The sequence below is a fragment of the Arthrobacter sp. ov407 genome (assembly GCF_900102895.1).
In the GTDB taxonomy this organism is placed as follows: domain Bacteria; phylum Actinomycetota; class Actinomycetes; order Actinomycetales; family Micrococcaceae; genus Arthrobacter.
The window spans coordinates 1-112731 of sequence record NZ_FNGD01000013.1 but is presented as its reverse complement, the minus strand read 5'-3'; the positions used below and the strand labels follow the sequence as shown (position 1 = coordinate 112731).

Genomic DNA, 112731 nt, shown 5'->3' with positions numbered 1-112731 from the left:
AATTCCGGGCGCTTCCGTCCTTCGCATATACGGGCCATAGATGGGGTCGGATGGCTTCCACCAGAACCAGGAATGTTGAATCATGAAAAACCTTCGGACGATCTGGATTGTGGTGGCAGCAGCGGCCGCGGCCGTTCTTGTCGCGCTGGCGCTGGTCCCCGCGACGGGATCCCGTCCGGGCGCCCAGAGCCAGGCCGCCCAGAGCCAGGCCGAGCAGGCGCTCCGGGGCATCGCCGACGCCCAGTCCGAAGCCAAGGAATCCTACGGGCGTTACGGCTCCTATTGGCTCAGCAGTGGCGACCGCACTCTTGAAAAGCTGGCGCATCCGATCCGGACCGAAGGTGTGGCGGACCTGCGGAGCATCGAATGCCCCGGCGGGTGGGTGGCAGCCGCACGGATCGGAAATGACGTCGAGGTCATGTCCAGCGTGGAGGACCGGGTGGTCCGTGCAGGCTCAGGTGGGGTGGTTCGCCCGGAGTGCGTGAGCCCCGAAGCAGTCGAGTCCATGCTCGCCGATCTGGGCGTGTCACGGCAGACGCCGGCGCCCGCGATTTCGGCTTTCGACCGGCCCGAGGGGGCATCCGAGTTCCGGCCGAGCTATCACATCACGCCCGGGAAGAACTGGATGAATGATCCGCAGCGTCCGATCTTGCTGGACGGCGTGTGGCACTACTACTACCTCTACAACGCCGGGTACCCGAAGGAGAACGGCACCGAGTGGTACCACCTGACCAGCACAGACCTGGTGCACTGGAAGGACGAAGGGGTGGCGATCGCCAAGTACAAAAACGGGCTGGGCGACATCGAGACCGGAAGCGCCGTGGTGGACCACGACAACTCGGCCGGCTTTGGCAAAGACGCCGTCCTCGCGGTGATGACGCAACAGGACCAGGGCATCCAGCGGCAATCCCTGTTCTATTCCACCGACAACGGATACTCCTTCACCGCGTATGCGCAGAATCCGGTGATGGATAACCCCGGCGAACCGAACTGGCGGGATCCTAAGATCATCCGCGATGAAGCCCACGGCCAATGGGTTATGGCCCTGGCCGAAGGCGACAAAATCGGCATGTATACCTCGCCGGACCTGAAGAACTGGCGCTACGCCTCGGGCGTCGAACGCACCGGCCTGGGCTTCCTCGAATGCCCTGAACTCTTCCAGCTGGATCTGGACGGCGATCCATCCAAACGGACCTGGGTCCTGGCCGCCAGCGCCAACGGGAGCGAAGAGGGATTCACCACGGGCGTCGCCTACTGGACTGGCGAGTGGGACGGAACCCGATTCACCCCGTCCGGCGAGCCGCATCAGTGGCTCGACGCCGGCTCCGACTTCTACGCCGCCGTGACGTGGGATGACCCGAGACTCACCGAAAGCCAGCGGATGTCCTCCCGGCACGCCATCGGGTGGATGAACAACTGGGCGTACGCCCGGCAGCTGCCCACCGAAGACTGGCACGGTGGCGCCGACTCCATCGTGCGCGACATACGGCTGGACACAATCGCGGGAAAGCCGACCCTTGTGTCCAACCCCTCCGCCGCCCTGAAGTCCATTGAAGGCCCGGTGGCAACAACTCGGGAACGCCGAATGACACAGGACGGCGCAGGACGGCTGCCGGCTCCGGAAGGCGGGGCGTACCGGCTCGATGTGACTCTTGAACGGACGGCGGACGACGACGGATCCGAAGCGAGGATCGAGCTCGGAAGCGACGGGGGAACGTTCGCGACGGTCGGATATGACTTTGCCGACGAATCGGCATTCATCTCCCGCGATGCCGATGCTGCCGCCACGGGCAAGGCCGAACTCAGTCCGGACTATCGGGCATCGCGACGCGCAGTCAGCCCAGCGCGAGACGGGAAAGTGGAGTTATCGATTTTCGTCGACTATAGCTCGGTGGAGGTTTTCATCAACGGCGGGAAAAAGACCATGACGTCACTCGTTTTCCCCACCGCGGGGACGCCGAGCATCAAAGCCGTCACGGCGGGCGGCACCCTGACGCTGAAGTCCTTCAGCTACAGGCGGTTGGCCTCCACACACTGACCAGTGACTTGCGGCCGGTCCACGGCACACCCCACGGCGGGGAAGAGAATCTCTCCTTAAACATAATCCGGCGCCGCTTCCAGACCGAAGTACTTCTCCAGGGTGGTAATCCCGGTGCTTTGCATATCCTCGGCGATGGCCCGTCCCACATAGCGCAGATGCCATGGCTCGTAGGTGTAGCCGGTAGTGGCCCCGGCCCCGGCCGGATATCGGATGATGAATCCGTATTCCCAGCCGTGCTCAGCCGCCCATCGCCCCGCCGGGGTATTTGCGAAGCACGCTTGCAGGGCGCAGATTCCGCTGGCATTGCCGATGTCCATTGCCAGGCCGGTCTGGTGTTCGCTGTAGCCGGGCCGGGCGGCAAGCGTATCCGCCGTCGCCTGTCCGTACTGGCGCACGTAGCTGTCATAGAGGCTGGCCTGCTCGCTGAACGAACGGTAGCCGCTGATCGGCATGACGTTCACGCCGGCCGCCTTGGCGGCTTTGGCAAACTGCTTGTAGGCGTCCGCGGCCTGCGCCCGCAACCGTTCCCCTTGGACCCTGACCAACTGCCCCGGCACATAAGCGGCCGGGTTCAGCTGCCGGTGCTTGTTGACCACCACCTGCAGGCTGGAGGCAGAATCGAAGTCGTAGCCCACCGCGGCCACTGCCGTCACCGATGGTGCGATCATGCCGAGCGAAAGCACCAGCCCCGCCACAGCCCCTGTCATCCTGCTGATTCCTTTAAGCACGATGGCCCCCAAGAAGTGTTCGGAACAGATGCGGGAACTCTACCGATGTGCAGGGCCGTGGTCGAGGGTTGAACGCTCTTAGATGGTCAACGGAGGACGGTTCCGCGCCTTCGGCCACGTTGGAGTGATTGGGGGTGTCTGATAGACACTGCCACCGGCCGCCCGGCGTGCGTAGCGTGGTGGATGTGGACAGCAAAGAGGAAATCCGTGAGTTCCTGATCTCGCGGCGAGCGAAGATCAGCCCGGAACAGGCCGGCATCGCCAGCTACGGGGAGCTGCGCCGCGTGCCAGGCCTGCGCCGTGAGGAAGTGGCGCAGCTCGCCGGGGTGAGCACGGACTACTACACCCGGCTTGAACGCGGCAGCCTACGCGGCGTTTCAGACTCGGTGCTCGAGGCTGTCGCCTCGGCCCTTCAGCTTGACGACGCCCAGCGGGCGCACCTGATGGACCTGGCGAGGACGGTCAACACGCCGTCGCGTCGGGTGCCGCGCCGGCCACCGCAGCAGCGGGTCCGGCCCGGGGTCCTGCGTCTTCTGGATGGCATGACCGGAGTGGCGGCTCTGGTGCAGAACGGCCGTTCGGACGTGCTGGCAGCCAACCTGCTGGGCCGCGCGCTGTACGCGGAGGTGTTCAACTCCGCCGCACAGCCGGGGCCGGACAGCGCGGAGCGGCTGCCGAACCAGGCGCGCTACCTCTTCCTCGATCCGCGCGCGGGTGACCTCTACCCCGATTGGCGCGCGATCGCGGCCACCACGGTGGCGATGCTGCGCCTGGAAGCAGGACGGAACCCGCACGACAGGGCGTTGAACGAGCTGGTTGGGGAGCTGACTACACGTAGCGGGCTGTTCGCCGCATTGTGGGCTGGCCATGACGTGCGGATCCACACCACGGGAACCAAACGATTTCACCATCCGGTCGTCGGGGAATTGTCGCTGCAGTTCGAGACTCTTCACCTTCCCGGCGATGAGGGACAGACCCTGTTCACCTTCACGGCCGAGCCGGGGTCCGCGTCCGAAAACGCGCTGACGTTCCTCGCCAGCTGGGCGGCATCACCTCCCGAAACAACCACCACCGGCGGTCCTACCGGTGGACCCACCGTCCCTGAGATGCGCTCCCATGCGCAGCCGGGATCACCGAACCCAGGAAAGACAGAACCATCACATGAGTGACCAGAAAACCAGTGACCAGCACCACCTGAGCGAACACAAGGAAAGCATGCCCGGGAAGAAGGTCTGGTTCATCACCGGCGCCGGCCGCGGCATGGGGACTGACATCGCGAAGGCGGCCCTGGCCGCCGGCCACGCCGTGGTCGCCACCGGCCGAGACCCCGAAAAGGTCGCCCAGGCCGTGGGCCAGAGCGAGAACCTGCTGGCTGTGACGCTCGACGTCACCGACCCCGCCGCGGCGGAAGCGGCCGTGCAGGCCGCCGTCGACCGGTTTGGCCGGATCGACGTGCTTGTGAACAACGCCGGCAACTTCTATGCCGGGTTCTTCGAGGAAATCACCCCGGAGGACTTCCGTGCGCAGATCGAAACCACCATGTTCGGGCCCATGAACGTCACCCGTGCGGCCCTGCCGGTCCTGCGCGCCCAGCGATCTGGGCTGGTGCTCACGATCTCCTCGACCGCGGGGATCGTAGGCGGTGAGTTCCTGTCTGCCTACGCCGCGTCGAAGTTCGGCGTCGAGGGCTGGGCCGAGTCCCTGGCCCCCGAAGTCGCCCCGTTCGGGATCCGCACCATGATCGTGGAACCGGGGTTCTTCCGCACGGAACTGCTCACCCCGGAATCCACCAGCTACGCCGAATCCACGATCAACGACTACACCGACCGCACCCGCCAGACCGTCGCCGCCTGGCAAAGCATGGACGGACAGCAGGGCGGGGACCCCGCCAAGCTCGCCGCCGCGCTGATCCAGCTCGCCGAACTGGACGAGCCGCCGCTGCGCTTTGCCGCCGGCGCAGACGCCGTCGGTGTCTTCGAAACTCGGGCCAAGGCGCTCCAGGACCAGGCAGGGGCGCACCGCGAGCTCTCCAGCAACCTCGCGCACGACGACGCCTGACAAGACGCGAGCGGACGACGGCGGGATGTCCCGCCGTCGTCCACCAAGCCCCACCACCACAGATCAGCCGGACCCCGCGGGCTTTCCGCGGCCCAAAACCGGCCATCGTTCATGAGGACAACACAGCCATGACATCGCATTTGAACGGGACCGTCGCCCTCGTCACCGGCACCAGCAGCGGCATCGGCGCGGCCACAGCCCGCCAGCTCGCCGCGAACTGGTTCTGACCCGTGCAGAACTGGCCGATCTGATTCGGGTTGATTCCACGCGTATGGCAACCGTTATCTTGACGACGCGCTTCGGGAGCCGGCGTATTGGGCTAGGGGATGGGCTTCGACGGCGATGTCGAGTTCTTCCAGGGTCGGGGGGTTCGCTCCCGGGCGCTGAACGGTAATGGCCGCGGCTGCAGCTGCGGTGTGTCCAAGCTGCTCCAAGACAGCTGGGGCGAAGCCTTCGGTTCCTCGGGTTAGAAAGCCCAGGATCAGGGCGGACATGTAGGAGTCCCCGGCGCCGATCGTGTCGGCAACTTTGGACTTCACTGCAGGAATGCTGATGTTAGCGGCGGAAGTGGAGAATTGTGAGCCTTCGGCGCCCTTGGTGATGACCGTAAGTCCGGTGCCCAAACCGAGGATGTGGGCTGCGGTTTCGTCCAGGCTTTTTTGGGGGTACAGCCATTGGGCGTCTTCGTCGCTGAGTTTGACGACGTCGGTTAGTGGCACGAGCTCTTCGAAGGTGGCCTTCGCTTCTGCATGGCTGCCGAGCAGGGCTGGCCTGATGTTGGGATCGTAGGTGATCATGCAGTCTCTGTGTGCCTGTTCGAGCAGCGATCTCACGGCGCCGGCGCCGGGTTTGAGGAAAGTGGCGATGGAACCGGTGTGCAGTATTTTGGGGACGTAGGCGGGGGCTGCTGGGGCAAGGTCCCAGGTGATGTCGAAGTCGTACCTGGCGGATCCGTCCGGTTCAAGGGTTGCTGTTGCCGATGCTGTCCGGGTGAGCGATTTTGATCCGGGCAGAAGTATGACTCCCGCGCTGCGGAGATGGTTTTCGATAGAGTCTCCCCGCGCGTCCGGGGCAATCGCCGTGAGCAGACCTGTTGTTACGCCGAGGCGGCCAAGTCCGTAGGCGACGTTGGCCGGTGAGCCGCCGGGGTGTTCCACTTTGTCGTTTGACGTTGTGACCACGTCGATCAGCGCTTCGCCTACGACGATGACGTCGAGGGAACGGTGAGCGCCGGGCCGGGCTGTTTTGAGGTAATCCATGGTGTGTCTCTCGTGGGAAGCTGATGGCGGGGCTTGTTCAGAACCGCTTCAGTCCGCGGACCGGCAGCCGGGTCCGCGGACTGAAAACAGGGGCACCAGGTGGTCAGGCGGTGGCTGCACCGGTCATGATCGCTACAGCATCGGTCATGTTATGTGACTGCGGGGTGATGGTGGCAGCGCACTTACCGAGGCGTTGGATGTGGATCCTGTCCGCCACGTCAAATACGTGGGGCATGTTGTGGCTGATCAGGATGACTGGCAGTCCGCGGTCCCGGAGGTCCCGGACCAGCTGCAGGACCTGGTTCGATTCCCGGACGCCGAGTGCCGCCGTTGGCTCGTCCAGCACGACCACCTTTGAACCGAACGCCGCGGCGCGGGCCACGGCGACAGCCTGGCGCTGGCCGCCGGACAGGTTCTCCACCGGCACTGTCACGTCCTGCAGGGTGGAGATGCCCAGCCGGGTCAGCTCATCCTTGGCCTTGGTGCGCATGCCTTTGGTGTCGAGCATCCGGAACACGCTTCCGAGGAGTCCCGCGCGCCTTTCCTCCCGGCCCAGGAACAGGTTGGAGGCGACGTCCAGCGCCGGTGAGACCGCCAGGTTCTGGTACACGGTTTCGATGCCGTGGACCCTGGCGTCCTGCGGCCGCTTGAAGTGCACCTGCTGTCCCGATACAAAGAGTTCTCCTGTGTCGGGAACTTCGGCGCCGGTGAGGCACTTGATCAGGGTGGATTTGCCTGCACCGTTGTCGCCAATGATCGCCAGGACTTCGCCCGGGTACAGGTCCAGGCTGACGCCGTCCAGTCCCACGACACGGCCGAAAGTCTTGACGAGGTTCCGGGCCTGCAGGATGGGCTCGCGCGTGGCGACGTGGGGGGCTTCAAATTCTGTCATGGTCATGACTTGACCTTTCGGATCCACTGATCGACGGACACAGCAACAATGATCAGGACGCCCACGGCGAGCGTCTGGTAGAGCACGTCCAGCCCGGCGAGCGAGAGGCCGTTGCGGAAGACGCCGACGATCAGGGCGCCGAGGAGGGTTCCCCAGACGGAGCCGCGGCCGCCGAAGAGGCTGGTTCCGCCGATGACGACGGCGGTGATGGAGTCCAGGTTCAGGTCTACGCCGCCATTGGGGCTGGCTGCGTTGGTGCGTCCGATCTGGATCCAGGCGCCGACGGCCAGGACGGCGCCGGCTGCGAGGTAGACGCTCATGAGGACACGGTTTACCGGGATGCCGGCCAGGCGGGCGGCTTCCTTGTCATCTCCGACGGCGTAGACGTGCCGGCCCCAGGCCGTCTTGCCCAGGATGAAGGCGACCGCGATGTAGAGCAGGAGCATCATGACGACGCCGGTGGAGATCCTGACCGGGCCCACCGGGAAGGTGGTTCCCGTCCAGGTCAGCAAGGGAGGCATCGCCGAGCCGCGCACCGTCGCTCCGTTGGAGTAGAGCAGTGTCAGGGCGATGAAGATGTTCAGCGTTCCGAGCGTGACGATGAACGGCGGGAGCCGGAACCTGGTGACCAGGAATCCGTTCAGGGCTCCGGCGGCGAGTCCGACCACCAGGCCGGCGAGCAGGGCGAGAGGGGCGGGCACTCCGTTGTTGACGGCGAGCTGGGCCATGACCATGGAGGACAGGATCATCACGGCCCCGACGGAAAGGTCGATGCCTGCCGTAAGGATGATGAGGGTCTGGGCGATGGCCAAGGTGCCGACGACGGAGACTTGTTGGGTGATCAGGGAGAGGTTTTCAACCCGCAGGAACCTCTCATTGAGGAGGCTGAACACCACCACCGCGATGAGAAGCACGAGGGCGGGGCTGACGGCGGGGTAACGGTGGAGGATATTGCGTATCCGGCTAAGCGGTGTCTGGCGGTCGAGGAATTCCTCGGCCAGGTCGGCCTGCCCGGCGCTGGGCGGTCCGGCGGTCTGTTGCTGGGTCACGATTGGTCCTGATCTTCGGTGATGGTTGCTAGGGCGGAGCTAGCTCGGTAGATGAAATGCGGGGAGGCCGATAGCGGACTCCGGCCTCCCCGCCCGCAGTGAAGCTGGGTGGGTTACTTTCCCCAGCAGATGTCGGAGGCCGCGGTGGTGGTGATGCTCTTGACGCCGTCGACCGGCTTGTCCGTGACGAGCTCGACGCCGGTGTTGTAGAAGTCAAGCCCCGGTGAGTTGGCCGGCTTCTGGCCGGTCTTGGCGAGGTCAACGATGGCCTTCACTCCCAGTTCGGCCATCTTGACCGGGTACTGCTGGGCCGTGGCACCGATGACGCCGGCCTTGACGTTGTTCACGCCCGTGCAGCCGCCGTCCACCGAAACCACCAGCACGTCCTTTTCCTTGCCGGCGGCCTTCAGTGCCTCGAAAGCACCCGCTGCTGCAGGTTCGTTGATGGTGTAGACGACGTTGATGTTCGGGTTCTTGGCGAGGAGGGTTTCCATGGCGGTGCGTCCGCCGTCCTCGGCGCCCTGGGAGGCCTGGCTGCCGACGATCTCGTAGTCGCCGCCCTTGCCGCCGTTGTACTTGCCGGTTTTGGCTTCGTCGCCGTTCTTCTTCTTGTCCGCGGTGTCGATACCCAGGCCGGTCAGGAAGCCCTGGTCCCGGTTGTAGTCAACCGAGACGACCTTGTCGTCAAAAAGATCGACGAGGGCAATGGTCGCTTTTTTCCCATCCAGCTGGGCTGCGGTCCATTTGCCGATCAGCTCGCCGGCGGCAAAGTTGTCCGTCGCGAACGTGATGTCGGCGGCGTCGGCCGGGTCCGGCGGGGTGTCCAGGGCGATGACGAAGAGCCCGGCGTCCTTGGCCTTCTTCAGGGCGTCCACTACGGACGGGCCGTTGGGGGTGATCAGGATGCCCTTGTCGCCCTTGGAGATGGCGTTCTCGATGGCCTGGATCTGGGTGTCCTCGTCGCCGTCAGCCTTGCCGGCTGCGAGCTTAAGGTCCACGCCGCCGGCCTCGGCCGCCTTCTTTGCCCCGTCCTGCATGGAGACGAAGAATGGGTTGGTCGTGGTCTTAACGATCAGCGAGACGCCGACCTTTTCGGCGGACGAGCTTCCCGTTGATGTGGTGGACGTGGAACTTCCGCCGCAGGCTGAAAGACTGAGCGCTCCCAGGGTCAGCACTGCTCCCGCAGCGAACAGGCGGGTGGCCGTTGAACGGGGTGCTTTGGAACTCAACATTGAATCTCCTGGTGTTTGAGGCCTCACTGGCCTCGACAACGATGTCATGTACGATGTAAGCAGCATCACACCGGAGAGTCAATAGATGCAACTTAGAAGGAGCGATTTATTTGACAACGATGTCCGATCGTAGCCAGCCGGCCCTTTCCGCCAGTCGTCCGACAATGCGCCACGTGGCTGCCCTTGCCGGCGTCGGAATTAAGACCGTGTCCCGGGTGATCAACGACGAACCTGGCGTGTCGGACGCCACCCGGGAAAAGGTGCTCAGCGCTTCACGACAACTCAACTACCAGCTGGACATGGCCGCCGGCAGCCTGCGCCGCGCGGGCAGGCGAACGCTCTCCGTCGGGCTCCTGCTGCCGAGTGTCTCCAACCCATTCAGCGGCGAGATCAACCGGGCAATAGAAGATGCGCTGGGGGCCCGGGGGATAGCGGTTTTTGCCGCGAGCCTCGATGATGACCCCCGGCGGGAGCAGGCCATCGTTACGGCATTTCTTGGCCGGCGCGTGGATGGGCTCATCCTCACGCCGATCGCCCGAAGCCAAGCGTATGTAATCCCGGAGCATTCCCGTGACCTGCCCTTGGTCTTCATCGACCGTGAGCCGGTAGGGATGGAAGCAGACGCCGTGGTGACCGACAACGCCGTAGGCGCCGCGAGTGCGGCCGCTCACCTGATGAGCCGGGGCCACACCAGGCTCGCCTATTTGGGGGACCGCACCGACATCCAGACCGCGCGGGAACGCCGTCGGGGGTTCATGGAAGAGATCGGCCGGCAGGGCATTCCCACCTCAACGGTTCCTGTCCGTGAAAACCTTCACGACGAGGAATCGGCGAGGTTGGCCGCGTTGGAGCTTCTCACTGCCGGCGAACCGCCGACTGCGATCTTCTCCAGTCAGAACCTCGTCACTTTCGGCGCCATGCGTGCTCTGAGAGAGCTCGGGCTAAGCAAACGCGTGGCGTTGATAGGGTTCGATGACTTCACGCTTGCCGACATGATGGATCCCGGCGTGACAGTCATTGCCCAGCACCCCGAGCGGATCGGGAAGCTGGCAGCGGAGCGGCTGCTGGCCAGGATTGACGGCGACCAGCAGCCTCCGCATACCTACGTTGTCCCGTCTGAGCTGGTGCAAAGGGGCTCCGGGGAACTCCGCCCGCCGGCCTGACGCCGGGGAACTTCCTGAACAGTCCGCCGAACATATTGACCTGAAAGGGATCATGATGACCAAAACCCTGTACGCCGAGTTCACCGTCAAGCCCGGCAGCGAAGCCCGCGTCGCGGAGATGATGCTCGAACTGACCGAGCATGTCCGCAGGGAACCGGGCAACGAGCTGTTCCTTCCCTATACGCGGGAAGAGAATCCCCGCGAGTACTTTGTCTTCGAGGTCTACAGCGACGAAGCGGCATTCCAGAAACATATCGGCGCCGACTACGGCGCCAGATTCAACGAAGAACTGGCCCGCCACATCGAAGGCGACGGGTCCGCGCTGACCTGGCTCCTGCCCTTGGAGTAGCCTTCAGCCGCGTTTAGGAAAAGATTTCCTTCCAGCCGTCGGTTGGTGGGAACTCTCTGCTGCCCGCCCATCGCTTCGCTTGCCTCAGTGGAGGAGCGGGCGTATTCATACCTGAGTCGCCAAAACCGTTGACTTGTCTGATGGACATAACTTAGCGTCCTTCGCACTGACAACGTTGTCTATCGACGACGCGCGCAATGAAGGGCGAAACAAGCAGATGAAGAGAACGACCACCCGCAGGACGCATGCCGTTTCTGCAATGACGCTCGCGGGACTGACGCTGGCCGCGGCACTGGCAGGTTCCCTGCCGGCGTCGGCCGCCACAAGCCTCGGGGACGAACCGTACCGGCCGGCCTTCCACTACACGCCCGAAAAAAACTGGATGAACGACCCCAATGGGCTCGTCTTCTACAAGGGCGTCTACCACCTGTACTACCAGCACAACCCCTCCGGCAACACCTGGGGGAACATGTCCTGGGGGCACGCCACGTCCAAGGACCTTGTTCACTGGCAGGAGCAGCCGCTGGCGATCTCCACCGAGGCCCAGGAAGACGTCTTCTCCGGCAGCGTCGTCGTCGACAAGGACAACACGACCGGTTTCGGCACGAAAGAGAACCCTCCCCTCGTGGCCGTCTACACCAGTGCCTACAAGGACGCCTCTCCGCACCGCGGCCTGCAGGCGCAGTCCCTGGCCTACAGCGTCGACGACGGCCAAACCTGGACCAAGTACTCAGGCAATCCTGTCCTGAACCGGAACTCCGCCAACTTCCGCGACCCCAAGGTGTTCTGGTACGACAAACCCGGCGGCGGCGGTTACTGGGTGATGACTGCTGTGGAAGCCACCGAGCACAAGGTTGTTCTGTACAAATCCGCCAACCTCAAGGACTGGACCGCGTTGAGCGAGTTCGGGCCCCCCAATGCCACCGGCGGGCAGTGGGAGTGCCCTGATCTGTTCCCCCTGGCCGTGGACGGCGACAAGAACAACATCAAATGGGTCATGGTGGTCAACATCAACCCCGGCGGTGTGGCCGGCGGCTCCGCCGGCCAGTACTTCGTGGGTAACTTCGACGGCACCACGTTCACATCCGAAACGACCAAGCCCGTGGCTACACTTCCGGCCGGAACGGTCCTGGCCGGATTCAACGACGGAACCTACAACGGCTGGACCGTGAACAACGAGCCCGGCAATCGGATGAACGGCCCCTTTACTGACGCTCCCGCAGCCGGGGCGATCGGTGGGCAACAAACTGTCTCCGGCTTCACTGGAGCAGGACTCATCAATTCCTTCAACGACGGCGACTGGCCGCTCGGGTCCATGCAGTCACCAACATTTACGGTGTCCGATGACTATTTGAACTTCCTCGTAGGCGGCGGCAAGCATCCGAGGGTCTCCGACAAACTGGACAACGCCCCGCCCGAGGGGGAGCTCAAGTTCAACGGCTTCGAGGTTCCCCCGGGGACCACACTGGCCGACGCCGGCTGGACCGGAACCGGCGACCTCACCCCCAATTTCCAGCCCTCCGCCAGTGGCGGGGACTTCTATATCGGGGCCAAGCGGGTCAACACGTTCGACACCGGCACCGCACCGGGCGATGACCGGCAGGGCACCCTGACATCACCGGAATTCCCCATCACGAAGAATTTCATGAGCATGCTGGTCGGCGGCGGCAACCGCCCCGCGGACTCCGGACAGATCCTGGCCGTCCAGTTGCTCATCAACGGCAAAGTGGTCCGCTCCCTGGCGGGAGATAATTCCGGGGTCCTGAACTGGAAGGGATGGGACGTCTCCGAATTCGCGGGACAGAATGCACAGTTGCGGGTCGTCGACCAAGCTACCGGCGGGTGGGGACACCTGACTCTGGATCATGTCATGCTCACCGACACCGCCGCTGTTACCAGGTCCGATGAAGAAACCGTGAATCTGGTAGTCAACGGAAAGGTGGTCCGCACGGCCACGGGCAACGACAGTGAAACGCTGGATTGGGCGTCATGGAATGTCAAAGAATTCGTCGGCCAACAGGCACAAATCAAAGTCGTCGACAACAACCGATTCGGCTGGGGGCATATCCTCGCTGACGAGTTCATAGCGAGCTCCACAGCAGCCACAAGCCGACTGCAGTCCTATGACTGGCTGGACTACGGTCGCGACCTCTACGCCAGCGTGTCCTTCAGCAACATGCCCGATAACAAGCGGATCATGCTGGGCTGGATGAACAACTGGGACTACGCGAACGACATCCCCACCAGCCCGTGGCGCAGCGCCATGGCACTTCCCCGCGAGGTCAGCCTGACTCAGACCACCGAAGGTCCCCGACTCACCCAAAGCGCCGTAAAGCAGGTCGACAAGCTGGCCCAAACGCCAAGCTACTCGACCAAGAAGATCATCCCGATTGCGGAGGGGATAACCCCGCTGCCCGCGGCCGCCTCCGGTCAGGTCCAACGGGTCGATATCACCTTCGCTCCGGGCACGGCCAAGAAATCCGGCATCACCGTGCTGGGCGATGGAACATCATCCACCGTCATCGGCTACGACGCCACGACTGAGAAGCTCTTCGTTGACCGCACCAACTCCGGCAACACCGCGTTCCATCCGGCCTTCGCTTCCATCGAGGACGCCCCCGTCACGCTGGACAAGCAGGGCAACATCACCATGCGGATCTACCTCGACCGCTCATCAGTGGAGGCGTTCGCCCAGGACGGTCTAAAGACCATCACCGACCAGGTATTCCCCAACGACGGAGCCGACAAGATGGCCCTCTTCGCAGAAGGCGGGATCGCCCAGCTCAAATCACTCACCGTGACACCGCTGGAAAAGGCAATGTTCCTCCCGGAAAAGAAGTGACCCAGCCCACCGCCTGACCTGCGCCCCAAGGAGTTGGAGCTGAAGGGATTGCGTACGGTATTGCACCGGGCTCAATCCCTTCAGTTCGTCCTTGGTGAGGTCTTAATACCGCCGACTGAAACACGAACTTCGTCACAGGCATGCCAGCTAGCACTTGACCTCAGTCCTGAGGTCGCGGACCGCGGCCTCGACGTTGGAGGCTTCGTCCCGTAGGGAATCGGCTGCCTGAGTCAACGTGGCGTTGTCCGGCACCGCGGCGACGGCGGCATTGAACTTGGCTTCGGCGGCCTTAACGGCCTCCGCCCGTTGTTGGGCAAGGTTCTCGCTTGCCTTGGCCAGCTCCTCATAGGTCTTGGAGACTTGGTCTTGGGCCGCGCGAACCTGCTCGACTGTGGCATCCGGCTTCAGTGTGTCCTTGAAATTTTTCAGGGCCGCAGCATGGGCATCGGCAGCAGCGCAGACCTGCGACACGCTTGCGGGCGGGCTCGAGATGGCAGCGGTGGGGCTCGAAGTGGCCGCCGGCGGGCTGGTTGGGGTGCATCCGGTCAGCAGTGCGACGGTGGTCCCAAGCGCGATGAATCCCAAGAGACTAGCGTGGGGTTTCGACATTGGAATTCCTCTCCCAGCTGGGGTGATGCCTCCGGGCATCGGGCACCGGAGTGCATCTCCATCGTCTGCCTGGACGCGGGCGCGGACCTCACCCGTCGGGGGTGAAATGGGTGGAAACGCAAGGCCAGCCAGCATGGGCCAAATGGCTCTTTTAGGACCGGGCGAACGCGGGTATAAATGGTTGTGCCACGGCGGACGGGTCCTCCGCGACTGGTGTTGAAGCCGGGGCGGGCGGTCCAGGGCGGGACGTTGGAACTTCCCTGGGCCGCCGCGGAGCTGGTGCGGTTCGCCGGAACAGCTCACCGGAACCCCCGGGACCGAGCGATATTCGGCGGAATCTTTGGCTCTGCCAGATGAGTGGCGCGCCGGTGTCTGCCCGGACGTATGCTGTTTTCATAGGTTCAGCAGTGAGCTGCGTGCTTTGATCTCGAGCGTGGAACATGACCCAAGGAACTCCAGGAGACGGCCGGCAGGAACCTCATGCCTCCTTCTGGGAGCTGCACTTCAACGACCCGGATGTCGGTGCCTTCCTCAGCGAGGCCGTGAGTGAGTTTGTCGAAGAAATCGGTGGTCCCGGCCGTGGGATCAGCTGGGCAATCACACTGCTCCGGTCCGCGGAGGCCCTCACCCTTACCGCGGGCAGCGCACCGGCGCGTGCCGCGGATGAGGCGCAGCGATCCTTCGACGACGGGCCGGCCCGCACGGCGGTTCGCAGCGGTGAATTTGTGTTCGTGGGCGACACCTCCATGGAGCGCCGCTGGCCCGGGTACGCCAGCGCCGCCGCAGCGTTCGGAGTCCAGTCCCTCGTATCCGTTCCCTTGGTCCCACAATCGGTATTCAATGCCGCGGTGAACCTGTACGCGCCGTGGCCGCACGTCTTCACCAGCGCAGACATCACCGCAGCGGCTCAACTGGCCCGCCACGTGTCCCGTGCACTGCGTTTGGTCCAGCAGTTGGCGCTGAGGTCCGGGAGCAGCGCCGATCTCTCCTCTGCGCAGCTCTCCCGGGCGCTGGCTGGGCTGGCGTTGCGGACGCTGGTGCGGGAGTACGGGCTTAGTGAGGAGGGAGCCCTCGACTATCTTCGCAGCGTCGCGGGCGGAGCCTCGCGGGAATCCGCCGGCGCCACGGTCCATGTCCTCGTGCCCGATTACGTCCAGGTCCAGAAAGAATCCGTTCAGGTCCAGAAAGAGCCCCTACCCAGTCCCTATGCCGCGGTACCACACGGCGGGGAAGCCCCTCCCGTCCGTCGACGGCGGCGCAGGACGGGGACCCCGGCCTAGGCGGACGGCGGCACTCGGCCGGCCGGCCGCCAAACCGCGCTCCGCCCGCGCAGCAGTTAGGCGGCGCTGGCGTCTTCTTTCCCGTGGACGTGGTCCGGGCGGAGGACCTTCATCGCACCGGCCCAGGCGATCACCTGGTCAAACAGGGTCCGCAGACTCGACTCCGCGGCCGCCGTTGGGATGAAGGTACGGTAATTCTCGAACTCCGTGGCCAATGGCAGTGCAACCTGGGCCCGGACGTCTGCCATCTGCAGCTCCGCGGCCACGCCCCGTAAGTGTTCGACGGCGCGGATGCCGCCGCTGCTTCCGTAGCTGACGAAACCGGCCGCCTTGTTGTTCCACTCCTTGTACAGGTAGTCCAGCGCGTTTTTCAGTGCCCCGGGGATCGAGTGGTTGTACTCCCCGGTGACGAAGATGTAGCCGTCGAATCCGTCAACAGCCTCGGACCAGGCCTTAGTGTAGGGCCGGCTGTACCGGCCGAAGGAGGGCGGCAGCGGCTCGTCGAGAAGCGGGAGCCGGAAGTCGGCGACGTCGAGGACGCCAAAGGTGGCATCGCCGCGTTCTGACGCCCGGGAACTAACCCAGTCGGCGACGGCCTTTCCGAGGCGCCCGGGCCGGGTGCTCCCGAGCACGATAGCGATGCGGATCATGGCGGGCTCCTCTCCGGAGATTTTTTCTGCCCACACTCACAACAACAATCCGGACGGTTCGAAACTTCCGCAACCGCCGCCGGCCCCGTGGATTCAGGGGCTAAAGCGCGACGCGCCGATGCTCCGGCAGGATCCGTCCGCCGCGCAGGACGGTCACGAGTTCGAAGCCCGGGTCAACGGCGATGACGTCGGCGCGCATTCCGGCCCGGAGGGCGCCGATCTCGGTTTCCAGGCCCAGGACACGGGCCGGGACCAGGGTCGCCGCCATAACGGCATCGGCAGGGCTCACGCCCGCCGCGATGGTGGCGCGGACAACCTCCAGCAGGGTCGCCGTGCCCCCGGCAAGGGCGCCGTTACTCCTTAAGGTGGCCACGCCGTCGTGCACCACAACATCCGAGCTGCCGAGTTCGTAGTCGCCGTCGGGCAGCCCGGTTGCCGCCATGGAGTCCGTCACCAGCGCGATGCCCTCGGCTCCGACCAGGTCAAACACCATCCGGACCGTCTCCGGGTCGAGGTGGACGCCGTCGCCGACGAGCTCGACCACAACCGTGCCCGCCGCCGCCAGCCGCAGGCACGCGGCGACGGGTCCGGGACTCCGGTGGTGCAGGGGAGGCATGCCGTTGAACAGATGGGTCACCGTGGGCCGGGCCTGCGGCCCGAAGGCTCCACCGGCCGCGGCCCTGCCGATGAGGTCGGCGGCTTCCGCCAGCGAGGCGGCCGCCAGGTGGGCATCGGTATCGGTATGGCCCAGCGAGGGGGTGACGCCGTGGTCCGTGAGAATCCGGAGCAGTTCAGTGGCGCCGGGCAGCTCGGGGGCGTAGGTCATGGTCTGCAGGGCTCCGCCGGCGGCCGCCAGCAGGTCCCGGAGCAGATCGGGATCGGGGTCCCGGAGCCAGCGGGGGTTCTGCGCGCCGCAGCGGGCGGGGGAGAGGAAGGGCCCCTCGGAATGGACGCCTGCGATCAGTCCCTCGGCCGCCAGGACCTTTAGTACGCCGAGGGACCGCACCAGCTCATCGCCCGGGGCAGTGACCAGGCTGGCCAGCAGGGTGGTGGTCCCGTTGCGGTGCAGGAAGTCCACCGCCTCCCGGCAGGCCCGGTCATCCCCGGTCGGGAAACCCCCGCCCGCCGCGCCATGGCAGTGGAGGTCAACAAGCCCGGGAAGCAGTGAACTGCCGTGCGGCAGCGGGAGCTCCTCCGCCCCGGGGAACTGCCCGGCGTCAAAGCCGCTGCTGGGTCCCGCGTAGGCGATCCGGCCGCCTTCCACCGCCACCACGGAGTCCGGAGTGACGGCACCGTCGCTCAGGAGGGCGCCCCGCAGGACGTAGGCGGGAGCGGGAGCGGCTTCGCGGTCCTCGAGGGTAAGGATGATGGTCCCTGGTTTCTGTGCGATTGGGGCTTCCGGAAACGTCAGCCGTTTTTTTTCCAGCGCTTCGGCCACTTCACGTTCAGCAGGAGCAACCCGAGTAGGAGCGCGTCGACGGTCATGATTCCCGCCATGAGATAGGCCCACCCGGCCATCATGGCTCCACCGCCGTCCGGCGGCCGGAAGTGCACGTGCGGACCAGAATGCCCATGACGATCTCCTGACGTGGATCCCCCCAGTCACTCGATAGTCCACCAAGTGTGCCACCGCGTCGGCCTGGGCGGAACCGGAGCACCTCGCGACTCAAGCTTTTCACAAGCCGATGAGCGCGCTGGCAAACCAGGCGATTAGCCGGTCTTCGCCATGGCGTAGGCCACGGTGCCATAGGCCAGGGCCCCCGACATTTCCTGGAGCAGTTCCAGGTCGTTGTTGGCGATGGTGTCACAGGACTGGTGGTAGCAGGGATCGAGGTCCTCGCCGGCCACCCCGCCATAGCTCTGGGCCTGGGCCTCGGTCTTCCTTTTCTCATCGCCGGTGAACAGCCCGCCGCCGGGAATGCCGGCCGAGAGGAAGGCATCGTAGTCGGACCCGCCGTCAAAGGGAGTGGTCTCGGCGGGCAGCGAGTTCTCCTCGAAGTAGCGGAAGAAGATGTCCTCGATCGCCTTCGACCCGGCCGGGCCGGCGTGGCCGAAATCCGTGCCGTCGCCGTCATGCACGGACCGCACGCCGTTGGGCGAGGCCACCATGTCCACGTTCAGATACGCCGCGGTCTGGCCGATCTCCTCTTGGCTCAGCTGGTCGACGTAGTGCTGGGACCCGTACAGGCCGTCCTCCTCCCCGCCCCAGAACGCAAACCGGACCCGGTTGGCCGGCTTGATCCCGGCCTCCTTCATCCACCGCGCTGTCTCCAGGACCGCCGCCACCCCGCTGCCGTTGTCCTCAATGCCCGGACCCTCCTGCACGGAGTCCAGGTGCGCGCCCACCACCACGGTGTGCCCGGCACTGCCCCCGGTGTCGGCCAGGATGTTGAAGGACTCCACCGTCTTGCCGCGCCGGCCATCCTGTTTGAAGGTGAAGGTCTGCCGGACCGGTGCATACCCGGCCGCGCGCAGCTGCTCCTCGACATATAGGGCCGATTCCTCATATCCGGAGGTGCCCGAAGCGCGGTTTCCGCCGTTGGCATCAGCGATACTCTGCAGGGCCTTCAAATGATCAACCATGCCCCGGGGCTGGAAGGCTGCCAGCACCGTGCGCGCGTCCACCGTGCTGGCCGGCGCCTGCTCCGGCACAGCAGCACTGGGACTGGCGGACTTGGCGGGCTCGGCGGATTTGCTCGGCGCGTCGGCGGATTTGCTCGGCGCGCCGCCGGATTGGCTCGGTGCGGCACCGGGTGGGGAGCCGGCCGCGGCCCCGGAGGTACAGGCCGACGTCGATAGCAGGACCAGGACGAGGAGCGAGGGAAGTACATGCTTGCGCAGAGTGATCATGCTGGGAGCCCATCACTAGTCGGTACAAGGTCGCTTGATTTCGGCTCGACTGGTCAAGACGCTCGCCACTGACGCTCCAGTAAGTCGCGGCCACCCTCGCCCGGCAAATACTCCTATCAGGTCGAATCAGTGTGGGCCTTGCAGCTGTAACTTCAATAGCGCCCCGCTGTGAATCTGCTGTGCAATTGGGTTGCATCGACCAAGGACCGCCAGGCCCGTCCGGTGCTTAGGTCCGGAGCCTAACCGGGAGGGGCGCCGCAGACAGGCTCTGCGGCGCCCCTCCCGTGGCGGCCCTGACTAGCGGGTGCGGCCGTTAAGCGAGCAGTTCCTCCACATCCGCCGCTTCCGGGTACGCCGTTTGCGTTCCCTTCCTGGTCGCTGCCAAGGCCGCGGCAACGGACGCGAAGGCGGCAGCGGCCGGAAGCGATTCGCCGGCAGCAAGGCGCGCAGCCACGGCCCCGGTGAATGCATCGCCTGCGCCGGTGGTGTCCTTGGCGTCGACCCTGGTGGGTTCAATGCGGGTGATGTGGCCCTCGGCGCCTGCTCCGGAGTCCAGGACAACGGAGCCGTTCGCCCCCAAAGTGACCACAACACGGTGCAGTCCGCGATCGGCGAACTTGTCCCGGACCGGCGCCCACGCCGCGGTGTCAGCCCCGGCGTCGGGCACGGAGGCGCCGCCCAGGAACAGCGACGCCTCATGCGCATTCACCAGCAGGATGTCGCAGAGGGCGGCCAAGCTCGCCGGGATCTCGGCGTAGGGCGACAGATTGAGCAGAACGGTAGCCCCGGCGTCGTGGCCCAACCGGGCCGCGGCCTCAACCGTGTCCAGGCCAACCTCGAGGCACAGGCACACCACGGACGCGCCCTCGAACAATTCGGCGGAAGCGGCAACATCCCCGGGCGCCAGCGTGCCGTTGGCTCCGGCCGAGATGATGATGTTGTTCTCACCGTTCGCGTCGACGGAGATGACGGCGACGCCGGTCGCGGCATCAGGCGTGCGGCGGACGTGGGAAATGTCCACGCCGGCCCCGGCAGTGGATGCCAAGAGCATGTCACCGTTGCTGTCGTCGCCGACCGCACCGATCAGCACGACCCGGGCCCCGAGCTTGCTCGCGGCGACGGCCTGGTTGGCGCTCTTGCCTCCGGGGTTGACCGCAAAACCGTTCCCGTGCACCGTTTCACCGGGCAGGGGGAGCCTGTCGCAGTAGATGGTCAGGTCCGCGTTCAGCGAGCCGACGACGACGATCGGGGACGGGGTCGGGCGGGTCATTTCGCCTCAGCTTCTACGGGCTTGGGAATCAGCAGTGAAGCGGCGAAAGCCGCCACGGTGATGATCAGGCCCACCGTGATCGCGGTGAAGTAGGACGCCTGGGCATCGCCCGGTGCGGAGGAGGCCACGAGCGCCGCCGGCAGGACCAGGAAGCTCAGGCCGGCGCCCAGGTTGAACGCGCCGGCGTTCATGCCGGGGAGAAAGCCGGGGTTGCCAGCGGGGGAGAGGACAACGCCAAGGCCGTTCAGCATGATGTTGACCGTACCCGCGTACATGATGCCCAGCAACGCTGTTCCGGCAATCATCATGGGCAGGCTGCTGAGGCCGAAGAAGGCGATGATCGCCAGGGCCACGACGCTGCCGGCCATGCCGATCCGCAAAACTTTGGTGTAGCCGAAAACCGGGGCCAAGCGGCCGCTGATGGGTCCGACAACCCAGCCCAGGAGGGCATATGGGGTGAGGATGATGAGTGACATTTCGGTCGGTCCCACGCCGAAGCCGGGAGCCGTGGCCTGCACGTAGGCGGGAACGATCCCGTTGATGACCGCGAAGACGCCGGTCATGGTCAGGGTTGTGGTCAGCAACGGCGCCCAAGTGGAGCGCTGGCGCAGGTGGGCGGTCTCCACCATCGGCTGCGGGGAGCGCTTTTCCACCGTCCAGAACCCGAAGAAGGCGATCACTGCAACGGCGATGAGGGCAATCGCCAGTGCGAGGGTGCCGGGGGAGAAGCCACTGACCAGTTTGGAGGCCTCGTTGAGGGCTGTGAGCAGGGCGCCGACCGCGATCACGATGAAGAAGACGCCGGGCCAGTCCATCTTGGTGCCCACCGCCGGCTTGCTTTCACCGGCCAGGACGGCGACCAGGCCCGCCGCCACGACGGCCAGCACCACCATGAGCCAGAAGATGCTGCGGAACCCGAAATGCTCGGCGAAGTAACCCCCGACAAAGGAGTCGACGCCGGCAACCCCGCCGTTGACGGCGGTGATGAGGCCCATGAGGGCGCCGTACTTCCGCGGGTCGCTGACGGCGGAGCGCAGCATGATCAGGCACAGCGGGACCGTGGGGCCGCTGACGCCCTGGATGATGCGTCCGACGAAGAGCCAGGTGATATCGGGAGCCATGGCCGCGATCACCGAGCCGACAGCCATCATCAGCATCATGCCCAGCAGGATCTTCCTGCGCCCCACAATGTCGCTCAGGCGCGGCAGGAAGAGGGAAAACAGTGCTGCCGCGGTGAAGAACCACGTCTGGGACAGGCCGATCACGGCCTGATCGGTGTGGAGTTCGTTGCCCATCGTGACGAGGGCGGGGCTGAGCATCGATGCGTTGAGCTGGAAGGCAATGCAAGCCGTCAACAGGGCTGCCGTGAGTGCAGCGACGCTTCGTCGCGTGGTCTTGGATTCGTAGATCTGGGTGCTCATGAGTTGGCTCCGATTCGTGCGCCGATGCTGACGGCGGCGGACGGGTCCACGTCGCCGATGCGCACCAGGGCGTCTGTGACGAGGTTCCAGAACTTCGCGTGGTCGAGGTCCACAGCCACGGACGTGTGGCAGTCCTCCGGTGCCGGGGCGCGGAAATCCGCGACGGTCATGCCGAGCGTCAGTTGGCCCTGCAGTTCGATGTTCACGGGGACTTTGCGGGTGGTCATCACTGTGGGATCGATGACGTAGGCCACCGCGCAGGGGTCGTGGACGGGCGGGTAATCGAAGCCTTGGGCGTCCTTGTACGTCTTGGTGAAGAACTCCATCAGCTCCAGCACGAACTGGGCGGGCTTGGTACCGACGGCAGCGATTCTTTCCACGACTTCGGGGGTCGCGAGGGCCTGGTGCGTGAGGTCCAAGCCCACCATGACCACGGGCCACGGCTCGTTGAACACGATATGTGCGGCCTCGGGGTCGATGATGATGTTGAATTCGGAAACGGCGCTCCAGTTGCCTACGTGGTACCCGCCGCCCATGAGCACAACTTCTTTAACGCGTTCCACGATGCGCGGCTCCTTGCGGGCCGCCATGGCAATGTTGGTCAGTCCTGCCGTAGGCACCAGCGTCACGGTGCCAGGCTCGTGCGCCATAACAGTGTCGATGATGAGGTCGACGGCGTGGCGCGGGTCCAGTTCGATGCTGGATTCGGGCTGGGCGGGGCCGTCCATGCCGCTCTCACCGTGGATGTCGGGGGCGGTTTCGATGCTGCGGACCAAGGGCCGATCGCAGCCGGCGGCGAAGGGGACGCCGGTGATGCCGGCAATCGTGCCCACCGACAGAGCGTTGCGGGTGACCCTTTCGAGGGTCTGGTTGCCGACGACGGTTGTGACGGCGAGCAGCTCAATGTCCGGATTGCCGTGAGCCAGCAGCATGGCCACGGCGTCGTCATGGCCGGGGTCGCAGTCCAGGATGATCTTCCTGCGTTCCGGTTTCAGGGTGATGGGATCCACGTAAATATCTCCACGTCGTTGGGGTCCGCCGGGGCGGTGCGATAAAGCGTTCAGAGTGAGTTTGGCACTGTCAAGCGTCAAGCGTCAAGCGCTTAACGTAAATGACGTCAAGCGCTTGATGTCTTGCGGCAGGTGCGACGCGCCCCTCCCGGCTACGATCGAGGTATGGAATCCGGCGAACAAGTTCACGAGCTTCGGGGGCGCACCCCGCGCGTCACTGCGGCGATGGTGGCTGCGCGGGCCGGGGTCTCCACCGCAACGGTCTCCCTTGTGGCCAATGGCAAGACCCAGGGGCGGGTCTCGGAGGACAACATTTCGCGGGTCCGGGAAGCCATTGCGGAACTCGGCTATGTGGTGGACAGTATTGGCAGTTCGCTGGCCAAGGGCATCAGTTCGATCGTCATTCTCGTGGCGCCGGACATCTCCAACCCTTTCTTCGCCAACGTCATTGCCGGAGTCCGCGGCGCGCTCGGCGCCGAATACCAGCTGCTGCTCTCCGTCACGGACGCCGGGGAGTTCCCGCGCGTCGACGACGTCCGCAGGCTCTTGGCTTTGCGGCCGGCCGGGCTGCTCGTAGATGCGCCCAGCGCGGAGTTCCTGGAGGATCTTTCCGTCGCAGGCCCTCTCGTCCTGCTGGACGCCCCCGGCCTGGAGTCCTTCGCCCCCTCGGTGAATCTCGACGTCGGACACGGCGCCCGCCTGCTGGCCCGGCACCTGGCGGACGCCGGACACAAACAAGCGGCGTACGTGGACAGTGTGACCGGCACGGCGACATTCGATATCCGGCGGGCGGCATTCCTGGAGGAGTCCGCGGCGCTGGGCATCACCGTGGCCACGGACCACGTCATCGGCACCACCATCGACGTCGGAGCCGCCGCCGGAGCATTCGCCGCGGCGTGGCCGGGCTGGCAGCGGGACGGTGTCACCGCCGTCGTCTGCGCCACCGATACCCATGCCTATGGGGTGCTGCAGGAGGCGCGGGTGGCCGGCGTCCGCATTCCGCAGGAACTGGCCGTGGCAGGCTTCGATGACCTGCCCTATTCGGCCACGTCCAACCCGGGCCTCACCAGCGTCCACCTTCCGGGCGACGCCCTCGGGGCCAAGGCCGGCGAACAGCTCCGCAGGGTCATGGAGGGCAAGGGCTTGGAACAGCCCCAGCTGATACTCCAGGGTTCACTGATGGTGCGCGGTTCTACGGAAGCGGCCAGCACCTAGAAAACCGGACCGAGCCCAACCACGAGCATCCCACCGGAGGAGTTGTCAGCATGACCAACGCAGATGCCCTGACCATCCACAATGCCCGGATCTTTGACGGACATTCGCCCGAGTTGGCGATCGGATCCATCCTGTTCCGGGATGGGATCATTCAGGAGACCGGCGACGTCATCCCCGAAGGCGAGGTGATCGACGCGGACGGCCGCGTCGTGGTGCCCGGGCTCATTGATGCCCACTTTCACGCGTACGCCGTGGGCCTGGGCGGCCTTGAGGTTGAGCGCTCGCTCCTGAGCTACACAGCACTGGTGGGGGCGCGCCGCTTGGGCGCCGCGGTGCGGCGGGGATTCACTACCGTCCGCGATGTGGCCGGCGGGGACAGCGGGCTGGCCCGCGCCATCCGCAGCGGCCTGGTCACGGCTCCGAGGTACTACTACACGGGTCCGGCTCTCAGCCAGACCGGCGGGCATGGCGATCCCCGGTCCGCGGATCTGGATGTCTGCTTCGATCACGGTCACATGTGTTCCGTCGTGGACGGGGTGGACAATCTGCGCAGGGCAGTCCGGGAACGGTTCCGCACGGGAAGCCACGCCATCAAGATTATGACCTCCGGAGGGGTCGTCTCCCTGACAGATCCCATCCGGTTGCCGCAGTATTCAGCGGAAGAAGTCCGGGCGGTGGTGGACGAGGCCGCCCGGCGCAAGAGTTACGTGGCGGCCCATGCGTATTCGCCCGAGGCAATCAAGCATTCAGTGGAAAACGGCGTACGTTCCATAGAACACGGGAACCTCTTGGACCGGGACACGGCGCAGATGATGGCCGAATACGGAAGCTTCCTCGTGCCGACGCTTGCCGCCTACGACGCCATGAGCAGAAGGGGTGCAGGACTGGGGCTGAACCCCGTATCCCAGGCCAAGAACGCCGAGGTGCTTGAGGCCGGCAAGACTGCTGTTGAACTGGCCCTGCAGGCCGGGGTCAAGGTGGGCTTCGGATCCGACCTGATGGGGGACCTTGAGGACGATCAACTGCTCGGCATTCGGCTGCAGATCGAGGCGGCAGGCGTCCTGGAGACCCTGAGATCGCTGACCTCGGTAAACGCGGAGCTCCTTCAGGACCCAAGCATCGGGAGCATCGGCACTGGAATGGCGGGCGATGCCGTGATCCTGGACGGCGACCCCTTTGAGGACCCGGCAGTTCTCTGGGACAAGAACAGGCCGAGGACTGTTATCCACGACGGTCGCATCATTCGGTGACCCATCGCGGGGCAGAAATCCCGTTGTTTCTTAAAGCAATACAACTGTTGACTAGTGAGCAACTTCACAGTTAGAGTTGCGAAACCGAAAAGCCGCCGCAAAGCGGACTCGAGATCTCCAGGTGGAATGGATGGCGTGCGCGAACCGCCGCTGTCACTTCCTCTTTCTTCCCTGCGCTACACGCAATCACACGCACCGCACCCCACCACGCCCGCAATCCGGCGCGCCTTCTTTTGGCGTGCCCGCATACATGAGAGGCACTGTCCCCCATGACAGCATTCCGTTCCACTCCCTTTGACCGCAGGCAGCTCCTCAAGGCGGCGGCACTGACGCCGTTTGCGGGTCTGGCGCTCTCCGGCTGCGCGGCCAAGCCCGCCGAAAGCGCCGCCGCGAACAAGACGGTGACGGTCACGTCCTACGGCGGCTCCTACAACGACCAGCTGACCCAGACGATCCTGGACCCGTTCTCCAAAAAGACGGGCATCCAGACGACGCTGCTGGCCAACACCAGCCTGGCCGCGCTCAAGGCCCAGGTCCAGTCCGGCGACGTGCAGTGGGACCTCGTGGAAATCACGGCGCCGGAGTATGAGGTAGCCGTGGCCGAGGGGCTGCTGGAGAAGTTCGATTACGACATCATCAGCGACAAGGGCCTGCCGGGATACGCGAAGGCCGAATACGGCATCAAGTACCTGAGCTTCCTGTTCGTAATGGCGTGGGACCAGAAGGTCATTTCTGACGCGCAGGCCCCGAAGGACTGGGCCCAGTTCTTCGACCAGGGCAAGTACAACACCAAGCGCTCGGTGTACAACCAGCTGTCCGACAGCTCCGTCCTGGAAGCCGCTCTGCTGGCCGACGGTGTCCCGTTCGACCAGATCTACCCGCTCGACGTCGACCGGGCCCTGAGGGTCCTGGGCCAGCACCCGGGCAAGGACCGGCTGCTCTACCACGCGGCCAACCAGGAGCCCATCCAGCAGCTCACCTCCGGCGAGGTCTCCCTCTCCACCAGCTTCAATAACCGCATTAACGCAGCCCGCCACGACGGCGCCAAGCTCAACTTCTCCGCCGAAAATGCCGTCCTGGCCGGCGACTACTTCGTGGTGCCGAAGGGCGCCAAGAACAAGGAAGCGGCCTTCAAGTTGATGAACTTCATGTCCAACGACGCCGAGGCCGGCGCCGCGTTCGACAAGGTCACCAACCTGACCCTGGCCAACACCCCGGCGCTGTCCAAGCTGCCGAAGGAAATCGCGGACACGCTTCCCACCAGCCCCCGGCTCGCGGACAAGATCCTGGTCCGCGACGACAAATGGTGGTCGCAGAACCTGAAGAAGACCGAGCAGCAGTTCAAGCTCTGGCAGGCCAGCTGAGATGAGCAACGCAACTCTGGAACGGCCGCGGCCGCGGGGCCGCAGTGCGCCTGGCTCCGCTGAAGCAGCACCCCGGCGGCGGCGCAGCGGCTGGTGGCTGCTGCTGGCCCCGATCCTTGCCTTCGACGTCGTGCTGTTCCTGACGCCGCTAGGCAAACTGGTCGGCGCAAGCTTCGCCGACAACGCCTACCAGCGGGTCCTCGAGGACCCGCTGGTAGTGCGCGCACTCGTCAACACTCTGACCATCAGCCTGGCGAGCACCATTGTCACTGTGGTGCTCGGCTACATCATCGCCATGGTCCTGTGGCGGGCCGGTACCGTCACCCGGGTGATCCTGTTCGCCGTCGTACTCCTGCCGTTCTGGACCGGCATCCTGGTGAAGAACTTCGCCTGGGCGGTCCTACTCCAGGACAACGGCATTGTGAACGCCTTCCTGCAGGGAATCGGGCTTACGGGTGCGCCGATCCCGTTGCTGCACAACCGGTTCGCCGTGATCGTCGGCATGGTGCACTGTCTGCTGCCGTACGCGGTGTTCCCAATCTTCTCGTCGCTGACATCGATCGATGACCGGCTCGGGCTGGCGGCCCGCTCGCTTGGCGCGCGGGAAGGATCCGTCTTCCGCAGGATCACGCTGCCGCTGAGCATGCCCGGCATTTCCGCCGCCGGCCTGCTGGTCTTCATCATCAGCACGGGCTTCTTCATCACGCCCGTGGTGATGGGCGGACCCGGCGACATGATGATCGCCAACCAGATTGACTACTACGCCCGACAGCTCACGGACTTCTCCGGGGCCGCTGCGCTGGCCGTCATCCTGACAGTCATGGTCAGCATCCTCGTGGCTGTCTACCAGCGCGTCCTCAAGGCAGGAGGCCAACATGAAGACAACTAATCCGCAGCAGCGCCTGCTGGCGCTTATTTCCATCCCGGCCTTCCTCTTCCTCGTCATTCCGACGGCGATTGTGGTGCCGGTCGCGCTGAACGACAGCCGCTACATCACCTTCCCGCCGGAGGGGATCTCCTTCGCCGCCGTGGCCGGGTTCTTCGCCGACCGGGCCTGGACCTCCGCCCTGACGGCCAGCCTGCAGTCGGCCGCGATCGCCGTCGTGATCGGTGTGCTGCTGGGCGCCACCGCGGCGATCGGCCTGCACGGGCGCAAGTTCCCGGGACAGCCCGCAGTAGTGGGTCTGATCCTCGCGCCGATGATCGTGCCGACCGTGGTGCTCGCGCTGGCGTTCTACCAGTTCTTCATCTCGATCGGCATGGTGGGCAGTATCGTTCCCATCGGCCTGGCGCACGCAGTCATCGCGACCCCCTATGTGTACCTGACCACCCGTGCCAGCCTCGCCGGACTCAACCCGGCCCTCGTCCGGTCGGCGCAGAGCCTGGGGGCAGGTCCGCTCGCCGTCCTGCGGCACGTGTATCTGCCCATCATCCTGCCCGGCCTGATATCAGGGGCGCTCTTCGCGTTCTCGGTCTCCATCGATGAGACGGTGATGTCCCTGTTCATGCAGTCCCCGGGGGCCACCACCTTGCCGGTCAAGATGTTCACGGATATCCAGTTCAACCTGACCCCGAAGATCGCCGTGTCGTCCGCCCTGCTCGTCAGCGTCGCCACAATCGGGCTACTGCTCCAGGTCATGTTTGTCCTCAAGCGCCGTTCTTCAACCCGGATGCTGCCGCTGGCCGTGTCCGCACAAACGTAAGGAAAGTCGATGACCGCATCAGTGATTTCCGCGGAGTCAATTCCCGGGACGGGGAGGGCCGCCCAGGGCGCCATTGAGCTCCGCCAGGTCAGCAAACACTACGGCGACGTCGTTGCCGTGGACGGGCTGGACCTCACGGTCCAGCCCGGAGAGTTTGTGACCCTTCTGGGCCCCAGCGGCTCGGGCAAGACGACCACCATGATGATGGTTGCGGGGTTTGAAGAACACACCGCCGGAACCGTCCTCATTGACGGGCGGCCCGTGGACTCGCTGCCGCCCCGGGACCGCAATCTCGGTGTGGTGTTTCAGAACTATGCCCTGTTCCCACACATGAGCGCGCTGGAAAACGTGGAGTTTGCGCTCCGCATGAGGAAGGTGCCGCGCGCGGAACGGCGCCAGCGCGCCTCAGACGCCCTGGAGCGTGTGGGGCTCGGCAAGATGGGTGGCCGCAAGCCCCGCCAGCTGTCCGGGGGACAGCAGCAGCGGGTGGCGCTGGCCCGGGCACTGGTCTTCAACCCGGCGGCCCTGCTGCTGGATGAGCCGATGGCAGCCCTGGACAAGCGCCTCCGCGAGCAGATGCAGGAGGAGATCAAAACCCTGCAGAAGAGCCTGGGCATCACCGTCCTGTTCGTGACGCACGACCAGGATGAGGCCATGGCCATGTCGGACCGGATCGTGGTGATGAAGGACGGGAAGATCGTCCAGTCCGGCCCGCCGGAGGAGGTGTACAACCACCCCATCACCGACTGGGTGGCTAGCTTCCTCGGCGACACGAACCTCATCCCGTGCACCATCGTGGAGCGAAACGGCGAGGAGGCAGTTGTGGACCTCGGCGGACTTGGCCTGGCACGGGTCCGGGACCGCGGGGCAAGCGGCGAGAACTACGCCGTCTCCATCCGCCCGGAGCACCTCAAATTCAGGACACGGGCTACGGCAGGCAACGGATGCGCCGCGGCTCTGGTGTCTTCCACGAATCTGGGTGCCACGGTCCGCCACCGCCTCACGGCCGGCGGCCACGAACTCCAGCTCCGCGAGTTGAGCTCCGACAGGGGCACCCGGATCCTGCCGGATGAGGAGCTGTGGGTGGGCTGGGACGCGGACAAGGCCCAGTTGCTGGTCCTGGAGTCCTGATCCCGGGAGGCAGGCCAGAGGTTGGGCCGGTTCCGGTCTTCTCGTCGGGGGACATGCCCTCTTTTGGGACCCGGGGATGGACATAGGCCCACTGTGTCCATCCCTGGGCTCCGCCGGGGCACATGTCCATGGCACGCGCAACCAGCCACCGTTGGCGGTCCGCCACGCGCACCGAGCCCCAAAGCCCTGGCTTGGCAAGGCCGGCCCTAGAATGGTCTCGATGATGCCAGGACATGTAACAGCTGCTGATGGAAAGAACGTGCTGAGCGTCAGCGCGGGCATCATCACATCGGTCTGGCAGCCGGGCTCGTTTGTTGATGTCCACGACGCCAAGGACGCCATGCGGGCCGTAGCACAGGTCAGCGGCGGAACCCCGATGCCGATGCTCTCCGAAATGACGGATGTGGAGATCAGCGCGGCCGCCAGGTACGAGTTCGCGCAGACCACAGGAGTTCTGGCGATCGCTGTGCTTGGATCCAGCACCGTGGACCGTGTGATTGCGGCGGCAATGAGCCGGCACACCCTGTACCCCCACGAATTCTTCACTTCCAGGGACGACGCCATGGCCTGGCTGAACAACTTCACCTCCAGCGGCGGCCAGCCCGATGGATACGCGGACGGCATTTCCGCCCTGGCATGACGGTTTCGGCCCGCTCCGTGCGGTTAAGCCTTGTCCACCGTAGAAGCTGCCTCGGCCTCCTTGACCTGCCGGTTGGTGGCGGCCCAGCTGGCCAGCAGCCGCAGCGCATCCTCCGACGCTGAGCCGGGTTCGGCGTTGTAGACCAGCAGGGACAGCCCGGCGTCGGCTGAGACGTCCAAAGCCTCGAACATCAGGTGGAGTTCCCCGACCACCGGGTGGTGGAGGTGCTTGAGCCCGGTGTAGTGCTGGCGCACGTTGTGCGCGGCCCACAGGGTGCGGAATTCCTCGCTCCGGGTCGAGAGTTCGCCCACCAAGTCGGTCAACCCGCGGTCGTAGGGGTCCCGGCCGGCTTCGGTGCGCAGGATCGCGACCGTGTCGTTCGCCGCACGCTCCCAGTCCGGGTAGAAGCTGCGCGAACGGCCGTCCAGGAAGATGAAGCGGGCATGGTTTGCGGGGCGGGCCGGCCCCACATACATGTCCGAAAACAGGGCGTAGCCCAGCGGGTTGGCCGCAATGATGTCCATGCGCCCGTTCCGCACAAAGGCGGGCGCGTTGGTGATGGCGTTCAGCGTCAGCTGAACACTTCGCCGCACGGACTCCGCGGGACGGGGACGACGGCGGCTCCGACTGCCCGGGGCCGCCGCCCGGGCCAGATCGAAGAGGTGGGCCCGCTCGGCGTCGTCGAGTTGGAGGGCGCTTGCCACGGCGTCCAGCACACCCTCCGAAACGCCGGACAGGTTTCCCCGCTCCAGCCGGGTGTAATACTCGACGCTGACACCGGCCAGCATCGCGACTTCCCCGCGGCGCAGACCCGGCACCCGACGCTTGGCGCCGTAGACCGGCAGCCCCGACTGCTCGGGGGTGATCTTCGCCCGGCGCGAGGCAAGGAATTCGCGGGTCGCGTCTCGATTGTCCATGCCATCAACGTTAGGCCTTGTGTCCCCCTGAGGGAGACCCTGCCAGTACCCCTATCAGCAGGGTCTCCCTCACGATTTCAAAGACGGGTTTGATGGATGGTGTTCCGTTGAACAACCCCCAACGATCAACAAGCAGGAGATTCATTGCTTACCGTCAACGCTTTCGCATCACCGTCCGCGACCGAGCCGCTCGCCCTCACCACCATCGAGCGCCGCGATGTGGGCCCGCACGATGTCCTGATCGAGATCAAGTTCGCCGGGATCTGCCATTCGGACATCCACACCGTCCGCGGCGATTGGGGTCCGCAGACTTATCCACTGGTCCCCGGCCATGAAATCGCCGGGATCGTCACCGAGATCGGTTCCGCCGTGACCAAGCACGCCGTCGGCGACCGCGTCGGCGTCGGCTGCATGGTCAACTCCTGTGGCGAGTGCGTCAACTGCCAGGCCGGCGAGGAGCAGTACTGCCTGGCCGGGATGACCGGCACCTACGGCGCCGTCGACCGTGACGGCACCATCACCCAGGGCGGCTATTCCACCCATGTGGTGGTGGCCGAAGACTTCGTGGTCACCATCCCCGAGGGCATCGAGCTCGACGTCGCCGCGCCGCTGCTGTGTGCCGGCATCACCACCTACTCGCCGCTGAACCACTGGGGCGCGGGCCCCGGCAAAAAGGTCGCGATCGTCGGCCTGGGCGGCCTGGGCCACATGGCAGTCAAGATCGCCCACGCGATGGGCGCCGACGTCACCGTCCTGTCCCAGTCGCTGAAGAAGCACGAAGACGGGCTTCGCCTGGGCGCGGACCACTACTACGCCACGAGCGATGAAAACACTTTCACGGAACTCGCCGGCAGCTTTGACCTGATCATCAACACCGTCAGTGCCGCGATCGACATCAGCGCCTACCTGCAGCTGCTGTCCCTCGACGGCGCGCTGGTCAACGTCGGCGCGCCCGCGGAACCGCTCCCGGTGAACGTGTTCTCCCTGATCATGGGGCGCCGCTCCTTCGCAGGCTCGGCCATCGGCGGCATCCGCGAAACCCAGGAAATGCTCAACTTCTGCGCTGAGCACGGCCTGGGTGCCGAGATCGAGGTCATCCCGGCCGCGAAGATCAACGACGCCTACGAGCGCGTCCTGGCCTCCGACGTCCGCTACCGCTTCGTGATCGACGCCGCGACCCTGAACTAGGACGCGAAACCAAGCCTCTGAGCCCGGGCGGTCGCGGCCTCCGGTCGCGCCCGCCCCTCAACACCCAGACAAACACCCTGTGAGGAAATGACAGTGGAAATCCAAGCCAAGCAGCCAAGCGTCAAGGGACCGGTGCACATGTTCACCGGCGACGTCTGGTTTGACGTCATCGCGGCCCCGCAGCCGGAACCGTCCCGCATGCGCGTCAACGCGGTGCACTTTGCCCCGTGCGCCCGCACGGCCTGGCACTCGCACGCCGTCGGGCAGACCCTGCACGTCACCGAAGGCGTCGGCCTGATCCGGGCCCGGGGCGGCGAGGTGACGGTGATCCGGCCCGGCGACACGATCTACACGCCACCGGGCGAATGGCACTGGCACGGCGCCGCGCCGGACCATTTCATGACCCACCTTGCGATGTGGGAAGCCCCCGCCGAGGGCGCGGAGTCCGAGTGGGGTGACCTCGTGACCGACGAGGAATACAACGGCACCACGTAACACGGCTGCGCTAAAACCTCCGGGCACCGCCCCGCGCGGTGCCCGGCTAGGACCCCGGCGCGGCCGGGACTATCCAGAAACCCGCGACTTCGCCGGCGGCGGGGTCGGTGCCGGGACGGAATCCCTGAATCTGGACTGGTCCGGCCCTCAGCTCGACCCGCGTTGTCTCAGCTGCTCCGCAGTCGAGGTTCATCTCCGCTCTGCCCCCGCCCCGGAGGCCGTCCTGTGACACCGTCAAGAGCGCGTTCGGTGCGCCGATGCAGGCGGCGGTGAGCGTGTAGGTTCCCTTCGGCACTGCTGCGGCCGAGTTGCGGAATCCGCTGCCGCCAATCCCGCCCGTTCCGCCGAGGACGAGGCCGGCCGGCCGGGTGCCGAGGACTGCTTCCAGCTCGCCCAGGTTGCGCTGCTCGGCCTCGGCGAGACCCGGGTCCACCGGGGGCGTCAGCGAACGTGTCGGCCGGCCTGCCCTGGTGGGGGCCGCCGTCGGATCTGTTACGTCATCCTTGTATTCACACCCGGCCAGGCCTGCAGCCGTGCAAGCGACAGCCAACAGCAGCGCGGCACTGCGCATCCAGCGTCTTCCCCGGTGGAGTGACTTGCTCAATGGCCCGACTGATGAATTGCTCGGTGACATGCCCCGAGCCTACTGGCAGACATGCGGTCACATGCGCGTCGCTGCTGGTGCGCCGCGCTGACACGCCGCGGGCACACGCCGGCCCTGCCCGGTGTTCGTGATCTATTGCCCCGGAGCCCGATACGACGGCGTCTTCGTGGCTGCCTCGTCGAGATCCTCCGCGGTCATGAGGGGTTTCAGGTGCAGGTCCACGGCGCCGGTGGAATTGATCATCAGCGACAGCGCAACGGCGTTGGCCTGATCGGGGATATCGAAGACCCCGACGACGTCGGTCTCCCCGAAGGCGTAGTAAAAGCTATCGAGTGAGCCGCCCACCGACTTGAGGGCCTCGACGACCGCATCACGACGCTTGGTGCCGCCCTCACGCATGAGGCCCTTGATTCCGTCGCCAACGTAGTTCGCTTCGAACAGATATTTGCTCATCGTTTTTCCTATCCTGTGACGCCCAGGACATCGGCCTCCGACGCGTGCCCACTCCCAATAATGGAAGGTCCGGGGCTGGTCCCAGAGTGGGGCCTGCCCACATGCTAGGCCTTCCACTGCACCCATACAACGGTTTATTGGCGGGCCCCGAGCGCGCCCGCCGGGCAATCCGGCCCTACCGCCGGCCGGAGGACTGGAACATAATCGCCGTATCAACCCCGTACGGACAATGGAGGCGATCGACGTGTCTGTTTACACGCTCGGAATCTGGCTGGTGCATCCCGGCCGCGAGAACGATTTTGTGCAGGCCTGGCGGGACCTGGCCAGGAAAACCAAGGAGGATTTTCCCAACGCCAAAGCCGTGTTGATGCACGACCGCGACGTCAAGAACCGGTTCATCAGCACCGGTCCCTGGGAATCCCTGGAACAGATTGAGCAGTGGCGGGACTCTGCTCTGTTCAAGCAGAGCGTCGATGCAATGAAAGACATGCTGGAACATTTCGAGTCGCGCACCCTGGACGAGGCCGCCAGCATCGGCTGGGACGCGACCGATATGTGAATATCCCGGGAAGCGGGTTGCCGCCGCCTGCGCGGCCACCCACGTTCCCGCAGGCTATTCGGCCTCCAGCGCCTCGAAGACGGCAGTCAGCAGGACATCGTTCTGGCCCCAGACGGGATCGAAGATTTCTACGTACCAGGCATCCGCCAGGACGAGGGCTAATGTCTCGTTGGTCTCGGCCGCCCAGTCCCTGAGCTGGTCTTCCCCAACCGGCCCCTCGCTGCTTCCGAGCACGGTCACGACGTCGTCATCCTGGACGGTCACGGGGATGGAGGCGCTGCTCGTCTCACCGGGGGCGTGCGCGACGGTCACCAGGGCGGTCCGGGTGGACACCGCCAGGAGCGCCATCGCCGTCTCCGGGCTGCAGAACGCCGTCACGTAGGCGCGCTGCGCGAGGCCCCCGGCCTGGACTCCCGGCTGGGATTCCTTGGTGAAGAGCCCGTTGCGGTTGAGCCGGGCGAGGTCTCCGGCGATGGCCGCGGTCTCGTCGTCGAACCCGGGGGAGAAGACTCCCGGCTGGTACTGGCTGTTGCCTTCCAGCCAGCGCGCGGTCAGTTCGCCGGCCGCCGCGATGGAGGTCGCCTGCCGCCAGACCTCGCGGTCCGCGAGAAGCCGGCCGAAGCTGTCCCGTTCCGTCGTGAACCTGACCTCTGACATTCAGGCCTCCTTTGCTGTGGACTGCGATGTGGGATGCGGGGTGGGGTGCGGTGTGGGGAGCGTCTGCGGGGCGTGGTGCTGCAGGAGGACTGACAACCGTTCGCAGCTGACCCGGAGCGCTTCCAGTTCACGCCGGCTATAGTCCTCGATGATCGCGTTGATGCGCTCGGCGAGGTGCTCGTCGTCGAGCTCGAACTCGTGCGTCAGTGTGGCCACGGAGAGCCCGTCCGCCGGCCGAATCTCCCAGCCGCCGCCAAGCTCGCGGAGCGGGGGTTCGAGGTCCAACTGGTGGAACTCGGCGCGGTGACTGGCGGCATCAAAGACACGCCAGCAGTGGCTTGAACTGAGCGAGCCGTTGGAAACCACCGACGTACGGAGCTCGTGCCCGGCGTCGTCGCCGCTGACGCGCTCCGAGTACACCGTCAAGCCGTCGAGGTAGGGCCAGTGTGAGGCGTCCCGCAGCATGCTGAAGACAAGGTCTGCCGGGGCGTTGATGCCGAGCCGGTGCGTGGTCCGGTGCGTCCTCTGGTGCGTGCTCACTGACAAGTTCACCCCTCCTGTGTCGTGCTGTCACCCTGCAGGTCTTCTATGCAGGCTAGGCCAGTTGCGGCCCGCCGTGAACAATTCCTTCCCGCCACGTCACGCAGGGCAATCTTCGGTAACACTGGGCGTCTTCAGGCCGCGTCCGCGGACGCCGGATGAACGGGTATTACCGCCTGTATCCCTTGGTTTCACCCGGTTTCGCGGCGCTTTGACCGGCTTTCCCGCGCCCCGGATAGTTGCTGCCACCAGCACCACCGACAACTACTCTCAAGGGGAGAACATGTCCAGTCTTTCGTTCAAATCAGGCGTCGCCGTCGCGTTGGCGGCCACTACTGCCCTGGGTCTCGCGGCCTGCTCCGACCCCGGCGCCGCCGCTGCCGGCGACACGTCCGCGGCGCCGTCGTCCTCCTCCGGCGTCAAGCAGTTCAACCTCTCTCCGCAGCAGGACCGCACCAAGGCCACGGTGGATGGCGCGGCCGCCGCGCTCGTCCCGGATGCCATCAAGAAGGACGGGAAACTGACTGTGGCGGTGAGTCCGTTCGCGGCGCCGCTGGCCGTTTACGCCACGGACAACAAGACTCCGGTGGGGAACGAGGTGGATCTCGCGGTCGCACTGGCCGAGTCGCTGGGCCTGGAGGCGGATATTGTCCCGACGGCATGGGCCGACTGGCCGCTCGGCGTCGATTCCGGCAAGTACGAGGCAGTGCTCTCCAATGTCACCGTCACGGAGGAGCGCAAGCTCAAGTTCGACTTCGCCAGCTACCGCGAGGACAAACTCGGCTTCTACGCCAAGGCGGACAGCAACACCACCAAGGTCGAGTCGGCCCCGGACGTCGCAGGCAAGCGCGTGATCGTCGGCTCGGGCACGAACCAGGAGGCCATCTTGCTGCGCTGGGATGAGGAGAACAAGAAGAATGGCCTCAAGCCTGTGGAGTTCCAGTATTTCGACGACGACTCCGCCTCCCAGCTGGCCGTCCAGTCCGGCCGCGCGGACCTCACCTTCGGCCCGAACGCCACGGCAGCCTACAAGACCGCCACGGACGCCAAGACCAAGCTGGTGGGCCTGGTCGACGGCGGCTGGCCGCTGAAGGCCAGCATCGCCGTCACCACCAAGAAGGACAACGGCTTCGCCGCCGCGGCCCAGGCCGGACTGAATCACCTGATCCAGGACGGCAGCTACGCCAAGATCCTGAACCGCTGGGGGCTGTCCGAGGAGGCCGTAGCGACGTCGGAGCTGAACCCGGCGGGCCTGCCGAAGAAGTAGCCCGCCAATCGATTGCTCCGTAACCGCCCTTCTGAGCCTCGAATGGGGCGGCTACGGAGCAATCGATGGTGCCGGACACAAAAGAATCCCCGCCTGGAACGTCTCCGGCGGGGATTCTTTGTGGCTATTCTTTGTGGCTTCGATTCTTCATGTCTGCCTGGTGATGCATGTGTGGAAGATCGATTGCTCCGTAACCGCCCTTCTGGGTCTCGAATAGGGCGGTTACGGAGCAACCGATGGTGATTTCCTAGGCCCGCGCCGTGACGGAACCGGCCTCGACCTCCGCCTCGATGCCGGCGGCTGTGCGGACTGGGGTGGCCAGGCCGAGGTTCTTCCGCAGCGTGCTGCCCGCGTACTCCGTGGGGTACACACCGCGCTCCTGCAGTTCCGGCACGAGGTGGTTGACGATGTCATCGAGTCCGGACGGGATGAGCCACGGCGAGATGTTGAAGCCGTCGACGGCGCCGGTCCGCGCGTACTCGGCGAGCCGGTCGGCGACCTCGGTGTACGAGCCGGTGAAGGTAGAGTCACCCCGGCTGGTCTTGGCCGAGACAAATTGCCGGATGGACAGGCCCTTCTCCTTGGCCTCGGCCCGCCACTGGTCGGCCAGTTGGCTGGTCTTAGCGCCATGGAAGCCGCTGCCGCGGGTTTCGGAGGTTTCGTCCACCACAGGGTCGATGTCCGGCAGCGGGCCGTCGGGATCGTAGCCCTGCAGCTCCCGGCCCCAGAACTGCTCGAGGTACGCGATGGCCTGCTGCGGGCCGATCTGCAGGCTGCGGACCCAGGCCTTCTTTTCGAGGGCCTCCCGCGGTGTGGCGGCGAGAATGAACTCGCCGGCAGGCATGATCTTCACGTCCTGGGCGCCCCGGCCGGCCCGGAGCGTGCGCTCCACGATGTCGCGGCGGAATTCCAGCGCGTCCTCCAGCTGCGGGTGCGCGGAAAAGATGACGTCCGCCTGCCGTGCGGCGAAGTCCCTGCCCTCGGGCGAATCCCCGGCCTGGAACAGCACCGGCCGGTACTGTGCGCTGCGCGGCAGCCGCGGGGTGACGTCGACGGAATAGTGCTGGCCGCTGTGGCGCACCCGCCGGACCGCCCCCTCCGCCGACCACCGGGCAGCGGCCGCCGAGGCCGCGATCGCGCCGTCGTCCCACGCGTCCCAGATGCGCTTGGCGGTTTCCACGAATGCCTCGGCGTGGGTGTACCGGCCGGCGTGGTCCAGGTAGCCGCCGCGACGGAAGTTGGCGCCGGTCCAGGCGTTGTCTGTGGTGACGATGTTCCAGGCCGCGCGGCCACCGGAGAGCAGATCCAAGGTGGAGAGCCGGTGCGCCAGGTCTGCGGGGTCGTTGTACGTGGTGTTCTGGGTGGCGACCAGGCCGATGTGGGTGGTCACGGCGGCGAGGGCTGCCAGCGCGGTCTGCGCGTCGGGACGGCCGGCGATGTCGAGGGCGTGCGGGCGGCCGAGGTGCTCGCGCAGCCGCAGGCCTTCGCCGAGGAAGAACGCTGCGAACAGGCCGCGCTCGGCGGTTTGGGCGATGCGCCGGAACGATTCAAAATCGGTTTGGGAGCCGGACTCGGCGCTCTTCCAGACGGTTCCGGAGTTGACGCCTTGGAAGAACACGCCCAGCTGGAGCTGACCGGAAGGGGTGAATTCGGCAGGGTTGGTGCTGTGGCTCATGGTGAACTCCTTAGTTTTCCGCGCCGGGGGCGGCTGTTCCGGCTGTTATGGCGGCGTACCGGCTGGCGGGGCGCGCCAGCCCCAGCTGCTCGCGGAACGTGACGTCCGCGGTGGTGGGGGCCAGGAGCCCGCGCCGGCGCAGCTCAGGCAGCACCAGCCGCGACAGTTCCTCAAGATCCGTGTCCAGCACCGCGGGGTGCAGGCGGACGCCGTCGGCCCGGGCCAGCACCTCGGTGAGCAGTTCGGTCAGCTCCGCCGCCGGCCCGGCGAAACGCGCCCGCGGGCTCTGCCACGCGGTGTGGCGGTTCAGCCCGGCCAGCCGTTGTGCGGCAGCCTGGCCGCGGGAGTCCAGCACGACGTCGAGCTCGGCGATCAGCGCGGGCGCACTCCCGCCGGCGGCGAGTCCTGCCCGCGTCGCCGCGAGCTCGGCGGCCAGGAGTTCGGGTGTCGGGGCCGAGACCAGCAGCGCGTCGGCCGCCCCGGCCGCGACGGCCTCCGGGGTGAGGAGCCCGGCTGGGGCCAGCACAGGGAGCTGGCCCTGGGGCGGCCGCGGAATGATCGACGGACCCTTGACGGAATAGCTGCCGTTCTCGACGTCGATGTAGTGCAGCTTGTCGACGTCGAGGTAGCGCCCGGTGGGGACGTCGCGGATCACAGCGTCGTCCTCCCAGGAGTCCCAGAGCCTTCGGCTGACCTCGATCGAATCGGCGGCCTCCCGGGACAGCCGCTCCCCGCGCACGGTGTCCCGTCCGACGGCGGCGGCATCGGCTGCGCTTGGCGAGGCGGCCACGAGCCAGCCGGCCCGTCCGCCGGAGACGTAGTCCAGGCTGGCCAGCTGGGTTGAGATGTGGAATGGCTCGGTGTAGACGGTGTCCACTTCCGGGATCAGGGCGAGGGAGCGGGTCACGGGACCGGCGAACGCGGCCCGCTGCAGGGCGTTGAGCCGGGCCGCGGCGTCCCGACCCGGGTGACCGGGGTCCGGCTCGCCTGGCGGCCCCGGCTGATCAGGGTCCGGCAGGCCGGGGTCGGAAAACGTCGCCGCGTGGAATCCGGCGGACTCGGCGGCCAGCACAGCGCCGCGGAGGTGTTCCGGGCCCAGCACGGACGCGGGTGCGGTGCGGGAAACCCGCCACGCAGCGGGGTGGCTGCCGGCGCCGTCGAGATCCAGCAGGAGCAGGCCGTGTCCCAGGGACACGTCTTTGGCGGGAGGGTTGCTCATGATGCGTCCTGTCGTTCGTAGGGGATCTGTTCGCCGGCTTCGATGGCCACCGGCAGGCGGTTCTCGGCCGGTGGCAGCGGGCACGTGGCGAGATCCGTGTAGGCGCACGGCAAGTTCACCGCGCGGTTGAAGTCGAGCCAGACCGTGCCGTGGGCGCCCGGAGCCGGCACAGTGAGTGCGCGGTTGGCCGCGTAGGTGCTCTTGCCCGATGTCGCGTCCGTGAAGAGCACCGACAGGGTGCCCGGGGTGTGGCCGTTGAAGGCGGTGAGGCTCAGGTCCTTGCCGCGGAGCCGGAAGCGGATTTCCCCTGGGGCCTCGTAGACATGGTGGATTCCTTCGACCGCCGCGCCCACGGTGGTGGGCCGCGGTTCGGCGAACGGGAAGAATATTCCTGAAATGGCATATTCAGGAGTGGGGGCGTAGGCGGGTGTCCCGCGGTAGCTGGTGAGGAGGGGGTTCAGGGGATGCCGCGGTCGCACGACATAGCGGCCGCCGCGTTTGGCGAGCTCGATCACCGTATGACCGGCGCCGGCATCTTCTACACGCAGATTCAGGCCCTCGCGCTCGGGAATCGGGCCAAGGAACACGGTGGCTCCGGTCCCGTCGGCGTTCAGTTCCTGCCCGTCGCGAAGGACGCGTTCGCCTGCCCCCAAACCCAGGCGGACGACGTCGTCCTCGACGCTCCACGTGCCCGGCGCGCCGTCCAGCCGGGCGGGCGAGGCATCGAGCCAGTGCAGGTGGGTGACGGCGAGGAAGCCGTGGGGGTCGGCGCGGTGTCGTTCGTGCGCGGCATGCCAATCCGCCCAGGCGGCTTGGAATTCATTGCGGGGACGGCCGTCGGGACCGGTCCGGCGGTCCGGGGAGCGGCCGTCGGTGTCAGTGGGTGTAGACATGGTTGCTCCTGTGGTTGCTGTGGTCGGTTGTTCCAGTTGCTTCATTTGCCGGTCCCGAAGTTGGCCTCGGTGACGGTCGTGGACTCGGGAAGGGCTTCCTCGGACAGTCCCCAGCGGTCCAGGACCTTGGCGTAGGACCCGTCCTTGACCGCGGAGTTCAGTGCGTCCGTGATGGCCGGGGCCAGGCCGTTGCCCTTGAGCGTGGTGGCCGCGACCAGGGTCTCGGACGGCCAGCCGGCGTTGACCTTGCCCACCACCTTGAGGTCGTCGCGGGTGTTTTCCCGGTACGTGACCGACGGGTAGGGCGCGAGGTTCAGGTCGGTGCGGCCCGAGGACAGGGCCAGGATGGTGTCGGCGTCGGCGGAGTAGTACTGCAGCTCCGCCGGCGCCTTGCCCTTGGCCTCCAGCTCCTTGTTCCAGGCGATCAGGATCTTCTCCTGGTTGGTGCCCGAGCCCACGGAGATCTTCAGGCCGGAGATGTCAGCGGAGCCCTTGATGTTGTAGTTGGAGCCCTTCTTCGCCTCGAAGCCCATGTACGCGGCGCGGTAGGTGGAGAAGTCGAAGAGCTTCACGCGGGCGGCGTTGATGCCCACATTGGAGAACACGGCCTCGAAGTCGCCGGACTGGGTCTTCAGGGGCCAGTTCTCCCAGGAGGTCACCTGGACATCCAGCGCCAGGCCCAGCTTGTCCGCGACCAGTTGGGCCAGGTCCACCTCGACGCCGATCGGGGTCTTGTCGTCCGTGGCATGGAAGGACAGCGGAATCGAGCCCGCCGTCGTGGCCACGGTCAGCTTGCCGTCCTTGCCTATCAGCGCGGGGACCTCCGCGGCCAGGGCGGCGTCCTTCTCGGCCCTGATGCGCTGCTGGTCCGGCGAGGTGTTGTAGACGACGCCGTTGCGCGCCGCCGTCGTCGCCGGTTGCGCACCGGCAGCCGCGGAGGCGCCGGGATCTGCGCAAGCACTCAGTGCCAGCGTGCCGGAAAGGGTGCCGATGAGGACGACGGCGGGAAGCGCCGCACGCTTCCGCCGGAGACTAGTACTGGGACGGGCGGTGTGGAGGGCGGAGCTGATTGCCATGTGGGTGTTCCTTAGATGTTGAAAGCGGGTTCGATCACTTTGGAGAAAAAGCTCCGGGTGCGTTCCTCGCGCGGGTTGGTGAAAATCTCCTGGGGTGTGCCCTGCTCGACGATCTGGCCCTGGTCCATGAACACGACCGTGTCGGCGACGTCGCGGGCGAAGCCCATCTCATGCGTGACGATGATCAGCGTGGTGCCGGACTTGGCGAGCCCGCGGATGACGTCCAGGACCTCGTTGACCAGTTCCGGGTCCAGGGCCGAGGTGGGCTCGTCGAAGAGCAGGATCTTGGGGTCCAGGGCCAGGGCCCGGGCGATCGCGACGCGCTGCTGCTGGCCGCCGGAAAGCTGGCGCGGGTAGGCGCCGGCGCGGTCCTTCAGGCCCACCCGGTCCAGCAGTTCCAGACCGCGTGCGCGGGCCTCGGCCCGGGAGGACCGGGGTTTCCCGGCCCGCGGCGCGACGACCGGCGCCTCGGTGACGTTTTCCAGCGCGGTCAGGTGCGGGAACAGGTTGAAGTTCTGGAACACCATGCCGATCTCGGTGCGCTGCTTCAGGATTTCCTTTTCGGGCAGCTCGTGGAGCCGGCGCCCCCGGACCTCGTAGCCCACCAGCGTGCCGTCGATCGCGATGAACCCGGCGTCGACCTTTTCCAGGTGGTTGATGGTGCGCAGGAGGGTGGATTTGCCGGACCCGGACGGGCCGACGATCACGGCGACGCCGCCGGGCTCGACCGTCAGCGTGATGCCCTTGAGGACTTCCGTGACCCCGAAGGACTTGCGGACCTTGGTGATCTCGACGAGGCCGCGGGTGGTTTCGGCGTCTCTGGCGGCGGGCGCCGTGGGGGTGCTGCTGGCAACGGTGCTCATCGGGTGCCCCTTTCCTGGGTGGTTTTCCCGGTGGCGGGCGCATGCGTGGACAGGAATTTGCGGGCCTTCTGCAGCGGGGTCAGGGGCAGCGTGCGGACGGCGCCCTTGGAGTAGTGCCGCTCGATGTAGTACTGGAAGACGCTCAGCACCGAGGTGATCACGACGTACCAGAGGGTGGCCACGAGCAGCAGCGGCAGGACCTGCTGGGTCCGGTTGTAGATGACCTGGACGGTGTAGAACAGCTCGGAGTAGGCCAGGACGTAGACAATCGAGGTGCCCTTGACCAGGCCGATCACCTCGTTGAAGGCGGTGGGCAGGATGGCCCGCATGGCCTGAGGCAGCACGATCCTGGTGGAGCGCCGCCACGCCGGAATGCCCAGGGCGGTTGCGGCCTCGAGCTGGCCCTGGTCCACGGAGAGGATGCCGCCGCGGATGATCTCGGCGGAGTAGGCGGCCTGGTTCAGGGTCAGGCCCAGGACCGCCGCGGCGAACTGGCTGATCAGGGTGGTGGTCTGCGCCTCGAAGAAGCGCACGTCCGTGAACGGGAGCCCTAAGCTGATCTTCTCGTAGAGGTAGCCCAGGTTGTACCAGAGCAGCATCTGCACCAGCAGCGGCGTGGAGCGGAAGATCCAGGAGAAGGTCCACGAGACCGAGACCAGCAGCGGGGACGCGGAGAGCCGCATCAGGGCCAGGATGAACCCCAGGATGAACCCGAGCGCCCCGGAGATCGCCGTCAGCTTGAGGGTCTCCAGCAGGCCATTCACAATCGACTGCGCGGTGAACCACTGCGCCACCACGCCCCATTCCCAGCGCGGGTTGGTGGCCAGGGACCAGGCAATGCCGGCCACGCCCAGGGCGACGACGGCGGTGCCCACCCAGCGCCACGGGTGGCGCGCCGGGACCAGCCGGTAGTCCTCGTAATCGGTGGCCGCCTTGCGGCCCGCCGAACCGGCCGTTTCGGCCGATGCGGTTTCCGCGCCGGCGGTTCCGCCGTCGACTGCCGGGCCCGCCGGGCCGGCGGTGCCGGCCGGTGCGGTGTCGGGTGCGGATTCGATGCCGGCGGACGCCGGCTCCGGGGCGGACTGCGCCACCGGGGTTGCTGTTGAACTCATGCGCCACCTCGCTTCTTCCAGTTGCTGTGGGGGTACGGTTGGCTGCCAATCTAGGGCCGTGCGAAAACGCCAGGCAAGGCGGCAAGTTGCATACGTTCACGCAGGTTCGCACGGCGTCACGCGACGGTTTCTTGCCTCGATTTACGCCGCGTTACGTGCGGTGAACGGCCGTGACCGGCGCCTCGACCGGCCCCGTTCCGGGTGCCTAGCATGAGGGCTCCGCACCAGAGCCAGGAGACCGTCATGCCAGTGAATGCCCCATCCGTGGTCCTCATCGGCGGCGGCCCGCGCACGGCCGGGTTGCTGGAACGCCTCGCCGCCAACCGGCCGGAACTGTTCGCCGGCACGCTCCAGATCCACGTCGTGGAACCGCACACCCCGGGCGCCGGCAGGATCTGGCGCTACGAACAGCATCCCGGGCTGATGCTCAACTCCGCCGCGGCGGATGTCACGATGTTCACCGACGCCTCCGTCCAGTGCGAGGGACCGGCCGTCGAAGGCCCCGGCCTGGTGGACTGGGCCGCCGGGGTGCTGGACGGCTCCATCGCGGATGTGCCGGAGCTGCCGCAAGAACTTCGGCGCCAGCTGGCTGTCCTCACCGGCTCCACCTTTCCCACCCGGCAGCTGCAGAGCGTCTACCTGGAATGGTTCTTCCGCCGCTCCGCCGCCGCCCTCGGACCGGAGACCACCGTCACGGTGCACCGGGACACGGCGTCCGCCGTCGAACCCGTGCAGGACGAACAGGAACAGGGTGAACCGGAACAGGGCGCGCCGGATAAGGGTCCAGAACGCTACCGCGTCCGGCTGGCTGGCGGCGCGGTGCTGCGCGCCGACGTCGTGATCGCCTCCCTCGGGCATACCGATTCGCTGCCCGGGCCGGAGTCTGCCGCGTGGGCCGGTTTTGCCGCCCGGCACGGCGCGTTCCACGCGGCGCCCAGCTACACCACCGACGTCGACTACTCACCGCTCGCCGCGGGCCAGGACGTGATTGTCTCCGGCATGGGTCTGGCCTTCGTGGACCTGCTGGTCCTGCTCATGGAGGGCCGTGACGGCAGGTTCGAGGAGCTGCCCGACGGCGGCCTGCGCTACCTGCCCTCCGGTGCCGAGCCGCGGCTGTGGGCCGGGTCCCGCCGCGGCGTGCCCTTCCACTCCAAGATCACGTCCACCCTGCGCGGCGACGCAGCGGGCGAGCCGGTGTTCTTCACCGCAGACGTCGTCGCGGCGCTGCTGGACGCGCCCGGCGAGCTGGACTTCCGCGCCCAGCTTTGGCCCCTGATCGCCAAGGATGCCGGCTACGTGTACTACCGCGAACTGTTCACCGGCTACCCGGGGCGGGTCCGGATCGGCTGGCAGGAATTCGCCGAGCGGTTCTCCGCCGCGGAGTGGTACAGCCAGGACCGCCAGCGGCTGGTCACCGAGTCCGTCCCGGACTCAGGGCTCCACCTGGACCTCGAACGGCTGGACCATCCGTTCGCGGGCCGCGTGTTCGCCGGCCACGCGGACGTCCAGGCTGCGGTGGCAGCGTACATTGGCCGCGACCTTGAGCTGCGCACCGGGCCGGACCATTCGGAGACCCTGGCCCTGTTCACCTCCCTGCTCAAGTCCTACATGGACCTGGGCAGGCTGGTGCCGTCCGAGCGGCTGAACGCGCGGTCGCAGCGCGATGTCCAGGGCTGGTGGCACGGCTTCTTTAGCTTCGTCGATTCCGGGCCGCCGCCGCGCAGGCTGCGGGAGATGCTGGCGATCCACCGGGCCGGGCTGCTGCAGTTCATTGGCCCGGGGTTGGAGATCGAGGCCGCGGAGTACTCGGGCCGGTTCGTCGCCCGCTCGGCCCAGGCCGGGATCACCGTGTCAGCTGCGGCCCTGATCGAGGCCCGGCTCCCCGCGCCGTCGGTGGCCCGCTCCGCGAACCCGTTGCTGCGCCAGCTGCACACCTCCGGGCTCGGCACCGAGCAGCAGTTGCTCACCGCGGACGGTACGCATGCGACGGGACGGCTCTTGGTGTCCGCCCACAACGAGCTGATCAGTCCGGTGGGGGAGCGGCGCGAGCGACTGTTCGCCGTCGGGCCCGGTACCTCCGGCTGGGGCGCCGGCGCCTTCGCCCGGCCCGGCACCAACGCCGCGCCGTTCCGCGAAAACGACGCTCTGGCAAGGCGCGTCCTGAACCTCCTGGCCGATTCCAACAGCGGCCAAGCCAACAACGGCCAGGCCAACAACGAGCCAGTCGGCATCGGCCAAGCGAACAACGGCCAGGCGGTGCCGCAGGCGGCCGCCGGCGGAAAGGACCCGTCATGACCCCATCACCACTACACTCCCAGCCCGTGGAAACCCGGCCCGTAGACACCTCCACGCTGACGGTCCTCAGTCTCCCCATGAGCGATCCCAGGGTCCGTCCGCTCCTGGATGAGCTCGCGCTCGAATATGACACCCGCTACGGCTACCTCTTCGGCCGGGGAGCAGCCGCGGAGGAGCTCAACCGCTACCCGGCCCAGGAATTCGCCGCCCCAGGCGGCGCCCTGTTGATTGTGCGCGAGAACGGCGAATCCGTGGCGGGCGGCGCCTTCCGCCGGCACGGCCCGAAGACCGCCGAGTTCAAGCGGATCTGGACGCATTCGGCACACCGCCGCCGCGGACTTGCCCGGTTTGTCCTCGCCGAACTCGAGGCGCTGGCCGCCCGCCGCGGCTACCGGAAGGTCTACCTGACCACCGGCCCCCGCCAGCCGGAGGCGAAACACCTCTATCTGAACACCGGCTTCGAGGCCCAGTTCGATCTCTCCGCGGACCCGGAAACCATCGGACCGCTGGCATTCACCAAGGACCTGCCCGCAGGGTCACGCCGGGGGCCATCCCGGCGATAGAGTGCAGAACAGGCCGGCGCGACTTCCGCGCCGTGCCAGTATCGCCTCAGCCGCCGCGCATTCGCGGCGCCGAAGTACCCGGGAGCAATTCGTGCGGCATGGATCCAAGCCCACCATCCGCGACGTCGCGGAGACGGCCGGGGTGTCCCTGACCACAGTTTCCTACGTGCTCTCCGGCCGTTCCGGCGGCACCACCCGGATCAGCCAGGCCACCCAGGACCGGGTGCACTCCGCGGTCCGCGAACTTGGCTACGTGGCCAACCGTGCCGCCCGGGGAATGCGCCGGGGCCGCACGGAGCTGGTGGCCGTGGCCGTGGCGGACCTCGAACAGCCACGGGACAGGGCCATCGCCACACTGCTGGCCGGGATCCTGCCGGAGCACGGCTATCAGGCGGTCATCCTGCTGGGCGGGAGCTGGCGGCAGTTCATGCTCTCCGGCGGCGCCGACGGCGTGATCCACACCTGCGCGCCGGATGCCGGCGACGATTCCGGGACAGCTGACCATGCCGGGACGATGGCGGAGCTCGCCGGCCGCGGCATGGCCCAGGTGCTCATTACGGACGACGCCGGGGCCGGCAGCCTCGCTGTTCAGGGCGGATACGATGTGGTCCCCGCCGGAACGGACACCCCCGCGGTCCTGGCCGAGCGCGCCATCGCCCTGCTGCTCGCCCGGCTCCGGAGCTAGGTCCCGCCTAGGCGTTCAGCGCGGCGGCCTCCGGTGCTGTGTCCTGCGTTGCGGTTTCCCGGAGAGGGCGCCGGGCCAGCCACGCGGCCACGATCGCGCCGGAGACGTTGTGCCACAGGGAGAAGACGGCAGAGGGCAGCGCGGCCAGCGCGCCGAAGTGCGCCGTAGCGAGGGTGGCGGCCAGGCCGGAATTCTGCATCCCGACTTCAAAGGCCAGGGCCCTGCGCGCCTTGTCATCCAGGCGCCCCAGCCTGCCGGCCAGGTAGCCCAGGCCCAGTCCGAAACCGTTGTGCAGCACCACCGCGAGGAACACGATTCCACCCGCGGCGACGATCTTGCTGGCGCTGCCGGCCACCACGATCGCCACGATCAGGGAAATTACGACGGCGGAGGCCCACGGCAGGGCAGGGAGGACCTTGGCCACGAGCTTGCGGAGGAAGAGGCGGGCCACAAGGCCGGCAATGACGGGCAGGAGGACGGTCTTGACGATGTCCTGGACCATGCCGCCGGCGTCAATGCTCAGGTAGGAGCCGGCCAGGAACAGCACCAGCAGCGGCGTTACGATCGGGGCGATCAGGGTGGACACGGAGGCGACGGCCACGGACAGGGCGACGTCGCCCTTGGCCAGGAACGCCATCACGTTGGAGGCTGTGCCCGACGGCGCGCAGCCCACCAGGATCAGGCCAACCGCAAGCTCCGGCTCGAGGTGCAGGGCGACGGCGATCAGCCAGCCGGCCCCCGGCATGATGACGTAGTGCGCCACGATTCCCAGGGCAACGGCCCAGGGACGCTTGGCTACCGAGGCGAAATCGGGCGGGGTCAGCGTCAGGCCCATGCAGAACATGATGATGCCCAGCAGGAAGGGCACGCTGGGCGCGAGGGGTTTGAACGCCCCGGGGAGCAGGAAGCCGGCGAGGCCGGCCACCACGACGAGGATCGGGAAGACCGTCACCGCGATCCGGGCGATCTTTGCCTCGGCGGCGAGGGCGGGATTGGCCGGGACGTCGGCGGCTGCGCTCGCGTCCCGGGCGTTATTCGGAGTTTTGGTTGCCTCAAGCATCCAAGAATGGTGCCACCGGCGTCCGCGGACTGACCACTTCGTGACCACCCGTGTGACAAATATGTCAGATTTTTGACTCCCGTCCGGACCGGTATTAGGTCACACGTTTGGGTCTTTTTGTTCGCCCTGGTGCCGCCTACCGTGGAACCACGGCGCCGCCCGTCCGGGGTGGCCGGAGCATGGAGGAATATCCAATGACGACGCATGTAGCCGACTGCAGCGTGAGCAATTGCTCGTTCAACGATCACTCCCACTGCAACGCGGCCGCCATTACCGTCGGCGGCGCTGAAGACCATGCCTCCTGCGCGACCTTCATCGACATCGGTGTGCACGGAGGGCTCCCCAAGGTGCTGGCCGACGTCGGCGCCTGCCAGCGGTCCGAATGCACCCACAACGACCATCTGATGTGCAAGGCGTCCGAAGTTCACGTGGGCCCGGGGGTCGACAACGCTGATTGCCTCACCTACGCCCACAAATAAGCCGCACGCGTCCGCGTCCATCGAACAAAGGCCACAGGTCCTTTCGCCCCGGCCGGGGGATGCATAGACTGCCGGCTTAGGGGGAATTATGGAATGGATTGTTCTGGGCATCGGCGCACTGGTCATTATTGTCGTGTCAATCTGGCGCGATATTTCCCGCAGGGCGCTGCGGTCGTCTGCCGGGTCTGACCCAGAGTCAGAGCGGCAGCTTCGCGATTTTCACCGGGGACAGACTCTGGGTCACTCGCATTTCGTGGGCTTGGACAACACGGGCCACCGCCGGTAGCCCTCTTCGACGCCGGACTTTCCCCACCTTTGAAGTCGGCGCCCGGCGTGTCGCGCCGAACCGCCGGTGAGTCGCGGCGTCGCCGTCTCAAAGGTGGGGAAAATCCGCGCAGGCAGGCAGGCAGGCAGGCAGGCAGGCAGGCAGGCAGGCAGGCAGGCAGGCAGGCACGCCGGGCGTCCGCGGACGCAGGCACACGCTAGCCCTGTGTGAGCCGGTACCGCTCGATCTGCTTGAGCCGCCGCAGGAGGCTGTCGCGCCGGGGGTGCGGGACGGCGTCGGCCGGCTCGGCGGTGAGCTCGATGTGTTCGGTGCCGTACTGCCACAGCAGCAGGTCATCGAGCAGCCGGTCCGGGCCGGGGGAGTAGCGGTGGTCCAGGGCCTTGCGGACCTCGGTGATCCGGTTGGCGCTGAGCAGCCCGGCGAGCTGCATGGTCTGATTGAGGCCATGGGCGGCCATAAGCTCCGCGGCCCAGCCCCAGTCGTCGTCGACCTTCCGGTCCACGTGCGGCAGCAGGGTCCGCCACACGTCGCGGATCCGGTTGGGCGTCAGTTGCGCGCCACCCTCGCCGTCCACATCCCAGTAACTGCGGACCTCCTCGTAGCGCTCATGCAGGTCCGAGAACGCGCTCTCCACGGTCTCCAACATGGCGGCCGTGGCGGTGAACTGGCGGTCGAAGTGCGGGGTCCAGGCCCGCGGGTCCTCGGCCTTGAAACGGATGTCGTGCTCGATCTCGCTCCAGGCGTGCGCGAACACTGTGCGGATCTGGCACTCGAAGAAGTAGCTGCCATTCGGCGGCACGTCCGGGTTGAAGGCCAGTTGGTAGTCCTTGACGGCCTCGTTCTGGATGGTCCGCAGGATCAGGTGCCGGCTGGAGTAGCCGTACGTGCCGGACTCGATCGAGCCGATGTCCTTTTCGCGGTCCCCCCGGCAGTCAAAGAGCTGGCGCTGGCGCTTGATCAGATTGGCCACCACCGCGTTTTCCGCCGGCAGCTTGGTGATCACGCGGATGCCCACCATGTCGTTCAGGGTCCGGAACGGGTCCGGAAACTTGAGCACAGGCGGCCCGCCTGGCTCCAGCGGTTCTTCCGTGCGGGAAATCTTTTCGCGGAAGGATTCAACGGTCTTGGTGCGGCCGGTGACGAACAACGGCGTGACCTCGGTGCCCTTGAGCATGGTCCGCAGCGTGAGCAGGACCTCCCGTGTGACCAGCTTCAGGGCAGGCCGGAGCCGCTCGTACAGTTCCACGTTCTCCTGCACGGAATCGCGCAGGCTCAGGTCCAAACGGTCCCAGTTGCTCGCCATGGATCCAGCTTACGGCGCACCGCCGACACCGGCCCGCAGGCTCTCCCGGCCGCAGCAATCGGGACGTGTGCAAGTGCGGCATGCAGGGGCCCGGCCTGCGCGGGGCCGCTTGGCGCCCAAGGTAGGCTCAGCACATGGCTGATATGCGGCGGCGGGCTATGATCGCTGGCGCAGCGGCGGTGACTCTGGGGGCAGTTTCCGCCGCCTGTTCACCGGGCCCCAAGGAGGACGCTGTGAAGAGGCACAAGTACCAATATGGCGAGGACCCCAGCCAGTGGGGTGAGCTCTTCCTTCCGGAGATGGCCGCGCCCAAGGGTGTGGTGGTGGTGATCCATGGCGGGTACTGGCGTTCGCAGTATGGCGCGGAACTTGGGGAGCCCCTTGCCAAGGACCTCGCCGCGCACGGCATGGCAGCCTGGAATCTGGAGTACCGGCGCGCCGGCAACGGCGGAGGATGGCCCAACACGTTTGCCGACGTCCTGGCCGGAATCGACAAGCTCGGTGAGCTCGCAGACGAGCACGGTCTCGGACTGGACAGGGTGGTGGCCCTGGGCCACTCGGCCGGCGGCCACCTCGCCGTCTGGGCGGCAGGACGCAGCCGGCTCGCCGGGCTCGGAGCCCCGGACGCCGACCGCCAGCTGACGCGCCGTGGCGACGACGACGGCGCGGTGCAGATTACCGGCGTCGTCAGTCAGTCGGGGGTGCTCAACCTCGCGGCCGCCGAGCGGCTCAACCTCAGCAACGGCGCCGTCAGCAACTTCCTGGGCGGCTCGTCGGAGAAATATCCCAAACGGCATAAATATGCGGACCCCATGAGCGCCGTACCGCTGGCCGTGCCTGTATATGCCGTCCACGGCACGGAGGACGACACCGTGCCGGTCAGCCAGTCCGAGACCTACGCCGGAGCAGCCAAAGGGGCGGGTGCGCCGGTCCAGTTGCTGAAGGTGCCGGGCGACCACTTTGCGCTCATTGATCCAAAGGCACCCGCCTACCGGAAATGCCGTGAACTCGTGCAGCAGCTGCTGGTCTGAAATCCGGCCGGCCAGGTTGCCGGCCAGTCGCTCCCGAGGCGTCCCGCCGGCCGGTGAAAGCGAATACACTGGACCGCAGGTGCGCCGGGAAGTCTGGTCGGCATGGTTCCGTCGACCCCATTTTGAGGATCCCATGAGCGCCCTGCCCCCTTCGCCAACACCCCCTTCGCCAACGCCCACTCCGCCGACGCCCCCTCGCCTCACCGTTTTCGGTCGGGGCAGCTACGCCGAGGCCCTGCGGATCGGCGAAATCCTCCGCAAGGAAACGGTGGGCGGCGCCCTGCTGGTCGCCGCGGCGGTGGTGGCCCTTATCTGGGCCAACTCCCCGGCCTCGGAGAGTTACTTCGCGCTGCGCGACTTCACCATCGGCTACGCGCCCTGGCATCTGGACCTGAGCCTGGGCGCCTGGTCCGCCGACGGCCTGCTGGCCATCTTCTTCTTCCTGGTCGGGCTGGAACTCAAGCGCGAATTTGTCGCCGGCGACCTGCGCCAGCCGAGCAAATCCGTGGTTCCGGTGGCCGCCGCCGTGGGCGGTGTGGCCGTTCCGGCGCTCATCTACGCGGCCATCAACTTCTCGGGCTCCGACACCCTGCAGGGCTGGGCGATTCCCACCGCAACTGACATCGCCTTCGCAGTCGCGGTGCTGGCAATCATCGGTTCCCACCTTCCCAGTGCGCTGCGCATCTTCCTGCTGACCCTCGCCGTCGTGGACGACCTCCTGGCCATCGCCATTATCGCGATCTTCTACACGAGCGAACTCCACCCCGAACCGCTCCTGCTGGCCCTGCTCCCGCTGGGCCTCTACACGGTCCTGGCGCACAAATACCGCCGGTTCTTCGGCACGCACGCGTGGGCAGCCTGGGTGATCCTGCTGCCGCTGGGCGCGGCGACGTGGGCGCTCGTGCACGCGTCGGGCATCCACGCCACCGTGGCCGGGGTCCTGCTCGGATTTGCCGTTCCCGTCAAACGTTCCCGGGCCAGCGGGGGGCCTGAGGCCGGCCCGGGCCTCGCGGAGCTCTTCGAACACCGGTTCCGCCCGATTTCGGCCGGGATCGCCGTCCCGGTTTTTGCGTTCTTTTCCGCGGGGGTGGTCATTGGTGGCTGGCAGGGCCTCGGTGCCGCCCTGACGGATCCCGTGGCGGTGGGCATCATCGTGGCGCTCGTGGCCGGAAAGCCGGCCGGGATCCTCGGCACCACATGGCTCATCACCAAAGTCACACGGGCCCGGCTGGACAGCTCCTTCAAGTGGATCGACGTCTTCGGCCTCTCGATCCTGGCCGGCATTGGTTTCACGGTGTCGCTGCTGCTGGCCGAGTTGAGCTTCGGTCAGGGCACCGCGCACGAAGACCACGCGAAGGTGGGGATCCTCGCGGCCTCCCTGCTCGCCGCGCTCCTCGCCACCGGGGTGCTCCGGGCCCGCAACCAGCAGTACCGGCGGGCGGAGGAAGAGGAAAAGGTCGACTCGGACCACGACGGCATCCCGGACGTCTACCAGCAGGACCGTCCAGCAGGCTGAGTCGAGCCCTGCGGGCTGGGTGGACAGGCGAGGTGGACGGGCTAGATTTGGAGATGCGGCAGGAGATGCCGTCTGGAGCGTCGATGGTACCCCAAGGGGTATCGTTGTCTAGCTGGAATACGCGCGCCGGGCCGTCCGGTGCCCGCGAAAGGAACAGGCATGAAGAGCATTTCCGTCAAGGACCTGGTCGCCCTGGGCGACGCTACCGAAATCGTCGATGTCCGCGAGGAAGACGAGTACGCCGCTGTCCGCGTTCCTGGCGCCAGGAGCATCCCGCTCTCACGGTTTGTCCAGTCCCTCGACGAGGTTCCGGCCAGCGGAACCGTCTACGTCATGTGCGCCGCCGGAGGCCGCAGCGCCCAGGCCACCACCTTCCTGGAGGACCAGGGATACGACGCCGTCAACGTCACCGGCGGGATCATGCAGTGGCAGGACGAGGGACACCCCGTCAACCGGGGCTGACCTTAAGCTGATCTTAAAGGGGCTGTCCTTAACGGAGGGACCATGGAAGTCATCGTCATCGAGACCCCGCAGCTCGGGGACCGCAGCTACCTGGTCCACGACGGCTCCGTGGCGCTGGCGATCGACCCGCAGCGTGACACCGACCGCATCGAGGCGGCCGCCCGCGACGCCGGAGTGGCCATCACGCACGTGGCCGAGACCCACTTGCACAATGACTACATCACCGGCGGGCTGATCCTGGCCGGCGCCCACGGCGCCAGCTACCTCGTGAACGCCGCCGATCCTGTGGCGTTTGAGCGCACGCCCGTCACGGACGGCCAAACGGTCCGGGTGGGCTCGCTGACGGTCAAGGCGGTCGCCACGCCGGGCCACACGCACACCCACATGTCGTTCATCGTGGACGACGGCGAGAAGCAGGCCGTCTTCTCCGGCGGCAGCCTGCTGTACGGCTCGGTGGGCCGCACCGACCTTGTTGCCGAGGCGGACACGATCGGCTTGACCCATGACCAGTACGCCTCGGTCCGGCGGCTCGCCGCCGAGGCCGGCCATGACGCGGCGCTGTTCCCGACCCACGGATTCGGTTCCTTCTGCTCCTCCGGACCCGCCAGCGGCGCCCGGTCCTCCACCATCGGCGAACAGCTCGCCGCCAACCATGCCCTGACGGACCCTGACGAGGACCACTTCGTCCGCCAGCTCATCGCCAACCTCACGGACTACCCGTCGTACTACGCCCACATGAGTCCGGCCAACCTGAGGGGCCCGGGCCCTGCGGAGCTGGCCGTTCCCGAGTCACTCGATGCCGCCGAGCTCACCCGGCGATTGGACGACGGCGAGTGGGTGGTGGACCTGCGGCGGCGCGTGGCGTTCGCCAACAGCCACCTCAAGGGCAGCGTCAGTTTTGAGTATGGCTCCGGCTCCAGTTTCACCACGTATCTCGGCTGGGTGCTGCCCTGGGGTGAACCGCTGACCCTGGTGGGCTCGCGGGAAGATATCGAGAGCGCCATCCGCGACCTCTCCCGGATCGGCATCGAATCCCCGGACGCCGCCGTCGGAACCGAGCCGGAGGCCCTGGCACCGCGGGCCGGCCTCGCCTCCTACCCGCGCGTGGGCTGGGACGGCGTGCTCGCCGGGCGGGCGCCGAAGGACACCGTCCTGGACGTGCGCCGGGCCGACGAATTCGCCGCCGCCCGGGTGCTGGGCGCGGTCAACGTGCCGCTGCACGAGCTGTTGCTGCGCCTCGGGGATGTCCCTGCCGGGAAGCTCTGGGTGCACTGCGGTTCCGGGTACCGTGCCGGGGTCGCCGCCAGCCTCCTCCAGCGGGCAGGCCGGGAGGTGGTCCACATCGACGCCAGGTTCTCCGACGCCGCGCCCGCCGGGGTCGCCTTGGACACCACAGCAGCCTGAGCGGGCAGCGAGCGGATGCGGGCGGTGCGCTCAACACACGGCGCCGGAGCGGATTCTCTGGCAGAGTATGGTCATGCTCACAGTTATTGGCGAGGGGCTGGTTGATGTAGTCCAGCGGTCCTCCGGCGTCCAGGCCCATGTCGGCGGAAGCCCCCTCAACGTGGCGGTGGGGCTGGCGCGGCTGGACCATCCCGTCCAGTTCATTGGCCGCTACGGCCGCGATGCCTATGGCGAGGCCCTGGCCGCACACCTGAAGTCGAGTTCCGTGCTCCTCCCGCTGGGACCCGACGAGCTGCCCACCAGCGTGGCGGCCGCCCTGATCGACGACGCCGGCGCCGCCACCTACACCTTCGACCTCGCCTGGGAGCTTCCCGGCGTCGGGGCGCGCCTGCCGTTCCTGCTTCAGGGAACCACGCTGCTGCACACCGGATCCATTGCCACCATGCTGGCGCCCGGCGCCGCCGACGTGCTGGCCGCCGTCGAGCGCGCCCACCCGTCCGCCACCATCAGCTTCGACCCCAATTGCCGCCCGAGCATCATCCCGGACGTGGACTACGCCCGGGGGCAGGCCGAAAAGTTCGTCACTCTCGCAGACGTCGTGAAAGCCTCCGACGAGGACCTCGAATGGCTCTATCCCGGTGAAGACCCGCTGGATTCGGCCCGCCGCTGGCTGGCGCTGGGCGGCTCCGAAGGGCCCGCCATGGTGGTGGTGACCCGCGGCGGCACGGGCCCCTGGGGCATCAACGCCGCAGGTGAGGCGCAGTTCCCCGCCCCCGAGATCAGCGTCGCGGACACCGTCGGGGCGGGGGATTCGTTCATGGCCGCGCTCCTGTCCGGCGTGGTGGACCTGGGCCTGGACGGGGCACAAAACCGCGAGGCCCTGCGCGAACTCTCCGCCGAAAATCTCCGCGATCTCCTCGCCCATGCCTCCCGGGCAGCGGCGGTCACCGTGTCCCGCGCCGGCGCCAACCCGCCCACGCGCGCGGAGTTGGCACGGATGGAAACGGGGGCCCAGCCCCTGCAGTGAGTGAAAGGCAGCCATGACACGCCATGATTTTCCGGTGTTTCCTGTCCGCAGTGAATCCTTCGCGGAGGGCCAGACGCTCCCGCCTGCCCAGCGCAGCGGGAAGATGCGCGCCGGCGGCCAGGACGAATCCCCGCAGCTGAGCTGGAGCGGCGCCCCGGCCGGCACGAAGGGCTATGCGGTCACCATGTTCGACCCCGACGCCCCGGGGCGTGGCGGCTTCTGGCACTGGGCCGTGGTGGACGTCCCCGCCGGCGTGACGTCGCTGCCGGCAGGGGCGGGTGCCGAGGGCGGCAGGCTCCTTCCCCCGGGTGCCATCCAGTTAAGGAACGACGGCGGGTTCCACGGCTACCTGGGCGCCGCGCCGCCTCCCGGGCACGGGCCGCACCGCTACGTCATCACCGTCCACGCGCTCGACATCGCGCCGTCTGGGCTGGATGAGCACACCGCTCCGGGCAGCTTGGAAGTGAAGCTGTCACGGCACACCCTTGGCCGTGGCACGCTCACCGGCATCCTCGAACGCCACTGAGCCCGCCGCCGCCGAGCCGCTCGCCGTCGTCGAGTTCGCCGGAAACTCTCCAGATCGCGGGAATTGTCCGGCGAAGCCGACGCGGTCCGGCGATCTCGGCGCATACGGCCGCGGGGGCCGGCCGTCCCGGCCCACGTAGACTGGCACTATGCGGCTGGTAGCAAGTGACATCGACGGAACGATCCTCGGCCATGACGGCAAAATCAGCGACCGGACCGTCCGCGCGTTCCACGCCTGCCGCGACGCCGGGCTGGAACTGGTGTTCGTCACGGGACGGCCGCCGCGCTGGCTCCATCCCCTGCAGGACCAGTTGGGGCACACCGGAACGGTCATCTGCTCTAACGGCGCCGTCGTGTGGGACCTTGAGGCGGACCGCATGCTCTCGGCGCGGACACTGGACCTCGACGCCATGTTCGAGGTCCGCCGCATCATCAAGCGGTTGCGTCCGTCCGCGCTGTTTGCCGCCGAAACCCTCACCGGCTTCCACCTGGAACCGGGCTTTATCGAAAACGGCTCGAGCAAACTGCTCGCGGAATTCACCCCGGCCCCGCTGCACACGACCCTCACGGCGGGGGACTCCGTTGCGAAGTTCCTGGCCATTGTCCGGGAGGGCACTGCCGACGAGTTCCTGGCCGAGGTGACGCCCGCCGTCGCCCATCTGGCCGCGGCGACGCACTCGGCACCGAACATGGCCCTGCTGGAGCTGTCGCTGCCCGGCGTGAACAAGGCCGTGACCCTGGCGGAATATGCGGCGTCCCTCGGCATCGGCGCCGCGGACGTGGTGGCTTTTGGGGACATGCCCAACGACATCGAAATGCTGCGCTGGGCCGGACACGGCTACGCGATGGCCAGCGGCCACCCGGAAGCGATCCGGGCCGCGGGCCAGCAGGCCCCGCACTTCGACGACGACGGCGTCGCCCAGATCCTCGAGGCCAAGCTCGCCGAACTCGGCCTCCGGCTGCCCTAAGCCACCCGGCGGCCCGGCTCCCCTAAAGCCACCGCCGCGCCGGTCCACGCACCACCCGCGTCCCGCCGGCCTGCTCCGCACACCGGGCCAGATCCGCGCGGACACCGGATTCCCAGCCGACGGTCAACTGGCGTTCACCTTGGCCTCCTAGGCTGGAAGCTCGCGACGGATCGCTAGACCGATAGTGGGGACATCATGGCCAAGTACCGCATCAACAACACGGACGACCAACCCCTGCACCCGGCGGAGCCGGACCGGCATTGGAGGCAGCTGCGCCAGGGCGACCGCGTCAGCGTCCGGCTGGGCCCGGGCTTCGAGACCGGCGGCCTCGTGCACGCCGTCACGGCGGACCACAGCGTTGTCTGGGTGGACCTCGACGGCGGCCGCGGCCGCACGCTGCTGCACTGCAGCGACGACGTGGAAATCCGCCAGCACGACTCCTGACACCACGTCCCGCCAAGCACAGCCAAAGACCGGTCCCACCAAGACCCGGTCCTGCTCAGCCCCGTCCGCGGCCCCGGTGCCGGCAATCGAGGCTCGGGTACGCTTCAGGAGTGACTGACCCGCACCCCTACTTTGCCCCTCGCGGCAACCGCGACGACGGCCCGGAGGACGGCGCTCCGGAGGACGCCCCTGCCCGGGCCCGCGCCGGCGTCCGGGCGCCCTTGGCGATGGCCCATCGGGGCTTCTCGCTGGATGGGCTGGAGAACTCGATGGCCGCGTTCCGCGCCGCCGTCGACCTCGGGTTCCGGCATCTGGAGACGGACGTGCACACCACCGCCGACGGCGTGTTGGTGCTCTTCCACGACAAAACCCTGGACCGAATCACGGAGGTCCGGGGCCGGATCGCGGACCTTCCGGCCGCGACCGTGGACCTGGCCAGGATCGGCGGAACCGAACCGATCCCGCGGTTCGAGGAGCTGATCGTGGCCTTCCCGGACATCCGGCTCAATATCGACGTCAAGGACTGGAATTCGGTGGGCACCCTGGCCTCGGCGATCGAACGCCACGGACTGCACGACCGAGTGCTGGTGGCCAGTTTCTCGGACCGGCGGCGCCGCGCGGTGCTGAAGCAGCTGAGCCGTCCCGCCGCGAGTTCGGCCGGCATCGTGTCCAATGCCGTGTTCGTCCTGCTGGGACCCGTGCTGCCGGCGCGGCTGATGTCCCTCGTGGCCCGCCGGGCACTGCGCGGAGTCCACGCCCTGCAGGTCCCCGTTCGCTACGGCGCCGTGCCCGTGGTGACGCCCGGCTTCATCCGCCGGGCACACCGGCACGGCCTGCAGGTTCATGTGTGGACAGTCAATGAGCCCGCCGAAATGCACCGGCTGCTGGACCTTGGCGTCGACGGGATTGTCACGGACCGCGCGGACCTGCTCAAGGCGGTCCTCCAGGAGCGCGGGACCTGGGTCTGACGGGGAGCGCCCCCGGCGCTTAGGCGGAAAGTTCCATCATGAGGGGCGGCAGTTCCTCGTTGAGCTCCCGGGCGAGATAACCCAAGCCGCCCAGCCGGCTGGCAAGACGGTCTCCGGCCGCAGCATGCAGGTGCGTTCCCCAGCAGGCGGCCTGCGCGTCGCCCGCTCCCCTGGCACGGAGGCCGGTGATGGCGCCGGAGAGGACATCTCCGCTGCCCGAAGTGCCCAGTCCGCTGTGCCCGGTGGTGATCTCCCAGAGGTCGGACCCGGACGCGGCAGACTTGCCGCTGCTGCGGGGTTGTGCGATCACCCCCTGGCAGGTGACCACCGCCTGGTATTTGTCGGCCACCTCAGGAAGCTGGCGGCGCAGGTCCTCGACGTCCCGGCCGAGGAGGATGCCGGCCTCCGTGATGTTCGGGGTCAGGATCAGCCGGCCGGCCCACGGAGCCAGTTCGTCTTCGAGCTCCGGCAGGCTGGCCAGGGCAAAGGCATCCAGGACAAAGCAGGGCTGAGTGCCCGGGGTGGCTTTGAGGAGTTCGCGCAGCAGCGCCGTGGTCTGGTCCTGGTCGTCCAGGCCGGGCCCCACCAGGACGGCGTCTGCGGCTTCCAGCTCGGCGGCCAGGGACCCGGCGGCGGAACCGACCACGGTCCCGGCCGTAGTTTCCGGCAGTCCAAGGACGCCGGCTTCGGGCAGGACGACGGCGAGCGGTACCGCCACGGAGTCCGCCACGGCCAGGGTCAGCCGGCCCGCACCCGCGCGGAGGGCAGCGACGCCGGCGAGCAACGCCGCTCCGGGGGTCTTGCGCGCACCGCCGATGACCAGCACGGAGCCGCGGTCATCCTTCCCGGAGCCGCCGTCAGGAAGCGGCCAGGCGCGCAGCAAGGTCGGGGTGACGGCCTCCGCCTGAGGGGGTTTGACCTGCCGGGACTTAGCGGGGGTGGACATCGGCGTCCCCCGAGTGCTGCGTTACCGGGACACCTTCGCTCATGAGGTGGTCGGCCATATTGAAAGTCTCCAGTAACCATTCCCCCCTGCCGTCGGGCCGGACGAAGCGGCTGACGGAGGCATTGAGGATGGTGGACGTGGCAGCAATGTCCAGCAGCTGCTGCTCCGAGAGCCCCTCCAGGATGTAGCGGATGAGCAGGATCAGGGCGTCGTGGCAGACCAGCAGGACGCCCTCGCCGGGATGCTTGTTGTCGAGGTCGGCGAGCAGCGAGCGAAGCCGCAGCACCACGTCCGCCCAGGACTCGCCGCCCGGGGGCCGGTAGTAGAACTTGCCGAGCCACCGCCGCCGGCCGGCCTCCTCGGGGAGGCGGGCTTCCACCCCGGCTGAGGTGAGCATGTCCAGGATGCCGAGCTCGCGGTCACGAAGCCGCTCGTCGACCAGGATTGCCGTTTGCCAGCCCCCGGTCTGGACGGCGAGTTCCGCCGTCTGCCGTGCGCGCAGGTAGGGCGAGCACCAGACTGGAGTGCGCCGGCCGTTCGGGTACCCCGCGAGGAGCCTGCCCAAGGCCAGCGACTGCTCCCGTCCGGTGTCCGACAACCCGACATCCGCATCCCGGGCCGGAACATCGATGACATGCGCGCCGGCCTGTTGAGCAAGCGTGGCCGCAACGTTGCCCTGGCTTTCACCGTGACGTACCAGCAGCAGCTCCGTCACGCCCGGAACGCTGGTGCCGTGTCCGTAGTGGCTCACATATCCCCCTGTCCGTTGGTTCCCAACGTCATCCTTTGCCGTGCCGGCCCGGGCCGGATTGTGTGTGGCAGCCACGTTACTCCCGATGGCGCAGATCTGTCGCTGCACGCCGCGACGGCCGGGCTGGCAGGATAGAGCCATGCGCATCCTCATCGCCCCGGACAAGTTCAAGGGCTCCCTGACCGCCGTCGAAGCCGCCGCCGCCATTGCCGAAGGCGCCCTGCGCGTCTACCCGGACGCCGACGCCGTCCAGTTTCCGGTGGCCGACGGCGGCGAAGGGACCCTCGAGGCGGCCGTCGCGGCCGGCTACGAGGAACGGCTCAACGCAGTCGTCGGCCCCATCTTGGCCCCGATCGGTGCCGCGTGGGCTATCCGCGCGGACGCTTTCGGCGGGGCCACCGCGGTGATTGAAACGGCGCAGGCCTCCGGGCTGGCGCACATGGAGCCCACGCCGGCCAACTCGCTGCGCGCCCACAGTTACGGCTGCGGCCAGCTGATCGCCGCCGCCCTGGACGCCGGTGCCACGGAAATCGTGCTGGGCGTAGGCGGTTCGGCCATGAGCGACGGCGGCAGCGGCGCCCTCCGGGCCCTCGGACTCAAGCCGTTGGACGCCGCCGGGAACGTCGTGCCACTTGGCGGCGGATCGCTCGCCGAGGTCGCGTCCGTGGATATCAGCGGCCTGGATCCGCGGCTGGCCGCGGTGAAGTTCAGGATCGCCGTCGACGTCCAAAATCCGCTGTACGGCAGCGACGGGGCGGCGCACGTGTTCGGTCCGCAAAAAGGTGCCGACGCTGACGCGGTGGAGCTGCTGGACGCCGGCCTGCGCAACTGGGCCTCGGTCCTGCGCGAGTCGACGGGCCGGGACGTCAATGTGCCCGGCGCGGGGGCGGCCGGCGGCTTCCCGGCGTCGTTCCTGGCCTTCAGCACGGCCGCCCTGGAAGGCGGCTTCGAGCTGGTGGCCGGCCTGACCGGGCTTGCCGCGAAACTCGCGGTGGCTGATTTGGTCATTACCGGAGAAGGCTCCATGGACAGCCAATCGCTGACGGGCAAGGCGCCGATCGCCCTCGCCGATGCCGCCCAGTCCCTCGGCATTCCGGTGATCGTGGTGGCCGGCCGGATCCTCGTCACCCCGGAGGACCTCGCCCGGCACGGAGTCGTCGCCGCCGCGCAGCTGCTGGACGTCGCCGGAAGCCCGGAGGACGCCGTCGCCAACGCAGCAAAGTACCTTGCCTGGGTCACCAGCCAGGTCCTCGAAGGGGCCTAGCGCGCCTGCTGGCCGGCTGCCGTGCCGAGCGCCGTGGGGCTAGGCGCCGGTCTCGTAGTGCGGTTCGGCCACGGGTTTGGACTCGGGGGAGCCCTTCTCGCGCAAGTAGACCGAGGCGCCCACCAGGACCGCCACCGCGAGGAACTCGCTTTGCCAGTTCTGGAAGGACTCGAACCAGAAGCGGCTCGTCGCCAGATAGCCCAGCACCGTCACGGTGGGCTGTCCGTGCGCCTCCTGGTCACTGTTGTAGTCGTCCGCGCCGCCAACCGCGTGCATGATGAAGGACGCCACGAACAGCAGGAGGAACATGATCGAGAGCGAGTGTTCGTAGAGCTTGAGCACCCAGCCGCCGCGCCGCACGGGCCACGGGGTGGATGACTTGAGCTTGGCCTGCCTGGGGTCCTCGTCCTGCGGGGCGGTGCGGCCCATCGGCTTGGACTCGGAGGACCCCTTCTGGAACAGGAAGACGGTCAAGAGGACATACATGCCCATCTGCAGGAATTCCGATTCCCAGTTCTCGAATGTCGCCTCCACGAACGCCCCGGTGCCGAGGTACTGCAGCACTGTCACGGCCGGTTCACCGTGGGCCGTCTGCTCGTCGCTGTAGCTGCTGGCTCCGCTGAGGATCATGCCGCCGAAAAACACGACGAACAGCCCGATATTGGCCAGCAGCAGTCCGTGCTCCTTGACCCACTTGCCCATGGTTCCTCCTGTGCCTGCGGTGCGCCGATCATGTGAAACGTTGGTCATTGTGACTCCTCTTTGCGGGCCTGCCGACGGATCCGGGCTGGGACAAGAACCAGTAGCAGTACCAGTATGGCCAGCAATCCGACGCCGGCTATCACGCCCGCCGTCCGGCCTACGGTGACGTCGAAGATGAGGGACGTAGTCCCCACGCTCAGGAGCCCGACGCCGGCCAACGAAAACTTGGCGATGGTATCGGCGCTGGCCACGAGCGTGGACTTCAGCCCCTGCCGGAACAGTCGGCGGTGCACGCTCACCGGCAGCAGGATGGTGGCCGTGGTGAGGGCGGCCAAGACGACGTTGGCGAGGTACAGGCGGGTCTGGTAATCATCGAGCGTCTCGAAGCGCGTCTGGAACGGCAGGGTCAGGAGGAAGCCGGCGAGGAGCTGGACCCCGGTCTGGAGAACCCGCAGTTCCTGCAGCAGTTCGGCCCAGTTGCGGTCCATCCGCTCAGCACGCGATTCGTCCCTGCCGTCATCCTTCGGCGTCATTGGGTCTGTCATTGGTGTTCCTCCGCGCCATCCTGAAACCATCGTGAACCTGCCGCAGCGTGTGTGGCCCACCCTCAACCTAGGCTTGAAAGTTGATAAAAGACAAGTCGGTAGTAAGTTTGCTGATCACTTTGCGGTTAGGGTAGAAACTGTTTACTTCACGGCGATGATTTCGGAAGGCCCGGCCAGCGCCGGCCTGAGAGCATCGCTGGAAACCGACGTATTGGTTAGGTGGACTATGAGTGACGCAAGCAGCACGGCAGCCGGCGCCTCCAGCGGCGGCGGCAAGCAGCAAGACCAGCCCAAGCAGCAAGACCAGCCCAAGCAGCAAGACCAGCCGCGCGATCCCCGCGCCGGCTACCACTCGGGCCCGTTCCCGGAACAGGTCCAGAAACAGCCCGGCCTCACCGCGCCCATGGAGCCCAAACCGGACCATGGCGAGGAAAGCTACCGGGGCAGCGGTGCTCTGAGCGGCAAAGCCGCCCTTATCACCGGCGGTGACTCCGGAATCGGCAAGGCGGTGGCGATCGCCTTCGCCCGCGAGGGAGCCGACGTCGCGATCTCCTATCTTCCGGAGGAGGAAGAAGACGCACAGGACACCGCCGAGTGGGTCCGGAAGGCCGGCCGCAAGGCCCTGCTGCTTCCCGGCGACGGCCGCAGTGAGGACTTCGCCGGGCACATCGTCGAGGCGGCCCTGGCCGAATTCGGGGGCCTCGATGTTCTGGTACTGAATGCGGCCTACCAGAAGAACCGGGACAGCCTGGAATCGCTCCCCACCGAAGAGTTCGACCGCGTCTTCAAAACCAATCTGTACTCCCTGCTCTGGACCGCCCGTGCCGCGGTCCCGCATCTGGGAACGGGGGCGTCCATCATCACCACCGCGTCGATCCAGGCCTTCAACCCGTCCCCGGAACTCATCGACTACGCCATGACCAAGGCAGCCCAAGTGGCTTTCACCAAGGCGCTGGCCCAGGAGCTCGGGCCCAAGGGAATCAGGGTCAACGCCGTGGCCCCGGGTCCCATCTGGACGCCGCTGATTCCGGCCACCGAGTGGCCGGAGAAACTGCCGTCCTTCGGCCAGGACACGCCACTGCAACGGGCGGGCCAGCCGGCTGAGCTCGCGGCCGCCTACGTGCTGCTCGCCTCGGACCACGGTTCCTACATTTCCGGAGCGGTGCTTCCGGTCACCGGAGGCAAAGGGCTCTGAGTCCGCTTCGATCCCGTCCAATTCCAGCTAGTCCCATTTCCAGCAACAGGAGAAATGACATGACTGAAAACCAGCAGGATCCCAAGAGCGTCACCGAAGAAGCGGGCGGCTACGGCACCCCGACCGCCGAGCAGGAAATGCCCGGCGGCGACGCGAAGAACGGCGATGCGAAGAACTTCGCTCAGCCGCGCGAGGAGGAGGCCTTCGACGCCGCGGGGCTGAACCAGGACAGCCCCGACGGCGAGACGTATCCGGCCGGTGCGCCGGATCTGAGCCAGTTCGGTGCCGAAGACCAAGACAGTGCAGGAGAGCCCGGAGCAGGACGCTTCGGAGGAACGGAGGAACAAATGAGTTCAGAAAACGCCAGCGCAACCCCCGGCTTCGACCCCGACGCCCAGGAGGATCCCGCGGCCGCCGTGCCCTCCTCGGAGGCGGAGATGGACGAGGCCAACACGGAAAAGCCCGACGCAGGGCGACCTTTCTCCTCCGAGCCCGGACAGGACGCGGCGGGTCTGCCGGACGGCTCCGGGACGGACCTGCCGGAGAGCAAGTCGCCGAAGGACCGCGACGATGACAAGGACGCCTTCGACGCCGGCTAGTCCCGGCGCCGTCGCCCCCGCGCCCGCCGCTGCCCCACGGAGGGCCCTGACAGCCAAAGAGGCCGGACTCCTGCCTGTGGGCGGAGTCCGGCCTCTTCGTCTGCGGTAAGTTGCCCGCTTGCGGTGCTTCTTTAGCGGCGCTTCTTGGGGGCGCGCTTGGTGGCTGCCTTGACCGCGGCCGTCGAGGCCGCGGCCGGCGAGGGATCATCAGTTTCCGGCTCCGTCACCGTGCCGCGCACCTTCGCGATCGCCTTCATGCCGTGGTAGATCACCAGGGCCGCGGCCGAGCCCAGCGCGATCCCGGTGAACTTCAGGTCGCCGATGGTCCAGGTGTAGTCGGCAATCCCGACAATCAGGGCGACGGCGGCCGTGGTCAGGTTGATCGAGTTGGAGAAGTTCACCTTGTTCTGGACCCAGATCTTCACACCCAGCACACCGATCATGCCGTAGAGCATCGTGGCCGCGCCGCCCAGGACGCCGGCGGGGACAGTGGCGATGAGTTCACCAAACTTCGGCGAGAAGCTCAGGATCACGGCGAAGACGCCGGCCACCCAGTACGCCGCCGTCGAGTACACCTTGGTGGCAGCCATGACGCCGATGTTCTCGGCATACGTGGTGGTCCCGGACCCGCCGCCAAGCCCGGCAAGCACGGTGGCGGCGCCGTCGGCCAGGAGCGCCCGGCCGGACACGCCGTCGAGGTTCTGCCCGGTCATGGCCGACACGGACTTCACATGGCCGATGTTCTCTGCCACCAGCACCAGCACCACCGGCACGAAGAGGCCCACGACGCCAAGGTGGAATTCGGGGGTCTGGAAGTGCGGCAGGCCGACCCACGCCGCGCTGTCCATCTTGGAGAAGTCCACCTCTCCCCGGATCATCGCAACAAGGTAGCCCACCAGTACGCCCACCAGAATGCTCAGCCGGCCCAACATGCCGCGGAACAGCACGCTGACCACGATGATGACGGCCAGCGTGATGAAGGCGGTCACCGGGGCCTGGTCGAAGTTGGCCTTCGCCGCGGGCGCCAGGTTCAGCCCGATCAAAGCCACGATCGCACCGGTTACGATCGGCGGCATGACCCGGTTGATCCAGCCGGCTCCGAACTTCTGCACTACGGCGCCAACGACGGCGAGGGTCGCGCCGGCCAGCACCACCCCGCCCAGCGCCCCGGCGATGCCGAACTGTTGCTGGGAAGCCAGGATCGGTGCGATGAACGCGAAACTGGAACCGAGGTAGCTCGGCACGCGTCCCTGGGTGATGACCAGGAACAACAGGGTGCCGATGCCGGAGAAGAACAACGTGGTGGCTGGCGGCATGCCCGTGATGATCGGGACCAGGAAGGTGGCACCGAACATGGCCACGACGTGCTGCATCCCGATCCCTACCGTCAGGGGCCAGGTGAGCCGCTCATCCGGCCTGACGACCTCACCGGGGCGGACGGACTTGCCGGTGCCGTGGAGCTTCCATTTGGTGCCGAGCATGCTCATTGCCGGGAGCCTTTCAGAGAATGTGGGGCGCGGAAGGAATCTTCCCGAGCAACTTTACCGCGCAGGGTTATACCGGCCGTCCCCTCGGGCAGTCCCCTCGCGCAGGCAGGATCGAAACGAGAGATGGTGCGCGCTGGGGGGGGTGTGCGCTGGAGTGGTGTGTGCCGGACGTCACAGAGCGCAGTGGGAAGCAGGCGCGGCTGGTTGAAGTTGCAACTATGGACAGCAGGAGAAGCCGGCCACCCTCAAGTGCGCCGGCACAGCGAAAGGGATGCCCATGACAATCGCCCACGATGAAGCAGTAATCGAGGCAGCTGCCGTCGACGCCATCTTTGCCGAAGCCCGCACCGCCAACGTCTTCACCGGCGCCGTCACTGACGAGCAGGCCCGCGCCATCTACGAACTGACGAAGTTCGGCCCCACAGCATTCAACTCCCAGCCGCTGCGCGTCACCTACGTGCGCTCCGACGAAGCCCGGGCCACGCTCGTGGACGCACTTTCCGCGGGAAACCGCGCGAAGACGGCCTCAGCACCCCTCGTCGCGGTCCTGAGCTACGACACCGCCTGGCAGGAACAGTGGGACACGTTCCTTCCCGGCTACAACGCCCCCAAGGCCATGTATGACGCCGCGCCGGACCTTGCCGCGGCCACGGGCAACAACAACGCCCACCTGCAGGCCGGCTACTTCATCCTCGCGGTCCGCTCCCTGGGCCTCGCGGCCGGCCCCATGACCGGTGCCGACTTCGCCAAGATCAACGCGGCGTTCTTCCCCGACGGGAGCCAGAAGAGCTTCCTCGTGGTCAACATCGGCCAGCCCGGCGAAGACGCATGGGGCGCAGCCAAGCCGAAATTCGCCTACGAGGACGTCGTCCGTACCGTCTAAGGGCATCCGGCCCCGGCATTGTCCTTCCGCGGAGGTGCCTCCGGCACTGTCCTTCCGCGGAGGTGCCTCCGGCACTGTCCTTCCGCGGAGGTGCCTCCGGCACCATGGGGGACAGGCCGGAGGCACGCGGGATGCGATTCTGCGGTTCAGCGCAAGGCCCACATCCAAGGCCACTTCCTATTTTAGTCCGTGCCTTCGCCTCCGGCACTGTCCGTTTGCGGCACACGCCCCGCCCATGGCCGCCGCGGCGTGGCACACTTTTCCCATGCGGAACCTGATCGCGGTGGCCTTCGTGGAACCCGTAGCCGAAGGGCTCGAGTTTCCCCGTGATGACTGGCCGCTGCACCTCACCCTGCTTAAGTTCGACGTGGCTAAGTTCGACGTTGGTAAGTTCGACGTCGTCGAACCGCGCCAGGAATCCGGCGCGGAACCCGAACCGGGCACACCACCGGCACCAGGCGATCCGCTCGCCGAACGGATCGCCACCCTCATGGCGGACACGGTGGCCGCCGCCCTGGGCTGCCGGGTCAGCGTGGACGGCGAAGCCGGGTTCGGGCGCGCAGGGTCAATCCCGGTCAACCTGATTGAACCCAGCGAACAGCTGCAGCTCCTCCACAACGAGCTGGTCCGGATCGTGGAGCAGCTGCCCGGCAGGATCTCCACGCCTACCTACACCCTGGAAGGGTACCGGCCGCACGTCTCGCACCACGGCGCCAAACGGCTCCAACAGGGCGACACTTTCGCGCTTGACCGGATAGCGCTGGTGGATATGGCGCCCGACGGCGGGCACGCCACCCGCCGGATCCTGAAATTGTGGACCGGAGCCCCGGCGTAAGCGCCCGGACGGTCTCAGGGGATGGCGTGCACGTCATATCCGGGACTCCGGCGGTTGATTCCTGCGGTCCGGGTGCCATACTTGGGTCAACTTCGGCGGTTATTCGACGGTTATTCGACTGTTGTTCGACAGTTATTCGACGACGGAGTGACGTATTTCGGGCAAATCACGGCGGACCGGGGGGACCACTAAATGATGCTTGACACCGCGACACTGCGGGTTGCCTTGGCGCTGGTCGACCTCACGCTGCTCATGCTGTTCTACTTCATCACCTTCCGGCGCACCCGGTCGCCCTACAGCGGCTGGTGGTGCATGGCCCTTTTGCTGTTCCTGGTCGGCAACGCCGCGTACCTGCTGGATGGGACGGTGCACCAGGTCTGGGCCAACCCTGCCGGCAGCGTCCTGCTGGTCGCCGGTGCGGCCAGCATCTGGGCTGGCGGACGATCGCTGCGGGCCCCCGCACCCCGGCCCTGGCAACTCGCGGCCGGCCCTGCTGCCACCGCCGCTGCTTCAGTTTTTGACCATCCGGCCACCAACGTCTGGGCGGGCGGCCCGGTGTACCTGGGATTCATGGCCCTGCTGATCGGGCTGGCGTCCAGGGAGCTGTTCCTGCTTGAGCGCGATTACTCGCGCGTGCACCGTCCCCTCGCCGTGGGCGCCGGCATCCTGGCCGTTTTCTACCTGGGCCGTCTCTTCGCCTATCTGACGAAGGGACCGGACGGTGCGGTCTTTACGTCAGTTTTCGGTTCCGTCCCCATGACGGTCTTGTCGATGGTCACGCTCGTGGTCGCGTCCTTCACGATGGCGGAGCTGAGCTACGAACAACAGACCACGGATCTCCGCGCACGCGCCACCGTGGACGGCCTCACCGGCCTGCTCAACCGCTCGGCGTTCCTGGATCTTGCGGAAAACGAACTGCGCCGACTGCGCCGGACTGGAACCACGGCATCGGTCATTCTGGCGGATCTGGACCACTTCAAGGCGATCAACGACCAGTTCGGCCACTCGGCGGGGGACTCCGCCCTGCAGGCTTTTGCCAGGGCCTGCGCCGGTACCGTCCGCTCCACCGACCTCGTGGGCCGCTACGGCGGCGAGGAATTCATCCTCCTGCTGCCCGGGGTCACGCCGGACCGGGCGAGGGAAATCGCGGCCGACATCAGCGTCCGGCTCCATCAAACCGGCTCGCCAATCATTCCCCGACTGCCCACCGTCAGCTACGGCATCGCGGCCACCGGCTCCGGACCGGGCGGCCTCGACGCCGCAGTGGTCTTGGCCGACGCGGCCCTCTACCAGGCAAAGACGCTTGGCAGGGACCGCGCCGAGTTGGCCACCGGCGGCGGTACTACGAAATAACCCCGTCCACCAGCGCTTTCGCCTCGGCCTGGACCTGCTTGAGGTGTTCGGCACCCTTGAAGGACTCGGCGTAGATCTTGTAGACGTCCTCCGTGCCGGAGGGCCGGGCCGCGAACCAGGCGTTTTCGGTGACAACCTTGAGGCCGCCAATCGCGGCGCCGTTGCCCGGTGCCTCAGTCAGCTTGGCCGTGATCGTTTCGCCGGCCAGTTCGGTCGCGGTGACGTCCGAGGGCGAGAGCTTGCCGAGGGCCGCCTTCTGCTCCCTGGTGGCCGCTGCGTCGATACGGGCGTAGACCGGGTCGCCGAACTGGTCGGTGAGGCCCTTGTACAGCTGCGACGGTGACTTGCCCGTTACCGCCGTAATCTCTGAGGCCAGCAGGGCCAGCAGGATGCCGTCCTTGTCCGTGGTCCAGACGCTTCCGTCCATCTTGTTAAAGGAGGCACCGGCGGATTCCTCGCCGCCGAAGGCGCCTTCTCCGGACAGCAGCCCGGGGACGAACCATTTGAAGCCCACGGGAACCTCCACGAGCTTGCGGCCCAGGCTTTCAGCCACGCGGTCGATGATCGAGGAGGAAACCAGGGTTTTGCCGATCACGGACTGCGGGTTCCAGCCGGTCCGGTGCCGGTACAGGTAATCGATGGCGACGGCGAGGTAGTGGTTCGGGTTCATCAGCCCGCCGTCCGGGGTAACGATCCCGTGGCGGTCGGCGTCTGCGTCGTTGCCGGTGGCGACGTCGAACTTGGCGCCGTCGGACATGCGGTTGATCAGGGAGGCCATCGCCGACGGCGAGGAGCAATCCATCCGGATCTTCTCGTCCCAGTCGAGGGTCATGAAGGCCCACTGCGGGTCGACGGTGGGGTTGACCACGGTGAGGTTCAGATGGTGGCGCTCGCCGATCTCGCCCCAGTAATCCACCGACGCGCCGCCCATGGGGTCGGCGCCGATCCGGACGCCTGCCTCACGGATCGCATTCAGGTCCAGTACAGAGGGGAGGTCGTCGACGTAGCTGCTGAGGAAGTCGAACTTGCCGGTGGTCCCGGCGGCGAGGGCGTCGGCGACAGGGATCCGCTTGACGCCGCGCAGGCCGTTTTCGAGGAGCTCGTTGGCGCGGTTGGCGATCCAGCCGGTGGCGTCGGTGTCCGCGGGGCCGCCGTGCGGGGGGTTGTATTTGAATCCGCCGTCGCCCGGAGGGTTGTGGCTCGGGGTCACCACGATGCCGTCGGCCTGCGGCGCGCCCGGAGCGGCGTTCCGGTTGTGCGTAAGGATGGCGTGGCTCAGGGCAGGGGTGGGCGTGTAGCCGTGGCGGGCGTCGATGAGGACGTGCACGCCATTGGCCGCCAGCACCTCGAGGGCGGAGTTTTGTGCGGGCTCGCTCAGGCCATGGGTGTCCTTCGCCATGTACAGGGGGCCGGTGATGCCCTGGCCTGCCCGATATTCCACGATCGCCTGCGTGATGGCGAGGATGTGGGGTTCGTTGAAGGACGCCTTCAGGCTCGATCCCCGGTGCCCGGAGGTTCCGAAGGCCACCCGCTGGCCCGGGTCCGAGAGGTCCGGCGAAACGTCGTAGTACGCGTCCAAAAGCGCAGTGAGGTCAACAAGGTCTTGGGGTTGGGCAACAGTGCCCGCGCGGCTAGCCATGGCACCAGCATGCCAGACCAGGGCGGGGTGCAACACGGTTTGGCGTGAAAGCTGTTTCCTATGACGAAAGAAAACCCGCCCATCGGTCACGTCCCAAGCCAACCCTGCGGCGGTACGCTGGATCCAGAGACTTCTTGAGGGGACATGCCATGACTGAACAGCCAAAACAAGGCAAAGACGAGACCCCGGAGGGTTACCAGCCCACCCTGCGGCTCCCGGACCACGAATCGGACGTTCCGCCAGAGCAGGCACCGCCCGCCGGCCAGGACCAGGGACAGTCGGCCACGCAGCAGTTCGCGCAGCCTGAGCCTCCGCAGCAGCCCTCGGGCCGCCAGCCAGACACGGGCCAGCAGCCCGCCGTCGGCCAGCAGCCCGGCCAGGCTGCACCTGACCACGGCCAGTTCTCAAGCCCGTACCCTCCGATTTACGGCGAGCCCGGCCGGACGCCATATTCGGCGGGCCAGCCGGCCTATGGCCAAGCGGCCTACAGCCAGCAGGCCCCACCGTATGGCCAACCGTCGCCGTACGCCCAGCCGGGCAGCCCCAACGCCTACGGCCAGCCCGCGTACTACGGTGCGCCGCCGGCGCCCAAGAGCCTAAGCATCGCCAGCATGTGCTGCGGCATCGCCGCGCTGGTGGGGTTCGGATTCTTCCTGCTCCCGCAGCTGGCCGCCGTCATCCTGGGACACCTGGCCCTGCGGCGCGAACCGGCCGGCAGGGGCATGGCGATCGCCGGCCTCGTGATGGGATACGTCGGCATCGCCGTCACCATCCTGGTGCTGGTCATTTTCGGACTGGTCATCGGCACCGCGCGCAACAGCGGCTACGGCGTCTAGGCCTGCCCCGCGGCCGGGGGCCTGAGTCGGTTCAGCGTGTCAGCGCCGCAACCAGCGGTTCGGCATTGGCCTCGAGCCAGGCGCGCCGCCGGTTAATCTGGCCGCCCACGCCGTCCTGCCACATCCGCGCCCAGCCGCCGCCGAGGGCCGCGGCGCTGTGCCGCATCCGTTCGTAGCTCAGCGCCGCGGCCTCGATCCCGGCGCCGGGCACCCGGCGTCGTTCATCCTCGGTCCAGCCGTAGGCGTCGGCGAAGATGCGCAGCCGGTGGAACGGGTCCTGGTCCTCCCAGCCCGGCCACGCGTCTGACGGGTCGCGGAGCGGCACCCAGTGCATGGCGGTGTTCAGCGAATCGTGCAGCGCGGTGGAGGGCCCTGCGAGGTCAAAATCCACCAGCCCCGCGGCCAGGCCGTCCCGGACCACCACGTTCTGCGGTGTGATGTCCAGATGGCAAATGAGCCCGGCAGCGTCGGTGGGGTTCGGCCGGACCGGCCGCGGCGGAAACGGGTGGGCCTCCGGCGCGAAGCCTGCCGACGCCGTGTGCAGGCGGCGTACCAGGCGGGCCACGGAGACCAACAGGTCCCCGGATTGCACCCAGGCTTCGGGAATGGCCCCGGCGCACTGTCCTGGTACGAAGGTCAGGACGTCGCGGCCCTGGGTGTCGCGGCCAAGGAACCGCGGGGAGCCCTCAAAGCCGGTGTCATCCAGCCAGTCGAGGTACTCGGCCACGGCGAGGGATTGTGGCTGGTGCGGGCGGCGGATGGTTCCGCCAACCCGCACCACACCGTCAGTGACATCGCCCGCCGGCATATGTTCGACGTCGGACGCCTCGCCGGGGGCGGGGGTGTAGACGCGCGAAGCAACCGGGACGCGATGTGCGGGGTTCATCGGGTCAGCGTACGCCGCCCATGAGCTTCTTGATCGACGGCGAGGCGACCGCCAGGCCCACAGCCAGGAGCATTGCGGTTCCACCGATGCCGATGAAGTAGGGCAGCTCGTCCTGCGGGTTGTACAGACCGGACAGGATGCCGGCCAGGGTAGTGCCCAAGGAGACGGAGAGGAAGAACAGCGCCACCATCTGGGTGTGGAAGGCCTTGGGCGCCAGCTTGGTGGTCACAGACAGGCCGATGGGGGAGAGGAACAGCTCTGCGAGAGTGAACAGAAGTAGGATTCCAACGAGGGCCAGCAGAGGGGTCTTGCCGCCGCCGGCCAGCGGGATGAAGGCCAGGAAGGCGAGGCCCATCACGAAGAGGCCGATCGAGAACTTCAGGGCCGAACCGGGCTGCCTTCGGCCGAGCCGGGTCCACAGGGCGGCCATGATGCCGGCAAAGATGATGATGAACACCGGGTTGATGGACTGGACCCAGGCGGCAGGCATTTCCCAGCCGAAGAGATTCCGGTCCAGTTTCTCCTCCGAGTACACGGCGATGAACGTGAACTGCTGCTGGAACAGCGCCCAGAATGCGGCCGAGGCGATGTACAGCGGGATAAACGCCGCCACCCGTCCGCGCTCGGTGGGAGTGATTTTCTTGCTCTTGAAGATCAGGGCGAAGTAGAGCACAGACGCGCCAATGGCCGCGTAGGCCATGGACATCGCCAGGTTCTCGGCGTTCACGGTGCCGGTCGCGAGCAGCACGGCGATGATCACGGCGATGCCGGCGAAGATCAGGCCGTAGCGGGTGCGCTGGGCGGCGGGGAGGGGGTTCGGTACCCGGTGTGCTTCTTTGGGCAGCTTCTTGCGGCCCAGCGTGTAGATGACCAGGCCTATGGCCATCCCGACGGCGGCGGCGCCGAAGCCCCAGTGGAAGCCCTGGCTTTCCTGCAGCCAGCCGGTGACCAGCGGGCCGATCAGCGCACCGGCGTTGATGCCCATGTAGAAGATGGAGAACCCGGCGTCGCGGCGTTCGTCCTTCTCGCCGTACAGGCTGCCGACGAGGGCGGTGGCGTTGGCCTTCAGGCCGCCGGAACCGACGCCCACCAGCACCAGTCCGGCGATCAGGCCGGGTATGCCGGGCACGAGTGCCAGCCCGATGTGGCCCGCCATGATCAGGACGGCCGCGCCGAACAGCACCCGCTCCGACCCGAAGAGCCGGTCCGCGAGCCAGGCGCCGAGGATGGTGGAGAGGTAGACGCCGCCACCGTAGGCGCCGACGAGGCCGGCCGCCATGGCTTGTGGAATCTCAAGGCCACCCTGGGCGGCCGTGAAGTACATGTAGTAGAGGAGGATCCCCTGCATTCCGTAGAAGGAGAAGCGCTCCCACATCTCTACGGAGAAAAGGCTGGCCAGCATCTTTGGGTGGCCAAAAAACGAGGTGTCGCCCGGCGTTTTAGTGGGGGGACTGAACGAGGGATCGCCCGGCGTTGTAGCGGGGGGATGGGATAAATGAGTTGTGCTCATTTACTTAATGGTGACATTGTGACGCGCGATTGTCACATTCGAGCAGGCCCGAGGCAAGCAACCCGGACCGTGTTTCGCCTCTCTTTCGGCTGATTTTCAGGGGCGCGCAGGGTTGGGCGGCCGTGCCCTAGGCGGGCTCGTCGGCGTCGAACATGATGATCTGCCGGATGGCGTGGCCGTCTGCCAGCTGGTCCATGGCCTGGTTGATGTCGGCCAGGGCGATGCGGTCCGAGATCAGCTCCTCGACGGGCAGTTTCCCGTCCCGCCACAGCTGGGCGTATTTCGGGATGTCCCGCGACGGGACGGCGGAGCCGAGGTAGCTGCCCACGATTGTCCTGGCTTCGGCGGTGACGGTGAGCGGCGCCAGCTGGGCGCGGGCATCGGGGGAGGGCAGCCCGGCCGTCACGGTGGTCCCGCCGGGGGCGGTGGCGGCGAACGAGGTCTCGAACGCGCGCGGATTTCCTGCGCACTCGATCACGAACCTGGCTTTGATCCCGGCGTCGAGGACCTGCTGCGGAGTGTATGTTTCGTGGGCGCCGAGGCGGCGGGCGTGATCGAGTTTCTGCTCCAGTGTGTCCACGGCGATGATCCGCGAGATTCCTTGGGAGATGGCGGTGATGAGCGCCGCCATGCCCACCCCGCCGAGGCCGACGATCATGATGCTGTCCTGCGGGCGGGGCCGGGCCGCGTTGAGCACCGCGCCGCCGCCGGTCAGCACGGCGCAGCCCAGGACCGCCGCAATGTCCGCGGGGATGTCGTCGTCCACCGGCACGGCGGAAGCGCGGTCCACCACGGCGTGGGTGGCGAAGCCTGAGACGCCCAGATGGTGGTGGACGGGCTCGCCGTCGCGGCTCAGGTGCCTGGATCCGTGCAGCAGCGTTCCGTCGTTGTTGCTCTGCGAGCCTGCCGTGCAGGGCAGCCGGCCGTCCTCGGCGCAGTTCGCGCAGTTCTCGCATCGGGGCAGGAAGGACATGACCACGCGCTGGCCGGGCTGCAGGTCCGTGACGCCGGAACCGACTGTCACGACGCGGCCCGCCGCCTCGTGGCCCAGCAGCATGGGTACCGGCCGGACCCGGTTGCCGTCGACAACGCTCAGGTCCGAGTGGCAGATCCCGGCGGCCTCCATCCGGACGAGGATCTCGGTGGGCCCGGGAGCCGCCAGTTCCAGCTCGGAGATGCTGATGGGCCTGGACTCCGCGAAGGGACGCGGGCGGCCGATTTCCTCGAGTACTGCACCGGTGATCTTCATTGGTCCTCTTTCGCGGCCGGGTCGGGTTTGAGTGAACGATAGCCGCCGGCCGCAGCCAGCGTCCATTTTGGGGCCTCCCGACGGCGGCCGCTGGCGTTGGGCGGAGGGCCCGGGCGGTTTGGCGGAGGGGGTGGGGCTGTTGGCTTCCTTGGCCCAGCCGGGGGACATGCTCATTCTTGGCGGCCTCGGGTGGACATGATGGCATTGTGTCCAGCGGCCGCGGCAAGGAATGGGCATGTCCCGGATGAGCGCTGGACATGTCCCAGGGCGGAGTGAGGAATGGGCATGTCCTCCGCGGTGGAGGTTGGGCATGTCCCGTGCTCGACCTGCGTTCCGAACATGTCCCGTACTCGGCATGAGGGGTGGGCACGTCCCACGGTGAGTGGCGGGTCCTTGTCTAGAACCCCAGTTGAGCGGCCACCTGCAGAAGCAGCCTCTCGGAGTCCATTGGCCAGTCCAGAAAATTCAGAGCATCCCGCACGGGGACGTGCCCGTCTGGGTCAAGGACCACCATCCCGTCCTCGGTGAAGGCGGATGTACGCACCTTAAAGCCCAGCCTGTGCGTCTCCCGCGGGTCAAGTGTCATGGGGGCCAAAGCAGTCGCATTTGGTGATTGCTCTTGAGGGAACGACGGAAACGACCGGACAATGCTTGCAGTAAATGCTTCAAGCAACTTGCGCCTCAGCTTCTTGCCGCCCTTCCACTCATCCACGTCGATCTCACCGGTTCTTCCCCTTCGGTCAATGAGAGAAATGCAGCCGCAGCGGCGATCACCGACTACGGCGATATCCTCCAGATGGATGGACATAGTTTTGCCGGTATTCCGCATCATCAAGCGGGTAGGCGTGATCCAGATCGCCGCCTTGGATGACTTGTTCCGCCACATTGGGTATCCGTCGGGGATATCTTCTGAGGAGCGTTGGTCCTTGGTTCCGCTTACTCGCTGCCAAATTTCGAAAGCATCCACACGCATACCGAGGTCTGCAGTGTCGGATTTGCGAAGCCTGGTGTTCCTATTAACAGCAGCAAGGAGGGAATCCAGGCTGTTTTTCAGTGTCGCCGTCAGCTCAGATGAGGACAGCTCCTTAGCCCTTTCCAGCAATTCCTCCCTGCTTGGCGTGGCGCGACCCAGAAGAGTGCCGACGGCCAATTGATCCAAATAATCCAGTGGCACTGACTCATCCCATCCCATGGCAATGAGGCGTTCGTTGTAGGCGGATTGAATTGCCGCATCGCTGAACCCTGTGAGCGCAATGCCGCGGACGGCGTCGAGACTCGCCCTCAAGGTGGGGACGATGTTTCGTTCGACCGGGTCAAGAATTAGGTCCAGCTGGCTTTCATCGGCGTCGATCTCGGTAGTGAAGACGACGACGGAGTAGATGAGGCCGCCGTTGTGGCGAAGCCGTGACAACAGTTCGTGCCTCAGCGCCTCGCCGAGGAAGCCGGCGTTTCTTGAGGGGACGATGAAGGAGAGCGCGACTCCGCTCTTTTGGGATCTGATCAATGTCGGGGTCATGACGATCGGGTGAGACTGCTCCCGGCTTACGGCGCCTCCAGGCGGAAGCCTAATGTTCAGGGCGTCTGGCAAGGGGCCGGTAAACGTCACGGCCGCGTTCTCCGTGGTGAGCCATCGCCCTGCCCATTCGATCGCTTCAGACGTGGTTAGTCCTGTGGTGGCCGGTGCTCCAAAATGTGCAGCGCCCGGCCCGCTCGTTCCGAAACGATAGGTGAGCAGGCCGCTGGATACAGCGCTGAACTTGTCGGGGTCCTCCGCCTCAATAATGGTCTTCTCCAACGCCAGGTCTTCCTCCGTGATGGCCGAGAACGTTGAGATGGCCATTGCAACTGCGTTGAGGAACCCGGCAACAGCTTCTGCGTCTCCGGCGGCATAGAACTCAATCGAGTCCACCTTCACAATCCCGCCATGTGCCATGGTCACAGGCTGCACCATACGGAGGACAGCGTGCTCGACCAGATGCGTGATCCCAGCCAGCGTTGCGGGTTCGTCACGAAGGCCAACCCCGAACACCAGCGTGCCCGTGCAAAGTCCCACGCTGTCCAGCCAGTACGAAGGAACACCATTGTGGACGGTCGTGTTCACCGATTGCATCATGAGCGTTAGTCTCGCAGAAGCCGCCGATCGGCTCGCATCGGCTCGCTCACATACCTGTACGGGCGCCTGACCCGGAGCCGTCCACTCTTGAGTTCTTGTCTATAGGAACATCACCTCCTGCTCCTCCTGCTCCTCCTGCTTCTCCTGCTTCTCCGGTGGTCCCCGGCAGTGGACCCGGCCCGCAGATCCCCGTGGCGGGCCCGGTTCGGGTGGGCTCCCCAGGGGACATGCCCATTCTTGGCGGCCTCGGGTGGACTTGATGGCATTGTGTCCAGCGGCCGCGGCAGGGAATGGGCATGGCCCGGATGAGCGCTGGACATGTCCCTTGGGCGGAGTGAGGAATGGGCATGTCCCTCAGCGGTGGAGGGTGGGCATGTCCCGTGTTCGACCTGTGCCCCGACCATGTGCCGTGCCCGGCATGAGGGGTGGGCATGTCCGCTGGGGAGGGCCGCGTAGAGGCTAAAACCCCAGTTGGGCGGCCACCTGCAGCAGCAGCCCCTCGGAGCCCATCGGCCCGATGAGCTGGATGCCCATCGGCAGGCCGGAACCGGGGACGCCGCCGGTCCAGTGCACCGGGATGCTGATTGCCGGCAGCCCGCAGACGTTCACCATGGACGACCACGGCGCGTATTCGCACTGTTTGCGGTAGTCGTCGTCGGCGTCGCCCGCCCATTCCGCGGCCGGCCAGTAGCCCCCGCCATGGGTCGCGCCCGTGAACCAGCCCACCGGGCGGGGTGTCTGGGCCAGGGCCGGCGTCAGTATGAGGTCCCACTGGGCGTACTGCGTGATCGTGTCCCGCTGGAACTGGCGAAGGAACCCGACGGATTCGTTGACTTTGGCCGCGCTGCGCTGCTGTGCGCGCCGGCGGAACGTCCTGGTAAGCGGGGTCAGGAGCGCCTCGCGCTGGGGTGAGATTCGCGCGCTGCCAATGCCGGCGGTCCAGGCTGTGGTGAAGGCGCCCGGGTAACGGTTGTCATAGCGAATCGCGGCCGCCGAAGTCTCATGGCCCGCAGCCTCCAGCCGTGCGACGCCGTCGGCCAGCGCGTCGAGCGCCTCACGGTCCGGGAGGAAAGGGAAAACCGCCTGCCAGGGGCTGTCGAGGCTTATTCCGATCCGCAGCTGGCGCGGCTCCCTTGCGGTCAGTGCGAGGTAGCCGGCGTCCGCCGGTGCCGGCCTGCCCGCACTTTGTCGGCCCGCACTGTGCGGGGCCGTGCAGGGCACCAGGGCATCGAGCAGGAGGGCGGCATCGGCGGCGGAGCGGGCGAGCGGTCCGGCAACCACGAGCTGAGCCGGATCGCCGGTGCTTTCCCCGGCCGGCACGAGCCCACGTCCGGGCTTCAGCCCGACCAACCCGCAGGCCGCAGCCGGGATACGCACGGAGCCGCCGCCGTCGGACCCGGGGGCGAACGGCACCAGCTCCGCGGCCACGGCGGCAGCGCTGCCGCCCGAGGAGCCGCCCGAACTGCGGCTGAACGCATGCGGATTACGCGACGGCGGAGCGACCCGGTTCTCGCTGTAGGCCGTCAGGCCGAACTCCGGGACCTGCGTCTTGCCCAGCGAGATGACCCCCGCAGCCTTGAGCGCGACGGGAAGCGCGCCGTCGGCCAGCGCCGGTTTGTGCTCCAGGGCGGCGCTTCCATGAGTGGTGACGACCCCTGCGACATCCGTCAGGTCCTTGAACGCCACCGGCATTCCATGCAGCGGGGGCAGAGCGCCACCGTCTCGGCTCCGGAGTGCGTGGAGCTGGTCCGCTGCCGCGGCATCCTTCTGCGCCTGTTCCGCAGTGACGGTGATGAAGGCCCCAAGGTGCGGATTTTCGGCGTCGATGCGGTCCAGGAAGTGATCCGTGGCCTGCCGGGCGGAAAGCTCGCCGGAACGGAGTGCATCGCGGAGTTGGACGGCGGAGAGCTCGTGGATCTCAGCCAAGGAGGCGGGACTCCAGCCGTTCCCTGGGCTGCTCCCTGGGCTGCGCGAGCCGTATCCCCGGGGGACATGCCCATCCTTGGGCACTGCGGAAGGACACAATGGCATCATGCCCAGCGCTCGCCGCCGGGGGAGGGCATGTCCCGTGGCGGGGGCCGCGGACGGACCGTTCGGCGGGGTGTTCGGCAGCCATGAGGTCTCCTTTGGGTCTCCAGAAGCGTAACCTGCCGCCAGCGGGGGCGCGCTGGAAGCGGCGGGCGATACGCTGGGATCGGAGCTTGATTTCTGCGGAAAGGGTGGACATGAGCGACTTCCAGAGCGTAAGCGTGTCTGGCATCCCCGATGGTGCCAAGATCGTGGACGTCCGCGAGGACTATGAATGGGTTGCCGGCCACGCCGAGGGTGCCCTGCACATTCCCATGGATCAGCTGCCGGCCCGGATCGAGGAGCTTGACCCGGACGAGGACGTCTATGTCATATGCCGCACCGGCGGCCGTTCCTTCCGGGCCACACAGTGGCTCGTCGGAATGGGATATTCCGCGGTGAATGTGGCCGGCGGCATGGACCAGTGGGTCGAGACCGGCATGCCGCTGGTGTCCGACAACGGCCTCAAACCGGTCGTCCTGTAACCGAAGAAGGAAGAACTGATGCCCGCACCAACCGTCACCTACACATTCCTCGGCCCCGAGGGCACCTTCACCGAGGCGGCCCTGATGCAGGTCCCGGGCGCGGCGGAGGCCATCCGCATTCCGTCCTCGAATGTGAACACGGCGCTGGACAAGGTGCGGGACGGCTCCGCCGATGCGGCCATGGTGCCGATCGAAAACTCGGTCGAGGGCGGGGTCACGGCTACCCTCGACGCCATCGCCACCGGCCAGGAACTCCGGATCCTCCGGGAGGCCCTGGTGCCTATCAGCTTCGTGCTTGTGGCCAGGCCCGGCGTGGCAATCGGGGACATCCGGCGTGTCTCCACCCACGGTCATGCCTGGGCCCAGTGCAGGCTTTGGGTGGACGCAAATATTCCCAACGCGGAATATATCCCCGGGTCGTCTACTGCCGCTGCCGCCATGGGCCTGCTGGACGGCGACGGCGCACACTACGACGCCGCGATCTGCGCTCCGATAGTCGCCGCCGAGCAGCCCGGACTGAAGGTGCTTGCCGACAACATCGGTGACAACCCCGGCGCGGTCACCCGGTTCGTGCTCGTGGGCCGCCCGGGCGAACTGCCGGCCCCCACCGGCGCGGACAAGACCACCGTGGTGGTGCCGCTGCCCGAAGACCGGCCGGGTGCGCTGATGGAAATCCTGGACCAGTTCGCCACCCGCGGCGTGAACCTGAGCCGGATCGAGTCCCGGCCGACCGGGCAGTACCTGGGCCATTACTTTTTCAGCATTGATGCCGACGGCCACGTGGCCGACGCCCGGGTGGCCGACGCGCTCGCGGGTCTGCACCGGATCAGCCCGGCCACCCGCTTCCTCGGTTCCTACCAGCGGGCCGATGGCCACCGGACCAGCGTTGCCCCGCATACGTCGGATCAGGCATTCCGCTCCGCGCATGCGTGGGTGAAAGACATACTGGGCGGCGCATCTGCTGAGGCGGAATATACCCCGGGGGCTTCGCCCACAGCGTAGGCAAATGCCATATGGCGCACTTCCACCCCCTCCCAACTGTGCGTATGCTTGCCTGATCCATATTGGGGAAGTCCCCTACGGGAGGGAGCGGGTCATGTCAGGCACCAGCACAGAAAATGACGGCCAGGGAATGATTGTCAATCCCAAGCCGACAGCTGAGAACCAGGACTGGGACGGCGACGACGCCGACCGCGCGGACCGCCTGCGCTTCGAAGAGGAGCAGGCAATGATCCGGGAGCAGTCCGAAGCCCGCGCCGCCAAGGCTGCAGCAGAGGCGAAAAAGGCGGCAGAGGCGAAGAAGGCCGCCAGCGCCTAGTCCTCGCTCCCGTCGCCGTCGGCCTAGCCGCCTTCGGTGCCGCCCTTGACCCGGACCAGCAGGGATCCCGGGGCCACCTCAACAATGACCTTCGTGGCCTCGCCGGAAGGATCGCCGTCGACCTGCGTGGGCATAGGTTCAGGGCACCGGATGGTGATCTTGCCGGAGCGGTAATACGTCATGACCGGCAGGTCCTTCTTGTGCTTCAGCACGATCTTTGTGGACATGGCCAGCCAGCCGATAGCACTGCGCGGGCTCATCACCACGATGTCCAGCATCCCGTCATCGATCATGGCCTGCGGGATGAAGTCGATTCCCCCGGGGATCAGGCCGCAATTCGCGAACAAGACGCTGCGGATCTTCCGGGCCTGCTCAGGCTGCTCATCCAGCGCTATCGAGACCTTCTTGCGGCGCCCCGCAAGATGCCGGACCCACGCTTCCGTATACGCCAGCCAGCCCACGGCCTTCTTCAGGCCGGCAAGGGTGTCAGTGACCACTTCGGCGTCCATGCCCATGCCGGCGATCACCGTGAACGTGTGCTGCGCGGATTCCCCGGTGCGTGAATTCTCCAGGGTGAGCCGCGCCGTATCGATGAACCGCTGGTGCCCGAACAAGGCAGCCTGCACGTTGCCGGAGAGGTCATTCACCTCCAGATGTACATTGCGGGCCAGAAGGTTCCCGGTGCCCAGCGGGATCAGGCCCATTGCGGTGTCCGTCCCGGCGAGGACCTCGGCCACCACACGCACCGTACCGTCGCCGCCGCCGGTCAGGACGACGTCGGCCCCGTAGGCCACCGCCGCCCGCGCCTGCGAGTAGCCGGGGTCCTCCGCGGTGGTTTCAAAGACGCGCGGCGCCGGCCAGCCCGCCTCAGCGCACGCGGCTTCAATCAGGCCCCGGGCCTCGGCCGATTTCGCCTTGATCGGGTTCAGGACCACGGCAACCTTCTGGCGGCCCGCCACAGGGCTGTGGGTTTCCTCCCACACGGCAGGGCGGGTGTGCTTGGCCTTCAGCCGGCGCACCCCCCACCAACTGGAGGCGGCAAAGACCAGGACCCCAGCGATGACGAGGTAGAGCAGCCAGTCGCGCATTGTGATCCAACAGTATCCCGCCGGGGCCCCCGACCGGCGTGCCCGGTAACGGTGGCCGGATTGGATACTCTTGTCTGGTGATCGACGTAAAAGACCTCAGCGAATATCCGGACAAGTTCCGTGCCAGCCAGCGCGCCCGCGGCGCCGACGAATCCGTGGTGGACGCGATCATCGCTGCGGACTCCGCCAGGCGCGCGGCGCTGATCCGGTTCGAGAACCTCCGGGCGGAACAGAACGCCTACGGCAAGAAGGTCGCTCAGGCCAAGGGCGAGGAAAAGCAGGCCCTCCTCGCCGAGCTGAAGGTTCTGGCCGCCTCCGTCAAGAGCGCATCGGCCGAGGCAGATGTCGCCCAGACGGCCCAGGAGGAACTGCTCCGCGCCATCCCCAACCTGATCGAGGACGGCGTCCCGGCCGGCGGCGAGGACGACTACATTGTGGTCAAGACGGTGGGCACACCGCGCGAATTCCCCGACTTCGAGCCGAAGGACCACCTGGAGATCGGTGAGCTGATCGGGGCCATCGACATGGAACGAGGGGCGAAAGTTTCCGGTTCCCGCTTCTACTTCCTGCGCGGCGTCGGCGCCCGGCTGGAAATGGCGCTGCTCCAAATGGCCATGGAACAGGCGATCGAGGCCGGATTCGTCCCCATGATCACGCCCACGCTGGTACGCCCGGAAACCATGCAGGGCACCGGCTTCGACGTCAAGCACGACGCCGAGATCTACCGTCTCGCCGAAGACGACCTGTACCTGGTGGGCACCTCGGAGGTGGCCCTCGCCGGCTACCACGCCGATGAGATCCTGGACCTTTCGGCCGGTCCCATCCGCTACGCGGGCCAGAGCTCGTGCTACCGCCGCGAGGCAGGCTCGCACGGCAAGGACACCCGCGGCATCATCCGGGTCCACCAGTTCAACAAGGTGGAGATGTTCATCTACACCACGGTTGAGGAGGCAGCTGCCGAGCACGCCCGCCTCCTGGCGTGGGAAGAGGAAATGCTGGCCAAGTGCGAGCTCCCGTACCGCGTCATTGACACCGCCGCCGGGGATCTGGGCAATTCGGCGGCCCGGAAGTTCGATTGTGAGGCATGGGTCCCCACCCAGGGCGCCTACCGCGAGCTGACCTCGACGTCGAACTGCACCACGTTCCAGGCTCGCCGCCTGAACATCCGGGAACGGGTTGTCAACGAGGACGGTGCGCCCAAGGGCACGCGGCCCGTGGCCACGCTCAACGGCACCCTGGCCACCACGCGCTGGATCGTCGCCATCCTGGAGCACCACCAGAACCCCGATGGCTCCGTCAACGTCCCCGCCGCCCTGCAGAAGTACCTCGGCGGCATGACGGTCTTCCCGGTCCTCTAACCCGGTCCCTAACCCCCAGCCAGGCCCCCGGCGGCCGCCGGGTAAACATTCACACCTGGGGACAAGCTGTGCGTGTTTACCGCAAGTTCACACCCTGCTGTGGCGTGTGTCCTAGCGGCCGTCGGGGGTGTCTGCTCTACTTGTGAGATGACAACCATGACTGAATCCTCAGTCGCCGGCAACGATGACCGGCGCACCACACACCAGAACACAGCAAGCGCCCGGAACGGCGCCGGCGAAAAGATGCTGATCGCCCTGGACGTCGACGGCACCCTCGTGGACCACGACGGGCACATGTCGGTTCCTGTCCGCGAGGCCGCGCAGGCCGTGGTGGCCGCCGGCCACCACGTCATGATCGCCACCGGCCGCTCCCTCAACGCCACGTTGCCCGTCATCGAACACATCGGGATCGACAACGGCTACGCCGTGTGCTCCAACGGCGGTGTGATCCTGCGCGTCGACTCCGGGCTGCCGGACGGCTACGAAATCCTCCACAAGGCAACGTTTGACCCCGGGCCGGTGCTTCGCGCCCTGCGCAAGCGGCTGCCCTCGGCCAAGTACGCGCTCGAGGACGAGGAGGGCAACTTCCTGTCCACCGAACGCTTCCAGGACGCCAGCTTCGGCGTCGAAGCGGTCGGCGTCGACTTCCAGACCATGCTTGAGGCGACCGCCGTGCGCGTGGTGGTCTTCAGCTCGGAGAACACGCCCGAAGAGTTCAACACCGCGATCCGCCACATCGGTCTCGCTGGTGTGACGTATTCGGTCGGCTGGACGGCGTGGCTGGACATTGCCGCCGCCGGTGTCACGAAGGCCAGCGCGCTGGAACAGCTCCGGGACCGGCTGGGCATTGAAGCCCACCGCACTGTCGCCGTCGGGGACGGCCGCAACGACATCGAGATGCTGACCTGGGCGCGCCGCGGCGTGGCCATGGGCCAGGCGCCCGTTGAAGTGATTGCCGCCGCAGATGAAGTGACGAAATCGGTCTACGACGACGGCGCCGCGCACGTGCTTCGCAGCCTCCTCTAAGCGCCGCAGCCGACGGGCCGTTCCCGCGAGGGGCCGGCGCGCTAGCGGACGTCCAGGATGAGGCCCAGGAGCCGTGCCGCAGCGGGCCGGGCCGCGTGCTCTTCGTTCCACTGGGACCGGGCCACGGCTTTGCTCACCGCCTGCGTGGTGATCCCGAGTTCCTCGGCGACTGCCTTCTGCTGACCCCGCACGCCCGGAGTGAGCAGGTCCAGCACCCGCCATTCCGCGTGGCTCCGGTCGTGCACAATCTGGCCCAGGAGGCGCAGGACGGCCTCGGCCTCGGCCGCAATATCGGCCAGCGGGCCCTCCACGGCCACCCGAACGCGGTCCTTGTGATTCCGGAGACGGTCCACGGCGCGCCTAGCATAGATCAGCCCGTGCCCGGAGGCGTCCTTGATCTGGTTAGGGAGGGGCTCATTGACCGGCCCCACACCAATGCCGACGTACCAGCTGCCGCTGCGCAGGGCGATCATGGCCGCTTCCACCGCCTGATGCGGGCAGTCCAGGATCCCTTGGACCTCGTCCTCCACGGAACGGTCGAAATCGAGGCGCGCCGGAATGTGCCGTAGGTCCTTGAGGAGCTGCGGCACGCGGTCGCCGTCGCGCCGGCTGTCGGTTTGATTGATGGTCAGCGTGAACATTCTGGATGACACACTACCTGCTGGCACTTCGGGGGCAAGTTGCCGGCGGCGCCGGTGGACCGGGGTTGTGTCCGGTCCACCGGACGTGTTGCGATGGACAAAATGTGCCGAGGCAGGACCAAGGATGCGAGGACCCCCGTGAGCAGTGATAAGAAGTGAGCAGTGATGTGAAGTGAGCCGTGACGTGACGAGCAGTGACCTGAATGCAGCCACCCGCACTCAGATGCCGGCCGACGGCCCGATCCTGGCCGACCCGATCCTGAACAGGACAGACATGGATCTGGTGGATCGCTGGTGGCGCGCGGCGAACTATGTCTCAGTGGGGCAAATCTACCTCCGGTCCAATCCGCTGTTGCGCGAACCCCTCAGCGCGGAACACACCAAGTCCCGGCTCCTTGGCCACTGGGGGACCACACCAGGACTGAATTTTGTCTATGCCCACCTGAACCGGGCCATCCGCCGGGACAACCAGCAGATGCTGTTCGTCGCGGGCCCCGGCCATGGCGGCCCCGCATTGGTGGCCAACGCCTGGCTGGAAGGCACTTATTCGGAGATTTACGGCCACATCGGCGACGACGAAGCCGGCCTGGCCGAGCTGTTCCGGCAGTTCTCCTACCCGGGAGGCATTCCAAGCCACGCCGCCCCGGAGACCCCCGGCTCGATCAGCGAAGGCGGCGAGCTCGGCTACTCACTCGCCCACGCCTACGGGTCCGTCTTCGACAACCCGGAGCTGATCACCGCCGTCGTCATCGGTGACGGCGAGGCCGAGACCGGGCCGCTGGCCGCCAGCTGGCATTCGCACAACTTCCTGGACCCGGCGGCCGACGGCGCGGTGCTGCCCATCCTGCATCTGAATGGCTACAAGATCGCCAACCCCACGATTTTGGCCCGCATGCCCGAGGCCCAGCTGGAACAGCTGCTGCGCGGCTACGGGCACGTCCCCCATTTCGTCACGGTGGCCGACCCGGCGAACACAGCCGCGGCTCACCGGGATTTCGCGGCCGCACTGGACACCTGCCTGGCCCAGATCCGGACCATCCAACAGCGCCACCGCAGCGGCGGGACCGAGCAGGACGGCGCTCCGCAATGGCCGATGATTGTGCTGCGTTCGCCCAAGGGTTGGACTGGGCCCAAGACGGTAGACGGGAAGCAGGTGGAGGGGACCTGGCGCAGCCACCAGGTCCCGCTGGACGCGGTCCGCACCAACCCTGAGCACCTGGATCAGCTGCAGCAGTGGCTCGAGTCCTACCGGCCGGAGGAACTCTTCGACGGCCGCGGACGCCTGCTGCCGGAGACGGCCGGGAACGCACCGGCCGGGCAGCTGCGAATGAGCGCCACACCGCACGCCAACGGCGGGCTCCTGCTGCGCCCGCTCACCCTGCCGGACTACCGCCGGCACGCCGTCGACGTCGCCGAACCCGGCGTCGAACGGATCAGTCCCATGACGACGCTCGGACCCTGGCTGCGGGACGTCATTGCTCTGAACCCGGACACCTTCCGGCTCTTCGGCCCCGACGAGACCGCATCGAACCGGCTGCAGGACGTCTACGAGGCCACCGACAAGGTCTGGCAGTACAGGATTGATGCGCTGGATGAGCATATTGCCCGCGCCGGGCGGGTGATGGAGGTCCTCAGCGAACACCTCTGCCAGGGCTGGCTGGAGGGGTACCTGCTGACCGGCCGGCACGGGGTGTTCAACTGCTATGAGGCGTTCATCCACATTGTCGATTCGATGTTCAACCAGCACGCCAAATGGCTCAAGGTCCACCGGCAGCTGCCGTGGCGCCAGCCGGTGGCCTCACTGAACTACCTGTTGTCCTCCCACGTGTGGCAGCAGGACCATAACGGTTTTTCGCACCAGGACCCCGGCTTCATCGATCACGCCGTCAACAAGAAGGCCGAGATCATCCGGGTCTACCTGCCCCCGGACGCCAACACGCTGCTGGCGGTGATGGAGCACTGCCTGGACTCCCGCGACTACATCAACATCGTGGTCAGCGGAAAGCAGCCCTCGCCAACCTGGCTCGGGCCGGCCGCGGCCTCGCACCATTGCCGCCGCGGCCTGGGTATCTGGGAGTTCGCCGGCTCCGAAGTCAGCGGTGAGGAGCCCGACGTCGTCCTGGCCTGTGCCGGTGATGTCCCCACGGTCGAAACCGTTGCCGCGGCCGAGCTCCTGAAGCAGGGGGCGCCCGGGCTGAAAGTGCGGGTGGTCAACGTGGTGGACCTCATGCGGCTCCAGGACGCCAGCGAGCACCCGCACGGTCTGACGTCCCGGGACTTCGACGGCATTTTCACGGCAGACAAACCGGTAATCTTCGCCTACCACGGCTATCCCGCGCTGATCCATCGGCTCACTTACCGGCGCACCAACCGGGAGGGCCTGCATGTGCGCGGCTACAAGGAGGAAGGCACCACCACCACCCCGTTCGACATGGCCATGCTGAACGGGATCGACCGGTTCCAGCTGGCAATTGATGCGATCGACAGGGTCCCCGGGCTGTCCGAGAGGCACTCGCTGCTGCGCCAGTCCCTACAGGACAGCCGCATGCGCGCCCGGGACCACGCCCGTGAGCACGGCGAAGACCCGACGGAGATCAGTGACTGGTCGCTGCGAATTCAGTAGCCCCTCCGTCGGGGGCTAGCCCGAGAGCTCTTCCAGGCCGCCGCTGGGGAGATGGATCCAGCCCTCGGTCAGGGCGGCCCCGGAATGTCCGTCATCGGGGCGCAGCGTCCTGCCGAGGGCGGCTGCCCGCGCGGTCAGGGAGGCGATGAGGGCGTCGAACAGGTCATCGGAGGCGGCCAGGCGGTCATCATGTCCGGCCAGGTCCAGCCACGGTGCGGCCGTCGACAGCGCGTCCAGGGCCACTGCCAGCCGCTCCGTTTCCGTTGCGCCCCGCCCCTTGTAGCCGCGGGTCGGCAGGCCCCGCAGTTTCAGCGAAGCCGCCGGGTACACCTCGGTAAGCCGGCCGCTGCCGTCCCTGGCCTGCGGCCCGTACTCCCGGGCGATCTTTGCCTGGATGACGGCACAACGCATCGCCGGGTGGGCCAGCCGGTCCGCGGAGACGCTGAGCGGGATCAGGCCGGTTTGGCCGGTGACGAATCTGTCCGTGTCCCGGTAGGCCAGCAGCCGGCGGCCTTCGATCCCGTCATGGTCCAGCACCGGATGGGCGTCGAAGTTCAGGTGCCCGGCGATAAAGGGAAGAAAGGCGTCTGGCCAGCCCAAGGGGCAGTCGATCCCCGTCATGTCGCTCGCGCCGAAGAGGCGGAGGATCTCCTCGTCGCCTACGTTCAGGGACAAGTGCGCCAGGCGTGCCGCGCCATCGGCCCATTCGATGACGGCCACCGCTGTCTTCTTCGCGGCCGCAGCGAGGTCGACGCCGAGGGTCCTCATCGTCGGGCTCCCGCCAATCGACTAAACGCCAATCGAAAAAACGCGGGGCCACTAGTCGCCCGTTCCGGAGGCCCGGATGGGCGGTAAGTGACCCCGCGTTGGAGTGCAGGAACGGTCAGTGGCCGGCTGCCGGAACGTAGCGCTTGATGGAAGCCGCCAGTTCGGCTTCGGCGGCGGCGCGGTCGCCCCAACCCTCGGCCTTGACCCACTTGCCCGGCTCCAGGTCCTTGTAGCGGGTAAAGAAGTGCTCGATTTCCTTGATCAGGAACTCGCTGACGTCGCTGATCTCTTTGATGTGGTCGAACCGGGCATCGGTCGGGACGCACAGGACCTTGGCGTCTCCGCCGCCGTCGTCGGTCATGTTGAAAACGCCGATCGGGCGGGACTCGACGATCACGCCGGGGTAGAGGTCGAAGTCCTGCAGGAGCACCAGCGCGTCCAGCGGATCTCCGTCCTCACCCAGGGTGTTCTCGAAGAAACCGTAGTGGGTGGGGTACTGCATCGACGTGAACAGGACGCGGTCCAGGCGGACGCGGCCGGTCTCGTGGTCGACTTCGTACTTGACGCGCGATCCCTTGGGGATCTCGATGGTCACGTCATGCTTCATGGAGTGCTCCTTGACGAATTCAGGGGGGTGCGCGGCACGTACAAAAGGGCTGTCGGTGCCGCCGACTACTATTGAGGATATAGCGAGAAGCGCTGGTTTCAGGAACTAGTGAGGACATTTCAGGACTAAGGACCAGCAGCAACATGAAACCGAGAACCAGCCGCGGGGGCACCGAAGAGGCGCCGGGCAGGCTTCGCGGGATCGCCGCACTGCTGCTCCAGACCCTCCTGGTGTTGGCGGTGGCACTGCCTGCCTGCATCGCCGTCGCCCCGGCGTTCCTCGGCCCGGACCGGCCCTCTGACGCTTCGCTGGCAGCCCCGCCCTGGCAGCAGATCCCCGCTACGCTGAGCGTGCCCGGCAGCGCTGCCGGTGGAATCGGGCCCCTCAGCGATGCCGCCCCAGTCCCAGCCGGCGCCGCCCTCGCGGCGAGGCTCAATGGCACCCTTAAGCCCGACGGCGCCGGCACCTTCACCGGGATTGTCCAGGACGCCGCCACGGGGCGGGTGCTCTTTGAACGGGAGGCCGACGAGGCCCGCGTTCCGGCGTCGAACATGAAACTCCTCACAGCCGGCGCGGCCCTGCGCGTCCTGGGCCCGGACCACCGCTTCAGCACCCGGGTGGTGGCCGGGCCAACCCCCGGCTCGGTGGTCCTCACCGGCGGGGGCGACGTCCTCCTGGGCGCCGGAGAATCCGCCCCCGGGGCCGTGCTGGGCCGCGCCGGGCTCGCCACGCTCGCCGAGGCCACGGTCCACGCCCTCAAGGCCGGCGGCGTGACCGGCGCCGTGAGCGTCCGGCTGGATGACTCCCTCTTCAGCGGCCCGTCGCTCAGCAAGGCGTGGAGTCCGGAGGACGTCGCCGCCGGCGAGATGGCCCCGCTGTACCCGCTGGCGCTGAACTCCGCCAGGTTCGATCCCGCCAAGACCACCGGACCCCGCCCGCAGGACGCCGCCATGACCGCGGCCGAGGCGTTCGCCGCCCGGCTCACGGCGGCCGCGGCGGCCGCGGGGCTGTCCGTGGCCCCCGGGGTCGTCCGGATCGAGCCCGGCAGCGCACCGGACCGTGCACCGGACCGTGCACCGGACCGCGCACACGCCAAGGTCCTGGCCGAGGTCCAGTCCGCCACGGTGGGGCAGCAGGTGGACTTCATGCTGCAGACCTCGGACAACTACCTCGCCGAGATTATGGGACGGATGACCGCCCTCGGCGCCGGCCGGCCCGGCAGCAGCGACGCCGCCATCGCCGCCGTGCTGGCGCAGGTCCGGGACATGGGCGTTCCCACCGACGCCCTCCGGGCCGCGGACGTCTCGGGCCTGGCCCTGGCCAACCGGGTCTCGGCCCGGCAACTCACGGACGTGGTCCGGGCCATGACCTCGGGGACTGACACCCGGCTGCGCGCCGCCCTCGCCGGGTTCCCGGTCGCCGGGCTTACCGGCACCCTGGGAAACCGGTACACGGACGCGGCTTCGGCCGCGGGCGCCGGGCTGGTCCGCGCCAAGACGGGCACGCTGAACACGGTCATGGCGCTCAGCGGTTACGTCGTCGACGCCGACGGCCGGCTCCTGGCCTTTTCCTTCGTCGGCAACGGACTGACCCCCGGCGCCGCGAACAAGACCGCACTGGACCGCTCCGCCTCCGTCCTCGCCGGCTGCGGCTGTCGCTGACGGTCGGCGGGCCGCCCGGGAACCCGGCGCCCGCCTGCGACGTGGGCCCGGCTGGTTCGCCGGTCAGCGAAAATTAAGGCGCATTGTCGGGCCCCTGTGATCTGATGGATCCCATGGAGCCCTCTGCACGCCAGACATCAAGCAATCCATCACCAAAGACGCCGAGTCGGACAACGAGTGAGACAACGGTCCAGGCCCAAAGTCTCATCAACTGGGAACTCGCCGCGTCCACGGCAGCCCGTCTGACGCCCGCCGGCCCTGTCCTGGGCGCCGCCGAGATCGGCGCCGCCGTCGAAAACCTGCGGCTCATGGCGGACATTTCCGTGCCGCACGTCCACGACATCACCGGCCTTGACGCAGCCCGGGACCTGCGCGACTCCGAGGTCCTCGTGGTGGACAGGGCCTCGTGGGCCAGAGCCAACACGCAGAGCTTCGCCGTCATGCTCAAGCCCGCCATGGAAAAGCTGGAGGGCCGCGGATCCCTCAGCCCCGGAGCTGCCGGCGTCAGCGCCGCCATCACCGGCAGCCAGCTCGGCGCCATCCTGGCCTTCCTTTCCAGCAAAGTCCTCGGCCAGTACGATCCCTTCTCCGCGTTGGCCGAGAACTCCACGGCCCCCGCATCCGGGCGCCTGCTGCTCGTAGCGCCGAACATCATCTCCGTGGAACGCGAACTGAACGTCGAACCCGCCGACTTCCGGCTCTGGGTTTGCCTCCACGAACAGACCCACCGGGTGCAGTTCGCCGCCGCCCCGTGGCTGCGGCACCACATGCTGCAAGAGATCGAAAATCTCAGCGGGCTGTTGCTCGGCAACGTCGATTCCCTGATGGAACGGGCGTCCGCGGCCGCGAAGTCGTTGAAGGACCGCGCGGCACCAGGTGCGGCGCCCGGACGCGGCGCCATCCTGGACCTGCTCCAGGACCCGGCGGAAAAGGCGGCCCTGTCCCGTCTCACGGCCCTCATGAGCCTGCTCGAGGGCCACGCCAATGTGGTCATGGACGCCGTGGACGCCAGCATTGTCCCCTCGGTAAAGACCATCCGGCAGCGTTTCAACGACCGCGGCCAGGAGCGCGGCATGATCGAGAAATTCATCCGCAACCTGCTGGGCCTCGACGCCAAGATGCGCCAGTACAGTGACGGTGCCAAGTTCGTCCGTGAAGTGGTGGCCGCCGCCGGCATGGCGGGCTTCAACAAGGTCTGGGAGTCCGCTGAGAATCTCCCCAGCGAACCCGAGATCCACGACTCCAAGCTCTGGCTCGACCGGATGGGCCTCTAGCTGCCATGACTGCCAGCAACGCCGGTTCGACCTCGGTTTCCAGCGGACGACGCCGGCCGGGCCGCCTCGCGCCGGTGCTCGGCACGGCGCGAAAAATGCTGCAGGACGCCCTTGCCGGGGCCGGCTACCCGGACCGCGTCCTGGTCGCCTGCAGCGGCGGGCCGGACTCGCTGGCTCTCGCCGCCGTCGCCGCCTACTTCGCCCGCCGCGGTCATGTGGACGGCCACCCTGTGTCCGTTGGCGCCGTCGTGGTGGACCACCAGCTGCAGCCGGGCTCGGCCGGGGTCGCCGCAACCACCGCCCGGACCCTCGCGGACCTCGGGCTCTCTCCCGTGAAGATCAGGACCGTCGACGTTGCCTCCACCGGCGTGGGCCCCGAGGCGGCTGCCCGGGACGCCCGGCATGCGGCCCTCGAGGCCGCCGCGGACGAGGCAGGTGCGGGCGCGATCCTGCTCGGCCACACCCTCGATGACCAGGCCGAGCAAGTGCTGCTTGGCCTGGCCCGGGGGTCCGGCACCCGGTCCCTCGCAGGGATGCGGCCCTCCCGGGGCCGGCTGCTGCGCCCGTTCCTGGGCCTGCGGCGTGCCGAAACCCTGGAGATCTGCCGGGTGGAGGCTCTGGTGCCCTGGCACGACCCGTCCAACACGGATCCGGCGTACGCGCGTTCCCGGACCCGGGTTGAAGTGCTGCCCCTGCTTGAGGACAAGCTCGGCCCCGGCGTGGCCGAATCCCTGGCCCGCACGGCCGCGATCCTGCAGCTGGACGCCGACTACCTGGAGGACGTGGCGAATGACACCTTCGACCGGCTGCGCCAGCAGGCCGGGGAGGAGATCAGCCTCCCCGAGGCTGAGCTGCGCGATCTTGCCCCGGCCGTGAGGTTCCGGGTGATCGCCAAGGCCGCCGCCGCCGTCGGAGGTCAGCAGCCCAGCTACCAGCGCCTGCTCGCGGCGGAAGCCCTGCTGCGCCGGCAGGGATCGGCCGGCCCGGTGGAGCTTCCCGGCGCGGTCAGCGTCTACCGGCTCTCGCTCGCGCAGCTCCTTGCTGCGGAGCCGTCCGCCGCCGCCGGTGTTCCCCGCGAAGCCGCCCGCTGTGGGAAGCTTGTATTCCGGCCTCAACAGCCGCCCCGAAATTAGTCGCACCCCGCATCTACACAGGAGCCATTGGTGGATTCAAACGACGTCCAGGCAGACCTCAAACACGTTCTCTACACCAAGGAACAGATCCAGGAACGGATCACCGAACTCGCGGCGCAGATCGACGCGGACTACGCGGGCCGCGACCTCCTGATTGTCGGCGTGCTCAAGGGCGCCGTCATGGTCATGGCGGACCTGGCCCGTGCACTGCACAGCCACGTCTCCATGGACTGGATGGCCGTCTCCTCGTACGGCTCCGGCACGCAGTCCTCAGGCGTGGTCCGCATCCTGAAGGACCTCGACACCGACCTCATGGGCAAGGACGTCCTGATTGTCGAGGACATCATCGATTCCGGCCTCACGCTGTCCTGGCTCAAGACGAACCTGGAATCCCGTGGCACCGCGTCGGTGGAAATCTGCACCGCCTTCCGCAAGCCGACGGCCGCCAAGGTCAAGATCGACGTCAAGTATGTCGGCTATGACATTCCCAACGAATTCGTCGTAGGCTACGGCCTGGACTACGCCGAGAAGTACCGCAACCTGGACTTCGTCGGCACCCTGGCCCCGCACGTCTACGAGTAAATCGCTCACGCAGAGGCACCCCCGCCCGGGACCCGGGCGCCGGGGAGGCCCGGCAGCGCTACGCCCACAGGGAACTTTTGCCCTCCGCCGTGCGTGAGTTAGAGCGACGGTGTATAGCTAGAACCTGACGCAGCACCTCACGCGCGCAGAACGGTCGCCGTGCAGCACTACCAGGAGGGACGGGGCCAGCCCCGAACAGATGAAAGCTAAGAGTTTCTTCAAGGGCCCCGGCATCTGGATTGTCGTCGTGGTGGCCATGCTGCTGCTGGCATTTGCCACCCTTGCGCCGGGCGGTGCGAGCCGGATCGACACCGACAAGGGCCTTGAACTGCTGAGCGCCGGCGGCAAGGTCGAACAGGCCAAGATTTTCGACGCCGAGAACCGTGTGGACCTGGTCCTGAAGGACAACCTGCAGGTCGACGGGCAGGACAAGGGCAAGAACGTCCAGTTCTACTTCGTCAACGCCCGCGCCCAGGACGTCGTCAAGGCGGTCACGGACTCCAAACCGTCCGGCGGTTTCACCGACCAGCCGATCGAAAACAATTGGTTCTCCGGGCTCTTCTCCCTGCTGGTGCCCGTGCTGTTGCTCGGCGTCCTGTTCTGGTTCCTGCTCTCCCGGATGCAGGGCGGCGGATCCAAGGTCATGCAGTTCGGCAAGTCCAAGGCCAAACTCGTCAACAAGGACATGCCCCAGGTGACCTTCAGCGATGTCGCCGGCGCCGATGAGGCCGTCGAGGAACTCGAGGAGATCAAGGAATTCCTGCAGGAGCCGGCCAAGTTCCAGGCCGTCGGCGCCAAGATCCCCAAGGGCGTGCTGCTCTACGGCCCTCCGGGCACCGGCAAGACCCTGCTGGCCCGCGCGGTTGCCGGCGAGGCCGGCGTTCCCTTCTTCTCCATCTCCGGTTCCGACTTCGTGGAAATGTTCGTCGGCGTGGGCGCCTCCCGCGTCCGCGACCTCTTCGAGCAGGCCAAGTCCAACGCCCCGGCGATCATCTTCGTCGATGAAATCGACGCCGTCGGCCGGCACCGCGGCGCCGGAATCGGCGGCGGCAACGACGAGCGCGAGCAGACCCTGAACCAGCTGCTGGTGGAAATGGACGGCTTCGACGTCAAGACCAACGTCATCCTGATTGCCGCCACCAACCGCCCCGACGTCCTGGACCCCGCACTGCTGCGTCCGGGCCGCTTCGACCGGCAGATCTCGGTCGAGGCCCCCGATTTGATCGGCCGCGACCAGATCCTGCAGGTGCACGCCAAGGGCAAGCCGATGGCTGCCGGCGTCGACCTCAAGGCTGTTGCCAAGAAGACCCCCGGCTACACGGGCGCGGACCTGGCCAACGTCCTGAACGAGGCCGCCCTGCTGACGGCCCGCTCCAACGCCAACCTGATCGATGACCGCGCCCTCGACGAGGCGATCGATCGCGTCATGGCCGGCCCGCAGAAGCGCAGCCGGGTCATGAAGGAACACGAACGCAAAGTCACCGCCTACCACGAGGGCGGCCACGCCCTCGTCGCGGCTGCCCTGCGGAACTCCGCCCCGGTCACCAAGATCACCATCCTGCCCCGCGGCCGTGCCCTCGGCTACACCATGGTGGTCCCGGAAAACGACAAATACTCCATCACCCGCAACGAGCTGCTCGATCAGATGGCCTACGCCATGGGCGGCCGCGTCGCCGAGGAACTCGTCTTCCACGATCCGTCCACGGGTGCATCCAATGACATCGAGAAGGCCACCGGGATCGCCCGGAAGATGGTCACCGAGTTTGGCATGAGCGAAAGGGTCGGATCGGTCCGCCTCGGCCAGGGCGGCGGGGAGCCGTTCCTCGGCCGCGACGCCGGCCACGAGCGCAACTACTCGGACCAGATCGCGTACATCGTCGACGAGGAGGTGCGCCGCCTGATCGACGGCGCGCATGACGAGGCCTACGCCATCCTGACCGAGAACCGGGACGTCCTGGACGAGCTGGCGCTGGAACTGCTCGAACGCGAGACGCTGAACCAGGCCGAAATCGCGCAAGTTTTCACCAACATCCGCAAGCGCGACTTCCGCGACGTCTGGCTCTCCAAGGAGACCCGCACGCTCCAGTCCGCCGGTCCGGTGGAGTCGCGCCGCGAAAAGGCGGAGCGAGAAGCGCACGAGGAAGCCACCCAGGCCCGGCTCGAAGAGCCCCTGGATGCCCAGCCCCCGCATGCCCAGGGCGTCGGCGGACAGGAGTCCTTCCAGGGCGGTGCAACGGATATCGGGACTGATGGTCATTCCGGCTAGGCTTCTTCTGTGACTTCTAACTTCGACGACGACGTTCCCGCCACCGCTGCTGCATCGGCGGGGGACGGGGAAGGCCCGCATTCACGGGCCAAGGTGGACCGCCCCAGGATCGAAGCCGCCGTGCGGGAAATCCTGCTGGCTATCGGCGAGGACCCGGATCGCGGCGGTCTCCTGGACACCCCGAAGCGGGTGGCCAAGGCGTATACGGAAATGTTCGCCGGCCTGCACCACGATCCCGCCGAGATCCTGGCCACCACCTTCGACCTCGACCACGAGGAACTCGTGCTGGTCAAGGACATCCCGTTCTATTCCACCTGCGAACACCACCTGGTGCCGTTCCACGGGGTGGCGCATGTGGGCTACATCCCTTCCCACGACGGCAAAGTCACGGGCCTGAGCAAGCTGGCCCGGCTCGTGGACATGTTCGCGAAGCGCCCCCAGGTACAGGAACGCCTGACCACCCAGATCGTCGAGGCGCTCGTCACGCACCTCAAACCGCGCGGCGCGATCGTCGTCGTCGAATGTGAACACCTGTGCATGTCCATGCGGGGAATCCGCAAGCCCGGCGCCAGGACCGTCACCAGCGCAGTGCGCGGGCAACTGCATGACCCGGCCACCCGTGCCGAAGCCATGAGCCTCATACTCGGAAGGTAAGAACACAGACTATGGACTCCCTAGCGGCAGCCCCGGGGACCGGCCCCGCCACCTCGCCCCTGCCCATCCTGCGCAAACCGCGCCCGGCGGCGAAGTTCCAGGACCTGCCCACGGACCGGACACTCGTGATGGGAATCCTCAACGTCACCCCGGACTCCTTCAGCGACGGCGGAGCGCACCCGACCCCGGACACGGCGATCGCGGCGGGGCTGCGGATGTTCTACGCCGGGGCGGACATCATCGACGTCGGCGGCGAATCCACCCGCCCGGGTGCCACGGCAGTCGGCGTTGAGGAGGAACAGCGCCGGGTTTTGCCGGTCATCGTGGCCCTGGTCAAGGCCGGCGCCCTGGTCAGCATCGACACCACCCACGCCGTGACGGCTGCTGCGGCCCTGAAAGCCGGCGCCGCGATCATCAACGACGTTTCGGGCCTGACTATGGAGCCGGAAATGGCGGAACTTGCCGCCCGCACCAAGGTCCCCTACATCCTGACGCACCGCCGCGGCGACGCCAGCACCATGAACTCCCTGACGGACTACAGTGACGTCGCCGGCGAAGTGGTGACCGAACTCGCCGGTGTCCGCAACAAGCTCTATGCCGCCGGCGTCACGCCCGAGCAGATCATTGTGGACCCGGGACTGGGCTTCGCCAAGAACGAGGTCCAGAACTGGGAGCTCCTGCAGCACCTGGACGTCCTGCAGGCCATGGGCCACAAGGTCCTCGTCGCCGGCTCCCGCAAGCGCTTCCTCGGCAGCCTCCTGACCGTGGCCGGCAAGGCCGCCCAGCCGGTGGAACGCGACGCCGCCACCGCCGCCGTGACCGCCATCAGCGCCTTCCGCGGCGCCTGGGCTGTGCGCGTGCACGACGTCGGCGCGAGCCTCGACGCCGTCAAGGTCGCCGCCCGCATGGTACCCCCGACGCGCCCGGCAACGGCTGCTTCCGCCGACGCCGGCACCAACTGAACCGGCCGGCGCCATGGACAAGATCACGCTGAGCGGCGTCACCGCCGTCGGCCATCACGGTGTGTTCGATTTCGAGCGCCGCGACGGCCAGCCGTTCGCTGTTGACGCGGTGCTGCACCTGGACTTCAGCAAGGCCGCGGCTTCCGACGACGTCCTGGATACCGCGCATTACGGGGAAGTGGCCAACTGCATCCGGGACTGGATCACCGGTGCTCCGCTGAACCTGATCGAGGCCCTCGCCGTGCGGATTGCCGAGGACCTGCTGCAGAAATTCCCCGTGGCCGCCGTGGACATCACCGTGCACAAGCCCAAGGCCCCAATCGAAGTCGACTTCGGCGACGTCTCCGTCAGCGTGCACCGGAGGCGACCGTGAGCCCGCTCTACACCCGCGCCGTGATCGCGCTCGGCAGCAACCTGGGGGAGCGCAGCGACACCCTGTCCGCCGCCGTCGCAGACCTCGTCGACCCGCCGGAGGTGCGCCTGCTGGCCATCTCGCCGATCGTGCAGACGAAGGCCGTGGGTGGCCCGCCAGGCCAGCCTGACTTCCTGAACATGGTGATTGCCGTCGAAACGTCCCTGCCGCCGCGCGCACTGCTGGAGCACTGCCACGCCGTGGAGCAGAAGCATTTGCGCGTGCGCGAGGTCCGATGGGGGCCGCGGACCCTGGACGTGGACATCATCACCTACGGGGACGTCGTGAGCGCCGACCCCGAGCTCACCCTGCCCCACCCCCGGGCCGCGGAACGGGCGTTCGTGCTCTATCCGTGGTCGCTGATCGATCCCGCGGCGGAGCTCAACGGCGAACGCGTGGGCGACCTCGCCGCGAAAGCCGCCGACTTCGCCGACCTCACAACGTTTGACGGCTTCCAGAACCACGACCACGCGGATCTCACAGCCACAGAGCACACCGGCGTCCCCGGAGCGGCGGAGCGGCCGTGAAGCTGACCAGTCCCCTGCTCCTGTTGGCCATTTGCGTGGTCCTGGCCGTGGCCGGCTGGGTCGCCACCATGCTCTCCGGCCGCTACGGCCTGGCCACCCCGGTGCTGCCGCTGACGGGGCTGCTGACCATGGGCGTGATCGTGGCACTCACCCTGGTGCTGGGCATCCGCGTGCTCCGGTGGCGCAACGGCAAGAAGAAGAAAGTCCTGAACCCCATCCTGGCGGCGTGGACCCTGGTCCTCGCCCAGGCCTGCGCCTACACGGGCACGGTCCTGCTGGGCTGGCACGTGGGAATCGTGCTGGAGCAACTGCGGCTGTGGAACCTGCGCAGCAACCAGGACATCACCTGGCAGGCCCTGGCCATGGCCGGCGGCGGGCTGATCATGGTGATCGTGGGGCTCGTCGTCGAACGCTTCTGCCGGATTCCGCCCGAGGACGGCGACGCCGATTCCCGGCCCGGCGTGCAGGAAAAACGCACCAAGCCCTCGTCGGAAGGCGAATATGCGTACCGAAGCGATTGATCCCCCGGGCATCGACTGGCTCCGGGTGTCACCGAAGTACGTCAAGGTGCGCCTCGCGGGGTGGGCGCTGGGAAACCTGATCGTGGTGTCCCTGCTCTCAATTCCCCTGGTCCTGGTGCTGACCGGCGTGTGGACCTGGCCGCCGGTCTGGCTGGGCGTCGCCATTCCCGCCGCCGCGCTGCTGCTGGCGTTGTGGCGGCTCGTGCTGATTCCCCGTCAGGTGCGCTCGATCGGCTACGCCGAGCGCGAGGATGACCTCCTGATCCGGCGGGGCATTTTCTTCCAGCGCACCCTCGTGGTCCCTTACGGGCGGATGCAGTACGTGGACATCTCGGTGGGCCCGGTGGAGCGTTCGCTGGGCCTGTGCACCCTGAAGCTTCACACCGCGTCCGCCGCGACCAACGCCGAGATTCCCGGCCTGCCCGCCAGCGAAGGGGCCCGGCTCCGCGAACAGCTGTCCGCCCGCGGCGAAGCCCGGCTGGCCGGGCTGTGACGGGAAGGCCATGACGGGATGGCGCTGACACCGGAGGGTGCCGGAGGCCCCGGTGCCGGCCCGGGTGCGGGCGGGACCGGCGACGCCGGCTGGTTGCGCGTGCACCCGGCCTCGCCCTTTGTCCGCGGCTGGGTGGCGCTGGCTGCACTGTTGTTCTTCTTTGGACGCGACAGTTTCGAACGGCTGCTGCAGGGCGGCCCGCTCTTTGACGAGCGGTTGGCCGGCCGGGCGCCGTGGCTGCTGCTCGGCGGCGGCACCCTGCTGCTGCTGACCGTTCTCGGCTTTGTCCTGAGCTGGTACTTCACCCGCTACCAGGTGGCGGGCGGCTACGTGCGCGTCAACACCGGATTCCTCTTCAAGCAGCAGCGGCAGGCCAGGCTGGACCGGGTGCAGGCAATCGACGTCGTGCAGCCTTTCCTGGCACGGATCTTCGGACTGGCGGAACTAAGGTTCGATGTCGCCGACGCCGGCCAGTCCGCCGTGCACCTGGCCTACCTGCGCGCGGACGAGGCCCGGCAGCTTCGCGCCACAATCCTGGCCCACGCCTCCGGTGCCGCTGATGGGACGCCGGCGCCGGAGCCGGGACAACCGGAGACCGCCGCCGTGGAGGCCCCGGAACAGGTCGTACTGACTGTGCCGCCGCCGCGTCTTGCGGGCTCGCTGCTCCTGAGCGAACAAAGCGTCGTGATCTTGGCAGGCGGGATCGCTTCCGTACTGCTCTCCGCCGTCACCGAAAACCGGAACTTCGCGGTCTTCCTGATCCCTGCCGCGATCGGTCTCGTCGCCTCCTATTGGTCCTCGTTCAACAAGGGCTACAACTTTACGGCCGCTGTTTCCCCGGACGGCATCCGGCTGCGCTACGGACTGCTGGACACGCAGGCGCAGACCGTTCCGCCGGGCAGGATCCAGGCGCTGAAGGTCAGCCAGCCGCCGCTGTGGCGGATGTTCGGCTGGTACCGGATCCAGGTCAACGTGGCCGGCTACGGCCTGGCCGACAGCGCCGGCGAAGGATCGGCCCGGACCACGCTGCTTCCGGTGGGATCCCTCGCTGACGTCTTGGAAATCCTCTCCCTGGTGCTCCCGGACCCCGGAACTCCGGATCCGGCCGGCGTGTTCACCGCGGGGATCACGGGTATCGCGGACGCCACCGCTGAAGGAAGCGGCGGCGGGCAGGACACCGACGGCGGCTTCGTGACCAGCCCGCGCCGGGCCCGGCTCCTGGCCCCGCTGGGCTGGCGGCGCAACGGTTTCACGGCAACGGAGACCGCCCTGCTCCTGAGGTCGGGCCGGTGGTGGCGGAGCTTCGTGGTGGTGCCGCACCAGCGCACCCAGTCCTTGGCACTGCAACAGGGCCCGCTCGCCCGCAGATTCCGGCTGGCGGACCTGGTCCTGCACACCACGGCAGGTCCGGTGGCCCCGCGGCTCATCCAGGCCGGCCTCGACGAGGCCCGGGCACTGCTCGATGCCCAGTCCGCCCGTGCCCGCGCCGCGCGCAAGCGCCAGAAGAGCGAGCACTGGATGGAGCCGGCGGCCAGTCCGGCCGCACCACCCGCAGACGACCCTCAGGAAGGCCCGCATCATGGCTAAACCAGGACGCCTCGGCGTCGGAATCATTGGCGCGGGGAAAGTCGGTGCCGTCCTCGGGGCGGCGCTGCGCGGAGCCGAGCACGCCGTCATCGGGGCGTCCGCCGTCTCGGACGCCAGCCGGGAACGCGTCGAAACACTCCTGCCCGGCGTCCCGATCCTGGACGTGCAGGACATCGTCGAGCGCGCCGAGCTGGTCCTGCTCGCCGTCCCGGACGATGCCCTGGGCCCGCTCGTAAACGGACTGGCCAAGCTCGGCGCCTGGCAGCCCGGCCAGCTCGTGGCGCACACCTCCGGGCGCTTCGGCGTCGGGATCCTGCACCCGGTCCGTGCCGCCGGCGCCGTGCCGCTCGCGCTGCACCCGGCCATGACGTTCACGGGCATGAGCCTGGACCTCACGAGGCTCCTGGACTGCACCTTTGGCGTCACGGCCGACGCCGCGATGCTGCCGATCGCCCAGGCACTCGTCGTCGAAATGGGCGCCGAGCCCGTCGCGATTGCCGAGGCCGACCGCGTCCTGTACCACGCTGCCCTCGCGCACAGCTCGAACCACCTGGTCACGCTCGTGGCGCAGGCCTCGCAACTGCTCCGCGACGTCGGCGTCGACGCCCCGGACCGGATGCTGGGCCCGCTGCTGCGCGCCACCCTCGAGAACGCGCTCGCCTCCGGCGAATCGGCCCTGACCGGTCCCGTAGCCCGCGGCGACACCGGCACGGTTGCCGCGCATGCCGGCGCCCTCCGCGAGTACGACGGCGGCTCAGCCGGCGATATTCTTGAGGCGTACCTGGCCATGGCCCGGGCGACAGCCCGCCGGGCAGGAAGCCGCGGGCTCCTGAAGCCGGAACAACTCGACGGCATCGAACAGGCGCTCGGCGGTCCCGGCCAGAACGGGACGCCGGCCCCGGAAGGACCCTGACATGGCAATCCAACTCGTCACCACGGCTGCCCAGCTCCGCGCCGCCAGCGCCCGGTTGCTGGCGCAGAAAGGCGGCACGTCCCAGGGGCTCGTGCCCACCATGGGCGCCCTGCACGAGGGGCATGCCCAGCTGGCCCGGACGGCCGTCGCCCAGAACGACGTCGTGGTGGCCAGCATTTTCGTCAACCCGCTGCAGTTTGGCGAAGCCACGGATCTGGAACGCTACCCCCGAACGCTCGAGGCCGACCTCGCCCTGCTCGACGCCGAGGGCGTGGACCTGGCGTTCGCGCCGAGCGTTGAGGAGGTCTACCCCGGCGGGGCACCCCTCGTGCGGATCACGGCTGGACCCCTGGGCGAAAAGTGGGAAGGCGCGTCCCGGCCCGGACACTTCGACGGCGCGCTGACTGTCGTCGCGAAACTGCTCCACTACGGCACCCCGGGGGCCGGGCTGCCGGGCGGTGGCCATCCCGCGTACCGCGCCTATTTCGGCCAGAAGGACGCGCAGCAGCTGGCTCTGGTCCAGCGCATGGTGGCGGACCTGAATTTCCCCGTGGAGATCGTGCCCGTGCCCATTGTCCGCTCGGCCGACGGCCTGGCACTGTCCAGCCGCAACCGCTTCCTCTCCGAGGACCAGCGCGAGGCCGCCCTGGTGCTCTCCCGTGCGCTGCGGCTCATCGAGGAGCGTGCCAACGCACATGAGCCACTGGACATCGATTCCGCGCAGGACCTGGTCCGGTCCCAGCCGCTCGTGGAACTGGACTATTTCGAGGTGGTGGATCCGCGCACGCTCGAGCCGCTTGCGGAAAACTGCAGGGACACCCCGTTCCGCGGCGAGGGGCTGGCGATCATCGCCGCCAAGGTCGGTCCCGTCCGCCTCATCGACAACGCGCCCCTGAAGTCCTGACCCCACCCCCAAATCCCGCGTTGCTTTCCGGGGACGGGAATGCCCCCGGGCCTTAGACTGTTGGAACCTGCAGAAGCGCCGACGCTCGCCGGACCCACACCAGACTCCTTGAGGGAATTCTCATGTCGACAGACGTCTCTTCCAACGCCTCTGGCGATCCCGCACCGGGCGCTGCCTCCACCATCCCCGCGCCAGCTGCGCCTGCCGCAACAAGAACGGCGACTCCCGCCCCGGCGAAGATGTCCCGGGAGTCCGTGACCATCATCACCACGCTCCTGGTGGCCACGTTCGTCGTGATCCTCAACGAGACCATCATGAACGTCGCGCTGCAGCGGCTGATGGTCGACCTGAACATCGACGCGCCCACCGTGCAGTGGCTCTCCACCGGCTTCATGCTCACCATGGCCGTCGTGATTCCCACCACCGGGTTCATCCTGCAGCGGCTGACCACCCGTGCCGTATTCATGCTGGCCATGGGACTCTTCTCCGGTGGCACGCTGCTGGCCGCCCTCGCGCCGGGCTTCGAAGTCCTGCTGCTGGCGCGCATTGTCCAGGCCGGCGGCACCGCCATCATGCTGCCGCTGCTGATGACCACCATCCTCACGCTCGTGCCGCTGGAGCGCCGCGGCGCCGTCATGGGCAACGTGAGCATCGCCATTTCGGTGGCGCCGGCACTTGGCCCCACGGTTTCCGGCCTGATCCTCCAGAATTTTTCCTGGCGGTTCATGTTCGTGTTTGTGCTGCCGATCGCCCTCGCCGCGCTGGCCATCGGGGCCAGGTATTTGACCAATATCGGCAAGACCGAGAAAACCCGGCTCGACGCCCTCTCCGTGGTGCTCACGGTCCCCGCTTTCGGCGGCCTCGTATACGGCCTGAGCCAGATCGGCGGCGGCCAGGCCGGCTCCCGCACTCCCGCCGTGGTGGCCCTGGCCGTTGGTGTGGTGTCGCTGGCTGCGTTCGTCCTGCGGCAGCTGAAGCTGCAGAAGACCGACGGCCCCCTGCTGGACCTGCGCGCCTTCACCTTCCGGATGTTCACGGTGTCCGTGCTGCTGCTGGTCGTGGCCATGATCGCGTTGTTCGGCGCAGTGATCCTGCTGCCGTTGTACCTGCAGGAGATCCGCGGCCTGAAGTCACTTGAGACCGGTCTGGTGCTGCTGCCCGGCGGCCTCGCCATGGGCCTGCTGGGGCCCTTCATCGGCCGCATATTCGACAGAGTCGGGCCCCTGCCGCTGACAGTGACGGGCTCGGTCATGATGGTGCTGTCCCTCTGGCAGTTCTCCATGCTGGACGCCGCCTCACCGGTGGGGTGGATCATCGCCCTGCACGTGGCACTGAGCCTGGGCCTGGCACTCGTGTTCACCCCCGCGTTCACAACCGGCCTGAACCCGCTGCCGCCGCACCTGTACTCCCACGGCTCGGCCATCATGAGCACGCTGCAGCAGGTGGCCGGCGCCGCCGGCACGGCGCTCCTGGTCTCGATCTATGCCTTTGTGGCCGAAGCCTCGGGCATGGTCGCCGGCATGCATGCGGCATTCCTGACGGCGGCCGTCATAGCCGTCGCCGCCGTCGTGCTGTCCACCATGATGCGCAAAACCGAAGGCGCGGCACACCCGGCCGCCCACTAGGGGCAACCAACAATCAACGCGGGGTCGCTTAGTCCCGGTCCGGAGGACCGGGATGGGCGCTTAGTGACTCCGCGTTGGTTTGATGGGGCGAAAGCTCAGCCTGCGTAAAACGCGCTGAGCTCGGCGATCAACTTGTCCGGCGCCTTGTTGACACCGTCGTGGCCCATGGCCGGCAGGATCGTGTAGCTGGAGCCCGAGAGGACATCGTGGATCTGGGCACAGGCCACGCCGAAGTATGCCGGGCTCTTTTCGCCCACGATGATCAGCGTCTCCAGCGGCAGGTCCAGGAAAGGTTCGGCCGGCATGTCCGCGGCGATGATCGCCTTGATCTCGCGGACACCGGTCTGCATGAGGTCGCGCAGCTGCTTGCCGATGGGGGTGCCCGCCGAGAGCTTGTTCGCCAGCGTCAGCATGGACAGCGGCATCCGGGACAGGGCGCTGCCGGTCTCGAGGCCTTTGAGCAGGACGGCGAGGGCGCGGTCGTCGTCGCCGGCTGCAGTGGCCCGCTCGTATTCGGGCGTCCAGTCCGCCGTGACGCTGTGGTTGACGGACACGGCGGGGTCGTACACGGCCAGCCGTTCCACCGGCAGCGTGCGGGCCGCGTGCAGGGCCACCGCCCCGCCGAAGCTGTGGCCGAAGACGTCCGTGCTGGCCGTGTGCTTCATGACGGCGTCGAGATCGTGGATGTCCACGTCCAGGGTGTAGTCCTCCGGCTGCGGGGAGGACGAGCCGCGGCCGCGCCGGTTGAAGGTGTGCACCGGCCGGCCCAGCGACGCGCTGAGTTTCTGCGCGAAACGCGTGTAATCGGCGGCCGTCACCATCGAGGCCGGCACGACGACGATGCCCGAACCCGCCGAGGCGAGCTCGGCGCCCGTGCTGAAAAGCTCGATTGTTCCGCCGTCGGGGGTTCTGATGTTCTCGCGGGTCATGCTCCGAGCCTAGCCGAGGCCGCGGCCCAGTGCAGTACGCCGCAGTTCGGTAGGTCGCAGTGCCGCAGCCCCTGCACTGCACTGGCCCGCTGGCGCTAGTTGCCCAGCCGGCCGCCGGAGACCTCGAGGTAGCAGGTGCCGCAGAGCGACTCGTACCAGACGTCCTGGCCGTCGATCGCAACCTGGTTACCGTCGAAGACCACCTGGTCCCCGATCCGGCGGGTGTTGAAGATCGCTTTCCGTCCGCAGCGGCAGATGGTCTTGAGCTCTTCGAGGGTGTGGGCAATCTCCAGGAGCCGAAGGGAACCGGGGAATGCGCGGGTCCGGAAGTCGGTGCGGATGCCGTAGGCGAGTACGGGGACGTTGTCCAGGACCGCGATGCGGAAGAGATCGTCCACCTGCTCCGGTTCCAGGAACTGGGCCTCGTCCACCAGCAGGCAGGCCACCGGCTGGGTGTCCACGTGCTGCAGCAGGGCGTCGGGATCGTCCCCGTGGGCCTGGGCGGTGAAAAGTGCGCGGGCCGACGCGCCGGCGGGGATCAGGAAGTCCACCGAACGGGTCATGCCCAAGCGGGACACGACGCCGGAGTCGCCCTTGGTGTCCACGTCCGGCTTGGCCAGCAGGACCCGCTGGCCGCGTTCCTCATAGTTGAACGCCGCCTGCAGCAGCCCCGTAGATTTGCCGGAGTTCATGGCGCCGTAGCGGAAGTAGAGCTTGGCCAAGGGGGTCCTTTCGAAAGGGTCGCCCCCGATTCTAGCGGCCGGCCGCCTCAGGGTCCGTCAGCCACCCTGTTTGGGTGGGCGACTGCCGCCCGGGACTTGCCCGGTGATCCGCGGCATGCCCCAGGCTAGGCTGCCGCTCCTGCTGCCGGGCCCGCGACCGAGCGCCGGCGACGCGCCGCCCGGACCGCCGAGGAGGAACCGTGCCGTCCGGAGGGCCAGCCGGTTTCCCGGCCGGATGGGGCCTTCGTGGAGCTGCCCGGGGACCACGGCGAAGCTGACCGCGGGGACGGCGTCGGCCAGCTGGTGGCTCGTCTCGGCGAAGTAGCCAGGGCTCCAACCGCCGCTGAGCATGAGCGTGGGGGTGGTGATGGCGGTAAAATCCTCGAGTTCGGCGTCGGCATCCAGAACGGCGCGCATCTCGGCGACGGCCGTGGGCAGCAGTTCCCGCATTTCGGCGCCGAGCCTGGTCCGGGCCGACAGGATGCTCAGCATGCGCAGCGCGCCCAAGGGCAGCATGGACACCGGCCCCGCCGTCTCCAGGCCCTGCACCAAATGCGCCCAGGCGTGGTCAAGCTGGCCGGCGGCCATGGACCTTTCCAGCTCGGGCCGCCAGCGCTCGGCGAGGTTCCCCGAGAGGCTCACGGCGGCGTCGTAAGTCACCATCCTGCGGATTGGCACGTTCCGGGCGGCCTCGAGGGCCACGAAGCCGCCATAGCTGTGGGCCACGACGTCGCTGGCGCCGGTCTCACGGAGCACGGTGGCCAGGTCGGCCACCTCGGTGGCGGCAGAATAGTCGGCCGGCTGGTGCGAGGAACCGGCGCGCCCGCGCCGGTTGTAGCAGTGCACCGGCTGGCCCAGCAGCCGGCCGAGTTTTCGGGCAAAGGACCGGTAGAGCGCATCAGTGATCAGTGTCCCGTGCACGATCACGACGCCGGATCCTTCACCGCGCAGTTTTTGAGATTGGGCCGCGGCGGCGCCGAACGCGGCGCGCCCGCCCGGCGCACGCGCCGCCGGACGGATTGTGTGCAGCTCGAGGTGCCCCTCGCCGTCGTCGGTCCTTACAGTCCATGTCTCCACAGCCCCGAGTCTATTCCTGCACCCCCGCACCCCCGTCTGCCCGGCTGCGCCCGGGCAGAACCAGGCCGGGACCTGCCGGGGCGCAAATCGACGGTAAACTTGGGGATTGTGACTTCCCAAAACACCCCCGCCCCGAACACCGCCGCCGAGCCGCACGATGCCAGCGAACAGACCCGCATCCGCATGGAGAAGCGCGCCAAGCTGATCGAACGCGGCGTCGAGGCGTATCCGGTGGGTGTCGAACGCACACACTCGCTCACGGAAATCCGCGAGAAATACGCCTACCTGCAGGCCGATGAAACCACCGGCGACGTCGTCGGCGTGACCGGCCGCATTGTCTTCATCCGCAATACGGGCAAGCTCTGCTTCGCTACCCTCCAGGAGGGCGGCGTGGACGGCAAGGCCGTGCGGCTGCAGGTCATGCTGAGCCTGGCCAACATCGGTGAGGAGGCGCTCGCGGAGTGGAAATCCCTCGTGGACCTCGGCGATCACGTCTTCATCAAGGGCGAGGTCATCTCCTCACGCCGCGGCGAGCTGTCGGTCATGGCGGATTCCTGGACCATGGCCTCGAAGGCGCTGCGCCCGCTGCCCGTGCTGCACGCAGGGCTGAATGAAGAAACCCGTGTCCGCCAGCGCTACGTGGACCTCATTGTCCGCGACGAAGCCCGCGAGATGGTTTACACCCGCGCCGCGATCACCCGTTCGATTCGCGAAACCCTGCACCGCCAGGGCTACGTCGAGGTCGAAACCCCCATGCTGCAGCTCGTTCACGGCGGCGCCACGGCCCGTCCCTTCGAGACGCACATGAACGCCTTCGACCAGAAAATGACGCTGCGCATCGCTACCGAGCTCTACCTCAAGCGCACGGTGGTCGGCGGGATCGACCGTGTCTATGACATGGGCAGGGTCTTCCGCAACGAAGGAGTGGACTCCACGCACAGCCCCGAGTTCACCACCTTGGAGTCCTACGAGGCATGGGCGGACCAGTTCGTCATGGCGGACCGGATCAAGGAACTCATCCTGGACGCCGCCGACGCCGCCGGTGTGGGCCGCGTGCTGCAGACCGAAGCCGGGGAGATCAACCTCGACGGCGACTGGACCTGGCTGTCGGTCTATCCGGGGCTGTCCGAGTTCGTGGGCCGGGAAGTGACCCCCGACACCCCGGTTGCCGAACTGCTGGAACTGGCCGCCAAGCACGAGGTCAAGGTCGACGCCGGCTGGGACGCCGAGAAGCTCGTCGTCGAGCTCTTCGGCGAACTGGTGGAGCCCACATTGCTCAACCCCACGTTCGTTTACGACTATCCGCCGTCCGCCCAGCCGCTGGCCCGCCAGCACCGCGAAGACGGCCGCCTGATCGAGGCCTGGGACCTCATCATCGGCGGCATGGAGCGGGGCACGGCGTTCTCGGAACTGATCGACCCTGTGATCCAGCGCGAACGCCTCACCGAACAGTCCCGCCGGTCCGCCGCGGGCGACGTGGAGGCAATGCAGCTGGACGAAGACTTCCTCCGTGCACTCGAGTACGGGGCGCCGCCCATGGGCGGAATCGGCCTGGGCATCGACCGCCTCGTGATGCTCTTCACCGGCGCCGGCATCCGCGAAACGATCCTCTTCCCCCTTTTGAAGCCCGAAGGACACTGAGCATGGACTATATCGCCGTATTGCTGCCCCCCATCGTGGTGGGCCTGCTTTTCTGGTTTGCCATGAAATCCATATTCAATGCCGACAAATCAGAGCGGCAGGCAGAAGCCCGCGCCCATGCTGAAGCGGATTCCCGGGCGGAAGAGTAGGATTCCGGGGCCTTGTGGGGCTAATTACCCATTGAAGAAGTAATAGTTCTCTATTGCCGCCTGTGGTTTTCCTTTGAACAGAGTTTTGCGCTTTGACTCCCTGCTGTAACGCGGAGGATACTTATTCCAGATACATCCTGCTTTTCTTAACGCTCGATCTTTGGAAAGAGAGTCCTTTATGGCACAGAAAGTAAAAATCATCCTCGTTGATGATCTGGATGGGGGATCCGCGGACGAAACTGTCCGGTTTGGCCTTGACGGCGTGAGCTACGAAATAGATCTGTCGTCAAGCAATGCTTCAGAACTCCGCTCTTCGGTGGAGCGATTTGTGACGCACGCACGCAAGACATCAAGTGGACGCGCCACGCGCACGAAAATTTCCAGCGGACGGAATCAAGACTCTGCCCAGATCCGTCAGTGGGCACGGGACAACGGCTATGCGGTAAACAGCCGCGGACGTATCCAGGCTGAAATTCAGGAGGCCTACCAAAAGGCAAATTCCTAGCCAGGGTCCCCGCGCCAGGGCGCAGGATCAGAGCGCAGTATCAGGGCCCCCAGTATCAGGGTCCAGTATCAAGTCGCAATGAAGTCTCGCCAGGCCGCAATCAGGACTCTGTCAAATGCCAATGCCCCCGTTATCTGACGGGGGCATTGCCATGCCGACGGCGGTACGCCCGCCCTGCCCGACGCGCCCGCCGGACGCGCCCGCGGCCGGCGGCCCGCCCGGGAAGGCCGGTTCCGCCCGCCCGGAGGGGCCCGTTCCGCCCGCCCGGAAAGGCCCGGGCCCCCCGTCCGGTCCGGCAGGCTGCGCCCGGCCGGAGGGGTTCCGGCCCCGTTCCGCCCCTGCCGGGGGTTGGGTACGGGCAGCGATGCGCAACCCTCGGGTTTCCCCTGTGGCGAACAAGCCCCAAATCTGGAACCCGGCCACGTAGCATCAAAGTACGTCGTAGCTAGGAGTGTGGCGAAATGTTTGAGCGATTTACGGACCGTGCCCGTCGCGTAGTTGTGCTTGCCCAAGAAGAGGCACGCATGCTGAACCACAATTACATTGGTACCGAACACATCCTCTTGGGTCTGATCCATGAGGGTGAAGGTGTTGCCGCCAAAGCCCTTGAATCCTTGGGCATTTCGCTCGACGGTGTCCGCGAGCAGGTCCAGGAGATCATCGGCCAGGGCCAGCAGGCGCCGTCCGGCCACATCCCCTTCACCCCCCGTGCCAAGAAGGTCCTTGAGCTCTCGCTGCGCGAGGCCCTGCAGCTGGGCCACAACTACATCGGTACCGAGCACATCCTCCTCGGCCTCATCCGGGAGGGCGAGGGCGTTGCCGCCCAGGTACTCGTCAAGCTCGGCGCCGACCTGAACCGTGTCCGCCAGCAGGTTATCCAGCTGCTCTCGGGTTACCAGGGCAAGGAATCCACGGGCGCCGGCGTCGGCCCCGGCCAGGCCGAGGGTACCCCCGCCGGTTCCGTCGTCCTGGACCAGTTCGGCCGCAACCTGACCCAGGCGGCGCGCGAGAACAAACTGGACCCCGTGATCGGCCGCGAGCAGGAAATGGAACGCGTCATGCAGGTCCTTTCCCGCCGCACCAAGAACAACCCCGTGCTGATCGGCGAGCCCGGCGTCGGCAAGACCGCCGTCGTCGAGGGCCTGGCCCAGGCGATCGTCCGGGGGGATGTCCCGGAGACCATCAAGGACAAGCAGCTGTACACCCTGGACCTCGGGTCCCTCGTGGCCGGCTCCCGCTACCGCGGCGACTTTGAAGAGCGCCTGAAGAAGGTCCTCAAGGAGATCCGCACCCGCGGGGACATCATCCTGTTCATCGATGAGATCCACACCCTGGTGGGTGCCGGAGCCGCCGAAGGTGCCATCGATGCGGCCTCGATCCTGAAGCCCATGCTGGCCCGCGGCGAACTGCAGACCATCGGCGCCACCACGCTGGACGAATACCGCAAGCACATCGAGAAGGATGCCGCGCTGGAGCGCCGCTTCCAGCCGATCCAGGTCAAGGAACCCTCCGTTGCGCACGCAATCGAGATCCTCAAGGGCCTCCGCGACCGGTATGAGGCACACCACCGCGTCACCATCACCGACGGCGCCCTCGCCTCGGCGGCGAGCCTTTCCGAGCGCTACATCTCGGACCGGTTCCTGCCGGACAAGGCGATCGACCTGATCGACGAGGCCGGGGCGCGGCTGCGCATCCGCCGCATGACCGCGCCGCCCGAGCTCAAGATCATGGACGAGAAGATCGCCGCCATGAAGCTGGAGAAGGAATCCGCAATCGACGCGCAGGACTTCGAAGGCGCCGCGTCGCTGCGCGACAAAGAGCAGAAGCTCATTGCCGAGCGCGCCGAGAAGGAACGCCAGTGGAAGACCGGCGGCATGGACGACATCTCCGAAGTCGATGAGGACCTCATCGCCGAGGTGCTGGCGAACTCCACCGGCATCCCGGTCTTCAAGCTGACCGAGGAAGAGTCCTCGCGCCTGCTGAAGATGGAAGACGAGCTGCACCAGCGTGTGGTGGGCCAGGATGAGGCGATTAAGTCGGTTTCGCGGTCGGTCCGGCGCACCCGTGCGGGTCTGAAGGACCCCAAGCGTCCGGGCGGCTCGTTCATCTTCGCCGGCCCCACCGGCGTCGGCAAGACCGAACTGGCCAAGGCCCTCGCGGAGTTCCTGTTCGGCGAAGAGGACGCGCTGATCACCCTGGACATGTCCGAGTACTCGGAGAAGCACACGGTCTCGCGGCTCTTCGGTGCCCCTCCGGGCTACGTGGGCTACGAGGAAGGCGGCCAGCTGACCGAGAAGGTCCGCCGTCGTCCGTTCTCCGTGGTCCTGTTCGATGAAGTGGAGAAGGCGCACGCCGATCTCTTCAACTCGCTGCTGCAGATCCTGGAAGACGGCCGCCTGACCGACTCCCAGGGCCGCGTGGTGGACTTCAAGAACACCGTGATCATCATGACCACGAACCTCGGCACCCGGGACATCTCCAAGAGTGTTGCCACCGGCTTCCAGTCCGGCACGGACACGCAGACCGGCTACAACCGGATGCGCGCCCGGGTCACCGAGGAGCTCAAGCAGCACTTCCGCCCCGAGTTCCTCAACCGTGTTGACGATGTTGTGGTCTTCCCGCAGCTGACCCAGGACGAGATCATCGAGATCGTGGACATGTTCGTCGGCCGCCTGGAGAAGCGCCTCAAGGACAAGGACATGGGCATCGAGCTCACGTCCGCGGCCAAGGTGCTCCTGGCGACCCGCGGCTACGACCCCGCCATGGGTGCCCGGCCGCTGCGCCGCACCATCCAGCGCGAGATCGAGGACCAGCTCTCCGAGAAGATCCTCTTCGGCGAACTGCACGCCGGCGACATCGTGGTGGTGGATGTGGAAGGCG

106 protein-coding genes are annotated in these 112731 nt (G+C 67.1%); 63 read left to right on the top strand and 43 right to left on the bottom strand.

From position 1 onward, the window contains the following. Window positions 1-82 precede the first annotated feature (82 nt). Window positions 83-2038 carry a glycoside hydrolase family 32 protein gene (locus BLS42_RS16405; RefSeq protein ID WP_090583051.1) on the top strand — a complete coding sequence of 652 codons (1956 nt, stop codon included), beginning with the start codon at window positions 83-85 and terminating at the stop codon, window positions 2036-2038. Window positions 2039-2094: 56 nt separating this feature from the next. Here BLS42_RS16405 and BLS42_RS16400 read toward each other — a convergent pair whose 3' ends face one another. Beyond that, window positions 2095-2748, bottom strand: coding sequence for a M15 family metallopeptidase (locus BLS42_RS16400; RefSeq protein WP_090583049.1), 654 nt, complete (start codon window positions 2746-2748; stop codon window positions 2095-2097). A gap of 206 nt (window positions 2749-2954) precedes the next feature. On the opposite strand from BLS42_RS16400, the gene BLS42_RS16395 reads away from it, so the two are divergent. Beyond that, complete coding sequence (locus BLS42_RS16395; protein ID WP_176803481.1) at window positions 2955-3938, top strand: helix-turn-helix transcriptional regulator; 984 nt, start codon at window positions 2955-2957, stop codon at window positions 3936-3938. Further along, window positions 3931-4827: an SDR family oxidoreductase gene (locus BLS42_RS16390; protein ID WP_256336513.1), complete on the top strand. Its 897-nt coding sequence runs from the start codon at window positions 3931-3933 to the stop codon at window positions 4825-4827. Before BLS42_RS16395 ends, BLS42_RS16390 begins: the two co-directional genes overlap by 8 nt. Window positions 4828-5108: 281 nt before the next feature. Here BLS42_RS16390 and BLS42_RS16385 read toward each other — a convergent pair whose 3' ends face one another. The 4 genes from BLS42_RS16385 to BLS42_RS16370 all read right to left on the bottom strand — a co-directional run bounded on the left by BLS42_RS16385 (window position 5109) and on the right by BLS42_RS16370 (window position 9259). Continuing rightward, complete coding sequence (locus BLS42_RS16385) at window positions 5109-6086, bottom strand: carbohydrate kinase family protein (protein WP_090583045.1); 978 nt, start codon at window positions 6084-6086, stop codon at window positions 5109-5111. A gap of 103 nt (window positions 6087-6189) precedes the next feature. Next, entirely contained in the window at window positions 6190-6984 is a 795-nt protein-coding gene (locus BLS42_RS16380) for an ATP-binding cassette domain-containing protein (protein WP_090583042.1), read from the bottom strand. Continuing rightward, window positions 6981-8027 carry an ABC transporter permease gene (locus BLS42_RS16375; protein ID WP_090583040.1) on the bottom strand — a complete coding sequence of 349 codons (1047 nt, stop codon included), beginning with the start codon at window positions 8025-8027 and terminating at the stop codon, window positions 6981-6983. The genes BLS42_RS16380 and BLS42_RS16375 overlap by 4 nt, the downstream gene beginning before the upstream one ends. A gap of 113 nt (window positions 8028-8140) precedes the next feature. Further along, on the bottom strand, window positions 8141-9259 hold the full coding sequence (locus tag BLS42_RS16370) for a substrate-binding domain-containing protein (RefSeq protein ID WP_090583038.1): 1119 nt from the start codon (window positions 9257-9259) through the stop codon (window positions 8141-8143). A gap of 164 nt (window positions 9260-9423) precedes the next feature. Between BLS42_RS16370 and BLS42_RS16365 the strand changes: the two genes are divergently transcribed. The 3 genes from BLS42_RS16365 to BLS42_RS16355 all read left to right on the top strand — a co-directional run bounded on the left by BLS42_RS16365 (window position 9424) and on the right by BLS42_RS16355 (window position 13613). After that, window positions 9424-10422 carry a LacI family DNA-binding transcriptional regulator gene (locus BLS42_RS16365; RefSeq protein ID WP_090583126.1) on the top strand — a complete coding sequence of 333 codons (999 nt, stop codon included), beginning with the start codon at window positions 9424-9426 and terminating at the stop codon, window positions 10420-10422. 55 nt (window positions 10423-10477) lie between these two features. Then, window positions 10478-10771 (top strand): putative quinol monooxygenase, encoded by a 294-nt coding sequence (locus BLS42_RS16360; RefSeq protein ID WP_090583124.1) that lies wholly within the window; start codon window positions 10478-10480, stop codon window positions 10769-10771. 259 nt (window positions 10772-11030) lie between these two features. Continuing rightward, entirely contained in the window at window positions 11031-13613 is a 2583-nt protein-coding gene (locus tag BLS42_RS16355; RefSeq protein ID WP_256336512.1) for a GH32 C-terminal domain-containing protein, read from the top strand. Window positions 13614-13760: 147 nt separating this feature from the next. Here the strand turns inward: BLS42_RS16355 and BLS42_RS16350 are convergent, their stop codons facing one another. Beyond that, window positions 13761-14222 (bottom strand): hypothetical protein, encoded by a 462-nt coding sequence (locus tag BLS42_RS16350; protein WP_090583034.1) that lies wholly within the window; start codon window positions 14220-14222, stop codon window positions 13761-13763. A gap of 440 nt (window positions 14223-14662) precedes the next feature. Between BLS42_RS16350 and BLS42_RS16345 the strand changes: the two genes are divergently transcribed. Next, window positions 14663-15502, top strand: coding sequence for a GAF domain-containing protein (locus BLS42_RS16345; protein WP_090583031.1), 840 nt, complete (start codon window positions 14663-14665; stop codon window positions 15500-15502). A gap of 56 nt (window positions 15503-15558) precedes the next feature. Here the strand turns inward: BLS42_RS16345 and BLS42_RS16340 are convergent, their stop codons facing one another. The 6 genes from BLS42_RS16340 to BLS42_RS16315 all read right to left on the bottom strand — a co-directional run bounded on the left by BLS42_RS16340 (window position 15559) and on the right by BLS42_RS16315 (window position 22703). Continuing rightward, window positions 15559-16152: an NADPH-dependent FMN reductase gene (locus BLS42_RS16340; protein ID WP_090583029.1), complete on the bottom strand. Its 594-nt coding sequence runs from the start codon at window positions 16150-16152 to the stop codon at window positions 15559-15561. Between the two features lie 100 nt (window positions 16153-16252). Continuing rightward, window positions 16253-17521 (bottom strand): N-acetylglucosamine-6-phosphate deacetylase, encoded by a 1269-nt coding sequence (locus BLS42_RS16335; RefSeq protein WP_090583122.1) that lies wholly within the window; start codon window positions 17519-17521, stop codon window positions 16253-16255. Window positions 17522-17862: 341 nt separating this feature from the next. Next, on the bottom strand, window positions 17863-19002 hold the full coding sequence (locus BLS42_RS16330; protein ID WP_090583027.1) for a M28 family metallopeptidase: 1140 nt from the start codon (window positions 19000-19002) through the stop codon (window positions 17863-17865). A gap of 313 nt (window positions 19003-19315) precedes the next feature. After that, window positions 19316-20272 (bottom strand): ribokinase, encoded by a 957-nt coding sequence (locus BLS42_RS16325; protein ID WP_090583025.1) that lies wholly within the window; start codon window positions 20270-20272, stop codon window positions 19316-19318. Beyond that, window positions 20269-21693 (bottom strand): uridine transporter UriT, encoded by a 1425-nt coding sequence (locus tag BLS42_RS16320; RefSeq protein WP_090583023.1) that lies wholly within the window; start codon window positions 21691-21693, stop codon window positions 20269-20271. Before BLS42_RS16320 ends, BLS42_RS16325 begins: the two co-directional genes overlap by 4 nt. Beyond that, a complete protein-coding gene (locus BLS42_RS16315; protein ID WP_256336510.1) occupies window positions 21690-22703 on the bottom strand; it encodes a uridine-preferring nucleoside hydrolase UriH in 1014 nt (337 codons plus the stop codon). Before BLS42_RS16315 ends, BLS42_RS16320 begins: the two co-directional genes overlap by 4 nt. Window positions 22704-22868: 165 nt before the next feature. Between BLS42_RS16315 and BLS42_RS16310 the strand changes: the two genes are divergently transcribed. From BLS42_RS16310 to BLS42_RS16280, 7 genes are all read left to right on the top strand, one after another. After that, window positions 22869-23918 (top strand): LacI family DNA-binding transcriptional regulator, encoded by a 1050-nt coding sequence (locus BLS42_RS16310; RefSeq protein ID WP_090583021.1) that lies wholly within the window; start codon window positions 22869-22871, stop codon window positions 23916-23918. 50 nt (window positions 23919-23968) lie between these two features. Next, entirely contained in the window at window positions 23969-25168 is a 1200-nt protein-coding gene (locus tag BLS42_RS16305; protein WP_090583019.1) for a metal-dependent hydrolase family protein, read from the top strand. A 269-nt stretch (window positions 25169-25437) separates the two neighbouring features. Then, window positions 25438-26532: an extracellular solute-binding protein gene (locus tag BLS42_RS16300; protein ID WP_090583017.1), complete on the top strand. Its 1095-nt coding sequence runs from the start codon at window positions 25438-25440 to the stop codon at window positions 26530-26532. A 1-nt stretch (window position 26533) separates the two neighbouring features. After that, complete coding sequence (locus tag BLS42_RS16295) at window positions 26534-27421, top strand: ABC transporter permease (protein ID WP_090583015.1); 888 nt, start codon at window positions 26534-26536, stop codon at window positions 27419-27421. Then, window positions 27408-28235, top strand: coding sequence for an ABC transporter permease (locus tag BLS42_RS16290; protein ID WP_090583013.1), 828 nt, complete (start codon window positions 27408-27410; stop codon window positions 28233-28235). The genes BLS42_RS16295 and BLS42_RS16290 overlap by 14 nt, the downstream gene beginning before the upstream one ends. Before the next feature lie 9 nt (window positions 28236-28244). Further along, complete coding sequence (locus tag BLS42_RS16285) at window positions 28245-29366, top strand: ABC transporter ATP-binding protein (protein ID WP_090583011.1); 1122 nt, start codon at window positions 28245-28247, stop codon at window positions 29364-29366. Window positions 29367-29586: 220 nt separating this feature from the next. Continuing rightward, a complete protein-coding gene (locus BLS42_RS16280; protein ID WP_176803479.1) occupies window positions 29587-30006 on the top strand; it encodes a DUF7793 family protein in 420 nt (139 codons plus the stop codon). 23 nt (window positions 30007-30029) lie between these two features. Here the strand turns inward: BLS42_RS16280 and BLS42_RS16275 are convergent, their stop codons facing one another. Further along, window positions 30030-30923, bottom strand: a complete 894-nt coding sequence (locus BLS42_RS16275; protein ID WP_090583008.1) for a helix-turn-helix transcriptional regulator — start codon at window positions 30921-30923, stop codon at window positions 30030-30032. A 144-nt stretch (window positions 30924-31067) separates the two neighbouring features. Between BLS42_RS16275 and BLS42_RS16270 the strand changes: the two genes are divergently transcribed. Then, entirely contained in the window at window positions 31068-32111 is a 1044-nt protein-coding gene (locus BLS42_RS16270) for an NAD(P)-dependent alcohol dehydrogenase (RefSeq protein WP_090583006.1), read from the top strand. Between the two features lie 87 nt (window positions 32112-32198). Next, the gene (locus BLS42_RS16265) at window positions 32199-32606 is read left to right on the top strand and encodes a (R)-mandelonitrile lyase (protein ID WP_218122122.1); all 408 of its coding nucleotides are present in this window, start codon (window positions 32199-32201) and stop codon (window positions 32604-32606) included. Window positions 32607-32652: 46 nt separating this feature from the next. Here BLS42_RS16265 and BLS42_RS16260 read toward each other — a convergent pair whose 3' ends face one another. Together BLS42_RS16260 and BLS42_RS16255 are read right to left on the bottom strand one after the other, a co-directional pair. Beyond that, window positions 32653-33177 (bottom strand): hypothetical protein, encoded by a 525-nt coding sequence (locus BLS42_RS16260; RefSeq protein WP_218122121.1) that lies wholly within the window; start codon window positions 33175-33177, stop codon window positions 32653-32655. Between the two features lie 165 nt (window positions 33178-33342). Further along, window positions 33343-33663, bottom strand: coding sequence for a GYD domain-containing protein (locus tag BLS42_RS16255; RefSeq protein ID WP_090583000.1), 321 nt, complete (start codon window positions 33661-33663; stop codon window positions 33343-33345). Between the two features lie 229 nt (window positions 33664-33892). On the opposite strand from BLS42_RS16255, the gene BLS42_RS16250 reads away from it, so the two are divergent. Further along, entirely contained in the window at window positions 33893-34222 is a 330-nt protein-coding gene (locus BLS42_RS16250; protein WP_090582998.1) for an antibiotic biosynthesis monooxygenase family protein, read from the top strand. Window positions 34223-34276: 54 nt separating this feature from the next. Here the strand turns inward: BLS42_RS16250 and BLS42_RS16245 are convergent, their stop codons facing one another. Further along, a complete protein-coding gene (locus BLS42_RS16245; protein WP_090582996.1) occupies window positions 34277-34879 on the bottom strand; it encodes a DUF6919 domain-containing protein in 603 nt (200 codons plus the stop codon). Next, complete coding sequence (locus BLS42_RS16240) at window positions 34880-35419, bottom strand: SRPBCC family protein (RefSeq protein ID WP_090582994.1); 540 nt, start codon at window positions 35417-35419, stop codon at window positions 34880-34882. It lies immediately after the preceding gene. A 283-nt stretch (window positions 35420-35702) separates the two neighbouring features. On the opposite strand from BLS42_RS16240, the gene BLS42_RS16235 reads away from it, so the two are divergent. Then, a complete protein-coding gene (locus BLS42_RS16235) occupies window positions 35703-36686 on the top strand; it encodes an ABC transporter substrate-binding protein (RefSeq protein ID WP_090582992.1) in 984 nt (327 codons plus the stop codon). A 247-nt stretch (window positions 36687-36933) separates the two neighbouring features. Here BLS42_RS16235 and BLS42_RS16230 read toward each other — a convergent pair whose 3' ends face one another. The 6 genes from BLS42_RS16230 to BLS42_RS16205 are packed head-to-tail and all read right to left on the bottom strand — an operon-like array spanning window position 36934 to window position 43524. After that, window positions 36934-38361 carry an NtaA/DmoA family FMN-dependent monooxygenase gene (locus tag BLS42_RS16230; protein WP_090582990.1) on the bottom strand — a complete coding sequence of 476 codons (1428 nt, stop codon included), beginning with the start codon at window positions 38359-38361 and terminating at the stop codon, window positions 36934-36936. 10 nt (window positions 38362-38371) lie between these two features. Beyond that, a complete protein-coding gene (locus BLS42_RS16225; protein WP_090582988.1) occupies window positions 38372-39580 on the bottom strand; it encodes an LLM class flavin-dependent oxidoreductase in 1209 nt (402 codons plus the stop codon). Beyond that, the gene (locus BLS42_RS16220) at window positions 39577-40473 is read right to left on the bottom strand and encodes a DUF1684 domain-containing protein (RefSeq protein WP_090582986.1); all 897 of its coding nucleotides are present in this window, start codon (window positions 40471-40473) and stop codon (window positions 39577-39579) included. Before BLS42_RS16220 ends, BLS42_RS16225 begins: the two co-directional genes overlap by 4 nt. Before the next feature lie 41 nt (window positions 40474-40514). Beyond that, a complete protein-coding gene (locus tag BLS42_RS16215) occupies window positions 40515-41549 on the bottom strand; it encodes an ABC transporter substrate-binding protein (RefSeq protein WP_090582984.1) in 1035 nt (344 codons plus the stop codon). Window positions 41550-41560: 11 nt separating this feature from the next. After that, window positions 41561-42412, bottom strand: a complete 852-nt coding sequence (locus BLS42_RS16210; RefSeq protein ID WP_090582982.1) for an amino acid ABC transporter ATP-binding protein — start codon at window positions 42410-42412, stop codon at window positions 41561-41563. Continuing rightward, a complete protein-coding gene (locus BLS42_RS16205) occupies window positions 42409-43524 on the bottom strand; it encodes an amino acid ABC transporter permease (protein WP_090582980.1) in 1116 nt (371 codons plus the stop codon). Before BLS42_RS16205 ends, BLS42_RS16210 begins: the two co-directional genes overlap by 4 nt. 243 nt (window positions 43525-43767) lie before the next feature. Here BLS42_RS16205 and BLS42_RS16200 point away from each other — a divergent pair, with 243 nt between their 5' ends. From BLS42_RS16200 to BLS42_RS16190, 3 genes are all read left to right on the top strand, one after another. Continuing rightward, the gene (locus BLS42_RS16200) at window positions 43768-45819 is read left to right on the top strand and encodes an FAD/NAD(P)-binding protein (protein WP_090582978.1); all 2052 of its coding nucleotides are present in this window, start codon (window positions 43768-43770) and stop codon (window positions 45817-45819) included. Continuing rightward, window positions 45816-46382 (top strand): GNAT family N-acetyltransferase, encoded by a 567-nt coding sequence (locus BLS42_RS16195; protein WP_090582976.1) that lies wholly within the window; start codon window positions 45816-45818, stop codon window positions 46380-46382. The genes BLS42_RS16200 and BLS42_RS16195 overlap by 4 nt, the downstream gene beginning before the upstream one ends. A 91-nt stretch (window positions 46383-46473) precedes the next feature. Then, a complete protein-coding gene (locus BLS42_RS16190) occupies window positions 46474-47067 on the top strand; it encodes a LacI family DNA-binding transcriptional regulator (protein WP_090582974.1) in 594 nt (197 codons plus the stop codon). A gap of 7 nt (window positions 47068-47074) precedes the next feature. On the opposite strand, the gene BLS42_RS16185 is transcribed toward BLS42_RS16190, so the two are convergent. Next, a complete protein-coding gene (locus tag BLS42_RS16185) occupies window positions 47075-48127 on the bottom strand; it encodes a bile acid:sodium symporter family protein (RefSeq protein ID WP_090582972.1) in 1053 nt (350 codons plus the stop codon). Window positions 48128-48321: 194 nt separating this feature from the next. Here BLS42_RS16185 and BLS42_RS16180 point away from each other — a divergent pair, with 194 nt between their 5' ends. Further along, a complete protein-coding gene (locus BLS42_RS16180; protein ID WP_090582970.1) occupies window positions 48322-48606 on the top strand; it encodes a DUF1540 domain-containing protein in 285 nt (94 codons plus the stop codon). Between the two features lie 482 nt (window positions 48607-49088). Here BLS42_RS16180 and BLS42_RS16175 read toward each other — a convergent pair whose 3' ends face one another. Next, window positions 49089-50195, bottom strand: a complete 1107-nt coding sequence (locus tag BLS42_RS16175) for a GTP pyrophosphokinase (protein ID WP_090582967.1) — start codon at window positions 50193-50195, stop codon at window positions 49089-49091. 233 nt (window positions 50196-50428) lie between these two features. Here BLS42_RS16175 and BLS42_RS16170 point away from each other — a divergent pair, with 233 nt between their 5' ends. From BLS42_RS16170 to BLS42_RS16130, 9 genes are all read left to right on the top strand, one after another. Continuing rightward, window positions 50429-51226 carry an alpha/beta hydrolase gene (locus BLS42_RS16170; protein WP_090582965.1) on the top strand — a complete coding sequence of 266 codons (798 nt, stop codon included), beginning with the start codon at window positions 50429-50431 and terminating at the stop codon, window positions 51224-51226. Window positions 51227-51359: 133 nt separating this feature from the next. Further along, window positions 51360-52742, top strand: coding sequence for a Na+/H+ antiporter NhaA (nhaA, locus tag BLS42_RS16165; RefSeq protein ID WP_090582963.1), 1383 nt, complete (start codon window positions 51360-51362; stop codon window positions 52740-52742). Between the two features lie 159 nt (window positions 52743-52901). Beyond that, complete coding sequence (locus BLS42_RS16160) at window positions 52902-53204, top strand: rhodanese-like domain-containing protein (protein ID WP_090582961.1); 303 nt, start codon at window positions 52902-52904, stop codon at window positions 53202-53204. 42 nt (window positions 53205-53246) lie between these two features. Then, window positions 53247-54608: an MBL fold metallo-hydrolase gene (locus BLS42_RS16155; RefSeq protein ID WP_090582959.1), complete on the top strand. Its 1362-nt coding sequence runs from the start codon at window positions 53247-53249 to the stop codon at window positions 54606-54608. 73 nt (window positions 54609-54681) lie between these two features. Beyond that, window positions 54682-55635, top strand: a complete 954-nt coding sequence (locus BLS42_RS16150) for a carbohydrate kinase family protein (RefSeq protein ID WP_090583118.1) — start codon at window positions 54682-54684, stop codon at window positions 55633-55635. A gap of 13 nt (window positions 55636-55648) precedes the next feature. After that, entirely contained in the window at window positions 55649-56161 is a 513-nt protein-coding gene (locus BLS42_RS16145; RefSeq protein ID WP_090582957.1) for a YbhB/YbcL family Raf kinase inhibitor-like protein, read from the top strand. A 148-nt stretch (window positions 56162-56309) separates the two neighbouring features. Further along, a complete protein-coding gene (locus tag BLS42_RS16140) occupies window positions 56310-57128 on the top strand; it encodes an HAD family hydrolase (RefSeq protein WP_090582955.1) in 819 nt (272 codons plus the stop codon). Between the two features lie 195 nt (window positions 57129-57323). Continuing rightward, window positions 57324-57572: a hypothetical protein gene (locus BLS42_RS16135; protein WP_090582954.1), complete on the top strand. Its 249-nt coding sequence runs from the start codon at window positions 57324-57326 to the stop codon at window positions 57570-57572. Between the two features lie 110 nt (window positions 57573-57682). Further along, the gene (locus tag BLS42_RS16130; RefSeq protein ID WP_090582952.1) at window positions 57683-58540 is read left to right on the top strand and encodes a glycerophosphodiester phosphodiesterase family protein; all 858 of its coding nucleotides are present in this window, start codon (window positions 57683-57685) and stop codon (window positions 58538-58540) included. A gap of 19 nt (window positions 58541-58559) precedes the next feature. Here BLS42_RS16130 and BLS42_RS16125 read toward each other — a convergent pair whose 3' ends face one another. Beyond that, complete coding sequence (locus BLS42_RS16125; RefSeq protein WP_090582950.1) at window positions 58560-59486, bottom strand: NAD(P)H-hydrate dehydratase; 927 nt, start codon at window positions 59484-59486, stop codon at window positions 58560-58562. Continuing rightward, window positions 59470-60237, bottom strand: a complete 768-nt coding sequence (locus tag BLS42_RS16120) for a histidine phosphatase family protein (protein ID WP_090582948.1) — start codon at window positions 60235-60237, stop codon at window positions 59470-59472. Before BLS42_RS16120 ends, BLS42_RS16125 begins: the two co-directional genes overlap by 17 nt. A gap of 139 nt (window positions 60238-60376) precedes the next feature. On the opposite strand from BLS42_RS16120, the gene BLS42_RS16115 reads away from it, so the two are divergent. Further along, window positions 60377-61501, top strand: coding sequence for a glycerate kinase (locus BLS42_RS16115; RefSeq protein ID WP_090582946.1), 1125 nt, complete (start codon window positions 60377-60379; stop codon window positions 61499-61501). Between the two features lie 39 nt (window positions 61502-61540). Here the strand turns inward: BLS42_RS16115 and BLS42_RS16110 are convergent, their stop codons facing one another. Beyond that, complete coding sequence (locus tag BLS42_RS16110) at window positions 61541-62251, bottom strand: DUF6766 family protein (RefSeq protein WP_371129596.1); 711 nt, start codon at window positions 62249-62251, stop codon at window positions 61541-61543. Continuing rightward, window positions 62248-62748, bottom strand: a complete 501-nt coding sequence (locus tag BLS42_RS16105; protein WP_090582942.1) for a DUF6328 family protein — start codon at window positions 62746-62748, stop codon at window positions 62248-62250. Before BLS42_RS16105 ends, BLS42_RS16110 begins: the two co-directional genes overlap by 4 nt. A 226-nt stretch (window positions 62749-62974) precedes the next feature. On the opposite strand from BLS42_RS16105, the gene BLS42_RS16100 reads away from it, so the two are divergent. After that, a complete protein-coding gene (locus BLS42_RS16100) occupies window positions 62975-63943 on the top strand; it encodes an SDR family oxidoreductase (RefSeq protein ID WP_256336508.1) in 969 nt (322 codons plus the stop codon). A gap of 59 nt (window positions 63944-64002) precedes the next feature. Beyond that, window positions 64003-64542 carry a prolipoprotein diacylglyceryl transferase gene (locus BLS42_RS16095; RefSeq protein WP_090582940.1) on the top strand — a complete coding sequence of 180 codons (540 nt, stop codon included), beginning with the start codon at window positions 64003-64005 and terminating at the stop codon, window positions 64540-64542. Between the two features lie 131 nt (window positions 64543-64673). On the opposite strand, the gene BLS42_RS16090 is transcribed toward BLS42_RS16095, so the two are convergent. Further along, window positions 64674-66029 (bottom strand): uracil-xanthine permease family protein, encoded by a 1356-nt coding sequence (locus tag BLS42_RS16090; protein ID WP_090582938.1) that lies wholly within the window; start codon window positions 66027-66029, stop codon window positions 64674-64676. A gap of 277 nt (window positions 66030-66306) precedes the next feature. On the opposite strand from BLS42_RS16090, the gene BLS42_RS16085 reads away from it, so the two are divergent. The 3 genes from BLS42_RS16085 to BLS42_RS16075 all read left to right on the top strand — a co-directional run bounded on the left by BLS42_RS16085 (window position 66307) and on the right by BLS42_RS16075 (window position 69100). After that, entirely contained in the window at window positions 66307-66912 is a 606-nt protein-coding gene (locus tag BLS42_RS16085; RefSeq protein WP_090582936.1) for a malonic semialdehyde reductase, read from the top strand. A gap of 265 nt (window positions 66913-67177) precedes the next feature. Beyond that, window positions 67178-67747 (top strand): 2'-5' RNA ligase family protein, encoded by a 570-nt coding sequence (locus BLS42_RS16080; RefSeq protein WP_090583116.1) that lies wholly within the window; start codon window positions 67178-67180, stop codon window positions 67745-67747. 192 nt (window positions 67748-67939) lie between these two features. Then, window positions 67940-69100, top strand: a complete 1161-nt coding sequence (locus BLS42_RS16075) for a GGDEF domain-containing protein (RefSeq protein ID WP_090582934.1) — start codon at window positions 67940-67942, stop codon at window positions 69098-69100. Here the strand turns inward: BLS42_RS16075 and pgm are convergent. Then, on the bottom strand, window positions 69090-70739 hold the full coding sequence (pgm, locus tag BLS42_RS16070) for a phosphoglucomutase (alpha-D-glucose-1,6-bisphosphate-dependent) (protein WP_090583114.1): 1650 nt from the start codon (window positions 70737-70739) through the stop codon (window positions 69090-69092). The genes BLS42_RS16075 and pgm overlap by 11 nt on opposite strands. 149 nt (window positions 70740-70888) lie before the next feature. Between pgm and BLS42_RS16065 the strand changes: the two genes are divergently transcribed. Further along, window positions 70889-71575 carry a DUF4190 domain-containing protein gene (locus BLS42_RS16065; RefSeq protein WP_090582932.1) on the top strand — a complete coding sequence of 229 codons (687 nt, stop codon included), beginning with the start codon at window positions 70889-70891 and terminating at the stop codon, window positions 71573-71575. Window positions 71576-71606: 31 nt separating this feature from the next. Here BLS42_RS16065 and BLS42_RS16060 read toward each other — a convergent pair whose 3' ends face one another. From BLS42_RS16060 to BLS42_RS16040, 5 genes are all read right to left on the bottom strand, one after another. Beyond that, on the bottom strand, window positions 71607-72461 hold the full coding sequence (locus BLS42_RS16060; protein WP_176803477.1) for a phosphotransferase: 855 nt from the start codon (window positions 72459-72461) through the stop codon (window positions 71607-71609). 4 nt (window positions 72462-72465) lie between these two features. Then, window positions 72466-73863, bottom strand: a complete 1398-nt coding sequence (locus BLS42_RS16055) for a peptide MFS transporter (RefSeq protein ID WP_371129594.1) — start codon at window positions 73861-73863, stop codon at window positions 72466-72468. 235 nt (window positions 73864-74098) lie between these two features. After that, entirely contained in the window at window positions 74099-75220 is a 1122-nt protein-coding gene (locus BLS42_RS16050; protein WP_090582928.1) for an alcohol dehydrogenase catalytic domain-containing protein, read from the bottom strand. A 397-nt stretch (window positions 75221-75617) separates the two neighbouring features. Beyond that, on the bottom strand, window positions 75618-77333 hold the full coding sequence (locus tag BLS42_RS16045) for a peptidase M16 family protein (protein ID WP_090582927.1): 1716 nt from the start codon (window positions 77331-77333) through the stop codon (window positions 75618-75620). Window positions 77334-77792: 459 nt separating this feature from the next. Beyond that, complete coding sequence (locus BLS42_RS16040) at window positions 77793-79259, bottom strand: amidase (protein ID WP_090582925.1); 1467 nt, start codon at window positions 79257-79259, stop codon at window positions 77793-77795. Between the two features lie 299 nt (window positions 79260-79558). On the opposite strand from BLS42_RS16040, the gene BLS42_RS16035 reads away from it, so the two are divergent. From BLS42_RS16035 to BLS42_RS16025, 3 genes are all read left to right on the top strand, one after another. Beyond that, a complete protein-coding gene (locus BLS42_RS16035) occupies window positions 79559-79885 on the top strand; it encodes a rhodanese-like domain-containing protein (RefSeq protein ID WP_090582923.1) in 327 nt (108 codons plus the stop codon). Window positions 79886-79903: 18 nt separating this feature from the next. Next, window positions 79904-80887, top strand: a complete 984-nt coding sequence (gene pheA / locus BLS42_RS16030) for a prephenate dehydratase (RefSeq protein ID WP_090582921.1) — start codon at window positions 79904-79906, stop codon at window positions 80885-80887. 94 nt (window positions 80888-80981) lie between these two features. Further along, on the top strand, window positions 80982-81203 hold the full coding sequence (locus BLS42_RS16025) for a hypothetical protein (protein WP_018774949.1): 222 nt from the start codon (window positions 80982-80984) through the stop codon (window positions 81201-81203). 23 nt (window positions 81204-81226) lie between these two features. Here BLS42_RS16025 and BLS42_RS16020 read toward each other — a convergent pair whose 3' ends face one another. After that, window positions 81227-82291 carry a diacylglycerol/lipid kinase family protein gene (locus BLS42_RS16020; protein WP_090582919.1) on the bottom strand — a complete coding sequence of 355 codons (1065 nt, stop codon included), beginning with the start codon at window positions 82289-82291 and terminating at the stop codon, window positions 81227-81229. 77 nt (window positions 82292-82368) lie between these two features. Here BLS42_RS16020 and serS point away from each other — a divergent pair, with 77 nt between their 5' ends. Both serS and BLS42_RS16010 read left to right on the top strand, forming a co-directional pair. Next, window positions 82369-83649 carry a serine--tRNA ligase gene (gene serS / locus BLS42_RS16015; protein WP_090582917.1) on the top strand — a complete coding sequence of 427 codons (1281 nt, stop codon included), beginning with the start codon at window positions 82369-82371 and terminating at the stop codon, window positions 83647-83649. A gap of 147 nt (window positions 83650-83796) precedes the next feature. Further along, on the top strand, window positions 83797-84675 hold the full coding sequence (locus BLS42_RS16010; RefSeq protein ID WP_090582915.1) for an HAD family hydrolase: 879 nt from the start codon (window positions 83797-83799) through the stop codon (window positions 84673-84675). Between the two features lie 41 nt (window positions 84676-84716). Here BLS42_RS16010 and BLS42_RS16005 read toward each other — a convergent pair whose 3' ends face one another. Then, complete coding sequence (locus BLS42_RS16005; RefSeq protein WP_090582913.1) at window positions 84717-85316, bottom strand: MarR family transcriptional regulator; 600 nt, start codon at window positions 85314-85316, stop codon at window positions 84717-84719. Window positions 85317-85539: 223 nt separating this feature from the next. On the opposite strand from BLS42_RS16005, the gene BLS42_RS16000 reads away from it, so the two are divergent. Further along, window positions 85540-87939: a phosphoketolase family protein gene (locus BLS42_RS16000; protein WP_090583110.1), complete on the top strand. Its 2400-nt coding sequence runs from the start codon at window positions 85540-85542 to the stop codon at window positions 87937-87939. Window positions 87940-87954: 15 nt separating this feature from the next. Here the strand turns inward: BLS42_RS16000 and BLS42_RS15995 are convergent, their stop codons facing one another. Together BLS42_RS15995 and BLS42_RS15990 are read right to left on the bottom strand one after the other, a co-directional pair. After that, complete coding sequence (locus BLS42_RS15995; RefSeq protein ID WP_090582911.1) at window positions 87955-88707, bottom strand: DUF429 domain-containing protein; 753 nt, start codon at window positions 88705-88707, stop codon at window positions 87955-87957. Window positions 88708-88822: 115 nt separating this feature from the next. Then, complete coding sequence (locus BLS42_RS15990; protein WP_018774943.1) at window positions 88823-89314, bottom strand: inorganic diphosphatase; 492 nt, start codon at window positions 89312-89314, stop codon at window positions 88823-88825. 143 nt (window positions 89315-89457) lie between these two features. On the opposite strand from BLS42_RS15990, the gene dacB reads away from it, so the two are divergent. From dacB to BLS42_RS15915, 15 genes are all read left to right on the top strand, one after another. Then, complete coding sequence (gene dacB, locus BLS42_RS15985; protein WP_176803475.1) at window positions 89458-90975, top strand: D-alanyl-D-alanine carboxypeptidase/D-alanyl-D-alanine endopeptidase; 1518 nt, start codon at window positions 89458-89460, stop codon at window positions 90973-90975. A 113-nt stretch (window positions 90976-91088) separates the two neighbouring features. After that, the gene (locus tag BLS42_RS15980) at window positions 91089-92249 is read left to right on the top strand and encodes a zinc-dependent metalloprotease (protein WP_371129592.1); all 1161 of its coding nucleotides are present in this window, start codon (window positions 91089-91091) and stop codon (window positions 92247-92249) included. A gap of 95 nt (window positions 92250-92344) precedes the next feature. After that, entirely contained in the window at window positions 92345-93382 is a 1038-nt protein-coding gene (gene tilS / locus BLS42_RS15975) for a tRNA lysidine(34) synthetase TilS (protein WP_176803487.1), read from the top strand. Window positions 93383-93412: 30 nt separating this feature from the next. After that, window positions 93413-93964 (top strand): hypoxanthine phosphoribosyltransferase, encoded by a 552-nt coding sequence (gene hpt, locus BLS42_RS15970; RefSeq protein ID WP_090582909.1) that lies wholly within the window; start codon window positions 93413-93415, stop codon window positions 93962-93964. Window positions 93965-94163: 199 nt separating this feature from the next. Then, the gene (gene ftsH / locus BLS42_RS15965) at window positions 94164-96230 is read left to right on the top strand and encodes an ATP-dependent zinc metalloprotease FtsH (protein WP_090582907.1); all 2067 of its coding nucleotides are present in this window, start codon (window positions 94164-94166) and stop codon (window positions 96228-96230) included. Window positions 96231-96239: 9 nt separating this feature from the next. Next, window positions 96240-96884 carry a GTP cyclohydrolase I FolE gene (gene folE, locus BLS42_RS15960; protein WP_090582905.1) on the top strand — a complete coding sequence of 215 codons (645 nt, stop codon included), beginning with the start codon at window positions 96240-96242 and terminating at the stop codon, window positions 96882-96884. Between the two features lie 11 nt (window positions 96885-96895). Continuing rightward, window positions 96896-97846: a dihydropteroate synthase gene (folP, locus tag BLS42_RS15955; RefSeq protein WP_090582903.1), complete on the top strand. Its 951-nt coding sequence runs from the start codon at window positions 96896-96898 to the stop codon at window positions 97844-97846. Window positions 97847-97859: 13 nt separating this feature from the next. Continuing rightward, window positions 97860-98219 (top strand): dihydroneopterin aldolase, encoded by a 360-nt coding sequence (folB, locus tag BLS42_RS15950; protein WP_090582900.1) that lies wholly within the window; start codon window positions 97860-97862, stop codon window positions 98217-98219. After that, complete coding sequence (gene folK / locus BLS42_RS15945; RefSeq protein WP_090582898.1) at window positions 98216-98785, top strand: 2-amino-4-hydroxy-6-hydroxymethyldihydropteridine diphosphokinase; 570 nt, start codon at window positions 98216-98218, stop codon at window positions 98783-98785. The genes folB and folK overlap by 4 nt, the downstream gene beginning before the upstream one ends. After that, on the top strand, window positions 98782-99306 hold the full coding sequence (locus BLS42_RS15940; RefSeq protein WP_090582895.1) for a DUF3180 domain-containing protein: 525 nt from the start codon (window positions 98782-98784) through the stop codon (window positions 99304-99306). The genes folK and BLS42_RS15940 overlap by 4 nt, the downstream gene beginning before the upstream one ends. After that, complete coding sequence (locus BLS42_RS15935; RefSeq protein WP_090582893.1) at window positions 99287-99799, top strand: PH domain-containing protein; 513 nt, start codon at window positions 99287-99289, stop codon at window positions 99797-99799. The genes BLS42_RS15940 and BLS42_RS15935 overlap by 20 nt, the downstream gene beginning before the upstream one ends. A gap of 18 nt (window positions 99800-99817) precedes the next feature. Further along, entirely contained in the window at window positions 99818-101386 is a 1569-nt protein-coding gene (locus BLS42_RS15930; protein ID WP_090582891.1) for a PH domain-containing protein, read from the top strand. Further along, window positions 101379-102299, top strand: coding sequence for a Rossmann-like and DUF2520 domain-containing protein (locus BLS42_RS15925; protein ID WP_090582889.1), 921 nt, complete (start codon window positions 101379-101381; stop codon window positions 102297-102299). Before BLS42_RS15930 ends, BLS42_RS15925 begins: the two co-directional genes overlap by 8 nt. A gap of 1 nt (window position 102300) precedes the next feature. Next, entirely contained in the window at window positions 102301-103203 is a 903-nt protein-coding gene (gene panC / locus BLS42_RS15920) for a pantoate--beta-alanine ligase (protein WP_090582887.1), read from the top strand. Between the two features lie 122 nt (window positions 103204-103325). Beyond that, on the top strand, window positions 103326-104828 hold the full coding sequence (locus tag BLS42_RS15915) for an MDR family MFS transporter (RefSeq protein WP_090582885.1): 1503 nt from the start codon (window positions 103326-103328) through the stop codon (window positions 104826-104828). Window positions 104829-104923: 95 nt separating this feature from the next. Here BLS42_RS15915 and BLS42_RS15910 read toward each other — a convergent pair whose 3' ends face one another. The 3 genes from BLS42_RS15910 to BLS42_RS15900 all read right to left on the bottom strand — a co-directional run bounded on the left by BLS42_RS15910 (window position 104924) and on the right by BLS42_RS15900 (window position 107556). Further along, window positions 104924-105757 (bottom strand): alpha/beta fold hydrolase, encoded by an 834-nt coding sequence (locus BLS42_RS15910; RefSeq protein ID WP_090582883.1) that lies wholly within the window; start codon window positions 105755-105757, stop codon window positions 104924-104926. Window positions 105758-105852: 95 nt separating this feature from the next. Next, window positions 105853-106479 (bottom strand): thymidine kinase, encoded by a 627-nt coding sequence (locus tag BLS42_RS15905; protein ID WP_090582881.1) that lies wholly within the window; start codon window positions 106477-106479, stop codon window positions 105853-105855. A gap of 57 nt (window positions 106480-106536) precedes the next feature. Then, window positions 106537-107556, bottom strand: a complete 1020-nt coding sequence (locus tag BLS42_RS15900) for an alpha/beta fold hydrolase (RefSeq protein WP_090582879.1) — start codon at window positions 107554-107556, stop codon at window positions 106537-106539. A gap of 108 nt (window positions 107557-107664) precedes the next feature. On the opposite strand from BLS42_RS15900, the gene lysS reads away from it, so the two are divergent. The 4 genes from lysS to BLS42_RS15885 form a co-directional block, all read left to right on the top strand. After that, a complete protein-coding gene (gene lysS / locus BLS42_RS15895; RefSeq protein ID WP_090582877.1) occupies window positions 107665-109197 on the top strand; it encodes a lysine--tRNA ligase in 1533 nt (510 codons plus the stop codon). Window positions 109198-109199: 2 nt separating this feature from the next. Then, window positions 109200-109346 carry a hypothetical protein gene (locus BLS42_RS20315; protein WP_176803471.1) on the top strand — a complete coding sequence of 49 codons (147 nt, stop codon included), beginning with the start codon at window positions 109200-109202 and terminating at the stop codon, window positions 109344-109346. Window positions 109347-109524: 178 nt separating this feature from the next. After that, complete coding sequence (locus BLS42_RS15890; protein WP_090582875.1) at window positions 109525-109851, top strand: histone-like nucleoid-structuring protein Lsr2; 327 nt, start codon at window positions 109525-109527, stop codon at window positions 109849-109851. A 461-nt stretch (window positions 109852-110312) separates the two neighbouring features. After that, window positions 110313-112731 (top strand): ATP-dependent Clp protease ATP-binding subunit (locus tag BLS42_RS15885; RefSeq protein ID WP_090583103.1); only part of this gene is annotated, 2419 nt, incomplete at its 3' end.

Bases quoted from the DNA above. Each gene is read 5' to 3' on its own strand.
- BLS42_RS16145 (WP_090582957.1), top strand. From the start codon at position 55,649: ATGACACGCCATGATTTTCCGGTGTTTCCTGTCCGCAGTGAATCCTTC.
- BLS42_RS16115 (WP_090582946.1), top strand. From the start codon at position 60,377: ATGCGCATCCTCATCGCCCCGGACAAGTTCAAGGGCTCCCTGACCGCC.
- BLS42_RS16320 (WP_090583023.1), bottom strand. From the start codon at position 21,693: ATGAGCACCCAGATCTACGAATCCAAGACCACGCGACGAAGCGTCGCT.
- BLS42_RS16135 (WP_090582954.1), top strand. From the start codon at position 57,324: ATGGCCAAGTACCGCATCAACAACACGGACGACCAACCCCTGCACCCG.
- BLS42_RS16265 (WP_218122122.1), top strand. From the start codon at position 32,199: ATGACAGTGGAAATCCAAGCCAAGCAGCCAAGCGTCAAGGGACCGGTG.
- panC (WP_090582887.1), top strand. From the start codon at position 102,301: ATGGCAATCCAACTCGTCACCACGGCTGCCCAGCTCCGCGCCGCCAGC.
- BLS42_RS16225 (WP_090582988.1), bottom strand. From the start codon at position 39,580: ATGAGCAACCCTCCCGCCAAAGACGTGTCCCTGGGACACGGCCTGCTC.
- BLS42_RS16275 (WP_090583008.1), bottom strand. From the start codon at position 30,923: ATGGACAATCGAGACGCGACCCGCGAATTCCTTGCCTCGCGCCGGGCG.
- BLS42_RS15990 (WP_018774943.1), bottom strand. From the start codon at position 89,314: ATGAAGCATGACGTGACCATCGAGATCCCCAAGGGATCGCGCGTCAAG.
- BLS42_RS16000 (WP_090583110.1), top strand. From the start codon at position 85,540: ATGCCGGCCGACGGCCCGATCCTGGCCGACCCGATCCTGAACAGGACA.
- BLS42_RS16080 (WP_090583116.1), top strand. From the start codon at position 67,178: ATGCGGAACCTGATCGCGGTGGCCTTCGTGGAACCCGTAGCCGAAGGG.
- nhaA (WP_090582963.1), top strand. From the start codon at position 51,360: ATGAGCGCCCTGCCCCCTTCGCCAACACCCCCTTCGCCAACGCCCACT.
- BLS42_RS16235 (WP_090582992.1), top strand. From the start codon at position 35,703: ATGTCCAGTCTTTCGTTCAAATCAGGCGTCGCCGTCGCGTTGGCGGCC.
- BLS42_RS16390 (WP_256336513.1), top strand. From the start codon at position 3,931: ATGAGTGACCAGAAAACCAGTGACCAGCACCACCTGAGCGAACACAAG.
- BLS42_RS16365 (WP_090583126.1), top strand. From the start codon at position 9,424: ATGCGCCACGTGGCTGCCCTTGCCGGCGTCGGAATTAAGACCGTGTCC.
- BLS42_RS16195 (WP_090582976.1), top strand. From the start codon at position 45,816: ATGACCCCATCACCACTACACTCCCAGCCCGTGGAAACCCGGCCCGTA.
- BLS42_RS16295 (WP_090583015.1), top strand. From the start codon at position 26,534: ATGAGCAACGCAACTCTGGAACGGCCGCGGCCGCGGGGCCGCAGTGCG.
- BLS42_RS16010 (WP_090582915.1), top strand. From the start codon at position 83,797: ATGACAACCATGACTGAATCCTCAGTCGCCGGCAACGATGACCGGCGC.
- BLS42_RS16075 (WP_090582934.1), top strand. From the start codon at position 67,940: ATGATGCTTGACACCGCGACACTGCGGGTTGCCTTGGCGCTGGTCGAC.
- BLS42_RS16380 (WP_090583042.1), bottom strand. From the start codon at position 6,984: ATGACCATGACAGAATTTGAAGCCCCCCACGTCGCCACGCGCGAGCCC.
- BLS42_RS15995 (WP_090582911.1), bottom strand. From the start codon at position 88,707: ATGAGGACCCTCGGCGTCGACCTCGCTGCGGCCGCGAAGAAGACAGCG.
- BLS42_RS16050 (WP_090582928.1), bottom strand. From the start codon at position 75,220: ATGAAGATCACCGGTGCAGTACTCGAGGAAATCGGCCGCCCGCGTCCC.
- BLS42_RS16035 (WP_090582923.1), top strand. From the start codon at position 79,559: ATGAGCGACTTCCAGAGCGTAAGCGTGTCTGGCATCCCCGATGGTGCC.
- BLS42_RS16285 (WP_090583011.1), top strand. From the start codon at position 28,245: ATGACCGCATCAGTGATTTCCGCGGAGTCAATTCCCGGGACGGGGAGG.
- BLS42_RS16150 (WP_090583118.1), top strand. From the start codon at position 54,682: ATGCTCACAGTTATTGGCGAGGGGCTGGTTGATGTAGTCCAGCGGTCC.
- BLS42_RS16260 (WP_218122121.1), bottom strand. From the start codon at position 33,177: ATGCGCAGTGCCGCGCTGCTGTTGGCTGTCGCTTGCACGGCTGCAGGC.
- folP (WP_090582903.1), top strand. From the start codon at position 96,896: ATGGACTCCCTAGCGGCAGCCCCGGGGACCGGCCCCGCCACCTCGCCC.
- BLS42_RS16125 (WP_090582950.1), bottom strand. From the start codon at position 59,486: ATGTCCACCCCCGCTAAGTCCCGGCAGGTCAAACCCCCTCAGGCGGAG.
- BLS42_RS16045 (WP_090582927.1), bottom strand. From the start codon at position 77,333: ATGATGCAATCGGTGAACACGACCGTCCACAATGGTGTTCCTTCGTAC.
- BLS42_RS16020 (WP_090582919.1), bottom strand. From the start codon at position 82,291: ATGCGCGACTGGCTGCTCTACCTCGTCATCGCTGGGGTCCTGGTCTTT.
- BLS42_RS16095 (WP_090582940.1), top strand. From the start codon at position 64,003: ATGACTGAAAACCAGCAGGATCCCAAGAGCGTCACCGAAGAAGCGGGC.
- BLS42_RS16140 (WP_090582955.1), top strand. From the start codon at position 56,310: ATGCGGCTGGTAGCAAGTGACATCGACGGAACGATCCTCGGCCATGAC.
- BLS42_RS16090 (WP_090582938.1), bottom strand. From the start codon at position 66,029: ATGAGCATGCTCGGCACCAAATGGAAGCTCCACGGCACCGGCAAGTCC.
- BLS42_RS16355 (WP_256336512.1), top strand. From the start codon at position 11,031: ATGACGCTCGCGGGACTGACGCTGGCCGCGGCACTGGCAGGTTCCCTG.
- BLS42_RS16205 (WP_090582980.1), bottom strand. From the start codon at position 43,524: ATGAGTTCAACAGCAACCCCGGTGGCGCAGTCCGCCCCGGAGCCGGCG.
- BLS42_RS16255 (WP_090583000.1), bottom strand. From the start codon at position 33,663: ATGAGCAAATATCTGTTCGAAGCGAACTACGTTGGCGACGGAATCAAG.
- BLS42_RS16180 (WP_090582970.1), top strand. From the start codon at position 48,322: ATGACGACGCATGTAGCCGACTGCAGCGTGAGCAATTGCTCGTTCAAC.
- BLS42_RS16100 (WP_256336508.1), top strand. From the start codon at position 62,975: ATGAGTGACGCAAGCAGCACGGCAGCCGGCGCCTCCAGCGGCGGCGGC.
- BLS42_RS16055 (WP_371129594.1), bottom strand. From the start codon at position 73,863: ATGCTGGCCAGCCTTTTCTCCGTAGAGATGTGGGAGCGCTTCTCCTTC.
- BLS42_RS15910 (WP_090582883.1), bottom strand. From the start codon at position 105,757: ATGACCCGCGAGAACATCAGAACCCCCGACGGCGGAACAATCGAGCTT.
- BLS42_RS16310 (WP_090583021.1), top strand. From the start codon at position 22,869: ATGGAATCCGGCGAACAAGTTCACGAGCTTCGGGGGCGCACCCCGCGC.
- BLS42_RS16325 (WP_090583025.1), bottom strand. From the start codon at position 20,272: ATGACCCGCCCGACCCCGTCCCCGATCGTCGTCGTCGGCTCGCTGAAC.
- BLS42_RS16400 (WP_090583049.1), bottom strand. From the start codon at position 2,748: ATGACAGGGGCTGTGGCGGGGCTGGTGCTTTCGCTCGGCATGATCGCA.
- ftsH (WP_090582907.1), top strand. From the start codon at position 94,164: ATGAAAGCTAAGAGTTTCTTCAAGGGCCCCGGCATCTGGATTGTCGTC.
- dacB (WP_176803475.1), top strand. From the start codon at position 89,458: ATGAAACCGAGAACCAGCCGCGGGGGCACCGAAGAGGCGCCGGGCAGG.
- BLS42_RS15980 (WP_371129592.1), top strand. From the start codon at position 91,089: ATGGAGCCCTCTGCACGCCAGACATCAAGCAATCCATCACCAAAGACG.
- BLS42_RS20315 (WP_176803471.1), top strand. From the start codon at position 109,200: ATGGACTATATCGCCGTATTGCTGCCCCCCATCGTGGTGGGCCTGCTT.
- BLS42_RS16250 (WP_090582998.1), top strand. From the start codon at position 33,893: ATGGAGGCGATCGACGTGTCTGTTTACACGCTCGGAATCTGGCTGGTG.
- BLS42_RS16345 (WP_090583031.1), top strand. From the start codon at position 14,663: ATGACCCAAGGAACTCCAGGAGACGGCCGGCAGGAACCTCATGCCTCC.
- BLS42_RS16300 (WP_090583017.1), top strand. From the start codon at position 25,438: ATGACAGCATTCCGTTCCACTCCCTTTGACCGCAGGCAGCTCCTCAAG.
- BLS42_RS16155 (WP_090582959.1), top strand. From the start codon at position 53,247: ATGGAAGTCATCGTCATCGAGACCCCGCAGCTCGGGGACCGCAGCTAC.
- BLS42_RS16350 (WP_090583034.1), bottom strand. From the start codon at position 14,222: ATGTCGAAACCCCACGCTAGTCTCTTGGGATTCATCGCGCTTGGGACC.
- BLS42_RS15925 (WP_090582889.1), top strand. From the start codon at position 101,379: ATGGCTAAACCAGGACGCCTCGGCGTCGGAATCATTGGCGCGGGGAAA.
- BLS42_RS16290 (WP_090583013.1), top strand. From the start codon at position 27,408: ATGAAGACAACTAATCCGCAGCAGCGCCTGCTGGCGCTTATTTCCATC.
- BLS42_RS16370 (WP_090583038.1), bottom strand. From the start codon at position 9,259: ATGTTGAGTTCCAAAGCACCCCGTTCAACGGCCACCCGCCTGTTCGCT.
- BLS42_RS16005 (WP_090582913.1), bottom strand. From the start codon at position 85,316: ATGTTCACGCTGACCATCAATCAAACCGACAGCCGGCGCGACGGCGAC.
- BLS42_RS16060 (WP_176803477.1), bottom strand. From the start codon at position 72,461: ATGAACCCCGCACATCGCGTCCCGGTTGCTTCGCGCGTCTACACCCCC.
- BLS42_RS16085 (WP_090582936.1), top strand. From the start codon at position 66,307: ATGACAATCGCCCACGATGAAGCAGTAATCGAGGCAGCTGCCGTCGAC.
- BLS42_RS16065 (WP_090582932.1), top strand. From the start codon at position 70,889: ATGACTGAACAGCCAAAACAAGGCAAAGACGAGACCCCGGAGGGTTAC.
- BLS42_RS16305 (WP_090583019.1), top strand. From the start codon at position 23,969: ATGACCAACGCAGATGCCCTGACCATCCACAATGCCCGGATCTTTGAC.
- pheA (WP_090582921.1), top strand. From the start codon at position 79,904: ATGCCCGCACCAACCGTCACCTACACATTCCTCGGCCCCGAGGGCACC.
- BLS42_RS16360 (WP_090583124.1), top strand. From the start codon at position 10,478: ATGACCAAAACCCTGTACGCCGAGTTCACCGTCAAGCCCGGCAGCGAA.
- BLS42_RS16340 (WP_090583029.1), bottom strand. From the start codon at position 16,152: ATGATCCGCATCGCTATCGTGCTCGGGAGCACCCGGCCCGGGCGCCTC.
- BLS42_RS16185 (WP_090582972.1), bottom strand. From the start codon at position 48,127: ATGCTTGAGGCAACCAAAACTCCGAATAACGCCCGGGACGCGAGCGCA.
- BLS42_RS15915 (WP_090582885.1), top strand. From the start codon at position 103,326: ATGTCGACAGACGTCTCTTCCAACGCCTCTGGCGATCCCGCACCGGGC.
- BLS42_RS16160 (WP_090582961.1), top strand. From the start codon at position 52,902: ATGAAGAGCATTTCCGTCAAGGACCTGGTCGCCCTGGGCGACGCTACC.
- BLS42_RS16110 (WP_371129596.1), bottom strand. From the start codon at position 62,251: ATGACCAACGTTTCACATGATCGGCGCACCGCAGGCACAGGAGGAACC.
- folB (WP_090582900.1), top strand. From the start codon at position 97,860: ATGGACAAGATCACGCTGAGCGGCGTCACCGCCGTCGGCCATCACGGT.
- BLS42_RS16245 (WP_090582996.1), bottom strand. From the start codon at position 34,879: ATGTCAGAGGTCAGGTTCACGACGGAACGGGACAGCTTCGGCCGGCTT.
- tilS (WP_176803487.1), top strand. From the start codon at position 92,345: ATGCTGCAGGACGCCCTTGCCGGGGCCGGCTACCCGGACCGCGTCCTG.
- BLS42_RS16385 (WP_090583045.1), bottom strand. From the start codon at position 6,086: ATGGATTACCTCAAAACAGCCCGGCCCGGCGCTCACCGTTCCCTCGAC.
- BLS42_RS16210 (WP_090582982.1), bottom strand. From the start codon at position 42,412: ATGAGCACCGTTGCCAGCAGCACCCCCACGGCGCCCGCCGCCAGAGAC.
- BLS42_RS16025 (WP_018774949.1), top strand. From the start codon at position 80,982: ATGTCAGGCACCAGCACAGAAAATGACGGCCAGGGAATGATTGTCAAT.
- BLS42_RS15890 (WP_090582875.1), top strand. From the start codon at position 109,525: ATGGCACAGAAAGTAAAAATCATCCTCGTTGATGATCTGGATGGGGGA.
- BLS42_RS16280 (WP_176803479.1), top strand. From the start codon at position 29,587: ATGATGCCAGGACATGTAACAGCTGCTGATGGAAAGAACGTGCTGAGC.
- BLS42_RS16105 (WP_090582942.1), bottom strand. From the start codon at position 62,748: ATGACAGACCCAATGACGCCGAAGGATGACGGCAGGGACGAATCGCGT.
- BLS42_RS16405 (WP_090583051.1), top strand. From the start codon at position 83: ATGAAAAACCTTCGGACGATCTGGATTGTGGTGGCAGCAGCGGCCGCG.
- BLS42_RS15935 (WP_090582893.1), top strand. From the start codon at position 99,287: ATGCGTACCGAAGCGATTGATCCCCCGGGCATCGACTGGCTCCGGGTG.
- BLS42_RS16215 (WP_090582984.1), bottom strand. From the start codon at position 41,549: ATGGCAATCAGCTCCGCCCTCCACACCGCCCGTCCCAGTACTAGTCTC.
- BLS42_RS15930 (WP_090582891.1), top strand. From the start codon at position 99,818: ATGGCGCTGACACCGGAGGGTGCCGGAGGCCCCGGTGCCGGCCCGGGT.
- BLS42_RS16230 (WP_090582990.1), bottom strand. From the start codon at position 38,361: ATGAGCCACAGCACCAACCCTGCCGAATTCACCCCTTCCGGTCAGCTC.
- pgm (WP_090583114.1), bottom strand. From the start codon at position 70,739: ATGGCTAGCCGCGCGGGCACTGTTGCCCAACCCCAAGACCTTGTTGAC.
- BLS42_RS16175 (WP_090582967.1), bottom strand. From the start codon at position 50,195: ATGGCGAGCAACTGGGACCGTTTGGACCTGAGCCTGCGCGATTCCGTG.
- BLS42_RS16220 (WP_090582986.1), bottom strand. From the start codon at position 40,473: ATGTCTACACCCACTGACACCGACGGCCGCTCCCCGGACCGCCGGACC.
- BLS42_RS16330 (WP_090583027.1), bottom strand. From the start codon at position 19,002: ATGATCACTCTGCGCAAGCATGTACTTCCCTCGCTCCTCGTCCTGGTC.
- BLS42_RS16200 (WP_090582978.1), top strand. From the start codon at position 43,768: ATGCCAGTGAATGCCCCATCCGTGGTCCTCATCGGCGGCGGCCCGCGC.